This is a genomic window from Variovorax nivicola (assembly GCF_051216475.1).
In the GTDB taxonomy this organism is placed as follows: domain Bacteria; phylum Pseudomonadota; class Gammaproteobacteria; order Burkholderiales; family Burkholderiaceae_C; genus Variovorax.
In genome coordinates this window covers 1-112,248 of sequence record NZ_JBPJZK010000011.1, presented here as the reverse complement: position 1 = coordinate 112,248, position 112,248 = coordinate 1, and the positions used below count along the sequence as shown (strand labels likewise).

Annotated in this window: 98 protein-coding genes and 2 riboswitches (1 of these 100 only partly in view); of the genes, 58 read left to right on the top strand and 40 right to left on the bottom strand. The window is 65.6% G+C overall.

Translation table 11 applies throughout. The features are described 5' to 3' along the window. Positions 1 to 1,629, bottom strand: partial view of a sensor histidine kinase gene (locus tag ACSFBF_RS31140; protein WP_435473801.1) — the 5' portion only. 246 nt of this gene lie to the left of the window's left edge; only the first 1,629 of its 1,875 coding nucleotides appear in the window; its start codon is at positions 1,627 to 1,629; its stop codon lies off the left edge, out of view. Next, positions 1,626 to 2,273 (bottom strand): response regulator, encoded by a 648-nt coding sequence (locus ACSFBF_RS31135; protein ID WP_435473799.1) that lies wholly within the window; start codon positions 2,271 to 2,273, stop codon positions 1,626 to 1,628. The genes ACSFBF_RS31140 and ACSFBF_RS31135 overlap by 4 nt, the downstream gene beginning before the upstream one ends. Before the next feature lie 250 nt (positions 2,274 to 2,523). On the opposite strand from ACSFBF_RS31135, the gene ACSFBF_RS31130 reads away from it, so the two are divergent. Next, positions 2,524 to 3,018, top strand: a complete 495-nt coding sequence (locus ACSFBF_RS31130) for a CHAP domain-containing protein (RefSeq protein WP_435473797.1) — start codon at positions 2,524 to 2,526, stop codon at positions 3,016 to 3,018. Positions 3,019 to 3,034: 16 nt separating this feature from the next. Here the strand turns inward: ACSFBF_RS31130 and ACSFBF_RS31125 are convergent, their stop codons facing one another. Continuing rightward, positions 3,035 to 3,721, bottom strand: a complete 687-nt coding sequence (locus ACSFBF_RS31125) for a Fe2+-dependent dioxygenase (protein ID WP_435473795.1) — start codon at positions 3,719 to 3,721, stop codon at positions 3,035 to 3,037. A gap of 26 nt (positions 3,722 to 3,747) precedes the next feature. Further along, entirely contained in the window at positions 3,748 to 6,054 is a 2,307-nt protein-coding gene (locus tag ACSFBF_RS31120; protein ID WP_435473793.1) for a TonB-dependent receptor, read from the bottom strand. A gap of 265 nt (positions 6,055 to 6,319) precedes the next feature. Between ACSFBF_RS31120 and ACSFBF_RS31115 the strand changes: the two genes are divergently transcribed. From ACSFBF_RS31115 to ACSFBF_RS31100, 4 genes are read left to right on the top strand one after another with little or no spacing between them, the layout of a single operon-like run. After that, the gene (locus ACSFBF_RS31115; RefSeq protein WP_435473791.1) at positions 6,320 to 7,450 is read left to right on the top strand and encodes an AAA family ATPase; all 1,131 of its coding nucleotides are present in this window, start codon (positions 6,320 to 6,322) and stop codon (positions 7,448 to 7,450) included. Further along, positions 7,447 to 7,899 carry a bpX5 domain-containing protein gene (locus ACSFBF_RS31110; protein ID WP_435473789.1) on the top strand — a complete coding sequence of 151 codons (453 nt, stop codon included), beginning with the start codon at positions 7,447 to 7,449 and terminating at the stop codon, positions 7,897 to 7,899. Before ACSFBF_RS31115 ends, ACSFBF_RS31110 begins: the two co-directional genes overlap by 4 nt. Continuing rightward, positions 7,896 to 9,755: a hypothetical protein gene (locus tag ACSFBF_RS31105; protein WP_435473787.1), complete on the top strand. Its 1,860-nt coding sequence runs from the start codon at positions 7,896 to 7,898 to the stop codon at positions 9,753 to 9,755. The genes ACSFBF_RS31110 and ACSFBF_RS31105 overlap by 4 nt, the downstream gene beginning before the upstream one ends. Beyond that, a complete protein-coding gene (locus ACSFBF_RS31100; RefSeq protein WP_435473785.1) occupies positions 9,739 to 12,690 on the top strand; it encodes a bpX6 domain-containing protein in 2,952 nt (983 codons plus the stop codon). Before ACSFBF_RS31105 ends, ACSFBF_RS31100 begins: the two co-directional genes overlap by 17 nt. A 1-nt stretch (position 12,691) precedes the next feature. Here ACSFBF_RS31100 and ACSFBF_RS31095 read toward each other — a convergent pair whose 3' ends face one another. The 3 genes from ACSFBF_RS31095 to ACSFBF_RS31085 form a co-directional block, all read right to left on the bottom strand. Continuing rightward, a complete protein-coding gene (locus ACSFBF_RS31095) occupies positions 12,692 to 13,114 on the bottom strand; it encodes a cupin domain-containing protein (RefSeq protein ID WP_435473783.1) in 423 nt (140 codons plus the stop codon). Between the two features lie 68 nt (positions 13,115 to 13,182). Further along, entirely contained in the window at positions 13,183 to 14,136 is a 954-nt protein-coding gene (pip, locus tag ACSFBF_RS31090; RefSeq protein ID WP_435473781.1) for a prolyl aminopeptidase, read from the bottom strand. 83 nt (positions 14,137 to 14,219) lie between these two features. Beyond that, entirely contained in the window at positions 14,220 to 14,756 is a 537-nt protein-coding gene (locus ACSFBF_RS31085) for an AhpC/TSA family protein (RefSeq protein ID WP_435473779.1), read from the bottom strand. An 85-nt stretch (positions 14,757 to 14,841) separates the two neighbouring features. Between ACSFBF_RS31085 and ACSFBF_RS31080 the strand changes: the two genes are divergently transcribed. The 11 genes from ACSFBF_RS31080 (at position 14,842) to ACSFBF_RS31030 (ending at position 24,887) form a co-directional block, all read left to right on the top strand. Next, positions 14,842 to 15,474: a TetR/AcrR family transcriptional regulator gene (locus tag ACSFBF_RS31080; RefSeq protein ID WP_435473777.1), complete on the top strand. Its 633-nt coding sequence runs from the start codon at positions 14,842 to 14,844 to the stop codon at positions 15,472 to 15,474. 82 nt (positions 15,475 to 15,556) lie between these two features. Then, the gene (locus ACSFBF_RS31075; protein WP_435473775.1) at positions 15,557 to 16,018 is read left to right on the top strand and encodes an ArsR/SmtB family transcription factor; all 462 of its coding nucleotides are present in this window, start codon (positions 15,557 to 15,559) and stop codon (positions 16,016 to 16,018) included. Next, a complete protein-coding gene (locus ACSFBF_RS31070) occupies positions 15,904 to 16,368 on the top strand; it encodes an SRPBCC family protein (RefSeq protein WP_435473773.1) in 465 nt (154 codons plus the stop codon). Before ACSFBF_RS31075 ends, ACSFBF_RS31070 begins: the two co-directional genes overlap by 115 nt. 1 nt (position 16,369) lies before the next feature. Beyond that, the gene (locus ACSFBF_RS31065; RefSeq protein WP_435473771.1) at positions 16,370 to 17,629 is read left to right on the top strand and encodes an RNA polymerase sigma factor; all 1,260 of its coding nucleotides are present in this window, start codon (positions 16,370 to 16,372) and stop codon (positions 17,627 to 17,629) included. An 85-nt stretch (positions 17,630 to 17,714) separates the two neighbouring features. After that, complete coding sequence (locus ACSFBF_RS31060; RefSeq protein WP_435473769.1) at positions 17,715 to 18,077, top strand: YciI family protein; 363 nt, start codon at positions 17,715 to 17,717, stop codon at positions 18,075 to 18,077. After that, on the top strand, positions 18,074 to 18,454 hold the full coding sequence (locus ACSFBF_RS31055; protein WP_435473767.1) for a YciI family protein: 381 nt from the start codon (positions 18,074 to 18,076) through the stop codon (positions 18,452 to 18,454). Before ACSFBF_RS31060 ends, ACSFBF_RS31055 begins: the two co-directional genes overlap by 4 nt. Then, positions 18,451 to 20,025 carry an MFS transporter gene (locus tag ACSFBF_RS31050; protein WP_435473765.1) on the top strand — a complete coding sequence of 525 codons (1,575 nt, stop codon included), beginning with the start codon at positions 18,451 to 18,453 and terminating at the stop codon, positions 20,023 to 20,025. Before ACSFBF_RS31055 ends, ACSFBF_RS31050 begins: the two co-directional genes overlap by 4 nt. Before the next feature lie 47 nt (positions 20,026 to 20,072). Continuing rightward, the gene (locus ACSFBF_RS31045) at positions 20,073 to 20,258 is read left to right on the top strand and encodes a hypothetical protein (protein WP_093050601.1); all 186 of its coding nucleotides are present in this window, start codon (positions 20,073 to 20,075) and stop codon (positions 20,256 to 20,258) included. Positions 20,259 to 20,290: 32 nt separating this feature from the next. Next, complete coding sequence (gene aroC, locus ACSFBF_RS31040; RefSeq protein ID WP_435473762.1) at positions 20,291 to 21,403, top strand: chorismate synthase; 1,113 nt, start codon at positions 20,291 to 20,293, stop codon at positions 21,401 to 21,403. Between the two features lie 38 nt (positions 21,404 to 21,441). Further along, positions 21,442 to 22,596, top strand: a complete 1,155-nt coding sequence (locus ACSFBF_RS31035; RefSeq protein WP_435473760.1) for an MFS transporter — start codon at positions 21,442 to 21,444, stop codon at positions 22,594 to 22,596. 89 nt (positions 22,597 to 22,685) lie between these two features. After that, positions 22,686 to 24,887 (top strand): LamG-like jellyroll fold domain-containing protein, encoded by a 2,202-nt coding sequence (locus ACSFBF_RS31030; protein WP_435473758.1) that lies wholly within the window; start codon positions 22,686 to 22,688, stop codon positions 24,885 to 24,887. 32 nt (positions 24,888 to 24,919) lie between these two features. Here the strand turns inward: ACSFBF_RS31030 and ACSFBF_RS31025 are convergent, their stop codons facing one another. Genes ACSFBF_RS31025 through aspT (ACSFBF_RS31015) form a run of 3 tightly spaced genes read right to left on the bottom strand, consistent with a single transcriptional unit; the run spans position 24,920 to position 30,021 of the window. Further along, entirely contained in the window at positions 24,920 to 26,557 is a 1,638-nt protein-coding gene (locus ACSFBF_RS31025) for a bifunctional aspartate transaminase/aspartate 4-decarboxylase (RefSeq protein ID WP_435473756.1), read from the bottom strand. 45 nt (positions 26,558 to 26,602) lie between these two features. Further along, positions 26,603 to 28,291, bottom strand: coding sequence for an aspartate-alanine antiporter (gene aspT / locus ACSFBF_RS31020; RefSeq protein ID WP_435473752.1), 1,689 nt, complete (start codon positions 28,289 to 28,291; stop codon positions 26,603 to 26,605). Positions 28,292 to 28,329: 38 nt separating this feature from the next. After that, positions 28,330 to 30,021 (bottom strand): aspartate-alanine antiporter, encoded by a 1,692-nt coding sequence (aspT, locus tag ACSFBF_RS31015; RefSeq protein WP_435473931.1) that lies wholly within the window; start codon positions 30,019 to 30,021, stop codon positions 28,330 to 28,332. Positions 30,022 to 30,301: 280 nt separating this feature from the next. Here aspT (ACSFBF_RS31015) and ACSFBF_RS31010 point away from each other — a divergent pair, with 280 nt between their 5' ends. From ACSFBF_RS31010 to ACSFBF_RS30940, 15 genes are all read left to right on the top strand, one after another. Then, positions 30,302 to 33,298, top strand: coding sequence for a type VI secretion system Vgr family protein (locus tag ACSFBF_RS31010; protein ID WP_435473750.1), 2,997 nt, complete (start codon positions 30,302 to 30,304; stop codon positions 33,296 to 33,298). A 61-nt stretch (positions 33,299 to 33,359) separates the two neighbouring features. Then, a complete protein-coding gene (locus ACSFBF_RS31005) occupies positions 33,360 to 38,141 on the top strand; it encodes an RHS repeat-associated core domain-containing protein (RefSeq protein ID WP_435473748.1) in 4,782 nt (1,593 codons plus the stop codon). Then, a complete protein-coding gene (locus tag ACSFBF_RS31000) occupies positions 38,138 to 38,569 on the top strand; it encodes a hypothetical protein (RefSeq protein ID WP_435473746.1) in 432 nt (143 codons plus the stop codon). The genes ACSFBF_RS31005 and ACSFBF_RS31000 overlap by 4 nt, the downstream gene beginning before the upstream one ends. A 320-nt stretch (positions 38,570 to 38,889) precedes the next feature. Beyond that, positions 38,890 to 39,270 carry an SEL1-like repeat protein gene (locus ACSFBF_RS30995; protein ID WP_435473745.1) on the top strand — a complete coding sequence of 127 codons (381 nt, stop codon included), beginning with the start codon at positions 38,890 to 38,892 and terminating at the stop codon, positions 39,268 to 39,270. Next, on the top strand, positions 39,267 to 39,605 hold the full coding sequence (locus ACSFBF_RS30990; protein WP_435473743.1) for a hypothetical protein: 339 nt from the start codon (positions 39,267 to 39,269) through the stop codon (positions 39,603 to 39,605). Before ACSFBF_RS30995 ends, ACSFBF_RS30990 begins: the two co-directional genes overlap by 4 nt. An 81-nt stretch (positions 39,606 to 39,686) precedes the next feature. Next, entirely contained in the window at positions 39,687 to 39,941 is a 255-nt protein-coding gene (locus ACSFBF_RS30985) for a hypothetical protein (RefSeq protein WP_435473741.1), read from the top strand. Between the two features lie 27 nt (positions 39,942 to 39,968). After that, positions 39,969 to 40,463 (top strand): pentapeptide repeat-containing protein, encoded by a 495-nt coding sequence (locus ACSFBF_RS30980; protein ID WP_435473739.1) that lies wholly within the window; start codon positions 39,969 to 39,971, stop codon positions 40,461 to 40,463. 41 nt (positions 40,464 to 40,504) lie between these two features. After that, on the top strand, positions 40,505 to 40,900 hold the full coding sequence (locus ACSFBF_RS30975; protein WP_435473737.1) for a hypothetical protein: 396 nt from the start codon (positions 40,505 to 40,507) through the stop codon (positions 40,898 to 40,900). Between the two features lie 51 nt (positions 40,901 to 40,951). Then, the gene (locus ACSFBF_RS30970) at positions 40,952 to 45,598 is read left to right on the top strand and encodes an RHS repeat-associated core domain-containing protein (protein WP_435473735.1); all 4,647 of its coding nucleotides are present in this window, start codon (positions 40,952 to 40,954) and stop codon (positions 45,596 to 45,598) included. 7 nt (positions 45,599 to 45,605) lie between these two features. Continuing rightward, complete coding sequence (locus ACSFBF_RS30965; RefSeq protein ID WP_435473733.1) at positions 45,606 to 46,070, top strand: hypothetical protein; 465 nt, start codon at positions 45,606 to 45,608, stop codon at positions 46,068 to 46,070. 149 nt (positions 46,071 to 46,219) lie between these two features. Next, entirely contained in the window at positions 46,220 to 46,636 is a 417-nt protein-coding gene (locus ACSFBF_RS30960) for a hypothetical protein (protein WP_435473731.1), read from the top strand. A 685-nt stretch (positions 46,637 to 47,321) separates the two neighbouring features. Beyond that, entirely contained in the window at positions 47,322 to 48,308 is a 987-nt protein-coding gene (locus ACSFBF_RS30955) for a sugar ABC transporter substrate-binding protein (protein ID WP_435473929.1), read from the top strand. Positions 48,309 to 48,339: 31 nt separating this feature from the next. After that, positions 48,340 to 49,299 carry an ABC transporter permease gene (locus ACSFBF_RS30950; protein WP_258354132.1) on the top strand — a complete coding sequence of 320 codons (960 nt, stop codon included), beginning with the start codon at positions 48,340 to 48,342 and terminating at the stop codon, positions 49,297 to 49,299. After that, positions 49,299 to 50,096: an ATP-binding cassette domain-containing protein gene (locus tag ACSFBF_RS30945; protein ID WP_093050559.1), complete on the top strand. Its 798-nt coding sequence runs from the start codon at positions 49,299 to 49,301 to the stop codon at positions 50,094 to 50,096. Before ACSFBF_RS30950 ends, ACSFBF_RS30945 begins: the two co-directional genes overlap by 1 nt. Beyond that, on the top strand, positions 50,089 to 51,312 hold the full coding sequence (locus tag ACSFBF_RS30940; RefSeq protein WP_435473729.1) for an ROK family transcriptional regulator: 1,224 nt from the start codon (positions 50,089 to 50,091) through the stop codon (positions 51,310 to 51,312). The genes ACSFBF_RS30945 and ACSFBF_RS30940 overlap by 8 nt, the downstream gene beginning before the upstream one ends. Here ACSFBF_RS30940 and ACSFBF_RS30935 read toward each other — a convergent pair. The 6 genes from ACSFBF_RS30935 to ACSFBF_RS30910 form a co-directional block, all read right to left on the bottom strand. Then, positions 51,309 to 51,731 (bottom strand): DUF6194 family protein, encoded by a 423-nt coding sequence (locus ACSFBF_RS30935; RefSeq protein WP_435473727.1) that lies wholly within the window; start codon positions 51,729 to 51,731, stop codon positions 51,309 to 51,311. The two genes, ACSFBF_RS30940 and ACSFBF_RS30935, sit on opposite strands and share 4 nt — an antisense overlap. Beyond that, the gene (locus tag ACSFBF_RS30930; protein ID WP_435473725.1) at positions 51,731 to 52,741 is read right to left on the bottom strand and encodes a Bug family tripartite tricarboxylate transporter substrate binding protein; all 1,011 of its coding nucleotides are present in this window, start codon (positions 52,739 to 52,741) and stop codon (positions 51,731 to 51,733) included. Before ACSFBF_RS30930 ends, ACSFBF_RS30935 begins: the two co-directional genes overlap by 1 nt. A 13-nt stretch (positions 52,742 to 52,754) precedes the next feature. Next, positions 52,755 to 54,173, bottom strand: a complete 1,419-nt coding sequence (locus tag ACSFBF_RS30925; protein ID WP_435473723.1) for a sensor histidine kinase — start codon at positions 54,171 to 54,173, stop codon at positions 52,755 to 52,757. Next, positions 54,174 to 54,839, bottom strand: coding sequence for a response regulator (locus tag ACSFBF_RS30920; RefSeq protein ID WP_093050550.1), 666 nt, complete (start codon positions 54,837 to 54,839; stop codon positions 54,174 to 54,176). 26 nt (positions 54,840 to 54,865) lie between these two features. Further along, complete coding sequence (locus ACSFBF_RS30915; RefSeq protein ID WP_435473720.1) at positions 54,866 to 55,876, bottom strand: Bug family tripartite tricarboxylate transporter substrate binding protein; 1,011 nt, start codon at positions 55,874 to 55,876, stop codon at positions 54,866 to 54,868. Positions 55,877 to 55,958: 82 nt separating this feature from the next. Continuing rightward, the gene (locus ACSFBF_RS30910; RefSeq protein ID WP_435458638.1) at positions 55,959 to 56,753 is read right to left on the bottom strand and encodes an IclR family transcriptional regulator domain-containing protein; all 795 of its coding nucleotides are present in this window, start codon (positions 56,751 to 56,753) and stop codon (positions 55,959 to 55,961) included. A gap of 199 nt (positions 56,754 to 56,952) precedes the next feature. On the opposite strand from ACSFBF_RS30910, the gene ACSFBF_RS30905 reads away from it, so the two are divergent. The 12 genes from ACSFBF_RS30905 to ACSFBF_RS30850 all read left to right on the top strand — a co-directional run bounded on the left by ACSFBF_RS30905 (position 56,953) and on the right by ACSFBF_RS30850 (position 69,983). Then, on the top strand, positions 56,953 to 57,876 hold the full coding sequence (locus ACSFBF_RS30905; protein ID WP_435473718.1) for a shikimate dehydrogenase family protein: 924 nt from the start codon (positions 56,953 to 56,955) through the stop codon (positions 57,874 to 57,876). A 28-nt stretch (positions 57,877 to 57,904) separates the two neighbouring features. Then, positions 57,905 to 58,738, top strand: a complete 834-nt coding sequence (locus tag ACSFBF_RS30900; RefSeq protein ID WP_435473716.1) for a shikimate dehydrogenase family protein — start codon at positions 57,905 to 57,907, stop codon at positions 58,736 to 58,738. 16 nt (positions 58,739 to 58,754) lie between these two features. Beyond that, on the top strand, positions 58,755 to 59,969 hold the full coding sequence (pcaB, locus tag ACSFBF_RS30895) for a 3-carboxy-cis,cis-muconate cycloisomerase (protein WP_435473714.1): 1,215 nt from the start codon (positions 58,755 to 58,757) through the stop codon (positions 59,967 to 59,969). Further along, entirely contained in the window at positions 59,966 to 60,388 is a 423-nt protein-coding gene (locus ACSFBF_RS30890) for a carboxymuconolactone decarboxylase family protein (RefSeq protein WP_435473712.1), read from the top strand. The genes pcaB and ACSFBF_RS30890 overlap by 4 nt, the downstream gene beginning before the upstream one ends. Continuing rightward, positions 60,385 to 61,608: a multidrug effflux MFS transporter gene (locus tag ACSFBF_RS30885; protein WP_435473710.1), complete on the top strand. Its 1,224-nt coding sequence runs from the start codon at positions 60,385 to 60,387 to the stop codon at positions 61,606 to 61,608. The genes ACSFBF_RS30890 and ACSFBF_RS30885 overlap by 4 nt, the downstream gene beginning before the upstream one ends. After that, entirely contained in the window at positions 61,605 to 62,369 is a 765-nt protein-coding gene (locus tag ACSFBF_RS30880) for an alpha/beta fold hydrolase (RefSeq protein ID WP_435473708.1), read from the top strand. Before ACSFBF_RS30885 ends, ACSFBF_RS30880 begins: the two co-directional genes overlap by 4 nt. 134 nt (positions 62,370 to 62,503) lie before the next feature. Beyond that, positions 62,504 to 64,381, top strand: a complete 1,878-nt coding sequence (locus ACSFBF_RS30875) for a bifunctional sugar phosphate isomerase/epimerase/4-hydroxyphenylpyruvate dioxygenase family protein (RefSeq protein WP_435473706.1) — start codon at positions 62,504 to 62,506, stop codon at positions 64,379 to 64,381. Positions 64,382 to 64,414: 33 nt separating this feature from the next. After that, entirely contained in the window at positions 64,415 to 65,824 is a 1,410-nt protein-coding gene (locus ACSFBF_RS30870) for an MFS transporter (protein ID WP_435473704.1), read from the top strand. A gap of 46 nt (positions 65,825 to 65,870) precedes the next feature. After that, positions 65,871 to 66,557, top strand: coding sequence for a DsbA family oxidoreductase (locus ACSFBF_RS30865; protein WP_435473702.1), 687 nt, complete (start codon positions 65,871 to 65,873; stop codon positions 66,555 to 66,557). 123 nt (positions 66,558 to 66,680) lie between these two features. Then, on the top strand, positions 66,681 to 67,151 hold the full coding sequence (locus tag ACSFBF_RS30860) for a hypothetical protein (protein WP_435473700.1): 471 nt from the start codon (positions 66,681 to 66,683) through the stop codon (positions 67,149 to 67,151). A gap of 47 nt (positions 67,152 to 67,198) precedes the next feature. After that, on the top strand, positions 67,199 to 68,749 hold the full coding sequence (locus ACSFBF_RS30855) for a DUF1800 domain-containing protein (protein ID WP_435473927.1): 1,551 nt from the start codon (positions 67,199 to 67,201) through the stop codon (positions 68,747 to 68,749). 22 nt (positions 68,750 to 68,771) lie between these two features. Next, a complete protein-coding gene (locus tag ACSFBF_RS30850) occupies positions 68,772 to 69,983 on the top strand; it encodes a DUF1501 domain-containing protein (protein ID WP_435473698.1) in 1,212 nt (403 codons plus the stop codon). Positions 69,984 to 70,013: 30 nt separating this feature from the next. Here ACSFBF_RS30850 and ACSFBF_RS30845 read toward each other — a convergent pair whose 3' ends face one another. Then, complete coding sequence (locus ACSFBF_RS30845) at positions 70,014 to 70,841, bottom strand: HDOD domain-containing protein (protein WP_435473696.1); 828 nt, start codon at positions 70,839 to 70,841, stop codon at positions 70,014 to 70,016. A 121-nt stretch (positions 70,842 to 70,962) separates the two neighbouring features. On the opposite strand from ACSFBF_RS30845, the gene ACSFBF_RS30840 reads away from it, so the two are divergent. The 3 genes from ACSFBF_RS30840 (at position 70,963) to ACSFBF_RS30830 (ending at position 74,540) form a co-directional block, all read left to right on the top strand. Continuing rightward, entirely contained in the window at positions 70,963 to 71,706 is a 744-nt protein-coding gene (locus tag ACSFBF_RS30840; protein ID WP_435473694.1) for a tRNA-uridine aminocarboxypropyltransferase, read from the top strand. A gap of 185 nt (positions 71,707 to 71,891) precedes the next feature. After that, positions 71,892 to 73,277 carry an NHL repeat-containing protein gene (locus tag ACSFBF_RS30835; protein WP_435473692.1) on the top strand — a complete coding sequence of 462 codons (1,386 nt, stop codon included), beginning with the start codon at positions 71,892 to 71,894 and terminating at the stop codon, positions 73,275 to 73,277. 51 nt (positions 73,278 to 73,328) lie between these two features. Beyond that, a complete protein-coding gene (locus tag ACSFBF_RS30830; RefSeq protein WP_435473690.1) occupies positions 73,329 to 74,540 on the top strand; it encodes a hypothetical protein in 1,212 nt (403 codons plus the stop codon). A gap of 41 nt (positions 74,541 to 74,581) precedes the next feature. Here ACSFBF_RS30830 and ACSFBF_RS30825 read toward each other — a convergent pair whose 3' ends face one another. Then, positions 74,582 to 75,514 carry a LysR family transcriptional regulator gene (locus ACSFBF_RS30825; RefSeq protein ID WP_435473688.1) on the bottom strand — a complete coding sequence of 311 codons (933 nt, stop codon included), beginning with the start codon at positions 75,512 to 75,514 and terminating at the stop codon, positions 74,582 to 74,584. A gap of 143 nt (positions 75,515 to 75,657) precedes the next feature. Between ACSFBF_RS30825 and ACSFBF_RS30820 the strand changes: the two genes are divergently transcribed. Next, positions 75,658 to 76,047, top strand: a complete 390-nt coding sequence (locus ACSFBF_RS30820; protein ID WP_093050497.1) for a RidA family protein — start codon at positions 75,658 to 75,660, stop codon at positions 76,045 to 76,047. Here the strand turns inward: ACSFBF_RS30820 and ACSFBF_RS30815 are convergent. Genes ACSFBF_RS30815 through ACSFBF_RS30805 form a run of 3 tightly spaced genes read right to left on the bottom strand, consistent with a single transcriptional unit; the run spans position 76,022 to position 79,884 of the window. Continuing rightward, positions 76,022 to 77,485 (bottom strand): MFS transporter, encoded by a 1,464-nt coding sequence (locus tag ACSFBF_RS30815; RefSeq protein WP_435473686.1) that lies wholly within the window; start codon positions 77,483 to 77,485, stop codon positions 76,022 to 76,024. The genes ACSFBF_RS30820 and ACSFBF_RS30815 overlap by 26 nt on opposite strands. Beyond that, positions 77,478 to 78,446, bottom strand: a complete 969-nt coding sequence (locus ACSFBF_RS30810) for a tripartite tricarboxylate transporter substrate-binding protein (protein ID WP_435473684.1) — start codon at positions 78,444 to 78,446, stop codon at positions 77,478 to 77,480. The genes ACSFBF_RS30815 and ACSFBF_RS30810 overlap by 8 nt, the downstream gene beginning before the upstream one ends. Before the next feature lie 43 nt (positions 78,447 to 78,489). Then, a complete protein-coding gene (locus tag ACSFBF_RS30805; RefSeq protein ID WP_435473683.1) occupies positions 78,490 to 79,884 on the bottom strand; it encodes an amidase in 1,395 nt (464 codons plus the stop codon). Between the two features lie 58 nt (positions 79,885 to 79,942). Between ACSFBF_RS30805 and ACSFBF_RS30800 the strand changes: the two genes are divergently transcribed. Further along, positions 79,943 to 80,914 carry a LysR family transcriptional regulator gene (locus ACSFBF_RS30800; protein WP_435473681.1) on the top strand — a complete coding sequence of 324 codons (972 nt, stop codon included), beginning with the start codon at positions 79,943 to 79,945 and terminating at the stop codon, positions 80,912 to 80,914. Between the two features lie 109 nt (positions 80,915 to 81,023). Here the strand turns inward: ACSFBF_RS30800 and ACSFBF_RS30795 are convergent, their stop codons facing one another. Then, positions 81,024 to 82,850, bottom strand: a complete 1,827-nt coding sequence (locus tag ACSFBF_RS30795; RefSeq protein ID WP_435473679.1) for an ATP-binding protein — start codon at positions 82,848 to 82,850, stop codon at positions 81,024 to 81,026. Between the two features lie 95 nt (positions 82,851 to 82,945). Continuing rightward, on the bottom strand, positions 82,946 to 85,675 hold the full coding sequence (locus tag ACSFBF_RS30790) for a DEAD/DEAH box helicase (protein ID WP_435473677.1): 2,730 nt from the start codon (positions 85,673 to 85,675) through the stop codon (positions 82,946 to 82,948). 543 nt (positions 85,676 to 86,218) lie between these two features. Here ACSFBF_RS30790 and ACSFBF_RS30785 point away from each other — a divergent pair. Then, positions 86,219 to 86,572, top strand: a complete 354-nt coding sequence (locus ACSFBF_RS30785; protein ID WP_435473675.1) for a hypothetical protein — start codon at positions 86,219 to 86,221, stop codon at positions 86,570 to 86,572. Positions 86,573 to 86,587: 15 nt separating this feature from the next. Here the strand turns inward: ACSFBF_RS30785 and ACSFBF_RS30780 are convergent, their stop codons facing one another. Next, positions 86,588 to 88,009: an aldehyde dehydrogenase family protein gene (locus tag ACSFBF_RS30780; protein WP_435473673.1), complete on the bottom strand. Its 1,422-nt coding sequence runs from the start codon at positions 88,007 to 88,009 to the stop codon at positions 86,588 to 86,590. A 122-nt stretch (positions 88,010 to 88,131) separates the two neighbouring features. Here ACSFBF_RS30780 and ACSFBF_RS30775 point away from each other — a divergent pair, with 122 nt between their 5' ends. After that, positions 88,132 to 89,037: a LysR family transcriptional regulator gene (locus ACSFBF_RS30775; RefSeq protein ID WP_435473671.1), complete on the top strand. Its 906-nt coding sequence runs from the start codon at positions 88,132 to 88,134 to the stop codon at positions 89,035 to 89,037. Between the two features lie 28 nt (positions 89,038 to 89,065). Here ACSFBF_RS30775 and ACSFBF_RS30770 read toward each other — a convergent pair whose 3' ends face one another. Continuing rightward, positions 89,066 to 89,479, bottom strand: a complete 414-nt coding sequence (locus ACSFBF_RS30770) for a GFA family protein (RefSeq protein WP_435473669.1) — start codon at positions 89,477 to 89,479, stop codon at positions 89,066 to 89,068. A 110-nt stretch (positions 89,480 to 89,589) separates the two neighbouring features. Further along, entirely contained in the window at positions 89,590 to 90,456 is an 867-nt protein-coding gene (locus ACSFBF_RS30765) for an AraC family transcriptional regulator (RefSeq protein ID WP_435473667.1), read from the bottom strand. 259 nt (positions 90,457 to 90,715) lie between these two features. On the opposite strand from ACSFBF_RS30765, the gene ACSFBF_RS30760 reads away from it, so the two are divergent. Continuing rightward, a complete protein-coding gene (locus ACSFBF_RS30760) occupies positions 90,716 to 92,017 on the top strand; it encodes a UDP-N-acetylglucosamine 1-carboxyvinyltransferase (protein WP_435473665.1) in 1,302 nt (433 codons plus the stop codon). 31 nt (positions 92,018 to 92,048) lie between these two features. Here ACSFBF_RS30760 and ACSFBF_RS30755 read toward each other — a convergent pair whose 3' ends face one another. Next, a complete protein-coding gene (locus tag ACSFBF_RS30755; RefSeq protein ID WP_435473663.1) occupies positions 92,049 to 93,047 on the bottom strand; it encodes a hypothetical protein in 999 nt (332 codons plus the stop codon). Between the two features lie 113 nt (positions 93,048 to 93,160). Here ACSFBF_RS30755 and ACSFBF_RS30750 point away from each other — a divergent pair, with 113 nt between their 5' ends. Both ACSFBF_RS30750 and ACSFBF_RS30745 read left to right on the top strand, forming a co-directional pair. After that, complete coding sequence (locus ACSFBF_RS30750) at positions 93,161 to 94,204, top strand: NAD(P)H-dependent flavin oxidoreductase (protein WP_435473661.1); 1,044 nt, start codon at positions 93,161 to 93,163, stop codon at positions 94,202 to 94,204. 54 nt (positions 94,205 to 94,258) lie between these two features. Continuing rightward, positions 94,259 to 94,933, top strand: a complete 675-nt coding sequence (locus ACSFBF_RS30745) for an alpha/beta hydrolase (protein WP_435473659.1) — start codon at positions 94,259 to 94,261, stop codon at positions 94,931 to 94,933. On the opposite strand, the gene ACSFBF_RS30740 is transcribed toward ACSFBF_RS30745, so the two are convergent. Beyond that, positions 94,911 to 95,540, bottom strand: a complete 630-nt coding sequence (locus tag ACSFBF_RS30740) for a TetR/AcrR family transcriptional regulator (RefSeq protein ID WP_435473657.1) — start codon at positions 95,538 to 95,540, stop codon at positions 94,911 to 94,913. The genes ACSFBF_RS30745 and ACSFBF_RS30740 overlap by 23 nt on opposite strands. A gap of 49 nt (positions 95,541 to 95,589) precedes the next feature. On the opposite strand from ACSFBF_RS30740, the gene ACSFBF_RS30735 reads away from it, so the two are divergent. From ACSFBF_RS30735 to ACSFBF_RS30720, 4 genes are all read left to right on the top strand, one after another. Next, on the top strand, positions 95,590 to 96,705 hold the full coding sequence (locus ACSFBF_RS30735; protein WP_435473655.1) for a DUF2855 family protein: 1,116 nt from the start codon (positions 95,590 to 95,592) through the stop codon (positions 96,703 to 96,705). Between the two features lie 87 nt (positions 96,706 to 96,792). Continuing rightward, entirely contained in the window at positions 96,793 to 97,881 is a 1,089-nt protein-coding gene (locus tag ACSFBF_RS30730) for a lipase family protein (protein WP_435473653.1), read from the top strand. Between the two features lie 122 nt (positions 97,882 to 98,003). Continuing rightward, positions 98,004 to 98,915: a DUF3014 domain-containing protein gene (locus ACSFBF_RS30725; protein ID WP_435473651.1), complete on the top strand. Its 912-nt coding sequence runs from the start codon at positions 98,004 to 98,006 to the stop codon at positions 98,913 to 98,915. A gap of 133 nt (positions 98,916 to 99,048) precedes the next feature. After that, a complete protein-coding gene (locus ACSFBF_RS30720; RefSeq protein ID WP_435473649.1) occupies positions 99,049 to 99,303 on the top strand; it encodes a hypothetical protein in 255 nt (84 codons plus the stop codon). A gap of 27 nt (positions 99,304 to 99,330) precedes the next feature. Here ACSFBF_RS30720 and gcvP read toward each other — a convergent pair whose 3' ends face one another. From gcvP to ACSFBF_RS30665, 11 genes are all read right to left on the bottom strand, one after another. Next, positions 99,331 to 102,240 carry an aminomethyl-transferring glycine dehydrogenase gene (gcvP, locus tag ACSFBF_RS30715; RefSeq protein WP_435473647.1) on the bottom strand — a complete coding sequence of 970 codons (2,910 nt, stop codon included), beginning with the start codon at positions 102,238 to 102,240 and terminating at the stop codon, positions 99,331 to 99,333. A 51-nt stretch (positions 102,241 to 102,291) separates the two neighbouring features. Next, the gene (gene gcvH, locus ACSFBF_RS30710) at positions 102,292 to 102,663 is read right to left on the bottom strand and encodes a glycine cleavage system protein GcvH (protein ID WP_435473645.1); all 372 of its coding nucleotides are present in this window, start codon (positions 102,661 to 102,663) and stop codon (positions 102,292 to 102,294) included. A 59-nt stretch (positions 102,664 to 102,722) separates the two neighbouring features. Then, on the bottom strand, positions 102,723 to 103,895 hold the full coding sequence (gene gcvT / locus ACSFBF_RS30705) for a glycine cleavage system aminomethyltransferase GcvT (RefSeq protein WP_435473643.1): 1,173 nt from the start codon (positions 103,893 to 103,895) through the stop codon (positions 102,723 to 102,725). A gap of 45 nt (positions 103,896 to 103,940) precedes the next feature. Next, a riboswitch (glycine riboswitch) is annotated at positions 103,941 to 104,053 on the bottom strand. Positions 104,054 to 104,065: 12 nt separating this feature from the next. Further along, positions 104,066 to 104,156, bottom strand: a riboswitch (glycine riboswitch). A gap of 33 nt (positions 104,157 to 104,189) precedes the next feature. Beyond that, on the bottom strand, positions 104,190 to 104,741 hold the full coding sequence (locus ACSFBF_RS30700; protein ID WP_435473642.1) for a hypothetical protein: 552 nt from the start codon (positions 104,739 to 104,741) through the stop codon (positions 104,190 to 104,192). 98 nt (positions 104,742 to 104,839) lie between these two features. Beyond that, entirely contained in the window at positions 104,840 to 105,304 is a 465-nt protein-coding gene (locus tag ACSFBF_RS30695; protein WP_435473641.1) for a L,D-transpeptidase Cds6 family protein, read from the bottom strand. Positions 105,305 to 105,402: 98 nt separating this feature from the next. Beyond that, a complete protein-coding gene (locus ACSFBF_RS30690; protein ID WP_435473639.1) occupies positions 105,403 to 106,695 on the bottom strand; it encodes a TRAP transporter large permease in 1,293 nt (430 codons plus the stop codon). 11 nt (positions 106,696 to 106,706) lie between these two features. Then, positions 106,707 to 107,219, bottom strand: coding sequence for a TRAP transporter small permease (locus tag ACSFBF_RS30685; RefSeq protein WP_435473637.1), 513 nt, complete (start codon positions 107,217 to 107,219; stop codon positions 106,707 to 106,709). Between the two features lie 97 nt (positions 107,220 to 107,316). Further along, entirely contained in the window at positions 107,317 to 108,291 is a 975-nt protein-coding gene (locus tag ACSFBF_RS30680) for a TRAP transporter substrate-binding protein (protein WP_258354183.1), read from the bottom strand. Between the two features lie 45 nt (positions 108,292 to 108,336). Continuing rightward, a complete protein-coding gene (gene denD, locus ACSFBF_RS30675) occupies positions 108,337 to 109,356 on the bottom strand; it encodes a D-erythronate dehydrogenase (protein ID WP_435473635.1) in 1,020 nt (339 codons plus the stop codon). 39 nt (positions 109,357 to 109,395) lie between these two features. Continuing rightward, a complete protein-coding gene (locus ACSFBF_RS30670) occupies positions 109,396 to 110,139 on the bottom strand; it encodes an anti-sigma factor (protein WP_435473633.1) in 744 nt (247 codons plus the stop codon). After that, positions 110,136 to 110,729, bottom strand: a complete 594-nt coding sequence (locus ACSFBF_RS30665) for an RNA polymerase sigma factor (protein ID WP_435473631.1) — start codon at positions 110,727 to 110,729, stop codon at positions 110,136 to 110,138. Before ACSFBF_RS30665 ends, ACSFBF_RS30670 begins: the two co-directional genes overlap by 4 nt. Positions 110,730 to 110,856: 127 nt before the next feature. Between ACSFBF_RS30665 and ACSFBF_RS30660 the strand changes: the two genes are divergently transcribed. Next, positions 110,857 to 111,393 (top strand): DUF3455 domain-containing protein, encoded by a 537-nt coding sequence (locus ACSFBF_RS30660; protein ID WP_435473629.1) that lies wholly within the window; start codon positions 110,857 to 110,859, stop codon positions 111,391 to 111,393. Positions 111,394 to 111,427: 34 nt separating this feature from the next. Here ACSFBF_RS30660 and ACSFBF_RS30655 read toward each other — a convergent pair whose 3' ends face one another. Beyond that, on the bottom strand, positions 111,428 to 111,913 hold the full coding sequence (locus ACSFBF_RS30655) for a tetratricopeptide repeat protein (protein WP_435473627.1): 486 nt from the start codon (positions 111,911 to 111,913) through the stop codon (positions 111,428 to 111,430). Between the last annotated feature and the right edge of the window lie 335 nt (positions 111,914 to 112,248).

Sequence of the window (112,248 nt, the reverse complement as noted above, 5' to 3'; positions counted from 1 at the left end):
CGCCTCCTGCGTAATGCGCAGTATCTGCAGCGTCGTGTGGGGCGGCACGCCTTGGGCGTCTTCGGGCATGTCGATGGTCCAGGCCGCCCGCACGCCTGCTGCTTCGAGCTCACCCTGCCAGCGGAACAGGAAGTCGCCCAGGGCGGTGCGCAGGTCGTGGTCTTCCGGCGCGAGCGCGTCCAGCGCGAGCCGCATGTCGGCGATGCAGGCGCGCAGCGACTCTTCGATTTGCAGGCGGCTCATGTCGCCGCGTTCCACCCGCGAGAGCGATGTGAAGAGCTTCGAGCCGAGGCCGTCGTGGATCTCGCGCATGATGAGCTGCCGCTCCTCGGCAGCGGCGTTCTGCCGCTCCAGTGCCGCCAGGCGGAGGTAATTGGCAGACAGGCTGCGCTCCCGGTCGGCCACGCGCGACTCCAGCGATTCGTTGAGCTGCTCCAGGGAGGTGAGCACCCTTGTGAAGCGCAGCGACAACAGCACGCCCATCGTCAGCAGCAGCAGGTTCGCGGCGTGGTGAAGCAGGAACAGGCGATGTCCCGCCCAACCCGGCAGCACGCGGTCGATGAGTGCCGCATCCCACGAAATCAGGTAATCGTGCACGCCCGCGAGCGTTGCCAGCGTGAGAACCGCCGGCATGACAGCCGAAGCCCAGGTGCGTTCGCGCCACACGGCCCAGAACGAGACGGCGATGATCCCGATGCCGATGGGTATCAGCCCGCCGCTCCAGACGCGGTTGACGAGCGGTTCGCCCGCGGAGCCGGCGAGCAGCAGCCACACCGGGCCGATCAGCCAGTACGCAGCCAGCACGCGTTCGAGCCAGCGATGGCGCATGCCGGCGAAGCGCGTGGCGAAGAGCGCCATGACCACGACGAAGCCACCGGTGGCGGCCAGGTAGACGAGCCGCCAGAGCTGCCAGCGCTCCACCGGCACCACCTCGATCACGAAGGTCAGCGTGCGTATTCCCCAGAGCGCAGTCGCGAGTCCGAACAATCCGTAGAGCACCTCGCCCGGGCGTCGCCACCAGATGAACAGGACGAATGCAGAGACGATCAGGCAGGCCAGCACGGTGAGCTGTGGCGCGGTCCGCACCCAGAACTGGCGGCGGTCGTTCGCCTCGCTGAGCACGACGAGAGGGCCGATGTCCACGCGCGGAAAGCGCAGGCTGTGTTCTCCCAGGGCCGGCACTGCGCGCACCATCAGCTCGTTGTCGCCATCGCGCAGCAGGTTGTCGGGCAAGGGCAGCAGGTGTGGACGCTCCCAACGCACGCGCAGTTGGTCCGTCGACTCCGGCACGCTGGCCACCTGTTGGCCGTTGAGCCAGACCTGCCCGCCGCCGTACAGGTAGGGCAGATAGACGGCCCAGGGCCTGGGCGATGCGCTCTCGCGCTTGAAGTCGATGCGGAACCAGGTCGGGCCCTGAGGGGACGCAACACCGGGCTGCGGCGCGACGCTTGGCAGCGTCACGCTTTGCCACGGGGCATCGGGCGCGGGCGGCGTGAGTCCAGAGGCATCCAGGCGCAACGCGTGCTGCGATGACGCAGATTCATTCGCCTGGTCGGCACTCCTTGCGTCGGCAGCGCCGGCGATGACCAGCGCAACCAGCAGCAGGCTCCGCAATCCTGGCCATGTCACAGCAGTCCCATCTGATTGGCCTCGTAGACAGCCTCCCCGCGCGAGTGCACCGCCAGCTTGCGATAGATCTTCTTGACGTGCGCCACCACGGTGTGCGGCGAGATCTCCAGGAGTTGTCCGATCGCGTCGAAGCTCAGGCCCTTGGCCGTCAGGCGCAGCAACTCCGTTTCCCGTGGTGTCAGCACCGCATCGCGCGGGCCTTCGTCACGCGGCTGGACCGTGGCCGTGCGCATCCGCGCCAGGATGCGACGCGCGATGCCGGGGCTGATGGGCGAGCCGCCCGCGTGCAGTTCGTGGATGCTGGTGGCGATGCGGTCGGCGCCGGCATCCTTGAGCAGATAGCCGGTTGCGCCTGCCTCCAGCGCGGCGATCACATGCCGGTCGTCGCCGAACATGGTCACCACGAGCACGTCGCATGCCGAATGGTGAAGCGCGACGCGGCGAATCAGCTCGGTGCCGTCCATGTCGGGCAGGCCGAGATCGAGCAACAGCACATCGGGCGGTTGTGCCGCCAGGAGCGCCATTGCCGCGGCACCGGTCGAGACCGCCGCCGTGAGTGAAAGCCCCGGGTCGGCCAGCACGGCGTCAGAGAACCGGCGCATGAATTCCGGCTCGTCCTCGACTATCAGCACGCGGATTTTCATTCCCACTCCTGGGTGTTCGGGCGCAGTGTACGACTCCATTTTTTGCTTCGGCCTGCCGTTGGGCCATAGCGCCTATGCGGTATCGCCGCGCAGCGGAGTCCCGGTTATTTTCGGAAGAAGTGTCAAAAGGAGCCGTATGTACCGAACTGAAGATGTCCTGGCGCGTGCGCATTCAGCCTGTGGACGGGGCACTGTCTATTGGCTCGGTGAAGGAGGGCGCACCGCAGATGCGGCATCGCCGACGAGTGCGTTGCCGGTCGGCAAGCTGTGGCCGAAGCTTCCTCTGGAGCAGCAACAGGCCCTGGAGCCATTGGCCCTGGCGGCAGGGCTCGATGTGCACGATCCGGCACTGGTGGTGCGCGCCTGCGACTGCTCGGGCTTCGTGTGCTGGGCGCTTGGCTTCAGCAGAAAAAGCAAGCCCGCGCCTTATACGGACGCTGCCGGATGGATCTACACGGACAGCATCTGGGCCGACGCCATGGGCGCCGGCGTGCGCTTCGAACGCCGGGCCAGGGCCACGCCCGGCGCGCTGGTCGTCTACCCGAAGGCGGGAAGCGGCGAGAACTACGGCCACGTAGGGATCGTGATGGAGGCCGATGCCGATGGGCGCGCCCGCCTGGTGGCGCATTGCTCGGCGGTCAATTTCAAGGTGGCGCCGTTCGACGCCATCAAGATCACCTCGCCGGAGATTTTCGAGCAGCAACCGCGCAGCATCTATGCATGGTGTCGCAGCGTTTTGGGCTGATTTGCTGTCAAGGAACTCAGGTGTCGCTCCACTTGCGAAGCAGGTTGTGATACGTGCCCACCAGCGTGCGGCGCGCCGATTCGTCGGCGCCGCTCTGGTTCAGGCGCTGGATCGCGTTGTCCATGTCGAACAGCAATGCGCGGTCGCCCGCGTCGCGCACGAGGCTCTGCACCCAGAAGAAGCACGCGAGCCGCACGCCGCGCGTGATGGGCGTCACCTGGTGCAGGCTGGTGGCGGGGTAGAGCACCATGTCGCCGGCCGCCAGCTTCACGGTCTGCATGCCGTGCGTGTCTTCCATCTGCAGCTCGCCGCCGTCGTAGCTGTCGGCGTCCGACAGGAAGAGCGTGGCCGACAGGTCGGTGCGCAGCTTGCGGCCGGTGCGCGGGTTGATGCGCACGCCGCCGTCCACGTGCAGGCCGAAGCGCATGCCTTCGCTGTAGCGGTTGAACATCGGCGGGTACAGCAGGTTGGGCAGTGCCGCGCTGATGAAGGTCGGGTGGCGTTCGAGCGCACTCGCCACGATGGCCTGGCATTCGTGCGCCACCGCCGAGCCTTCGTCGATCTGCTGGTTGAACTTGACCGGCGCGCCCTGGTGGCCCGCGGTGACGCGGCCGTCGACCCAGGCATCGCCCGCCGCATCGAGGCGCGCGCGAACCTCCGCGAGCGCTTCGCTGTCGAGGACGCCGGGAATGCAGACCAGCATGTTGTGTCGAATGCTCCTGGGGAAACTCAGAGCCGATAGGTGAGCGACAGTGTGGCGGCGCGGCCCGAGCCTGGCACCGCGCGGCCGCCGTCCGAGGGGATCAGCGCGTCGTAGTAATGGCGGTTGGCCAGGTTGAACAGGTTCAGCCGGATGTCGTACTTGGGCTGATGGTAAGCCACCATCGCGTCGAGCCGCGCATAGCCTCCGACCTGTACGAGGTCGGTGTTGTTGGCGAAGCGCTTGGCGCTGTAGGTGGTGCCGCCGCCGATCTCCCATTCGGGCGTGATCGCGTAGGTGGCCCACAGGCTGGCCGCGTCCTTCGGCGTGTTGGCGGGCACCTTGCCGAGCGTGCCCGGGGCGATGCCGTCGATGATGGTCGCGTCAAGGTGCGTGTAGGCGCCGAACAACTGCAGCTTGTCGGTGACGCGGCCCGCGACGCCGGCGCGCGCGCCGTTCACGCGCACCGTGCCGGTCGCGCTGTAGGTGCCGTCGCTGTTCTGCGAGCGCGCGTTGGTCTGCGTGATCTGGAAGGCGGCGGCTGTCAGCGAGAGGTTGCCGTCGTTCAGGTCCCACTTGCCGCCGACTTCATAAGCTTTGTTCTTCTGCGGCGGCAGCGGCTGCGTGCTGCCCGTGGTGGCCACCAGTTGTTCGAGCGAGGGGTTGAACGACGTGCTGTACGACACGTAGTACGACTGCTCGGGCGTCGGCTGCCAGATGGCGCCGGCGCGTACGCTGGTGAAGTCGACGGTCTGGCTTTCGGTGGCGAGCGTGGTCGCGGTCGGAATGCTGTTGTAGATGCTCGCGCGGTAGTGGTCTTGTCGCACACCAGCCACCAGCTTCCACTGCGGGCTCAGCTCGATGGTGTCGTTCACGTAGCCGGCCACGGTCGTCGCGCTCGCGGTGGCGAGGTTGCCGGGCAGCGAGGGCGCAGTGCTCGGCGTGTTGCCCTGGTAGGGCGCGAGCAGCGGCGAGCAGGTGGCATAGCCGCTGGTGCCGCCCGCCGGGTTCAGAGCCACGCCGGCGCAGGTCCCGTTGCGGTAATAGGCCTGGTTGTCGTAGGTGTCGTGGCCCAGCTCCAGGCCGGCGAGCAGCGTGTGCTTGATCGAGCCGGTGCTGAACTTGGTGTTGAGCTCGGTGAGGTTGAACAGCGACTTGTCGTGGATCGTGCGGTCGTGGCTTTGTTGCCGCACCCACAGGCTGCTCAGCGGCAGCGACGAGAACGCAGCCGCCGGCACGGCCGTGGTGCCGGTGGAGAAGGGCGTGAACACGCCCTTGGCCGACAACGTGCCGATGCTCTGCGGCGCGGTCTCGCGCGCATCGGTGGTCACGTCGTTGTACTGCGTCTGGTTGCGGATCGAGGTGTCGGGCGTGAGCTTGTGCTGCACCACCGCGCTGAATGCCTGGATGTCGGAGATCGTGCGGTCGTCGCTGAAGCCGTAGGCCGTGTCGCGGTCGACCTTCACGGGGTGGCCGTTGAGTGGCGACACGCCGTAGTCGGGCTGGTCGCGGTTGTGCTGCACCAGCGCCGAGAGCGTGACCTGCGTCGGCGTGTTGATGCCGAATTTCAGCGAGGCGTCGAGGCCGAAGTCTTTCAGCTTGGTCTGCTCGCGCGTGCTGGCGTCGCCCTGCTGGCCCATGGCCGCGATGCGGAAGGCCGAGGTGTCGGACAGCGGGCGGTTGATGTCGATGGTCGAGCGCACGAGGCCCGTGGTGCTCGCCGACACAGAGACCTCGCCCGCGGGCGTGAGCGACGGTTTCTTCGTGACCTGGTTGATCACGCCGCCGGTGGAGCCGCGACCGAACAGCATCGACGACGGGCCCATCAGCACCTCGACCGATTCGAGCGCGAAGGTGTCGCGGTAGTACTGGGCGCGGTCGCGGGCGCCGTCCAGGTAGATGTCGGTGCGCGCCGAGAAGCCGTTGAGATTGATGTTGGTGCCGATCTGCCCACCCTCGGCGCCGCCGATGGTCAGGCCCGGCACGTTGCGCAGCGCACTCGCAAGCGAGGTCGCGCCCTGGGACTGCATCACCGCCTGGTTGATGACGGTGACGGACTGCGGCGCATCGCGCAGGTCGGCCGGAAGGCGGTTGAGCGAAGACGGGTTTGCGCCGAAGCCGGTCTTGTCCTGTGCGCCCTGCACCTGCACTTCGCGTAGCGTGGCGGGGACGGAGGTGCCGGGGGCGGGCGAAGGCGTGGGTGAAGCGGAGGGCGAGGAAGCCGCGGGCTGCGTGGCTTGCTGCGCGAATGCGGTGGGGAGAGACGAAGCGCACAGGCCGATCAGGGCAAGTGCGATGGGTGTGCGGTGACGCATCGGGCGAGTGGAGCGGGTCATCGTGAGGGCCTTGGGGGACGATGCAAACGAAAGCAGCATCGGCCGGCATTCTGGCTGCGAATGACTCTTGTTTGAAGCATTCCTCGATGGGTGTTTGGCCGAGGAGACAGCCTCCTGTCTTTACATGCGGGGTCAGGTGGAGGACAGGTTTCGCCGGCTGCCATGGTTGCGCGAAATCGACGCCGGGCCTCGCGCCTGTCTTTTTTGTAACGGCGCTGCGGCACACTGTCGGGCCGTAGATGTCCCGCAAACAGCTTCTTTTTCGATGACGACCTCCACCACCTCGCTCCAGACTTCCGCAGAACACGTGCGTAGCGCGATCCGCGCCGCCACCACCGGCCTCGTCGGCCGCGAGCAACTGGCGGAGCTGATCGTGCTCTCCGCCGTGGCGCAGGAACATCTGCTCGTGGTCGGCCCGCCCGGCACTGCGAAGAGCGCCGTGGTGCGACGCGTGGCGCAGAGCATGGGCGGCCGGTACTTCGAATACCTGCTGGGCCGTTTCACCGAGCCGTCCGAACTGTTCGGTCCGGTCGATCTGAACAAGCTGCGCGCCGGCACGGTCGAGACCGACGTGAGCGGCATGCTGCCCGAGGCAGACGTCGCCTTCCTCGACGAGGTGTTCCTCGGCTCCACCGCCATCCTCAACACACTGCTGGGCGTGCTCAACGAGCGCCGCTTCCGGCGCGGCCATACGCAGCTGCATTGCCCGCTGCGCGTGTGCGTAGGCGCGGCCAATGCGCTGCCCGACGACGAAGGGCTTGCCGCCTTCGGCGACCGCTTCCTGCTGCACGTCTTTATCGAGCCCTTGCCCGACCACCAACTCGAAGCCATGCTGAGCGGCGGCTGGCAGTCGGACCACGCGCCCGTGGCCCCGGGCGGCGCGCTGGCCGATCTCGACGTGCTTTGCCAACAACTCAGGCAGGTTGACCTGAGTGGCGTGCAGCCGGCACTGGCCAATGCCATCCGCAAGCTGAGGCAGGCGGGCGTGCAACTGTCGGACCGGCGCATTGTCAAGTCGCAGCGCCTGCTGGCCGCGGCCGCCGTGCTGGCGGGCCGGCTCGAAACCACAGAGGCCGATCTCTGGCCCTTGCTCTATGTGCTGCCGACGCAGGAGGCACAACAGAGCGCGCGCGACGTGCTGCGCGACGCCTTTGCCAACGCCACGCATCCCCATCTGCTGAGTGCGGTGGAAGAGGCCACGCTGCAGCCGCTGTCGCGCGCCGTGCGGCTGGCCGAGACTGCGCGCGCCTGCCTCGCGGCAGAGCCAGCGTCGGCACGCACCCGGACCGAGAGCGTGCTGCGCGAGATTGACGCCAACTTCAGCAGCGAGCTGCTGCCGGAGTCCCTGACCGCGCTGCGCACCCAACTCGTCGACCGTCTGGCTGCCGCCGCATGAGCGGTGGTGTCGTGACGCCGCTCGAATGGCGTTGGCGCTCGCGCGCCGAGCCCTTGCCCGCGCAGGCGGCCGTGGCATGGGGCGCGGCGGCGCGCGCATTGCATGCGCGGCTGTTGCAGCTTGCGCCGGAGCTGCAGGCCGGCCTGTCTGCCATGGCCGGTCGCGACCTGCTGGTGGTGACAGGTGAAGCCGACGCCTTGCCTTGGGTCAACGGAGTGGCCTACGCGGGTCCGACCCACGAGGCCCCCGGCCTGTGGCTGCCCACAATCGAAGCGCCCGACCTGCCCCTGGACCTGATCGCACGGAGCCTGCAGCGCGAGCACCCGAAGCGCCAGCCCTTGCTGCTGTGGCCTCGGCCGGCGCTCGTGCTGCCGCTCGACCGGCTGCTGCCGCTGTCGGCCGAATTGCTCGCGCGCATCGGCATGCACTGGAGCGGCGCTCGCGCATGAGCACGACAGAGCTTCCCGATGCCCTGAAGCCATGGAGCCCCTGGCTGGCCTGGTTCGCGCCCGAGATGGCCGCCGAGCTCGGCGCGCTGGTGCAGCGCATGCAGCCGCTGCTGGGCCGCTTTCGTGGCCAGACGCGCGGCGGCGTGCCCGAGCCCGACGGGCTCGACGACCTGCGCCGCCGTGGCCCCTACGAGCGCCTGCTCTCTACCGAGTGGTTGCTGGCCGACGAACTTCCCGACGAATTTTTGCGTCGCGCCGCCTCCAGCGAGCACCTGTTCCTGGCGCCGCGCCCGCGGGCACGCGAGGCCGAGAAGAGCATCGTCGCGATCTTCGATGCCGGGCCGCGGCAGTTCGGTGCGCCGCGGCTCGGGCAGCTCGCGCTCTGGATCCTGCTGGCAAGGCGCGCGGCGCAGATCGGCGGCGTATTCCAGTGGGGCGTGCTGCAGTTGCCTGGCGGCCTGGATGGCGCGGGCGATGTGCGGCAACTGCGCTCGCTGCTCAAGGCGCGCGACTTCGACGTCGGCAGTCCCACGCATGCGAGTGCCTGGCGCGAGGTGCTGGCCGATATGGAGCACGCGCCGGGCGAGAGCTGGCTGATCGGCTCGGCGCCGGCGGAGCAACCCGCAAACGAACGCTGGACCAGCCACCGCGTGTGCCTGCAGCGCGCGGTACTGGGCGACGTGCTCGATGTGTCGCTGAGCGACCGCAGCGGGCTGCGGCGTGCGCAATTGCCGCTGCCGTCGGCGAAGGCCGGCGTGCCGCTGCTGCGTGGTGAGTTCACGCAGAGGGCGCCGGACACGTTGCACCGGCGTCATGGCGGCCGTATTTCGCTGCAGCGGCCGCCGATCATTTCTCCGTCCGGCACGCACGTGGCGGTGCAACTGCTCGACGAACCCGGCCTGCTGGTGTTCGCCGTGCCAGGTGCGAAGCAGCGCAAGGCGGCCAAGCCCAAGTACCAGTACTGGGGACAAGCGCTCGTGCCGCTGGCTGTCATGCTTCTGGGCAAGCGCACGGGGGCGCTGCTGGGCTACGAACGCTCGATGTACTTCTGGCAGGTGCCCGGGCTCGGCAATTTCACCGCTCCCGACGCCGAGGAGTTTCGCGCGCCGCCGGGGCTGGCGGTCTGGCTGCCTTCCGCATGGCTGCACGACAGGCAGAACCAGCGCGTCTGCATGATCGACCGCGACGGCAAGCTTGTGATCTGGAACGCGATGCCGGGCGTCAGGCCGGACCCCGAGGCTGGCGCACCGACGCTGGTCGAGAGCAAGGTCGTCGGCATGCTGCAATGGTCGGAACTCGGCGTGGTCTATGCGGCCGTCCATGACAACCAGTTGGTGCTGCGGCGCCTGGGTGCGGTAGACGGGCCGGCATCGGTTCAGGTGATCTGCACCCCCGTCGACGAAACACGCGTGCTCTTTGCCAACAGCTGGCAGTGGCGAAGCGGCGTGGGCGGCATGGCCCTGCGCGTCGCGACCGAACCCCACGACGTCTGGCGCATCCACCAACCCGATCCGGCATCCGTCGGCGGACAGCACGGCAGGTATCCACAGAAGTGGAAGACCTTCGAGATCCGCGCCCCGCGCGCCCTGGCGCTGATCGACGACAGCACGCACGGCCGTTACGCGCTGCTGAGCCTTTCGCCGTCGCTCGACGGGCTGGACCTGCATGCGCAGAACGGTACCGAAACCATCTACAAGGCGTCCGAGCGCATCGAGAAGATCAGCGTGTGTCCCTGCACGGGCCTGGCCGTCATGCTGACCGTGCACAAGAAAATCATCGTCTACGCGGTACCCCAGCGGGTGTTGCGCGCGATGCTGCATGGCGAAGGAGCGAGCAGCGATGCCAAGGCCGCCTGAGTTCCTTGCAATGCCCGCCGCGCAAGTGCGCCACCCGTTGCTCAAGGGGCGGCAGCCGGTGGCAGGGCTCTGGTTTCCGTCGGACTGGTTCGACGAGGCCGCGCGTGCCCGCCGTATCGTCGACGCATGGCGCGCCGGCGCGCAGGCGTTCCGCTTCGCCGAAGGGGATCTGCTGCGTTTCGTGGCCCCGGTTTCGCTCGACTGCGATCACGCCACAGGCTGGCCGTTGCGTCGGGAAGGACAGGCGCTTTGCTCAGCCGAACTCGATCCCGCCGAGCGTGCCGGGTTGCCGCCGGCCGACGTCTGGCTCGTGAACGGCGGCGAGGTGCTGGCCCTGCGGCTTGCGCAGGCCGAGCCGCTCGATCCGTCACTGTGGCTGGCCCCTGGTCCGGTCTTGTTCGACACCTTCGATTGCCGTGAAACCTTGCCCGAACCCGTTGTGCTCGATGCCGACGGACACACGCTGCGCGAGGTGCTCGGCGATGCCGTACCGCCGGCCAGCGCAGCGCAAGCCGAATTCCTCAAGGCATTGGCCGAGCGTGCGCAACGGGAGAAGGTCTTGAAGCAGGTCAATGCCGGACAGGGCGCGAACCCCGACAGCGGCCATCATCGCGGCGGTGGAGCGGGCATATCGATGCGCACGGTGGCGTGGCTGGCCGGCATCGCGGCAGCGTTGTTTTTCGCGCGTGCGTTGTTCTATGGGCTGGAAGGCCCGTCGACCACGCTGCCACCGGGGACGCCGGCCAGGACCCACGTGGCGAGCTCGCAGGTCGATGCGTCTTCGCTGTGGGTGTCGTTGATTGTGTTCGGACTGGTGTTGTTGCTTGCATGGTGGGGGTTCCGCCGGAATGCACACGAGGTGGGGCGTGCCGCGCCAAGACCTGCTCCGGCACCGCGCCCAGCCGGGCGGTCGCCGAAACCGCTGAAGCAGCGCGGCACCGCACAGCCGGGCCGCTCACGCTGGCGCGACTGGGTGGCCCGTCTGGCGATCACGTCGCGGCTGTCGCGTCTGCTGGGCCGCCAGCAGGCCGCATACCTGAGCCGCATGCTCAAGATGTTCGACGACGGCGACCTCGAACAGGCGCTGCGCCACGCGATTCCGTTGGGCGGCGATGCGCAATCGCTCGGGCAGGCTTTCGGCACGCCGGGGCCTCGCAGCAACCTGTCGCTGAGCGGTTCGCTGGGGCAGGGCCCCAGCATCAACCTCGGCAACGATTTCGAGGCCCATCTGCGCCAGCTCTATCGAAAAACCTACGAGAAGCTGGACCGTGAAGGCCGCATCGACGAGGCCGTGTTCGTGCTGGCCGAGTTGCTGCAAGCGCGCCAGGAGGCGCTCGACTACCTCGAGAAGCACCAGCGCCATGCGCAGGCCGCCGAACTCGCGCTGGCCTGGGACTGGCCGCCCGCCGTCATCGTGCGCCTGCTGTGCCTGGCCGGCGACTGGCGCCGCGCGCTGGCCGTGGCGCGGCGTGACAACGCATTTGCCAGCGCCGTGCTGCAGATGCAGGAACGCTGGCCAGACGCCGCAAACCGCCTGCGCGAGGAGTGGGGCCAGGCGCTGGCGCAGCAGGGCGAGTGGCTGAAGGCGGTCGACGCCGTGTGGCCGGTGGCCGCACTGCGCGAGCAGGCCGCCGCCTGGTTGCTGGCCGCGGAGGCCGCGGGCGGGCAGCTGGCGGCTCGTGCGCTGGTGCAGCGCGCACTGCTGCTGCCAGACACCCTGCAAGCCTGCGCGGCGCGACTGCGGTCACTGCGCGACGATCCACTGCTGCATGGCGAACGTGCGGCGCTGGCTGTTGCGCTGAATGCGGCATCGGGACACACCGATACCTCGCGCGGGCTGCTGGCCGTGCTGATGCCGGCGCTGTTGGCCGATCAGTCCCAGGGGCTGGGCCGGCTGGACAAGAAGGCGCTGCAGTCGCTGATGCGGCTGAATGCCGACACGCTGCTGCAGGCCGATCTTCCGGGCGGCGAGCTGCCTGGCATCGACGCCAGACCGCTCCTGAAGCAATCGGCGCCACTGAGCTTCGAGGCGCCTGCCGCGGGCGTCCATGCGGTGCTCGATGCCGTGCTGCTGGACGAAGACCGCTATCTCATCGCCACCGGCGAGGCCGGCGCGCTCATGACCGACGCTACCGGCCGCGTGCTCGCACGCTTTGCCGTGCCGGCGTACCGCCTGGTGGTGGCGCACAGCGGCCAGCTCGCGCTGGCACTCGCGCAGCGCGACGGCCTGTGGCGCGTGAGCCGGATCGACCTTGTGCAGCGGCAGGTCAGCGATCTTGGGTTGAGCGAAATCGACCATTTCGCCAGCGAGTTCGACGGCATCGGCTGGACGGTGGCGCGCGGGCGGCGTATCCAGGTCATCGACACGGGCAGATCCCTGCAGGATGTGCTCTGGCAGGTGAGTGACCTGCCTGGCGTGGTGACGCAACTGTTGGTCACGCGCGAGGTGGAGCAGTTCATTGTTGACGATGAGAGCCTGGGGCCATGCCTTTGGCGCTATCAGTGTCCGCAGCGTCGCCTGTTGAGCCGTGAGCCTCTGGCGATCTCGGCTAGGGAGCTGTCGCGGCGGCTGCTGCATCCGCAGTCGATTCCGCTGAGCTTGAGCGGCGAGTACGTAGAAGACGGGCGCTTTGAATTGAACTGGTTGGGGCCGGGCGGGATGAACGGCCGCGTTCGCTTCTTGACCACGGACGCCGGCGAGTTGCAGTCGTGGATTGACCGCGACTGGCTGGTGTTGCGGCCGTCCGACGCCCCGCGCGACATGTTGCTGCATCAACTGCGTGGTGGGAGTGTGGGGGCGTCGGTTGCTTGGCCTCCCGACGCGGCGGTGCACGCCCGTCCCGTCGCCAACGGCTGGCTGCTCTTCGACGATCAGGGCCGCGTGCTGCACCTCGACACCGAGCGCAGCACGACGACGGGTTTCGCCATCCGTTGACCTACTCCCAGGGCGTAGGCGCCGGAATCTCGCACACCGGCTCCACGTCGATGCTCTTGAAATCCGCCGGCGAGACGATTTCCAGGTACTCCATGTCGGGCGAATAGTCGAACAGGAAGTGCCGGATGCCCGGGCGCTGGTGCACCACGTCGCCGGCCTCGACCAGCGTTTCCTTGTCTTCGTACATGAAGCGGGCCCAGCCCTTGACCATGATGACGATCTGGAAGTCCGCCTCGTGGCGGTGCCAGCCGGTGCCCGTTTCCGGTGCCATGTTGGCCTTGACGAGATGCGCAATCACTTTGCCGTTGGTGGCTTCGGCGATGCCCAGGTCGCGATAGAGAAAAAAGTCACGCAAACCACCCGATACGAACTCTGTGTCGCCGGGCTTCACGTGGGAGAACTGGGTGGCGGTACGGTCCAGCATGGGGCGCTCCTTCGCAGGTGGTGGTGTGGTGCGGTGCAGCACGCATAAAACGTTCCCGGCGGCGGGATTCAGCGGCCTGCGAAACCGTCGGTTGCGCGCAGCAGCCGGTCGAGGATGCCGGGCTCCGAATAGGCATGCCCCGCGCCCTCGACCAGATGGAACCCGGCCTCGGGCCAGGCCTTGTGCAGCGCCCAGGCGTAGCGCGCGGGGCAGGGCATGTCGTAGCGGCCGTGCACGATCACGCCGGGAATGCCGCGCAGCCGGTGTGCGTCGCGCAGCAACTGGTCTTCTTCGAGCCAGGCGTCGTGCACGAAATAGTGGTTTTCCAGCCGCGCGAAAGCCAGCGCGAAATGGTCGTCGGCATGCGCCTCGGCAATTGCCGGGCTTGGCAGCAGGGTGATGGTTTCGGCCTCCCATACGCTCCAGGCGCGCGCCGCCTCGATGCGCGCCACAGGGTCGTCTCCGGTGAGTCGCTTGCGGTAGGCCGCGATCATGTCGCCGCGCTCGGCCTCGGGAATGGGAGCCTGGAACTTCTCCCACTTGTCGGGGAACATCTCCGACACGCCGAACTGGTAGTACCACCGGAGCTCTGCCCGGGTCACGGTGTAGATCCCGCGCAGCACCAGTTCGCTCACGCGTTCGGGGTGCTTCTGCGCATAGGCGAGCGCGAGCGTCGACCCCCACGAACCGCCGAACACCAGCCAACGGTCGACACCGGCGCGCTCGCGCAGGCGCTCGATGTCGGCGACCAGATGCCATGTGGTGTTGGCCTCCAGGCCAGCGTGCGGCAGGGACCGGCCGCAACCGCGCTGGTCGAACAGCATCAGGTCGTAGCGCGCCGGATCGAACAGCCGCCGGTGTTCGGGCGAGATGCCGCCGCCAGGGCCGCCATGCAGGAACACCGCGGGCTTGGCGCCGGGCGTGCCGGCACGCTCGTAGTAGATGCGATGGCCATCGCCTACGTCGAGCATGCCGCTTTCATACGGTTCGATCGGAGGGTACGGCTGGCGCAGTTCGGTCATTGGAAGGGTCCTTTGCTTGTCGGTGATTCACGGCGGGTTCGCGCGAGCGTCCGGACTGCGCATCGTCGCATGTTGGAGCGGGGCTAGGACGCCACGTCCTTGGCCAGCCGCAGTAGATCGTCCACCTCCCAGTGATCGTCGGCATGCTCTCCGTAGTGGGCGGCAACGACGCGCCCGCGCGCATCGATGAGAAAGTCCGCTGGCAATCCGAGGATGCCGTTCTCGGCCTTGCGATAGAAGCGGCCGGTGGCCAGTACCCAGCGCATGCCACTCCAGAAGACCCGCGGGTTCAGCAACGCGCGCCATGAGGTCTCGACGCCGTAGGCGCGGTAGAAGTCCTTTTTCAGGTCGGCGACGCAGTCGAAAGGCAGTTGCGACTGGTACTTCAGCATTTCTTCGCGTGACGAGTGAAAGAACACCACTTGTCGTATGCCGGCCGCGGCGATCTCGGGCTGACGGCGTGCCATGACCATCAGGTGGAAGTTGCACACCGGGCAGCCCGCGAATCGGCGGAATTGCAGGTGCAAGTACTGCGTTTCGAAGCCTTGAGTGGCGATGGCTTTGCCGTGAATCGTCTGCAAGCGAAGCGGCGGAGCAACGGACCCTGGAAGTAGTTTCATGTCGGCGAGTTGGAGTGGATAGTAAACGTACAGTGTACGTATATGAATATAATCAGGCTACCAAGCTCGAGTCAATGGGAACGCGATGGGACGACCTGCGAAATTCACGCATGCACAACTGCAGTCGGCGGCACTGCGGCTGCTCGATCGCGAGGGCCTGTCCGGCCTGTCGATGCGCGCCCTGGCCGACGAGCTCGGCACGGGGGCCATGACCCTCTACAACTATGTTCCGCAGCGCGAGGCGATCAACCTCCTGGTCGTGGAGGCGGTGATCGCGCAGGCGCATTGGGAGCCTGTGCCCCATGACGATTGGCGGGACGAGGTCCGTGCCATCGCTACGGCGCTCTGGCGCGCGGTGCGCTCGCACCCGCATGCAATTCCATTGATCCTGACGCGCCGCAGCCGCGCGCCCGCCGTGTTCGAGATCACCGAGGCGCTGTTGTGCGCACTGGCGCGAAGCGGACGCTCGGGCCCGGAGCTGCTGGTGGCGTTCCGCGCAGTGTCCGCCTTGATCATGGGGCTGGCGCAGGCCGAGCTGGCCGGCCCGCTTTCGCTGCAGGCGGCGGAGTCGGCGGACGAAACCATTGCGCGGTTTCGCGCACTCCCGGCGCAGCGGTTCCCCCACCTCATCGAGATTGCTTCGGCCGCACTGGAAAGCACGGCCGAAGAAGAATTCGAAGCCGGCCTCGATCTGCTGCTGGCAGGCCTTGATCGCTAGCGCGGGTGCACGAATCCTCCTGTCGGATGCACCGGGAAAGGCGCGCTTGACGCGTTGGCGCACGCCTCAGATACTCAACCACATGGTTCACTCAATCGCCCATCCGGACGCCAACACCCTCGACGCAGTCTTTGCCGCGCTCTCCGATTCCACGCGGCGCGCAGTGCTCGAAACCCTGGGCGAGCGCAGCCTCAGCGTGACCGAGCTGGCCGAGCCGCACGGCATGTCGCTCACCGGCTTCATGAAGCATCTGCGCGTGCTCGAAGACGCGGGCCTCATCTCTCGCACGAAGGAGGGCCGCATCGTGCGCTGCGAGCTGTCGCCCCGGCCCATGCAGGAGGCTGCCGTGTGGCTGTCGCGCTACGAGAAATTCTGGACCGGGCGCCTCGATGCATTGGCGCGCTTTCTCTATCACCAGGAGGAGACCGAATGGCGAACCCTTCCGCCCGAGACCCCGTCGAGCGCCCCTCGCTCACCCTCCGCCGGCACTACCGCGTCGCGCCCGACAAAGTCTGGCGCGCGTGGACCGACCCGCAAGCGCTGAAGCTCTGGTTCGGGCCCGAGGAAATCGTCTCGGTGCCGATCGCCGAGGTCGACCTGCGCGTGGGCGGCCGCTTCCGCGTGGCCATGCTGGCCAACGACGGCGAAACGCACGACGTGAGCGGCACGTATCTCGAAGTGGTTCCGAACCGAAAACTGGTCTTCAGCTGGGCCTGGCGTAGCACGCCAGAGCGCGAGTCGCGCGTCACCCTGCGCATAGAGCCCGATGCACAAGGCTGCGAACTGGTGCTGCTGCACGAGCTGTTCTTCGACGAAGCGGCGCGCGATGGCCACAACCACGGATGGAGCGGCGCGCTCGTCAAGCTGGAAGGCTGGCTGAGCCTGACGGCTTGAAATGAGCGCCTCCATCGCCGACACAGTCGACGCGATCTACCGCACCGAGGCGCGCCGCATCTTCGCCACGCTGGTGCGCCTGCTCGGCGATTTCGACCTGGCCGAAGAGGCGCTGCACGACGCCTTCCGCTGCGCGCTGGAGCAATGGCCGCGCGACGGCGTGCCCGCGAACCCGCGGGCCTGGCTGGTGTCGGCGGGCCGCTTCAAGTCCATCGACGGCATCCGGCGGCAGGCGCGCTTCACGGCCTGGGATGACGCGGCCGAGCACACTGCCGCACTGGCCGACCCCACGCCCGCATGGGACGACGACGAAGCCGAAGACCTGGAAGACGACCGCCTGCGCCTCGTCTTCACCTGCTGCCATCCGGCGCTCGCGCCCGATGCGCAGGTGGCGCTCACGCTGCGCGAAGTCTGCGGCCTGGCCACCGAGGAAATCGCCCGCGCCTTTCTCGTGCCCGCGCCGACCATCGCCCAGCGCATCGTGCGTGCCAAGACCCGCATCCGCGACGCCCGCATTCCCTACCAGGTGCCTTCGCTGGCCGAACTGCCCGAGCGGCTCGATGCGGTGCTGCGCGTGGTGTACCTGGTGTTCAACGAGGGCTACGCCGCCTCGTCGGGCGACAGCCTCACGCGCGCCGACCTCTCGGCCGAGGCGATCCGGCTCGGCCGCCTGCTGGCCGGCCTGCTGCCCGACGCTGAGGTGCTTGGCCTGCTGGCGCTGATGCTGCTGCACGACTCGCGCCGTGCGGCCCGCACCTCGCCCGCGGGCGACATCGTGCTGCTCGACGCGCAGGACCGCGGCCTGTGGCACCGCGGCCAGATCGAGGAGGGCGCTGCGCTGGTGGAGCGCGCGTTGCTGTCGCGCCGCTTCGGCCCCTACACGCTGCAGGCCGCCATTGCGGCGGTGCATGCCGAAGCAAAAGGTCCCGGTGCCACCGACTGGCCGCAGATCGTCGGCCTGTACGACGTGCTGCTGCGTCTCGATCCCTCGCCCGTGGCCGAACTCAACCGCGCGGCCGCTGTCGCCATGCGCGACGGGCCCGAGGCCGGGCTGGCGTTGATCGACGCGCTGTTCGCGCGCGGCGAGCTGGCCGACTACCACCTGGCCCATGGCGCACGCGCCGAACTGCTGCGCCGCCTCGGCCGCAATAGCGAGGCCCGTGCAGCCTACGAGCGCGCTCTCTCGCTTGCCCGCCAACTGCCCGAGCGCCAGTTTCTCGAGCGGCAATTGGCCGCTCTGCAGCCCGAAACAAAAAAATAAGTCCGGGCGGGCCGTGGCTGTTGTCGATTTGCCGCCTCGCCAATCGACCAGTGGTGTCCACATTCCATCCGCAAAGGAGTCCCGCATGAAATACCTCTGCCTCGTTCACTACGACGAAGCGGTGATCGACCGGATGCCGCCCGATGAGCTACAGGCGCTCAGCGACGAGTCGATGGCCTACGACCAGGAGCTCGCCAGAGGCGACCACTTCATCGCCGCCAATGCGCTCGAACCCGTCAAGCGGGCCAAGGTCGTGCAGGTGCGGGGCGGCAGGCGCTCCCACGTCGACGGCCCGTACGCCGAGGCGCGCGAGCAGCTCGGCGGCTTCATCCTCATCGAGGCGCGCGACCTCAACGCGGCCATACAGCTGGCGGGCCGCATTCCCATGGCGCGCTATGGCGCCATCGAAGTCCGGCCTGTAGAAACCCTTGAAAGGAGGGCGGTATGAGGTACCTCTGCATGATCTACGGCACCGATGACCAGACGCGTCATCTCTCGCCCCTTGAAATGGACATGTACCTGAACGAACACCTCGACTACGACGCACAACTGCGGGCCTACGGCAAGCTCGTCGCGTCCGAGGCGCTGCAGGGCGCCGACACCGCAACCGTCGTGCGCATGCGGCGCAGCAAGCTCTCCGTCACCGATGGCCCCTTCGCCGAAGTCAGTGAGCAGCTGGGCGGCTTCTACCTGGTCGAGGCCGACAGCGAGGAAGAGGCGCTGCAGCTCGCAGCCGGCATTCCGTCGGCGCGCTTCAGCAGCATCGAGGTGCGGCCTGTGAAGTCCATCGCCTGCAGCAGCAACAACAACGATCGGAAAGCATGAGCCTCGTCCGCCACGCAGCACCACCCGCCCGCGCCACGGCGCGCGAATGGACCGGCCTGGCGGTCATCGCGTTGCCGTGCATGCTCTATTCGATGGACCTCACGGTGCTGAACCTCGCGATCCCGTCGATCAGCGAAGACCTCAAGCCCACAGCCTCGCAGCTGCTCTGGATCGTCGACATCTACGGCTTCTTCGTGGCGGGCCTGCTGGTCACCATGGGCACGCTGGGCGACCGCATCGGCCGGCGTCGGCTGCTGCTGATTGGCGCGGGGGCGTTCGGCATCGCTTCGGTGCTGGCGGCGTTCTCGACCAGCGCCAACATGCTCATCGCCACCCGAGCGCTGCTCGGGGTGGCGGGGGCAACGCTGGCGCCGTCCACGCTCTCGCTGATACGCAACATGTTCCTCGACCCGGGGCAGCGCACCGTGGCCATCGGCGTGTGGATTTCGAGCTACTCGGCGGGCGCCGTCATCGGCCCGGTGCTGGGCGGCGTGCTGCTGCAGTTCTTTCCGTGGGGCTCGGTGTTCCTGATCGGTGTGCCGGTAATGGTGCTGCTGCTGGTGCTCGGGCCCTTGCTGCTGCCCGAGTATCGTGACCCCGACGCGGCCCGGCTCGACCTGGCCAGCGTGGCGCTGTCGCTGGGTGCGGTGCTGCCGGTGATCTACGGCGTCAAGCAGATCGCGGAGCATGGCATGCATGCAATGCCGGTGCTGTCGATCGTGCTCGGGCTGGTGCTCGGGGCGCTGTTCGTGCGCCGGCAGAAGCGGCTGGCCGACCCGATGATCGACCTGCGGCTGTTCAGCCTGCCGGCCTTCAGTGTTTCGCTCGGCGCCTACATGCTGGCCTGCTTCGTGATGTTCGGCATCTTTCTGTACAACGCCCAGTACCTGCAGCTGGTGCTGGGCCTGTCGCCGTTGCATGCGGGCCTGTGGAGCATGCCGGGCGCGGGCGCTTTCATCGTCGGCTCGATGGTCGTGCCGGCGCTGGCGCGGCGCATGCGCCCGGCCTTCGTGATGGGCGGCGGGCTGGCGGTGGCGGCGCTGGGCTTTGGCATGCTGGCCGTGCTGCCCGCGCAGGACGGGCTGGCCTGGATGGTGAGCAGCGCGGTCATCTCCTCGCTCGGGCTGGCGCCGGTGTTCACGCTGGCGACCGACCTGGTGGTGGGCAGCGCGCCACCGGAGCGCGCGGGGGTGGCCTCGGCAATCTCCGAGACCAGCTCGGAGTTCGGCGGTGCGCTGGGCATCGCGATCCTTGGCAGCATCGGCGCAGCCATCTACCGCAACGCCATGGCCGATGCCGTGCCGATGGGCCTTGCGGGCCCGGCCGAGGTGGAAGCCGCCCGCAGCACGCTGGGCGGCGCGTTCGTGCTGGCCGGGCAACTCGGCGGGAGCGCAGGCGCAGAGTTGCTCGACGCGGGCCGCGAGGCCCTGCTGCACGGCCTGCGCCTCACGGCCGGCATCTGCGCGGCGGTGCTGCTGTTCGTGGGCGGGCTGGTGGCCGTGCGGCTGCGTGGGGCGGGAGGGGCGGTAGCACCCGAAACCCCGGGTGCCGCCGCATTGCCGGAGCGTTGACGAAACCCCATACTGGGGCTTCCACGACGCGATCACCGGAGCCTTCCATGAGCAACGAACTGCGCAAGAAGCTGCATGACCTGGCCGAACTCTGCGAAAACGCCCCCGACCCGCAGACCAAGGCCATCATCGAGGCAATCCGGCTCCAGACGGCGGTGCTGAACGAACGATTGTTCTCCATCGAGCTGCAGGTGGGCGCGCTGACCAAGCGCCTGGAAAACACGACCGACTGAGGGGCGGCCGCTTTGTAGGGATAATCCCCGTCATGAGCGGCAACACCTTCGGAACACTCTTCGCGGTCACCAATTTCGGCGAGTCGCATGGCCCGGCCATCGGCTGCGTCATCGACGGCTGCCCCCCGGGCATGGAACTCAGCGAGGCCGACATCCAGGGCGACCTCGACCGCCGGCGCCCCGGCACCAGCCGCCACGTTACCCAGCGCAACGAGCCCGACGCGGTGCAGATCCTGTCCGGCGTGTACGAAGGCAAGACCACCGGCACCCCCATTGCGCTGCTGATCCAGAACACCGACCAGCGCAGCAAGGACTACGGGCAGATCGCCCAGCAGTTCCGCCCCGGCCACGCCGACTTCACCTACTGGAAGAAATACGGCATTCGCGACCCGCGCGGCGGCGGGCGCTCTTCGGCACGGCTGACTGCCCCCATGGTCGCGGCCGGTGCGGTCGCCAAGAAGTGGCTGGCCGAGAAGTACGGCATGGTGTTCCGCGGCTGCATGACGCAGATCGGCGAAATCGCCATTCCGTTCGAGAGCTGGGAGCACGTGCCCAACAACCCCTTCTTCGCCCCCATCGCCGACGTGAGCGCGCTGGAAGACTACATGGACCGTCTGCGCAAGGCCGGCGATTCGTGCGGCGCGCGCATCCGAGTGACTGCCACCAACGTGCCGATCGGCCTCGGCGAGCCGCTGTTCGACAAGCTCGATGCCGAGATCGCCTACGCGATGATGGGCATCAACGCGGTGAAGGCGGTCGAGATCGGTGCTGGCTGGGACAGCGTTACGCAACGCGGCACCACGCACGGCGACTCGATTACGCCCACCGGCTTCGTCACGAACAACGCGGGCGGCATCCTCGGCGGCATCAGCTCGGGGCAAGACCTCGAGGTGAGCATCGCGATCAAGCCCACCAGCTCGATCATCAGCCCGCGCCAGTCCATCGACATCAACAACAACCCCGTCGAAGTCGTCACCAAGGGCCGCCACGACCCCTGCGTCGGCATCCGCGCGACGCCCATCGCCGAGGCCATGCTGGCGTTGGTGGTCATGGAGCACGTGCTGCGCAACCGCGCGCAGTGCGGCGATGTGCAGGCCCAAGCCAGCAAGACAGAGGCCGCGTCGCCGCAGGCGTCCTTCCTGTAGTGTCCGCCCCGCCACCAGTGGCCGCCGGGCGCGGTCACATGCTGGCATTCGCTGGTCTGTCGGCCAGCTATTTCGCGCACATCGGGTTCTTCAATCCGTACCTGCCCCTGTGGCTCAAAGATTTGGGGCTGCCGATCTTCACCATCAGCCTGCTGGCTTCGGTGCAGTCGATCACGCGGGTGTTCGCGCCCTATGCCTGGGGTGCGCTCAGCGACCACACGGGGCAGCGCGTGAAGCTGCTGCGCTTCAGCGCGGCGGTGGCGCTGATCAGCTCCTTCGGGCTGTGGTGGCACGGCGGCGCATGGTGGCTCGCGCTGGTGCTGCTCGTGATGTTCACCCATACCAGCTCGATGATGTCGCTCACCGAGGCCGCCATGGCGCAGCTGGTGGCCGGCGACTGGGGGCGCTATGGGCGCATCCGGCTGTGCGGCTCGGCCGGCTTTTTGCTCACGGTGTTCGTGGCGGGCGAGTGGTTCGAGCGCTTCGGCATGAAGCACTTTCCGGCCTGGGCCGCGGGCACGCTGGCCATCGTGCTGATCGCGACGATGAAGCTGCCCGACGTGCGCGAGCCACCCGCGGCGCACGACGCGGTAAGGGAGCCCATCGGGCCGGTGCTGCGCAACCCGGCAGTGCGGTGGTTCTTCGCGGCGCTGTTCTTCCAGGTGATGTCGCACTTCTCGGTGTACGCCTTCTTCTCGCTGTACCTCGACTCGATCGGCTACAGCAAGAGCACCATCGGCCTGCTGTGGGCGCTGTCGGTGGTGGCGGAGATTGTGTGGTTCTTTCTGCAGGGCCGGCTCATCGGCCTGATGCCGATGCCGCGCTGGATGCTGGTGTGCGGCATCGCGGCCGTCGCCCGGCTGGGGCTGACAGCGGGGCTGGGCGGGTGGATTGCGGCGCTCATCGTGGCGCAGTGGCTGCATGCGCTGAGCTTCGCGGCGCATCACACGACTTGCATCGCGGTGGTGTCGCGTCGCTTCCCTGGTCATCTGCGCGGGCGCGGGCAGGCGCTGTTCACGGTGATCGGCTATGGCTTCGGTGGCGTGCTGGGTGTGCTGCTTGGTGGCGCGGTTGCGCAGGCTTTTGGCTACCGCACGATGTTCACAGCGGCGACGCTGCTGGCGGTGCTCGGCAGCCTTTGTGCCTGGCGCGTGGTGAAGCTGGATCGGATGGAGCGCGCGGCCAGGGCCTGATGGGGAAACGAAGTGTCATGGGCCTTACATGCCCACGTCACCTCGGATTTTTACGCTGCGCACTCCGTAATCTTTTCTCCTAATTTCTCATGTCCGTTTCCGACGAATCGCGCGGCGCCAGCACGCCGCGTCTCCCTTCGCCTGCCCAATCGAACGTTGCCGAACAGAACAACGACAACAACAGCAACACGGCGCCGCGTCGGCAGATGCTCAAGCTCGGTGCCTCGCTCCTGACGGTTGGCGGCAGCAGTGCCTTGCTCGCGGCCTGCGGCGGTGGTGGTGGCGGTTCACCTGCCCTCGGCCCGCTGCCTGCCCCGGCACCCACGCCGGCACCGCCGCCCGCTCCACCGGCAGCCGCAGTCAAGATCTCCAGCTTCGCGCTGGCCGTGATGCCCGACACCCAGTTCTACGCGCGCTATGCCACCGCCGACGAGAGCGACCAGTACGACAAGCGCTTCGGCAGCGCCCCCTTCGCTGCCCAGACGAAGTGGATCGCCGCCAACGCCAAGGCGCTGAACATTCCCTTCACCATCCACCTCGGCGACGTGGTCGACCAGGTCGGCAAGCCGGACCAGTGGAAGGTGGCCGATGCCGCCATGAAGGTGCTCGAAGACGCGAAGTTGCCCTACAGCGTGCTGGCCGGCAATCACGATGTGCTGAGTGACGTCGACTACAGCATTGACCCCGTTGGTGGTACCGATGCCAACCGCACTCCCGCCAACGAGCCCTACATTCAATGGTTCGGCACGGAGCGTGCGAAGAAGCAGGCCACCTTCGGCGCGCGCGACCCCAGTGGCTTCCACGAGTACCACGTGTTCGAAGCGCAGGGCCAGAAGTTCATGGTGCTGTCGCTCTCGTGGCGCATCTCCGACGCGGGCATTGCCTGGGCCCGTCAGGTGATCGCGAAGAACCCGACGCTGCCCGTGATCCTGGTGAATCACCAGTTGCTCAACATCGCGCCCGACGGCACCAGCCCACTCGAGACCGACTACGGCAAGATGCTCTGGGAGAAGCTGATTCGCGACAACGACCAGATCTTCATGACGCTCAACGGCCACCACCACGGCGCCGCGCACCTCACGAAGACCAACGACTTCGGCCGCAAGGTCGAGGAGATGGTGGTCGACTACCAGATGGCCTACCAGGGTGGCAATGGCCTGATGCGCCTGTACGAGTTCGACCTGACCAACAAGAAGATCAAGGTGCTGTCGTTCTCGCCGTGGGTGCCGCAGAAGCCAGCCGCCACGCTCAACAGCTTCGATCAGGCCGTGCTCATCACGCCCAACGAGGCCTTCGCCATCGACATGGATTTCGCGCAGCGCTTTGCGGGCTTCAACAAGAGCTTCGGCACCGGCAGCGCCACCATCGACAGTTCGCTGGTGGACAAGGCTCGCGCGATGATCCTTGCCAACTACAAGGACCCCGCCGCGGTCGTGCAGCGGCCTGCTGCGAATTCGGACGACTACCCCAAGGTGGCGAACACGCTGGCGCACTGGCGCTTCTTCGGTGGTACGGTCAACCAGCCCGTGCTGCCGGGTACCGTCATCGCCGACGTCACGGGCACCAACCCGCTGCACCGCGATGCACTGAACCAGAACGGTGTGGCGAGCGCCGCCGATGGCGACATCGTGTGGACCGATGACCGCCACTATCTCTCGGCCGCGCCGGGCTCGGTACGTTTCCTGAACACCATGAGAGACAAGAACGGCGTGCCGCCGCGCATGAGCTACTTTCTCACCAAGATAGACCCGCCGCCCGCTCCGATCAACGCTCAGACACTGGAGAACGGCTACACCATCGAAGCCTTCATCAAGATCGACAAGAGCTGGACCAGCGCCAACCAAGCGTGGATGAACATCATGACGCGCGACGGCAAGCGGGGCGACCTCGCCGGCTATTCGGGCGGTGACCCAGAGTCACCGCCGATGCTGTTCGCCATTTCGAGCCTGCGTGAAGTGCAGTGGGAAGTGGTGCCGAGCCAGACGGGTAGCCGTACGTACAAGACCAATTGGTCGGGCGAAGTCATCGCAGACCGCTGGGTGCACATCGCGATCGTGAATGATCCGGTGTCGCATGACACCACGATGTACGTCGAAGGCGCACCTGTGCTGCGCAACGCGTCAGCCGCTCCAGGGCTGGCCACGCTCTCGGCCGACTCGCCCTGGGTGGTCGGCGGCGGCTCGTGGAACGGAAACCGCGCCGACGGCTTCTTCGGAAACATCGGCGAGGTACGCGTAGTGGCGGCGGCATTGACGCCGACGCAGTGGCTCACGGCACGCAAGCCGGCCTGAGCCCATTGGCGCGGAAAGGCCGGCCGGCCTATTTATTTCTTCTTGCCGGCCTTTCCCACCTTCGCAGCCGTCTTCGCCGCACCCTTGCCGTTCTCCTTCTCGAACACCGCAAAGTACTCCGAAGCCAACTTGCGTAGCGACTTCCCGATGTTCGCGTAGTCGTATTCATTGAGGTTGGCCAGCGACACGCGCCCCGACGCGTGCTTGCCGCCGAAGCCGCGGCCTGGCAGCAGCACGATGCTGGTCTCCTCTGCGATGCGGAAGAGGGCTTCGTTGGGCTGCAGCTTCGTCAAGATCCACTTGCCGAAGCGCTCGCCATGCATCTGCGTGGCGATGTCCTGCAGGTCGAGCAGGTGGTAGTAGCTCACCGAGTTCGGGTCGGCCTGCAGCGGCAGGCCCAGCTCGCGGTACAGGGCCTCCTTGCGGCGCGAGACGATGTGCTTCATCGACTTCTTGTACACCTCGGGCTCATCCATCAGGCAGAACAGCGAGAACATCACCATCTGCGCCTGCACCGGCGTCGAGAGGCCGGCCGTGTGGTTCAGCGCCACGGTGCGGCTGTCGGCCACCAGGCGGTCGATGAACTTCAGCTTGCGCGGCTCGGTGGTGATGGAGCTGTAGCGCGCATCGAGCTCCTTCAGCTTCGCCTCGGGCAGTTGCGCGATCTTGCGGTCGAGGATGTTGTCTTCGTGCGTGGCCACCACGCCCATGCGCCAGCCGGTCGCGCCGAAATACTTGGAGAACGAATACACCAGGATCGTGTTGCGCGGACAGATCGCAAACAGAGAGCGGAAGTTGTCGGCGAAGGTGCCGTACACGTCGTCCGTGAGGATGATGAGGTCGGGCCGCTGCTTCACGATGTCGGCGATGTAGCCCAGCACTTCGTCGCTCATCTTCACCGACGGCGGGTTGCTCGGGTTGCAAAGGAAGAAGGCCTTGACCTTCGGATCGAGCAGCTTCTGCAGTTCCTTCTTGGTGAACTGCCAGTTGTTCTCTGACGGCGCATCGATCAGTGCCTCGATCAGCTGGTAGTCGTTGAGGTGCGGAATCTCGATGTAGGGCGTGAAGATCGGCATGCCCAGCGCGATGGTGTCGCCGGGCGACAGCACGTGGTTCTCGCGCAGGCTGTTGAAGAGGTAGGTCATGGCGGCAGTGCCGCCTTCCACCGCGTACATGTCGAACTTGCCCACGAAGGGGTGCGTGCCGATCATCTCCTTGTGGATGTACTTGCCCACGATGATCTCGCTCAGGCGCAGCATGCGGTCGGGCACGGGGTAGTTGCAGCCGAGGATGGCCTCGCACATTTCGTAGATGAAGTCGCCCGCCGACAGGCCCAACTGGTCGCGCACGTACGACACGGCCGCCTCGATGAAGCGCACGCCGGGCTCGCCTTCATGCGACTTGGTGAAGATCTCGAAGCGCGCTTCGATGCCCTCGCGTTGAGGGAAGCCACCCACGTGGTCCATGTAGATGTAGGAGCGCTCGCTCTCGGTCATCGCGAACAGGCCGAACTGGAAGAAGCCGTGCCGCGGCGTGGTCGCCAGGAAGTTCGGATTGCCGCGCCCGGCGTTCAGCATGAGGCGGTCGCTCTGCTTGGCGACCTGGATCAGCGCATCCTTGAGTTCGAAGGGACTCAGCCCGGCCAGTTTTTTCACGTCTCCTAGATCCATTGGATGCTCCTTGGTTGAGAAAAGAGAAAAGGAAGGAATTGATGCTCAGACAAGCGCGACGATCAGCGGGCCGAGCAGCGTGAGGAACACGTTCGCCAGCGCATAGGTGATGGCGAAGGGCACGGTGGGAATGGAGTTCTCGGCCTTGCCGAGCACCTCGCCGAATGCGGGGTTGGCGCTGCGCGAGCCGCTCAACGCACCCGCGAAGACGGCCGTGTTGTCGTAGCGCAGCACATAGCGGCCGAACAGCATCGTCAGCAGCATCGGCACGATGGTGACGACCACGCCCACGCCGAAGATGGTCAGGCCAAGCTGCTTGATGGTCTGCACCGCCTGCAGGCCCGACGACAGGCCCACCACCACCACGAAGCCCGCCAGGCCCAGGTCTTTGAGCAGCTGCACCGCGCTCGGCGGCAGCGCACCGAAGGTCTGGCGCTTGGCGCGGTACCAGCCGAAGAGCAAGCCCGAGAGCAGCGCGCCGCCGCCGGAGCCGAGCGTCAGCGGGATGTTGCCGATCTTCGCGCTCAGCAGGCCAATCAGCAGCCCCACCACCAGGCCCGCACCGAGGTAGACGAAGTCGGTCTTCGCGCTCGGCACGATCACGTCGCCGACGATGGCCGCCACGCGCTTCACGTCCTGCTCGGCACCGAAGATCGACACCAGGTCGCCGGTCTGCACCACGGTGTCGGGCTTCATCGGCAGCACTTTGCCCATGCGGCTCAGCTCCACCACGAAGATGCCGTGGCGCACGCCGCCGGCCGTGAGCTTGCGGATCTCGTCCACCGTCTTGCGGTCGAACTCCTTGTTGGTCAGTACGATCTCGCGCTTTTGCATGGTGAGCTCCATGCCGTCGACCGCATAGACCTCCTTGCCTAGCAGCGGCGCACTGGCCACTACCGCGTCGCGTCGGCCGACGGCCAGCACGATGTCGCCCTGATGCAGCACGAGCTCGGGGCTCACCTCGACGAACTTGCCGTCGCGCTTCACGCGCTCGATGGTGATCGTGGTGGCCGGGTTGGCATTCTCGATGTCGGCGACGGTGCGCTTCGGGTCGACCACGAGTTCGTAGATGCGGCCGACCAGCGAGGGCGCCGCTTCTTCCTGGTCGGGGCCGAGCACCTTCACGCCGGCCTGCATGGCGGTCTCGGCCGAGATGGCGTCGTCGCGGATGGTGCGACCCATGAACTTCGGCAGGATGTTGACGCACACGATGATCGCGCCGAAGGAGCCGAACACGTAGGTCACCGCATAGCCGATGGCCACGTTGGCCTGCAGCCGCGCGGTTTCGGCGGCCTCGAGCCCGAGCTTGCCGATGGCATCACCCGCTGTGCCGATGATGGCCGACTGCGTGAGGCCGCCCGCAGCCACGCCTGCAGCCAAGCCCTTGTCGAGCCCGCACAGCTTGGCCATGACTACCACCGTTGCCAGACCGGTGGCCGCCATTACTGCGGCCAGGATGATTTCCTTCACCGACTGCTTGCCGAGCGAGCTGAAGAACTGCGGCCCGCTTTCGAAGCCCACCGCGTAGATGAAGAGCGCGAACAGCACTGCCTTCACGCCGGCGTCGACCTGCACGCCGACCTGGCTCACGATCACCGCCACCAGCAGCGAGCCGGCCACGCCGCCGAGCTGGAACTTGCCGAACTTGATCTTGCCGATCCAGTAACCGACCGCCAGCGAGAGAAAGAGCGCCATCTCGGGCGACTTCTTGAAGAGTTCGTGCAGCCATTCCATGAGTCAGGGTCCTTTCGGTTTGCCGATGTCGTTGGAGTTCATTTCGCCGCGTGCGCGACCAGCCCGGCCAGTGCCACGATGAGCGGGCCCATCAGCGGCAGCACCACGTTCGAAATTGCATAGGTGATCGTGTAGCCCAGCAGCGGCGTGGCATTGCCCGCGGCGTTCTGCACCGCGCTGAGTGCCGGCGTGCTGCACTGCTGGCCCGCGATGGCGCCGAGCAGCACGGGCGCCTCGAGCTTGAGCAACCGGTGGCCGATGAACAGCGAAATGCTGGCCGGCACCACCGCGACGGCCACGCCGACCAGCGGTAGCGCAATGCCGAACTTCTTGACGAGCGCCAGCGCCTGCGGCCCCGATGCGAGGCCGACGCAGGCGATGAACGTGGCCAGGCCCAGGTCTTTCATCAGCGCCAGCGCTTCGGGCGGCACGCTCAGTCGGTGCGGGTTCTTCGACTGGTACCAGCCGAAGACCAAGCCCGTGAGCAGCGCGCCGCCGCCCGTGCCCAGCGAGAACGGAATGCCACCGAGCTTGACGCTGAAGCTGCCGATGAACACGCCCAGCAGGATGCCCATGGCCGCATAGCTGATGTTGCTGTGCGTGGATTCGACGACGCGGTCGCCGATCAGCGGCAGCGTCCGCGCCACGTCGAGCACCGGCCCGTAGAGCTTGAGCACGTCGCCGCGCTGCAGCTTTACGTCGTGCAGCAGCGGCATGGCGTTGCCGTCGCGTGTCAGGCCGACGATCTGCACGCCGGGCGGAAGCGGCGCGCCCTGCAGCTCGTGCAGTTCGCGGTCGAACCATTCGCGCTGGTTGACCACGACCTCGGTGGTTTCCACGACGGTGTCGAAGGCTGTGGTGTTGGCGAACTCGCGACCCAGCAACTCGGCCACGTTCACCAGCACGCTGCGCCGTCCGATGGCCAGCACTTGGTCGAAGGCCTGCAGCCGCAGCGTGGGTTCCACGGCCAGGCTCTGCCCGCGTCGCATGACCCGTTCGATGCTGGCGTGGCCGCCGAAGATCGCCGTCAGCTCGCCGACGGTGCGCCCACGGCCCACGGTGACCAGGAACACTCGGCCGATCATCTCGGGCGTGGCGCTGGCTGCGTCGGGGTCGTCGCCGCCACCGCCCATCGTCTTCCAAAGCTTGTCGGCCTCCACGCGCAGGTCGACGCGCAGCAGCAGTGGAAAAATCTGGCTCGTGGCGACCACGATCGCGATCAGCCCAAAGACGTAGGTGATGGAGTAGGCCGTGACCACGTTGGCCTGCAGTTGCCGAATGTCGGCCAGTGGCAGTGCGAGCTTGGAGATTGCATCGGTGGCCGTGCCCACTACGGCCGATTCGGTGGCCGCGCCGGCCATCAGGCCCGCGGCCGTGCCCTGATCGAGTGAGAGGAAGACGGTGGCGAGCAACACCAGCGCCAGAACGACCACTACTTCGACCAGGCACAGCAGCCCGAGCCGCAGGCCCTTGGCATCGAGGTTGGCAAAGAACTGTGGACCGCCCGCATAGCCGAGCGCAAAGATGAAAAGCATGAAGAACACGTTCTTCACGCTGTCGTCGAGATGGATGCCAAGCTGGCCGACGACGAGGGCGGCAATCAATGTGCCGCAGATGCCGCCAAGCTGGATGGGGCCGAAGCGGATCTGGCCCACCGCATAGCCAATGGCGAGCACCAGGAATAGTGCGATCTCGGGTTGGCTTCTCAGTATTCCGACCAACTCATCCATCACGGCCCGATCCTCTTTCTGGCACGGTAATTGATTCGGACGTAATTCACGTAACGCTCCTCCACGTGACTTTCTGCACTGGCAGCCGCAGAGGGGCAAACTTTATGCTGATTTAATTGGTCATCTATTTTTCGCATTGCTTCTTACGATAAATCAACATTTAAAATAATTGTCAAAATGTGCAGCGGGAGGTGGGCATGAAGCTCATTGGTAAAACAATATTCTTATTGGTTAAGTCTTTATTAATTAATTGGGGCTACAGAACTGACGGGGCGTTGCAATGACGCGCCGAGTAACGATCCAGACGCCGGCAGCCGATGCGTTGCAGTTCCGCCAGTTGGTAGGCCGCGAAGCGCTGAGCCAGCTGTACGCCTTCGACATCGAGTTGCTGGGCAACAGCAACAACATCGACCCCAAGACCCTGTTGGGCAAGGCCACCACCGTGTCGGTGGAAACCGAAGGCGGCGTGCGCTATCTGAGCGGCATCGCCACGCGCTTCGGCCTGGAGCAGGAAGATGCGCGGCACTCCTTCTATCGGATGCGCCTGCGCCCCTGGCTGTGGCTGGCCACGCGGCGCAGCGACTTCCGCATCTTCCAGGGCAAGAGCGTGCCCGACATCGTCATGGAAGTGCTCGGCAGCTACGGCTACCCCATCGAGAAGAAGCTCACGCGCAGTGACTACCGGCAGTGGGACTACTGCGTGCAATACCACGAGAGCGACTTCGACTTCATCTCGCGCCTGTGCGAGCTCGAAGGCATCTACTACCACTTCAGGCACGAGGCGTCGCAGCACGTGCTCGTGTTCGCCGACGACATCGCCCACTCGCACAGCCCGCTGCCCGGCGGGGAAGAGGTGCGCTACCACCCGCTGGAGAAGTCCGGCATGGGCCAGCGCGAGCGCATCTACGCATGGGAGATTGCGGAGGAAGTGCGCTCGGGTCACCACTACAACGACGACTACGACTTCCAGAAGCCCAAGGCCGAGCTGTCGCACCTGCGCCAGATGCCGCCCGGGCACGACCACGACGCCTACGAACAGTACGAATGGCCCGGCGGCTTCGTGCAGCACGGCGACGGCGAGACCTACGCGCGCATCCGCAACGAGGAGCAACTGAGCCAGCGCAGCCGCGTCACTGGCCGCGCCAACCTGCGCGAACTCGCCACCGGCCACACCCTGCGCCTGACCGGCCACCCCAAGGCCGACCAGAACCAGCAGTACCTGCTCGTGGGTGTGAGCTACCACCTGCAGGAGAACCTGCAGGCCAGCGAAGGTGCAGAAGGTACTGAAGGCTCCGTGCAGCGCTTCGCCTTCGACGCGCAGCCCACCAGCTACGCCTGGCGCCCGCAGCGCACCACGGCCAAGCCGCGCACGCGCGGTCCGCAAACCGCACTGGTGGTGGGCCCGCAGGGCGAGCAGATCTGGACCGACCAGTACGGGCGCATCAAGGTGCAGTTCCAGTGGGACCGCATCGGGAAGGAGAACGAACACTCCAGCTGCTGGGTGCGCGTATCCACTGCGTGGGCGGGCGCCACCTTCGGCATGATCTCCGTGCCGCGCATCGGCATGGAGGTGATCGTCGACTTCCTCAACGGCGACCCCGACTACCCGATCGTCACGGGCTGCGTGCACAACGCCGACACCATGCCGGCGTGGCAGTTGCCTGAACAGAAGCACCTGTCGGGCATCAGGAGCCGCGAGCTCGGCGGTGGGCGCAGCAACCACATCGTGCTCGACGATACGCAGGGCAAGATCCAGGCGCAGTTGCGCAGCGATCACCAGGCCAGCCAGCTGAGCGTGGGGCACATCGGGCGCATCGAGGACACGGCGGGGCGCAAGGACGCCCGGGGGCAGGGCTTCGAGTTGCGCACGGATGGGCATGGGGTGATGCGCGCGGGCAAGGGGCTGCTGGTCTCCACCGAAGCGCGCCCGAATGCGCAGGCGCACATCACCGACATGAGCGAGACGGTAGGGCGTCTCACACAGGCGCGCGATCTGCATGAAGGCCTGAGCGGAGTGGCGCAAGGCGCGCAGGCCCATGAGGCCGGCGACCAGGACGAGGTCACCACGAGCCTCAAGGAGCAGAACGACGCCATCAAGGGGCAGGGCGGCAATCGCGAGCAGGGCGACTTTCCGGAGTTCCAGGAATCGCACCTGACGCTGGCCAGCGCCAAGGGCCTGCAGACCGTGGCGCAGGGCTCGACCCACATCGTGAGCAACGAGCACAGTGCGCTCACCAGCGGCGGCCATACGAGCGTGAGCGCGGGCAAGAGCCTGCTGGTGAGCGTGCAGAGCGCGATCCGAATGTTCGCCTCCAAGGCCGGCATGCGGCTCGTGGCGGCCGGTGCAGACATCGACATAAAGGCGCTGAAGGACAGCGTCAACGTGCTGGCCAAGCTCAACATCACGCAGACCGCCAACAAGATCACCATCCACGCGAAGGAAGAAGTGGTGATCAACGGGGGCTCGAGCTACAGCCGCTGGAGTTCAGGCGGGATCGAGCACGGCACTTCCGGCATCTGGCGCGAGCATGCATCGGTACACAGCCTCGTCGGGCCCGCCAACGAGGGCAAGCCTGCGCTGCCCAATCCGCCGCAGGTGCCGAAGGGGCAGCTCGACCTGTACCACCAGTACATCAAGCCGACTGGCGAAAAGCGCCAGGGCGTGGCGCAGGGCGACTTCACCGTGGTCGATGCGGAAGGCGGCACGCACGCCGGCACCTTCGACCGCAACGGGTTCGCGACCGTCTCGGGCCTGCCCATCGGCACCGCCAAGGTCACATTCGGCAAGGACCCCCGCGACCCGTGGGAGGAGGGGAGCTATTTCGGCACGCCCAAGGACTGGAAGGCAAAGGGCGCGACGGGCGCAGGTGCCGAGGGGGCCGGTGGCGGCGTATCGGGGCTTTCGGGCTTGACCAGCGGCTTTGCGGGCATGGCCGGTTCGGCAGGCGGTGCCGCGGGCGCGCTCGCCGGTGTCGCGGGCATGGGCAGCAAGGCCGCGAGCACGCTGGGCCAGGTCACCCAGGCGGCCGGCATTGCGCAGCAGGCTGTGGGTGCAGCGCAAGCCGTTCAGCAGGGCGGCGCCAAGGCGCTGCTCGGTCAGGCGAGCCAGGCAGCAACCGGCATGGCGATCCAGGCGGCCGGCGCCAAGCTGGGGCCGATGGGTGCGCCGATCACCGGCGTGATGAGCGGCATGGCTTCGGGCGGCATGAAGCCGGGCATTGCAACGATTGCCGCCAACCCCGCAGCTACAGGCCGAACACCCGGCTTCATGGGCTGACCCGCCGCGGCGCGCCGTACTCCACCAACCCAACGCACAAGCTCGAAGAGAACAAGAAAAAATGGCAGGACCGGAAGCAGCGCCGAAGCCGCAGGCGACGGAGCGCGAACCCCAGACGGCGGTTGCGCCACTGAACACCATCGTTACGGAAGACATCGCTGCCGCGAGCAAGGCGGTGGACGACTGGTTGCGCTCGTTCAGCGGCGGCTATGTGACGCTGGAGCGGTTGACGATGGTGCTGGGGAGCATCCCGATCGTCGGCAACATCATGGCGTTGGTGGATGTGTTCCTGGACATCATCAACATCGTCGAGAAGAAGGCCAAGGACGGGGTCGAAGCATTCCTGACCTGGGTCAGCCTGGGCATCAACCTGATCGGGCTGATCCCGTTGCCGATGAACATGGCGGCCGCGCGCATGAGCCTGCGCCCCACGCTGCATCTGGTGAGGCAGGAGCTGAAGGCGGCCGCCTCGAACCTGGGCGAAGCCATCGTCACGACGCTGGTAGGACACCTGAACGCCACCATCGTCGGCGAACTGGAAGTCTTCATCGATGGCGCCATCGCCAAGCTCGGTGAGATGCTGCAAGGCTGCGCCAAGCTGGGCGACAGCATCGTGGACAACCTGGTCGACATCCTGCAGCGGGTGCTGGGCCAGAAGGACATGTTCACGGTCAGTACGCCCGTCGCGGCGGAAACCAGCGTGCACGACCCGAAGACTCAGAGCACATGGAGTCGGCTGTGGGGCAGCGCCGTCAAGTACACGAAGCAGTCGGCCAACTACGTTGCAAAAGCGGCGGCCAATCACTTGCCCGATGGCGTGGCGGTACAGGTCAACGGCGTGATCGGAAGCCTGCTGGACTTCAAGAAGACCTTTCGCAACCAGCTCGTGCGCCTGGCCGACAAGGAGGCGCAGGCCAGCATCATGTGGCTGCTGCACAAGCTGCTGGCCGCCATCCAGCGCAAGAAGGGGCAGCGCGGCGCGATTGTTTCGCCGAATGCCGGCGCGGTGGCCCAGAAGGACAAGCCGGGCGACCAGCTCGGGCACATCGGCAAGCAGGCGGACGGCCAGAAGGACGCAGGCTGCAAGAATTGCCCGGCGCCTGTTGCGCTCGGCAAGTCGATCAGCCTCGTCACTGGCTGCGAGAGCTTTACCCACGCGGACTTCGTGCTCGCCGCGCCGTTGCCGATCGAATGGGCACGCACCTACCGCAGCCAGCTCGATGCCTACGACCGCGGGATCCTGGGCGCGCGCTGGCTCACGCCCTATAGCACGCGCGTGGACCTGATGACGCCAACCAGGGGCGAGCGCGAGGGCCAACCGAGTCTGGTCTATCACGCAGCCGATGGCCGCAGCCACGCCTATCCCTTGCTGGCCGTGGGCCAGGTCTATCGGGATTCCATCGAGGAGGTGACCATCTCGCGTCTGAGCGAAGCGTTGCTGACGCTGGACTTCGGCAAGCCACTGCCTGTGGGTGAGCAAGGCAATTGGCGTGAGATCTACGAGCTTGTCGAAGGCCGGTCGCACTATCGGCTCGTGACCTTGCAAGCCAGGGACGGCGCCTCCATCGGCCTGCGCTATGACCATGTGATCGCAGGCACGGGCGAGCAAGTGCTGAGCGACATCATCAGCAAGCAGGGCGAAGCCATCATGGCGCACGTGGGCACGCAGCCCGATGCGCGAACAGGTCTGATCAAGTCGCTGTGGGAATTGAAGGACGGCCAGGTCGTGCGTCAGCTTGCCGCCTATGCGCACGATGCGGAACGCGATCTCGTGTCCGCGAAGGACGAGAACGGTGCCAGCTGGAGCTACGGCTACAGCCATCACCTCGTGACCCGCTACACCGATCGCACCGGCCGCGGCATGAACCTCGAATACAACGGCACCGGCGCAGATGCCAAGGCGGTGCGCGAGTGGTCCGACGATGGCAGCTTTGCGCTGAAGTTCGAGTGGGACAAGAACATCCGCCTGACCTATGTGACCGATGCCCTGGGCGGCGAGACATGGTTCTACTACGACATCCTGGGCTACACCTATCGCATCATCCATCCCGACAAGCTGCAGGAATGGTTCTTCCGCGATGACGCCAAGAACGTCACCCGTCATGTGCATACAGACGGCAGCACAGACGACTACGCGTACGACGTCGGCGGCAACCTGCAAATGCACACACGGGCCGATGGCAGCCGTGTTCATTTCGAATACGACAGGTTGAATCGCCTGACGGGTTTGCGCGATGCCGAAGGCAGCGTCTGGAAGCGCGACTACGACGCGCAGGGTCATCTCACGGAAGAGATCGACCCGTTGGGTCACAAGACCGAGTACGCCTATGACAAGGCCGGCCGGCCGGCGTGCATCACCGATGCCAAGGGCGGCTCGAAGCAACTGACGTACACCCCGGCCGGCCAGCTCGCCAGTTACACCGACTGCTCGGGAAAGACCAGCCGATGGGAGTACGACAGTCGCGGGCGGCTGACCAAGGCCATCGATGCGGCGGGGCAGGCCACGCGATATCGCTACACCCCCGAAGGCGAGGCCGCTGCGAGGAGCGATGGAAATCATCCAGGGCAACTCGAAGAAATCTCGCTGCCTGACCAGACCCGCGAGCAATTCGCGCATGACGCCGAAGGCCGGCTGCTCGCTCACACCGATGCGTTGGGCCGTCGTACCCGCTACAGCTACAACCGGGCTGGGCTCGTGGCAGGACGCACCGACGCCGCGGGCCATACGCTGCAATACCACTGGGATCTGCTGGGGCGCCTGACCGAACTGCGCAACGAAAACGGCAGCCGCTACAACTTCAGCTACGACCCGGCGGGGAGACTGCTGGAGGAAACCGGCTTCGACAGGCAACGCAGGCAGTACCTCTACGAGGAATCCACTGGCGCGCTGGTGCAAGTCGTCGAGGCGGAGGCGCACACGACAGGGTTTCGTTTCGATCCGATGGGGCGACTCGTCGAGCGCGATGCGGGCGAGGGGCAGGTCGAGACCTTTGCCTTCGATCTCAACGGTATGCTGATCGAAGCGGTCAATCGTGACGCGAGGTTGCAGTGGTTCTACGACCCCGCCGGGAACCTGACGCGCGAGCACCAGCACCATCTGGCCAGTGCGCAGACGGCAGTCTGGCAGCACCGCTACGACGAACTCAACCAGCGCATTGCGACCATTCGCCCCGACGGCCATGTCACGCAATGGCTGACCTACGGTTCGGGCCATGTGCATGGTCTGCTTGTCGATGGACAGGACATCCTGGGCTTCGAACGCGACGACCTTCATCGGGAGATCGGCCGGACGCAGGGCAATGGCCTGAGCCAGCGCCTGCGGTACGACCCTGCCGGCAGGCTGCTGGAGCAGCAGATATCGCAGGCGAAGCCGGACACCGCCGGCACACTGAGCCTTCGCCGGAGCTATGGCTACGACAAGGCCGGTCAGCTGACCGCCATCGGAGACAGCCGGCGCGGCAACCTGAACTACAGGTATGACCCCGTGGGCCGCCTGCTCGAAGCCAGCAGCCGCCTGGGCCGCGAGACCTTTGCCTTCGACCCGGCCGGCAACATCGCCGACGCCGCACGCGGCGATGCGCCGCAAGGTCTGCGCGCGGTCAACAAGCTGTTGGACAACCTGCTGAAGGAATACGCTGGCACCACCTACCGCTACGACAAGCGCGGCAACCTGACCGAGCGCGTCAAGAACGGGAAGAAAACAGTCTTCGAGTGGAACGGCTTCAACCGCATGACCGCGGCCACGAGCGAAGAGGGCTCCACCACCTTCAGCTATGACCCTGTGGGGCGACGCATCGCCAAACGCTCACGCGACGCCACAACGCTGTTCGGCTGGGACGGCGACACGCTGGCCTTCGAGAGCACGCAGAGCATGGCCGGCGAGAGCGAGCGGCTGGGCCGGGGCTGGAGCGTCCACTACATCCACGAGCCGGATTCGTTCGTGCCGCTGGTGCAGATCAGGCAAGCGCGAGCCGTCGCGCTGAGCTCGACCACGGACGTGAAAACGCTGATGGATGCCAATGGCGGGGAGTACGACATCGAGCAGGACCCGCTGTGGAACGGCGAGCAACTGCCGAGGCCGAGTGCCTTTGCGAAGGAGGAGATTGCTTTCTACCAGTGCGATCACCTCGGCACGCCCCAGGAGCTGACGGATCATGAAGGCCAGATAGCCTGGTCGGCGCAGTACAAGGCATGGGGCGAGGCAAGAGAGGTCATCAGCGAAGCAGGAAGACGGGCCGGCTTTGCCAATCCGATCCGTTTCCAGGGGCAGTATCTGGACGACGAGACCGGGTTGCACTACAACCGATTCAGGTATTACGACCCGCACAGTGGCAGGTTTATCTCGAGCGACCCGATCGGGCTGCTGGGTGGACACAACACCCATGTGTATGCCGTCAATCCAACCGAGTGGGTCGATCCGCTTGGCTTGAGCGGTAATTCGGCGCAACGGCGTAAGCAGTCACGAGCATCTGGCAGTAAAAAATGCTGTCCATGTCCAGACTCCGGGCATTTATATCGAGGCGTTTCAGCAAATCATCCGGCGCTGAAGGACGCTAAAAACGGTATTGTTACTCCCGCACTTTCTGCGGGAGGAGCCTCGGCAACTCAACACAATGAGGGTGGGTATTCAGGTGAAAGTCAATACACGTCGTGGTCTCGAAAGAAAGAGATTGCGGAATATCACGCCAAGAAGGATGGTCCGGGTGGAGTTTTATTGAGTGCTCCGTACGGGGCTCCCAAAGAAGGCGATTGCTGGTCATGGGAATTTTCTGATGATGCATGGGGCGAGTCTGAAGTCTTGCTCAAAGGGCGCCGCACGGGCCTTGGAGTTCATAAGCCATGATTTCTTTGTCTGACGTTAAAAAATTCTTTCTCAGCCTACCGCAAGAGGAGTGGGTTGCTGTCCTTTCAATTTTTGATGAAAACTCGGGTTCGGTAATGAAATTCATCCGAACTGCATCGCCATCTTCATTGAAGAGCGAGTTCGAAATCAAAAAGGTGAGCACTGAGCAAGCTGGAATCAAATCTTGGGGATTGATGGACTTGATTGCTCGGCTTGGTGAATTGGATGGAAATATTGCCCTTGATGTTCAGGAGTTGTCGACACAAAAATGGATCGGATTGTGTGTCTCGGAAAAATCCAAGATGGAAATAATAGGTTGCGCTTTTGTTGAGAACCGGAAGAGTGGCATGAGGACACCGCCCAATTGGGATGGATCTTTGGAAGAGCTGAATAAGTTCAACGGACCCGATCAAACGAAGAAAATATAGGTCTTCGAGCCATGGCATTCGACTTTGAAGCACGACGCGCATATGCGAATAATTTGCCGAGCTTCCCTCAAGCAAGCGCAGCGCTTTCTTTCAAGAACAGCCAAGCTCCTGTGAATCTGGCCGAATGGCGCCCACAAGCCGGCCAGCCAGAAAGCGGACGGCAGCATGGACACCGCGGACCCCGGGCTCTGGCATACCTTCAACCCCAAGCCATGAAGAACATCGACCTCAGGTTCAGCGCGATGCGGGCATTGCCGGCACCGCTTCTTCTTCCTCTTCTTCTTCAGCTACCTCTCTCTCACGCAACGGGGAACCACGCCATGGACAAGCCCGATGCTGCACCTGCCTCTTCCTCGCCCATCTCGGGTGCGCACGCCTATGCGCTGACAGACGCACAGCGAGCCGATCTGGCTGCAAAGGCCGAGACTGGCGACACCGAGGCTGCGTTTCGTCTCTCGCTGTACTACACCTTCGTGTCTTCGGACGCAGATCAGCGTATCCGCTGGCTATCGATCGCGGCCAAGGGCGGCCATGTCGTGGCGCAGCACAACCTGGCCTACGACCTCTACATGAATGGCAAGGATCTCACCGAGGCAGCGCACTGGGCGGCGGAGTCGCTGAAGAACGGCAATGCTGATGCCGGCGATCTGCTCAAGGAAATCGAGGAGGCCCGCGCCAAGGCCCGGAATGCGCGTCCGTGATTCATGACCTCGATGTCTCTGCCGTGCCGCTCTTTGAACTCGAGTCGCCGGATCAGTTGCTGCTCAACACACCGCTGGTCGTTGCAATGAGCAAGGCCTACAAGCTGTTCGAAACGACGGGACAGGACCTGAACAACTTCAACGTCCACATCGCTGAGAGAAAGCAAGAAAACGGCGAGGACGAGAACGGGGTCAACACCATCGGCATTGCGTTCACCGCCAAGCTACCTCCGGGGCAGAAGGGGCTTGGCAATGTCAGCAAGCCGGGGCGATCGATCACGTACATCGCCTCCAAGACCACGGGCGAAATACTTCGGGAGCAGAGGAGCCGGTAATGGCATTCGGCGCCGAGCCTGTCACGGGAGACGTCGGTCTTGCCTGAGCTCGGTACTTTCAATCTTGCAGAGGGAGGAAAAATGAACGAAATCATCGAAGTCGATGCCCTGGTGGCACAGGCGATTGCAGTCGCCTATGAAGACGCAAAGTCTTCGGGGCTGCAGCTTGAAAACTACAAGCTCTTCCTGGTCGAAGAGGCTGGCGGGTACCGCGTGTCATGGGTGGCAAAGGACAAGCCACAAGGTCATCGAGGCGCCTTGCCGAGCCTGCCGGAACCTGAGTTGCTGATCGAGAAGGGTGCCGGCCGGATTCTCCAGAAGCATCTGTCTCGCTGAGGCGACGGCATCACTCAGGGATTCGGTATGTCTTCACAAATCATCATCCTCGCCCACGACATGTGGCGCAAAGGCGCAGGCGGCGCTCCCGCCGGACTCGTGGGCCAGGCCGACAGCTTCGCCTATGCGGGGCTCGACCTGGGGCTCGCCCAGTTCGCCGGAACGACCTTCACGGGCACCAGCTTCACCGCCACCAGTTTCAAGCAGGCGGGCTGGAGCGCCTGCCAGTTCACGGGCTGCAGCTTCACGCAGTGCGACTTCGGCGGCATCTCGATCACCGGGTGCACTTTCATCAACTGCAGCTTCACGCGCGCGAACTTCGATGGCGGCAGCATCGGCACCAGCACTTTCACGCAGTGCCAGTGGGACGACATCAGCTTCGCGGGCGGCCACTGGAACGACGTCGGGGTGCTGAACTGCGGCGGCACCGTGGTGCATGCGCAAGGGCTGCAGGGGCGCAGCGTGGACTTCACAGGCAGCACATTCGAGCAGCTCGAGTTTCAAAACGCCAATATCAACTGAGCCCTGACGGGCAAGGTCATCACTTCATCGATTCCATGTTCATGAAAAACATCAAAACCGTCTTTGTCGCCACTGTCTTCCTGGGCACGGCCTCTTTGTGTGCTGCGCAAGCGGAAACGAAAACCACGCTGACCAAGCTGCACCAGAGTTACGAGAAGCAGGGTCGCCGCGCGCTTGGCATGCCGGAGTACGGCAAGCGCGTGCAGTTCTCAGCGTTGGTCGTCGAGGCGTCTGATTCCTTCGGCGGCACCTCGATGATCCGCGCCGCCGATGTGCGCGGCAACCAGGAGCTGGCACGCCTGACCCCGGCGGACGACGCACAGAACCAGAAGATGGGCGAGATGCGCAGCGGCGCGAAGTTCACTGCGAGCTGCGAGGTCGGCTTTGCGATGGGGTCGGCGTTTCTCACGATGAAGGACTGCGTGATCCGGCCCTGAAGCCCGCATCCGCAGCAAAGGCAACGTACCAGTTCGAGGCAGGGAGGGAAGATGGCAGGAAACGAAGGCCCGCAACAGCAAGGCCAGAAACCGACTGAGAGAGAACCCCAGACGGCGGTTGCGCCGCTGAACACCATCGTCAAGGAAGACATCGCCGCCGCGAGCAAGGCGGTGGACGACTGGCTGCGCTCGTTCAGCGGCGGCTACGTGACGCTGGAGCGCTTGACGATGGTGCTGGGCAGCATCCCGATCGTCGGCAACATCATGGCGCTGGTGGATGTGTTCCTCGACATCATCAACATCGTCGAGAAGAAGGCCAAGGACGGGGTCGAAGCATTCCTGACCTGGGTGAGCCTGGGCATTAACCTGATCGGGCTGATTCCATTGCCGCCGAGCATGGCAGCCGCGCGCATGAGCCTGCGGCCCACGCTTCACCTGGTGAAGCAGGAGCTGAAGGCAGCCGCCTCGAACCTGGGCGAAGCCATCGTCACGACGCTGGTGGGGCACCTGAACGCCACCATCATGGGCGAGCTGGACAAGTTCATCGACGGCGCCATCGACAAACTCGACGGCATTCTCAAGAGCTGCGCGGACCTGGCCGACAAGATCATCGACAACCTGGTGGACATCCTGCGGCGCGTGCTGGGCCAGAAGGACCTGTTCGACGTGGCGAAGCCAGGCGCGACGGAGGCCCGTACATACGACCCGAAGACGCAGAGCACCTGGAGCCGCATGTGGGGCACTGCGGTGCGCTACACCAAGCAGTCGGCGAACTATGTCGCCAAGACGGCCGCCAACCAGCTGCCCGCGGGCGTTGCCGGCAAGGTCAACGGCGTGATCACGCAGATGCTGGACTTCAAGCGCCTGCTTCGCAGCCAGCTGTCGGCGTTGGCCAACAAGGAAGCGCAGGCCAGCATCATGTGGCTGCTGCACAAGCTGCGGGATGCGCTGCTGCGCAAGAAGGGAAAGCGCGTGGCGATCGTGCCGCCGCAAACGGGCGCCAAGGCCGAGAAGGCCAAGCCGGGGACTCCGCTTGGGCATATCAGCAAGCAGGCGCCGGCACAGGGAACTTCGGGTTGCAAGAACTGCCCCGCGCCGGCACGCAAAGGCGCTTCGATCAGCCTCGCCACCGGCAATGAGAGCTTCACGCACACCGATTTCGTGCTCGCGGCACCGCTGCCGATCGAATGGGCGCGCACCTATGCCAGCGACCTCGATGCCTTCGACCGCGCTAGCCTGGGGGCCCGGTGGATCACGCCTTACAGCATGCGAGTGGACGTTGCCACACCAGTGCGCGGCGCACGCCAGGGGCAGGCGAGCTTGGTGTATCACGCAGCCGACGGGCGCAGCCATGCCTACCCGCTGCTGGAGGTGGGGCAGACGTATTTCGATGCCGTCGAAGAGGTCAGCATCTCGCGGTTGAACGAGGGCCTGTTGGCGCTGGACTTCGGCAAGCCATTGCCCGCAGGTGAGCAGAGCGAGTGGCGGGAGATTTACGAGTACGTCGACAGCAAGCAGCCGCACTTCCGGCTCGTCGCGCAGCAGGCGAAAGACGGCATGTCCGTCGGCTTGCGCTACGACCACGTGATCGCCTCGACCGGCGAACGCGTGCTGAGCGACATCATCAGCAAGCAGGGCGAAGCCGTCGTGGCGCACGTGGGCACGCAGCCGGATGCGCAGACCGGCTTGATCAAGTCGCTGTGGGAACTGAAAGACGGCCAGGTCATTCGTCAGCTGGCCGCCTACACGCACGACGCAGAAGGTGACCTCGTCGCGGCGCAGGATGAGGACGGCGAAAGCTGGAGCTACACCTACGCGCACCATCTCGTGACCCGCTACACCGACCGCACCGGCCGAGGCATGAACCTCGAATATGACGGCACCGGCACAGACGCCAAGGCTGTGCGCGAGTGGTCGGACGACGGCAGCTTCGCGCTGAAGCTGGAGTGGGACAAGAACATCCGCCTGACCTACGTGACCGATGCGCTGGGCGGCGAGACCTGGCACTACTACGACATCCAGGGCTACACCTACCGCATCATCCATCCCGACAAGCTGCAGGAATGGTTTTTCCGCGACGACGCGAAGAACATCACGCGTCACGTGCATACCGACGGCGGCACCGACGACTACACCTACGACGAAGACGGCAACCTGCAGACGCACACGCGCGCCGATGGTAGTCGCGTGCATTTCGAATACGACAAGCTGCACCGCCTCACGGGCATCCTCGATCCCGAGGGCGGCGTGTGGAAGCGTGACTACGATGCGCAGGGCCACCTCACGGAAGAGATCGATCCGCTCGGCCACAAGACTGAGTACGCCTACGACAAGGCCGGCAGGCCCGTGCGGATCACCGATGCGAAGGGCGGCGTCAAGGTGCTCGCCTATTCCCCATCGGGGCAACTGCTCAGCTACACCGACTGCTCTGCCAAGACCAGCCGATGGGAGTACGACGAACGGGACCGTCTTGCCAAGGCGATCGACGCTGCTGGCAACACCACCAGCTATCGCTACACAGCCGGCCAGCTCGAACAGATCGTGCAGCCCGACGAGACGAGCGAGCATTTCGAGCACGATGCCGAAGGCCGCCTGCTGACGCACACAGACGCGCTCGGGCGTGCCACGCGCTACAGCTACACGCGCGCCGGGCTGATCGCCGGTCGCACCGACGCAGCGGGCCGCTCGCTCAAGTACTACTGGGACCTGCTGGGTCGCCTGACCGAGTTGCACAACGAGAACGGCAGCCGCTACGACTTCCGCTATGACCCGGTGGGCCGCCTGCTCGAGGAAACCGGCTTCGACCGCAAGACTACGCAGTACATCCACGAGGGGACCACAGGCGTCCTCTCCGGGGTGATCGAAGCAGGCCAGCGCACCGAACTCGAATTCGATCCGCTCGGCCGTTTGAGCGAACGCCGAGCCGGCGATCAGTCGGAACGCTTTGCATACGACCGCAACGGCCGCCTGATCGAAGCGACCAACAGCGACGCGCGCCTGCAATGGTTCTACGACCCGGCCGGCAACCTGACGCGTGAGCATCACCACTACCTGGAGCGCAAGCGCACGGCAGTCTGGCAGCACCGCTACGACGAACTCAACCAGCGCATCGCCACCGTGCGGCCAGACGGCCACGTGACCCAGTGGCTGACGTACGGCTCCGGCCATGTGCACGGGCTGATGCTCGACGGCCAGGACATCCTGGGTTTCGAGCGCGACGACCTGCACCGCGAGGTTGCGCGGGAACAGGGCAACGGTCTGAGCCAGCGCCAGAAGTACGACCCGGCCGGGCGGCTGCTCGAACAGCAGATCTCGCGCACCAAGCCCGGCGCCATCGAGTCGAGCGCTGGCATCCAGCGCAGCTACAGCTACGACAAGGTTGGCCAACTAGTCGCCATCGGCGACAGCCGGCGCGGCAACCTGAGCTACCGCTACGACCCGGTGGGCCGCCTGCTCGAAGCCAACAGCCGCGTCGGACGTGAGATCTTCGCCTTCGATCCTGCTGGCAACATCGTCGACGCTCCACCGAGCGGCGACCCGCTCAGGCATCCAGCCAACAAGCTGTTGGACAACCTGCTGAAGAGCTACGCCGGCACCAGCTACCGCTATGACGAGCGCGGCAACATGACCGAGCGGTTGCGCAACGGCTGGCGAACCGTCTTCGCTTGGGATGGCTTCAACCGGATGACGGCGGCGACGGACCACAGCGGCATCACCACCACCTTCAGCTACGACGCGCTGGGTCGCCGGCTGTCCAAGCGTTCGGGCGAGGCCACGACGCTGTTCGGCTGGGATGGCGACGTGCTCGCGTTCGAGAGCACACAGAGCAAGTCATCGATTGAAGAGGGCGGTGAGCACGGCTGGAGCGTGCACTACATCCACGAGGCGAACTCGTTCGTACCGTTGGTGCAGGTGCGCCGGGCGAGTGCGATGGCACTGAGCGAGACGACGGATGCAAAAACGCTGATGGCGGCCAACGGTGGCGTCTACGACATCGAACAGGATCCTTTGTGGAACGGCGAGCAGAGGCATGTGCCGCGTGCGTTCGACAAGAGGGAGATGGCGTTCTATCAGTGCGACCACCTGGGCACGCCGCAAGAGCTGACGGATCATGAAGGAAGTATTGCCTGGTCGGCGCAGTACAAGGCGTGGGGCGAGGCGCGGGAGGCGATCAGCGAGGCGGGGCGAAGGGCAGGGTTCAGGAATCCGATCAGGTTCCAGGGGCAGTACTGGGATGAAGAGACGGGACTGCACTACAACCGGTATCGATACTTCGATCCGCATAGCGGAAGATTCACGTCAAGTGATCCGATCGCCTTGGCGGGCGGGATGAACTTGCACATTTATGCGCCGAACAGCGTTGAATGGATTGATCCTTTGGGTCTGCAGCCTCGCGTGCCGCCCCACATTTCATTGCAAAAACAAGCTGGCCATGTAAAGGGTACGCCGCAATATGAGAATCGGGTGAATGCCGGAAAGCCGACATCGTGCTTTTGTGATTGGAATGCTGCGATCAAGTACACCGATGAAGCATGGGCGAATGGAACGCAAGTTCCAGGTAGGCCTGGAGTGAAGGATTACGAGTTTGGAGCCCCAATCGGCGAGGGACCCAAAGGTGGAACTCAGAGCAAAGTGAGAGTTCACCAAGACTCCAAGGGAAAAATTCATGGGCACCCGGCCGGTCCCGAGACACCATAGGGTATATATGAAGAAAAATTGGATTGACGTGCTGGAGGGTAGGTATAAAAACCTTAGAGCCCCTGATTACTCTTTTGTGCTTGATGAACTTGGAAAAAAACCTTATCAAAAATTGATTGATGATATTTGCAAGAGATTTTTGGTAAAAGAGGATACTGACGAAAATTACGATGTCAGCTTTGGATATCTTTTGTCCTGTGCGCCTGCCGGTGATTATCTTCTCAGGGTTTCAATGGTTGCACCTTTTGCTTTTTTTGCTCGAATCAACGAAGAAGGCTCTACGTCCAAGCCAATTATTAGGGAGTGCGCTCATGATGAAGACGATCTTGCTGTAATTGAAATAATTGAATCTTATGGTATTTCACTGCTCGACGCAAAAACCTTGGAAACTCCTGTTCCTGACGTGGGAAAAGAATCTAAGCCTCTTTATCAATGGATGTTTGTGGATGAGGAAAATTCACCTTGGAGTTGAATTTTGACGAAGATGCGGTTGTATCGAAAAACTCAAACAAACCAATTCGAAGCGATAAAACTATCGAGTGTTGATTGCCACCGAAATATGGCCAGTTCTGGTCAGTGATAAGCAGAGTTCAACCGCTACAAGTCTTCTCTGTCTCGGGCTTGAAAATGATTGCCTTTAATTTTGGTCCGTTTAGTAAGGATGAGCTGACGATCACACTCGATGAAGAAGGCGCTGCATTGCTCCTTTCCAGAATTTCTGAGTTGGCCAATGGTGCTGAGAATGCAGGAGTTGTCGACTGCCTTCGGTATTTTAGGCGTGATTTTGACAAAGCGAGAATTGAGTTTCAGTCGGAGATGTCGGATCGTCTCGAAATAAGGAGGTGTGGATTGCTCCTTGGCCTGAGTCGCGACGCTCTGGAATATGCCGTACATCAACTGAGTGAGTTTTTGGCGAAAGGGTATTTCTTCCCCGCAGAATTCTGGAGTTTTTCGAGATTGAGTCGAAAATATGACACTCAGATATTTTTTGCGAAATTCTCCTCGATGGAAGACATGATTTCCTCGTGCACCAAGTAATTGAGCAGAAGATGAAGGTGCTCGCACAAAAGCACCACCTCGGAGTCGACTTCAAAAATATCTTTGACTGGTCGGACGTCGAGCGAATCTGCTTTTCTTAGTCGTCGGGGTTGATGGGGCGTTGTGGGTCTTCAATACAGTCCCGGGCAGCGTCGGAAACCCGCAACGACGCAAGATGTCGCCAGTGCATTTGATTAACTGCTTCAAGCCAAGGGACGCAGCGGCGCCATCTACATCGGTCTTTCTTTTCAGTCGCCGCAGGGCGGTCTCACATTGCCACTCGCTATTCGCTGCTGAAGGTCCCGTCGAGAGAGGTCGCAGCCCGGAGCTGGAAGATGGTTCAGGTCAAGTCCGGTGCGATCGATTTCTTCGCCGGGACGGGTGACCCGGTCTACGAGATATCGGCCTGGCCATGGGTGAAGCCGTTCCCATCGCCCGCTTGGCACCAACACCCGCCAAAGCGGCGCTCCGCAAGCCCGCCGCCTGCATCCTCAACCCCGGGTTTCCGATAACTAAATCAGCTTGATTTAGTCCCTCTCCTCGCCGATAGTCCCTCTGCGCCCGGACACCGAGCCTCCAGCCATCAAGCCAAGGCCCGCGCGATCCGGTTCCAAAAAACCGCAGGCGCCTCGCCGCCCGCCCAAGGAGACAAACCATGCTCAGCAGCCCCCGCTCCATCCTGGCCATGGCGGCCATGTCCCTCGCCGCCGTGACTGCATCCACCGCAGCCTTCGCCGCCGACCAGCCCATCATCGGCCTCGTCACCAAGACCGAAACCAACCCCTTCTTCGTCAAGATGAAGGAAGGCGCGCAGGAAGAGGCCAAGAAGCAGGGCGCCAAGCTGCTCTCCGGCGCGGGCAAGGCCGACGGCGACAACGCGGGTCAGATCACCGCGATGGAAAACATGATCGCGGCCGGCGCCAAGACCATCCTGATCACGCCGAGCGACGCCAAGGCCATCGTGCCGGCGATCAAGAAGGCGCGCGACAAGGGCGTGATGGTGATCGCGCTCGACAGCCCGGCCGATCCGCCGGATGCGACCGACGCGCTCTTCGCCACCAACAACTACACGGCCGGCGTGCTGATCGGCGAATACGCCAAGGCTGCGATGGCCGGCAAGCCCGCGAAGATCATCGCGCTCGACCTGCTGCCGGGCCACCCGGTGGGCGCGCAGCGCCACAACGGCTTCATGAAGGGCTTCGGCCTGCCGGCCAATGAAGCGAAGTCGAACGAGCTGTCGAAGGCGCCCGAGATCGTCTGCATGGCGGACAGCTACGGCGACCAGGCCAAGGCGCAGACGGCGATGGAAAACTGCCTGCAGAAGGCGCCTGACGTGAACCTGGTCTACACGATCAACGAGCCCGCCGCGGCCGGTGCCTACAACGCGCTGAAGCGCGCGGGCAAGGAAAAGGGCGTGCTGATCGTCTCGGTCGACGGCGGCTGCCAGGGCATCAAGGACACCAACGCCGGCATCATCGCCGCGACCTCGCAGCAGTACCCGCTGAAGATGGCCGCGATGGGCGTGGCCGCAGGCGTCGAATTCGCCAAGACGGGCAAGAAGGCCTCGGGCTATGTCGACACGGGCGTGACGCTGATCGCCGGCAAGAGCGTGGCGGGCGTCGACAGCAAGGACACGAAGACCGGTGCCGATCTGTGCTGGGGCAAGAAGTAAATAGCTGACAGCCCCCAGGAGGAGCATCTCGATGGCGAAATCTGCGACGCACCACATTCCGTGGGGCGCCTTGGGGCCGTGGCTGGCCCTTCTCGGCGCGTGCATTTTCTTTGCGACCCAGTCAGACCGTTTTCTCACGGGCGGGAATCTCTCGCTGATCCTGCAGCAGGTGATGGTGGTCGGCGTGATCGCCATCGGCCAGACGCTGGTGATCCTCACGGCGGGCATCGACCTGTCGTGCGGCATGGTGATGGCGCTGGGCAGCATCATCATGAGCAAGTTCGCCACTGAACTCGGGCTACCCGTGCCGGTGGCCATCCTGTGCGGCATCGGCGTGACGACGCTGTTCGGCCTGCTCAACGGGCTGCTGGTCACGCGCATCAAGCTGCCGCCATTCATCGTGACGCTGGGCACGCTGAACATTGCCTTCGCGATCACGCAGCTGTACTCGTCCTCGCAGACCATCACCGATCTGCCCGGCGGCCTCACGGGCCTGGGCACCACCTTCACCATCGGCAGCGCCGAGGTGGCGTGGGGGTCGGTGCTGATGGTGGTGCTCTATGCGCTTACTTGGTTCGTGCTGCGCGAGACGGCGGCGGGCCGGCACATCTATGCGGTGGGCAACAACGCCGAGGCCACGCGGCTGGTCGGCATTCCGACGCAGCGCGTGCTGCTGGGCGTGTACGTGGCGGCGGGCGTGCTGTACGGCATCGCCTCGCTGCTGTCGGTGGCGCGTACTGGCGTGGGCGATCCGAATGCGGGGCAGACCGAGAACCTCGACGCCATCACGGCGGTGGTGCTCGGTGGCACCAGTCTGTTCGGTGGGCGCGGCATCGTGCTGGGCTCATTGATCGGCGTGCTCATCGTGGGCGTGTTCCGCAACGGGCTCACGCTGATGGGTGTGTCGTCGATCTACCAGGTGCTGGTGACCGGTGTGCTCGTGATTCTTGCGGTGGCGGCCGACCAGCTGTCGCGCCGGGGAGCCCGATGATGAACACCGTCACCAATCCCAAGATCGTCATGCAGGCCAAGGGCCTGGTAAAGCGCTATGGCCAGGTCACGGCGCTCGACGGTGTCGACTTCGAGCTGCGCGAAGGAGAAATCCTCGCGGTGATCGGCGACAACGGTGCGGGCAAGTCTTCGCTCATCAAGGCGCTGTCGGGCGCGGTGGTGCCCGACGAGGGGCAGATCCTGCTCGATGGCCAGCCGGTGCATTTTCGCAATCCATTGGATGCGCGCCGCGCCGGCATCGAGACGGTCTATCAAGACCTGGCCGTGGCCCCGGCCATGACCATCTACGAGAACCTGTTCCTCGGCCGCGAGCTGCGCCGTCCCGGCTTCCTGGGCAGTGTGCTGCGAATGCTCGACAAGAAGCAGATGCTGCTCGAAAGCACGGCCCGCATGGCGGACCTGAAGGTCGGCATCCAGTCGATGACGCAGGCGGTCGAAACGCTCTCCGGCGGACAGCGCCAGTGCGTGGCCGTGGCGCGCAGCGCGGCCTTCGCGCGGCACGTGGTCATCATGGACGAGCCCACCGCCGCGCTAGGCGTGAAGGAGGGCAACATGGTGCTGGAGTTGATCCGCCGCGTGCGCGACCGCGGCCTGCCCGTGGTGCTCATCAGCCACAACATGCCGCACGTGTTCGAGGTGGCCGATCGCATCCACGTGGCGCGGCTCGGCAAGCGCGCGGCGGTGCTCGACCCGAAGAAGATCAGCATGAGCGACACGGTCGCCGTGATGACCGGCGCCATGACGGCCGACCAGTTGCCCGCGGAGGCGCATGCCTGATGCGGACACACCTGCGCGCACGCCCGACCTGTTGCGGCCCCGCGGCTCCAACCAGGTCGGCATGCGCCAGTTCAACGAGCGCACGGTGCTGCAGGCATTGCGCGTTCACACCAGCCTGCCCAAGGCCGACCTCGCGCGGCTGACCGGGCTCAGCGCGCAGACCATCGGGCTCATCACCGCGCGGCTGGAAGAAGACGGACTCATCGTCAAGCAGAGCCGCGTGCGCGGGCGCATCGGGCAGCCTTCGGTGCCGCTGGCGCTGAACCCCGACGGTGCCTTCGCCATCGGCATCAAGGTGGGCCGGCGCGGCGCCGAATGGCTGCTGATCGACTTCACCACGCAGGTGCGCGAGCGCCATGCGATCAGCTACGACTTTCCCGATGTTGACGAGTTGCTGCCCGCCATTGCGCAGCACATGCACCGGTTGCGCGACGGGCTGGGGCCGCTGGCGGTGCGCAACGTGGGGGCGGGGCTGGCCGCGCCGTTCCAGCTGGGCGGCTGGCACCGCACGCTGGGTTTGTCGAAAGCGCAGTCAGACCTGTGGAACCAGATGGACCTGGCCGCCGAGGTGCGTGCGCGCACCGACGTGCCGGTGAGCTTCGCGCGCGACACCGTGGCCGCCTGCGTGGCCGAGCTGGTGGGTGGGCGGGGGCACGACCTCAAGAGCTTCCTGTATATCTTCGTCGACACCTTCGTGGGGGGCGGACTGGTCATCAACTCGCACCTGCACACCGGTGCGCACGGCAATGCGGGCGCGCTCGCTTCATTGCCGATGCAGCCGCCGGGCAGTCGCGGCGCACTGCCGCCTCAGCTGGTTGCGCAAGCGTCGCTCTGGGAACTGGAGCAGCGCCTGATAGGCGAGGGCCTCGACGCCATGGCCGCGTATGACGACCGCGCCTTGCAGCCTCCCTATGCCGCGATGACGCAAGCGTGGCTGGAAAGCGCATCGCAGGCGTTGGCACATGCCATCGTGAGCGGCACGGCCATGCTCGATCTGCCGGATGTGGTGGTGGATGGTTCGATGTCACGCCCGCTACTGCAGGCGCTGCTCGACCAGACCCGTGCCGCGCTGGACCGGTGCAACTGGGAAGGCCTGTGGCAGCCGCGGCTGCATGGCGGCAAGGCGGGGGCGCAGGCTTGTGCGCTAGGTGGCGCGATGCTGCCGTTGCACGCCAACTTCGCGCCGGATCACGACGTGTTCTTGAAGGCGGCCTAGCCTGCTTTACGCGAGCGCGCGAGGCTCAATGCCTCGGCGATCAGCGGCTTCACCGTCTCGAAGGTCTTCGCGCTCGGGTTGATCACGCTGACCCAGTACATCTTCGCGTACACCGGGTGCGGCATCAGCGTGTCGAGCGCGGCGTGGTCTGCGGCAGCAGGCGCTTCGCCGAACAGCGCGCGAAAGGTCTCCTTGCCCACGCCGACGTTCAGGCGGAACACGCCCGGGCGGTTCAGCTGCGAGGCGCTGTCGAACTCGTTGTCCTTCGTCACGATCGTGGTGAAAGGAAACCTGTTGTCCCCGTCGTGGAAGAAGAAGGTGTTGTCGTCGGCAACCTGAAAGTGGCCGCCGGCCAGCATGTCGATGATGTGTTGGGTGATGGCGTCTTCGGTCATGAGCGCGATCTTGCCTGTGTTCATCAGGAAGGCCAGCGCCGCAGGCCCAGTTCGTCCGCCAGCCTGCGATAGGCCTTGATCTGCGCCTGCACGTAGTCGTCGAGCGCGGGGCCGGTAAGCGTGAAGGGGTACAGCCCGTGCTGCTCGCGCAATGCAGCGAAGCCGGGCGCGGCGCTCGCCTCGTGGAAGGCCGTGGCCCATGCGCGCACGGCCGGCTCCGGCACGTCGGCGCTCAGGTACAGGCCGCGCACTGTCGGCCACACCAGGTCGACGCCTTGTTCGCGCGCGGTTGGCACGCCGGTGAGCGCACCGCCGAGCCGGTTCTCCGACAGCACCGCGAGCAGCCGCACGGCTGCGCCGCCAGCGATGGCCTGCAGCGCTTCGGCGGCGTCGCCGGGGAAGGCATCGACATGCTTGCCCTGCAATGCGCTCAATGCATCCCCGCCGCCCTCGAACGACACGAAGCGCATGGCCTTGTGATCGCGGCCCGCTGCGCGTACCAGCAGCGCGGCCTTCACCCAGTCCTGGCTGCCGACCGTTCCGCCCGCACCGAAGGCGATGCGCGACGGGTCTTGCCGCAGCGCGGCGACCAGGTCCTGCAGGCGCTTGTAGGGCGAGTCGCGGTGCACGGCGATCACGCCGTAGTCGGTGCCGAGCGTGGCGATCCAGCGCACGGCCGAGGGCGAATGCGGGCCGAAGCGGCCCTGCGCAAGGTTGAGCAATGAGCCGCTCGAAAACGCCACCAGCGTGCCCGGGCCGCCGAGCTTGCCTGTGGCGACGCGGTCGAAGGCCACGGCGCCGATGCCGCCCGGCAGGTAGCGCTGGGTGAGCGGCGGGCGCGTGGGCCGCACGGCCTGCAGCGCATCGCGCGCCAGTGCGCAGGTCAATGCGAAACCGCCGCCGGCCTTGGCGGGAATCACGCAGTCGGCGGCGTCTTCGGAGGGATCGTTCGCGGCCATCGCGCGCACGCTGAAAGGCATCAGCAACGCGCACAACGCGCGAAGTGCATGGCGGCGGGTGGGGGGCGTGGACATGGCAGTGGGCCCATCAGATGGCGGCCGGGCGAGGCCACCAGATGATCGCATGCAGCCCCGGGCCGGCCTCGCGCGCCTCGAGCCGCAACTCGCCCCGATGCCGCTGCGCAATGGAACGCGCAATGGCCAGCCCGAGCCCGAAGCCACCCTTGCCGGCGCGCGCGCCGCGCCGGAAGCGCTGGCCCAGCGCGGCGCGTTCCTCGTCGCCGAGGCCGGGGCCGTTGTCCTCGACGTTGAGGCTCCAGCCCGCCGCGTCGCCTGCGGCGAAGAGCGTGATCGTGCCTTCGGCCGGCGTGTAGGTGATCGCGTTGCTCACCAGGTTGCCCAGCGCCTCGCGCATGAGCCCCCGGTCTGCCACGGCAAGGAACTCCGGCGTGGGCGAATGAATGCCCAGGTCGATGCGCTTGGCGCGCGCCAGCGGCAGCAGGTCGACCGCCACTTCGCGCAGCAGGGCTGCGGCGTCGAACTCGGCGGGCTCCACCGACACCGTGTCGCTGCGGCCCAGCGCCAGCAGCTGCTGCGCGCTGCGCGTCGCGCGGCCGATCTCGGTGCCCAGTGCGTCGAGCGCCACCTGCACCTGTGCCGGGTCTTGCTCGCGTCGCGCGTAGTCGGCCTGCATCTGCAGCGTGGTGAGGTGGGTGCGCAGCTGGTGCGAGGCGTCGTCCAGAAACTGGCGCTGCTGCGTCACGAGGTCTTGCGTGCGCGACATCTGCTGGTTGACCGCGGCCACCAGCGGGCGCACCTCGGCGGGCAGATCGGTCTCGGCGATGCGCGTGAGGTCGTCGGGCGTGCGCGAGCCCACCTCGCGCGCCAGCCGCGAGAGCGGCCGAAGCGCCGCCGCGAGCGCCAGGGCGGTGCCGCACAACAGCATCGCCAGCACAAGCCCGTCGCGCAACGCCGCGCTGCGCACGAAGCGCGCGCTGAATTCCTGCCGCGAGCGCGTGCTTTCCCCCACCTGGATCAGCACGCTGCGCCCGGTGCTGCCGGCCGGCGTGCGGTCGAGGTCGCGGCGGTAGGCCGCGAGCCGCACTGCCTCGCCGAAGTAGGTGGCGTCGTAGAAGGCCGGCACGCCCATCGACAGTTCGGTGGGCGGCGCGGGCAGGTCGGCGCTGCCGAGCTCGACCAGCCCGTCAGACGTGGACACGCGAAAGAACACCTGGCCGCTGGCCGTCAGCTCGAAGAACTCGAACATCGTGTACGGCAGCTCGACCGACAGGCCGCCCGAGGCGGTCGAGATGTTGGCGTCGATGGACTTGAGCGCGCCCAGCAGCGAGCGGTCGTAGGCCGCGTTGGCGGCGGCCAGCGCGTCGTGCCGCGTCATCCACAGCTCGAGGCCGGTCACGACCAGCAGGGCCGGGAACAGCAGCAGCGCGAGCCGTTGCCACAGGCTGGCGCGCCGCAGGCGGTTTGCGAGGCCCGGCACCACGCTCACTCAGTCCGCTTCGAGCACATACCCGAGGCCGCGCAGCGTCACGATGCGCACGCCCGTGCCGTCCAGCCGCTTGCGCAGCCGGTAGACGAAGACTTCCACCGCCTCGGGATGCACCTCTTCATCGTCGGAGAACACGCGCTCGAGAATCTGCTGCTTCGACAGCGGCTCGCCACTGCGCTGCACCAGCACGCGCAGCACCGCCAGCTCGCGCGGCGAGAGCGCCAGCGCCTCGCCGTTCAACGTGAAGTGCCGGCGAGCGCCGTCGTACACCAGCGGGCCGCAAGCCAGCCGCGGATGCTCGACGCCACGCGCGCGCCGCACCAGCGCATGCAGGCGCGCTTCGAGCTCGGCCAGCGCGAAGGGCTTGGCGAGGAAGTCGTCGGCACCCGCGTTGAGCGAAGCCACGCGCTCGTTCAGCGAGTCGCGCGCCGTGAGGATCAGCGCCGGCAAGCGCTGGTCGCGCTCGCGCAACCGTTGCAGCACCGTGTGCCCGTCGAGCCCGGGCAGGCCCAGGTCGAGCACCAGTGCATCGTGGTCGCGCTGCTGCAGCGCCCGGTCGGCCAGGCGCCCGTCGTCCACCCATTCGACCTGGATGCCCGCATGCTCCAGCGCCTTGCAGAGCCAGGTGCCCAGGGTGTGTTCGTCTTCCGCCAGCAGGATGCGCATGGCGTCGATGCTAGGGCCTGAGACGATCAGTCGGGCTTGATGTTTGCCCTTGCGATCACCTTCTGCCAACGGGTTTGCTCGGCGGCGATGAACTGCGCGAACTGCTCTGGGGTGCCACCGACGGCCTCGGCCGCGTCGGCCGTCAGGCGCTGCATGGAGTCGGGCGACTTCACCGCCTTCATCGTCTCGGCCGAGAGCTTGGCCAGGTTGGCGGGCGTGATGTTGGCCGGCGCGAGCATGCCGTACCACTGCGTCATCTCGAAGCCCGGGAAGCCCTGCTCGGCCACGGTCGGCACGTCGGGCAGCTGCGGCAGGCGCTTGGCCGAGCCGGTCGCGATGCAGCGCACCTTGCCTGCCTTGATGAACGGAATGATCGCCGCCGCGCCGATGGCCGAGGCGTCGAGCCGGCCCGAGAGCAGGTCGGTCACCATCGGGCCGGTGCCGCGGTAGGGCACGTGCAGCATGAACACGTCGGCCGTCATCTTCAGGTACTCGAAGGCCAGGTGGCCCGCGCTGCCGTTGCCTGCCGAACCGTAGCTGAGCTTGCCCGGCTTCGACTTGGCATACGCGATGAATTCCTTGAGGTTCTTTGCCGGCACGTCGGGGTGCACCACGTAGAGGCTGGGCACCTTGGCCAGCAGGCTCACGGGCTTGAAGTCCTTGTTCGCGTCATAGGGCAGCTTGGCAAAGATGTACGGGTTGACCGCCAGCGTGCCGATGTGGCCGAGGATGATCGTGTGCTGATCGGTGCTGCGCGCCACTTCGCTCATCGCGATGTTGCCGGCTGCGCCGGGCTTGTTGTCGACGAACACGCTTTGGCCCAGCGTGCGCGAGAGTTCGGCGGCGGTCGAGCGCGCGACGATTTCGGAGCTGCCGCCGGGGGCGAAGGGCACAACGAAGCGGATCGACTTGCTGGGCCAAGTGTCCTGGGCCGAGGCCAGCGAAGGCAGCAGGCCGCCGAGAGTGAGGGCGCCGCCGGCTTGCAGCCAGTGGCGGCGATTCAGGTGGGCGTCGTTCGGGGAGAAGAGGTCGGACATGGTGCTTGTGTCTCCAGCGCTTTTGGATTGAAAGCGCGCATCGTGCCCGGCCGATGCTGTCGGAATGCTGTCAGTCAGGCCGTCAGATCAGGTTGCGCATCGCCTGCGCCGTCTCCCTCAGCACCGGCAGCACCCGTGCCACCGCGTCTTCCGAGCTCTCGTGCCCCATCGGCATCGTGATATTCAGCGCTCCCACCAGCGTGCCGTGCCGGTCGCGCAGCGGCGCCGCGATGCCGCGCGAATTCAGGTCGAGCTGCTGCTCGGAAAGTGCCCAGCCCTGCGCCCGGATGCGCGCGAGTTCGAGCTTCATGCGCTCCATGCTGGCGATGGTGTGCGAGGTGAACACGGTGAGCTGCTTCGTCGTCAGCCATTCGTTCAGCTCGGCGTCGCTGCGCAGCGCCAGCATCAGCATGCCTGAGGCCGTGACCTGCGCCGGCACGCGCGCGCCAAGCACGTAGCCGGTGCTCATGCTGCGGTTGGGGCCGTTGCGCGCGATGTAGACCACCTCGTCGCCGTCCATCACGCTGAGGTATGCGATCTCGTTGGTGCCGGCAGCCACCCGCTGCAAAAAGGGCTGCACCACGCGCGGCAGCCGGGCCGATTCCAGGTACGACTGGCCCAGCCGCAGCACGCGCGGCGTGAGCCAGAACAGCTTGCCGTCGCTCGCCACGTAGCCCATGTGCTGCAAGGTGAGCAGATAGCGCCGCGCGGCGGTGCGGGTCATGTTCGTGCGCTGGCCGGCCTGGCTGGCGGTCAGGCGCGGGTTGGCGTCGTCGAAGGCTTCGATGATGCTCACGCCGCGCTCCAGGCCGGCGATCCAGTCGCGCTTGTCCAGGCCGGGGGGCGGCGCCGGGTCGTCCTTGCTGTCCTTGCTCATGGGCGGAAGTGTGCCTGCGTGGAAGGGTGCGGAGTTTGCATTCGGTGCCCGTGAAAACCCTTGAATTGAACGATCAGTGATTTTTACAGTTCGATAATCGTACGTTTCAAGGTGCCGAAGGCTGCGGGAATCCGGCGAAGCGACTATAAAGCTCGGCATCCGCCCTCGAAAAGAGCGATTGACGAACGGAAGCACGCACATGAGCCATTCCATCCGCGGCAGCACCCAGGCTTACCTGATCCCCGGCGACCCGGTTCGCAATGTGCGGCTGCCGCGCATGTTCAACGCCGCCTTCGAGCGCTTCGGCATCGACGCTGTGCTGCTGCCCATGCAGGTGCCGGTGCGCGACTTCGCGGTGTTCTTCAAGTCGGCTTTTCTCGCGCGCAACGTGCGCGGCATGGTGATCGCGCCGCCGCACAAGCCGCTGGTGGTTGACCTGCTCGACGGCTGCGGCCTCTTCGGCCGTGTGGCCGGCTCGGTGAACGTGGTGCGCCGTACCGAGGGCGACCAGCTCGAAGGCGACCTGTTCGACGGCGAAGGCCTGATCGGCGCGCTCGACCACTACAACATTCCCTTTCGCGGCAAGCGCGTGCTGATCCTTGGCGCGGGCGTGAGCGCGGCAGCCATCGGCGTTGCGCTGGCAGAGGGCGGCACGGTGAACGGCGCGGCGCACATCGCCTTCTACGACAGAGCCGCTGGCAAGGCGGCGGGCGTGGCGGCCAAGCTCGATGCCTTCTTCGACGCAACTGTGGTTGCCGTGGACAGCAACGCGCCCGAAGGCTTCGACCTCGTCATCAACGCCACGCAACTGGGGCTGGTCGAGGGTGATGCGCTGCCGCTCGACGTGGCCCGCATGGAAGGCCATGCGGCGCTGTTCGACATTCTTCTGCGCAACCAGCCCACGCCGCTGGTGCAGGCAGCCCGCGCGCGCGGGCTCAACGCGCAGGCAGGCTTCGAGATGCTCATCCAGCAGATGCCGCACTACTTCCGCTATTTCGGCCATCTCGATGCGGCAGAGGCGATGCAGGCCGACGCCGACTTTCTGCGCGAAACCATCTATCCGCCGGCGATGCACGCGGAGATTGCGCAGCCCTTGCGCTACCACTCGCCCAGCGTCGCCTGAGCCCCAATTTTTCAAAGAAACGATCGACATGATTTCCGGCAAGACCACGCTCATCGCCCACATCGGCTATCCCACCGAGGCCTTCAAGGCCCCGATGATCTACAACCCCTGGTTCGACAAGCACGGCATCGATGCCGTGGTGGTGCCCATGGGCGTGAAGCCCGAGGACTACGCGGCCTCGCTGCCGCAGATCTTCAAGTTCAGCAACCTGCGCGGCGCGCTGGTGACCATGCCGCACAAGGTGACGACGATGGCGCTGGTCGACGAGGTGACGCCCACGGCGCGCGTCGCGGGTGCCTGCAACGCCATCCTCAAGCGCCCCGACGGCACCCTGCTGGGCGACCAGTTCGACGGTGCGGGCTTCGTGCGCGGCGTGGAGCGCAAGGGGCGTCTCTTCAAGGGCACGCGCGTGCTGGTGTCGGGCACGGGCGGTGTGGGCTCTGCCATTGCCGCTTCGATTGCTGCGGCAGGCGCTGCCGAGCTGATGCTGTTCGACATGAGCGAGGCTTCGGCCGGCGCCCTGGCCGCGCGGCTGCGCGAGCACTATCCGCAGATGAAGGTGGCCACGGGCTCGAAGGACCCGGCCGGCTACGACGTGGTCGTCAACGCCACACCGCTCGGCATGAAGGAGGGCGATCCGCTGCCCTTCGACGTGGACCGCATCGACCCCGGCACTTTCGTCGGCGAGGTCGTGATGAAGACCGAATACACACCGCTGCTGCAGGCCGCCAAGGCCAAGGGCTGCCAGGTGCAGGTCGGCACCGACATGCTGTTTGAAATGATCCCTGCCTACCTGGAGTTCTTCGGATTCGGCACAGCGTCCCCGGAGGAATTGCGTGCCGTGGCCCAATTGAAATATTGAAAGGCCAGGTCACAGCATGAGTATTTTCGAAGGCTTCCTCTCCACATCCGAAACGCTAGGCGCCTTCAGCGACCGCGCCTTCGTCGACGCCATGCTGCGCTTCGAAGCCGCGCTCGCGCGAGCGCAGGTCGCCGAAGGGCTGATCCCGGAGAGCGCCGCGCATTCGATCGTCAGCAGCTGCAAGGTCGAGCTGTTCGACGTTGCCAAGATCGTGCGCGAGAGTGGCCGCGCGGGCAGCGTCGCGATTCCGCTGGTGAAGGCGCTGCGCGAAGCCGTTGGCCTCTTCAATGCCGACGCTGCGCCCTTCGTGCACTTCGGCAGCACCAGCCAGGACGTGATCGACAGCGCGATGGCGCTGGTCACGCGCGAAGCGGTCGCGCTCATCGAGACCGATCTTGCCAAGGCCGCCGACGCGCTGCTGCGCCTGGCCGTTACGCACGCCGAAACGCCGATGCTCGCGCGCACGCTGATGCAGCCGGCCTCGGTCACCAGCTTCGGCTTCAAGTGCGCAGGCTGGGCGGCGCCGCTGGTGCGCAGCCGCATCCGCCTGCGCGACGCCGCGAGGCACGCGCTGCAATTGCAGCTCGGCGGCGCTGTCGGCACGCTGGCGCAGATGAAGGGGCAGGGCGCGGCCGTGCGCAAGCGCATGGCCAAGGAGCTCGGCCTGGGCGACCCCGGCGCAACGTGGCACACGCAGCGCGACGAATGGGTGGCGCTCGGCTGCGAGCTGGGCCTCGTCACCGGCAGCCTCGGCAAGATCGCGGTCGACATCGCGCTGCTCGGGCAGTACGAGGTGGCCGAAGTCGCGGAGCCCAGTGAGCCCGGCCGCGGCGGCTCGTCGGCGATGCCGCACAAGCGCAACCCGGTGGCCTCGATGGTCGCCATCGCCGCTGCGCACCGCGCACCGCAGCGTGTGGCCGCCTTGCTCGGCGCCATGCCGCAACAGCACGAACGCGCCCTCGGCGCATGGCAGGCCGAGCTGGCCGAATGGCCGCAGCTGCTGATGTCATCGCACGGCAGCGTGCGCGCGATGGCGGGTGCCTTGCCCGGCCTGCAGGTCGACGCCGCGCGCATGCGCGCCAACATCGACCGGCTGCGTGCCGAACTCCCACGCGATGCGGCCGACGAATGGTTCGACCCCGCGCTCGCTCACAACGCCGGACAGATCGCCCTCGCCGAGGTGAAGGTGCTGCAGGCCCGGCTTGACACAAACAAGGAACTTTCTCAATGACCACCCCCGAAGCCCCGGCCAACGACTACGAAGCCGGCCTCGTCAACCGCCGCCGCGTGCTCGGCGATGCCTGGGTCGACAAGTCGCTCGCCAACCGCAACGGCTTCAACGCCGAGTTCCAGGAGCTCATCACGCGCCATGCGTGGAACGACATCTGGGGCCGCCCCGCGCTGGGCGACAAGACGCGCCGCTACATGGTGCTGTCGATGATGCTGGGCATCCATGCGTATGAAGAGTTCGCCATGCACGTACGCGCCGCGCTCGACGGCCCGCCCGAGTCGCGCCTCACGCCGGGCGACATCAAGGAAGTGATCATGATGGCCGCCATCTACTGCGGCGTGCCGGTGGCCAACCATGCCTTCGGCATCGCAACCGGCATCCTGCGCGAAAAAGGCCTGCTGCCTGCGCTGCCCCAGTGACCGCGCCGGTCGCCCGCAAGAAGGGCCGGTTCGACGTCACTTTCACCTTGCTGCTGCCGCTGCTGCTGGCGGCGCAGCCGGTGGCCACAGACAGCTATCTGCCGGCGCTTCCCGCCATTGCGAAGGAGCTCGGTTCGGCCAGCACCAGCCTCACGCTGTTCGTGCTGGCTTTCGGCTTTGCGCAGTTGCTGTGCGGCCCGCTGGCCGATCGCTTCGGTCGCAGGCCGGTGTTGCTGGCAGGGCTCGGCTGCTATGCCATTGCCGCGCTGGGCGGCGCGTTCGCAGGCAGCGTGGCGCTGCTCGCAGGCTGGCGCACGCTGCAGGGCTTTTCGATGGCGGCGATTCTGGTGTGCTCGCGCGCGGCGGTGCGCGACCTGTATCCCGCGCACGAAGGCCCGCACGTCATGGCGCGCGGCCTCACCGGGCTGGGCGTGGTCGGCCTGATGGCGCCGCTGCTCGGCGCATGGCTGGTGCAGGGCGCGGGCTGGCGCTGGGTGATGGTCGCGATGGCGGTCTATGCCTCGCTGCTGTTCGCGCTGTGCTGGCGCTCGTTCGGCGAAACGCGCAAGCCGATGGGCGAGGGCGAATCGTCTGCGCCGCGCGGCAGCACGCGTGCCGTGTTCGCGAGCCGTTCGTTCCGCGCCTGGGCCTCGGTGGCGGCGACGACCTACGGCGGGCTGTTCTGCTTTCTGCTGCTGTCGCCGATGGTCTACATCGGCTATCTGGGCTGGTCGCCCGCGTGGTACGGCTGGATCCCGGCCGGCGGCTCGTTGGTCTACATCTTCAGCACCACCATGTGCCGTACGCTGTTGCGTCGCTACGGGCCGGTGCGCACCGTGCGGCTCGGCGCATCGCTGAGCCTCACTGGCGCCATCATCCAGGCGCTCGGCTGCTGGCTGATGCCGCTGAGCGCGGTGCCACTGCTGTTTGGCCACGCCGTGTACTGCCTGGGCCACGGCATCCACCAGCCCTGCGGGCAGGCGGGCGCGGTGGGCGACCTGCCGCATCTGGCGGGCCGGGCCGTGTCCTGGTCGGGCTTCGGCATGATGATGGTCGCGTTCTGCGTGGGGCAGCTGGCAGCAAGATTTGTCGATGCCGATTTTTCCAACGGCGCCTGGCCGATGGTCGTGCCGATGGTGCTGGCCGGCTGCGTGCTGATGGCCATCGCGTTCCTCTGGCTGCCGCGTCTTCAACACCCGAAAAAGGAAACCACACTATGACCCGTTTGAATGTCGTTCGCGAGGGCGAAGGCCCGATCGTCGTGCTCAGCCATGCGCTCGGTTGCGACCTGAGCATGTGGGACGGCGTGGCCGCGCAGCTCTCGCGCGCCCACACGGTGCTGCGCTACGACCACCGCAACCACGGCGCATCGGAAGTGGTGCCCGGCGCGCTGCGCGTCGAGACGCTGGCACAGGACGTGGCCGAGCTCATCCAGCGCGAGGCGGACGGCGAGCCCGTGCATTTCGTCGGCCTGTCGATGGGCGGCATGACCGCGCAGGCGCTGGCGGTGCGGCATCCCGAACTGCTGAAGACGATGGTGATCGCCAATTCGGCCGCTTACTACCCCGATCAGGCACCCTGGCGCGCGCGCGTCGAGACGGTGGCCGCGAAGGGCGTGGCCGCCATCGCCCCCGGCGCCGTGGCGCGCTGGCTCACGCCGGCCTTTGTGGGCACGCCCGAAGGCGCGGTCGCTGCGAAGACGCTGCACGACGTGCTGGTGCACACCGACGCACAGGGCTACATCGAAAGCTGCAACGCCGTCGCGGCCATCGATTTCCGCGAGAGCAACCACCGCATCGCCGTGCCCACGCTGGTGATCGGCGGGCTGCAGGACGAGGCCACGCCGATGGCCATGTCGCAGGCCATGGTCGGGGCCATTCCGGGCGCGCGCCTGGCCACCATCGACGCCGCGCATCTGAGCGCGGTCGAGCGGCCGGTGGAGTTCACACAGCTGCTGATCGATTTCTGGCGCAGCCTTTGAGGGCTGCAGGCCATGCGGGTGGCCTAGGTGTATCCCGTATTTCGTGCGAATACTGCACGTATGTGATCGATCATCGATCATTTGCCTCCTGAATTGATTGTGGCGGGGGCCGGGTGTTCCTAAAGTCCACCCCCATGCATCGCTCCATTGCCACCGTCTCGCTCAGCGGCACACTCCGCCAGAAGCTCGAAGCCGTCGCCGCCGCCGGTTTCGACGGCATCGAGCTGTTCGAGGCCGACTTCATCAACTTCAAGGGCACGGCCGCCGAACTGGGCCGCATCGCGGGCGACCTGGGCCTGTCTATCGACCTGTACCAGCCGTTCCGTGATTTCGAAGGCATGCCCGAGCCGCAGTTCCGCCGCAGCCTGGAACGCGCCGAGCGCAAGTTCGACCTGATGGAAGCCATGGGCGCGCCGATGGTGCTGTGCTGCTCCAACACCTCGCCGCTGTCGGTGAACGACCCAGCACTGGCCGCAGCCCAACTACACGAGCTGGCCGAGCGCGCCTCGCGCCGCAACCTGCGCGTGGGCTTCGAGGCGCTGGCCTGGGGCCGTCACACCTCGCTGTACGGCCAGGCCTGGGAGATCGTGAAGCGTGCCGACCATCCGCACCTGGGCCTGATCCTCGACAGCTTCCACACGCTGTCGCTGAAGGACGATCCGGCAGGCATCGCCGCCATTCCGGGCGACAAGATCTTCTTCCTGCAGATGGCCGATGCGCCTCTGCTGTCAATGGACGTGCTGCAGTGGGCGCGCCACCACCGCTCGTTTCCGGGGCAGGGCGACTTCGACGTGGTCGGCTTCTTCGAGCAGGTGCTGCGCGCGGGCTACACCGGGCCGCTGTCGCTGGAGATCTTCAACGACATCTTCCGCGAGACGCCGAACCGCCGCACCGCGGTGGATGCGATGCGCTCGCTGCTGTACCTTGAAAGCGAAGCGCGGCAGCGGCTGGTCGATGTCGAGCCCGTGCAACTGTTCAACCCACCGCCTGTGCCGGCGCTCTCCGGCCTGTCGTTCATCGAGTTCGCGGCCGATGAGGCTTCAGCCGCCACGCTGGCCACGCTGCTGAAGCAACTCGGCTTCCGCCGCATCGGCACGCACCGCTCGAAGGCCGTGACGCTGTATCGCCAGGGCGAGATCAACCTGATCGTCAACGCGCAGCCCGATTCGTTTGCTCGCAGCCGCTTCGAAGCGCACGGCACCTCGGTGTGCGCGCTGGGCGTGCGCTGCGACGACCCGCTCGCGGCCGCGGACCGCGCCACCGCCATGCGCTCGCAGCGGCACGACAGCCCGGTCGGCCCCAACGAGCAGCGCGTGCCGGCCATCGTTGCGCCGGGTGGCAACCTGATTCACTTCGTGCCCGAAGCGCTGGGCGCCAACGGCCTGTACGAAGCCGACTTCATCCTCGAAGACGAGGGCGCCCAAGCCAGGGACAACAACGACGCCGGCCTGCAGCGCATCGACCACGTGGCCCTGGGCCTGGCGGTCGACCAGCTCGACACCTGGGTGCTGTTCACGCGCGCCGTGCTCGGCCTGGAGCCCGGCGAGAGCCTGGAGCTTGCCGACCCCTTCGGCCTCATTCGCAGCCGCGGCGTTGCCAACACCGACCGCAGCCTGCGCCTGGTGCTCAACGTGTCGCTGAGCCAGCGCACCCGCACCGCGCGCACGCTGAGCGTGACCGGCGGCGGTGCGGTGCACCACATTGCGCTGAGCTCCAACGACATCTTCGAGACGGCCGCGAAGCTGCGCGCCAACGGCACGCGCTTCGTGCCTATTTCAGACAACTACTACGACGACCTGGCCACGCGCATCGACATCGCGCCCGAACTGCTGGCGCGCATGCGCGAAGCAGGCGTGCTGTTCGACCGTTCGCCGGCCGGCGACTACCTGCATATCTATACCGAGAGTTTCGAGGGCGGACTGTTTTTCGAGGTGGCACAGCGCGTAGGCAACTACGACGCCTACGGTGCCCTCAACGCACCGGCGCGCATGGCTTCCCAGGCGCAGGATTGATCTGAGTTTTTTCGTCAACACTGGAGACAACACATGGCAACCAACACAGCCCATGAGCCGCAAGGCAGGCACCAGTCGAAGAAGGCCGCCGCAAGCGGCTGGATCGGCTCGGCGCTGGAGTACTACGACTTCTTCATCTACGCCACCGCGGCGGCGCTGATCTTTCCGCAGATATTCTTTCCGAAGGGCGACCCGCAGACCGCCATCATCGCGTCGCTCGCGACCTACGGCGTGGGCTATGTCGCGCGCCCCATCGGCGCCTTCGTGCTCGGCCACTGGGGCGACACGCACGGGCGCAAGCAGGTGCTGGTGCTGTGCATGTTCCTGATGGGCTTCTCGACCGTGGCCGTCGGCCTGCTGCCGACCTATGACCAGGTCGGCCTGCTGGCACCGGCGCTGCTGGTTCTGCTGCGCCTCGTGCAAGGCTTTGCGGTGGCTGGCGAAATCTCGGGCGCGAGCTCGATGATTCTTGAACACGCTCCGTTCGGGCGGCGCGGCTTCTTCGCGAGCTTCACGCTGCAGGGTGTGCAGGCCGGCCAGATCCTGGCGGCCGCCGTGTTCCTGCCGCTGGCGCACTACATGCCTGAGGAAGCCTTCAACTCGTGGGGCTGGCGCATTCCGTTCCTGCTGAGCTTCCTGGTCATCGTGGCGGGCTACATCATCCGCCGCGAGGTTGACGAGACGCCGGCCTTCGCCGAAGTGGACAAGAAGGGCGAAGTGGCCAAGGCGCCGATCGTCCAGGCCTTTACCGACAGCTGGGGCGACATGCTGCGCGTGGTCTGCATGGCGCTGATGAACGTCATTCCGGTGGTGGCCACCGTGTTCGGCGCGGCCTATGCCGTGCAGGCCGCCTACGGCATCGGCTTCCAGAAGGACGTGTACCTGTGGATTCCCGTGCTTGGCAACATCCTCGCCGTGATCGTGATCCCGTTCGTGGGCAACCTGTCGGACCGCATCGGCCGCCGCCCGCCGATCGTCGTCGGCGCGCTGCTGTCGGGGCTGCTGTCCTTCGTGTACCTGTATGCCATCAGCATCCGCAACGTGCCGCTGGCCATCGCCATGTCGCTGCTGATGTGGGGCATCGTGTACCAGGGCTACAACGCGACCTTCCCGAGCTTCTATCCGGAGCTGTTCCGCACCCGCAACCGCGTCTCGGCCATGGCTATCTCGCAGAACATCGGCACCACCATCACTGCGCTGCTGCCCGCTCTGTTCGCCGCCGTTGCGCCTCCCGGCTCGACCAACGTGTGGTTCACCGTGGGTGCCATCACCTTTGCGGTGACGGTGCTGGCGGCCCTGGCTGCGCTGAGCGCACGGGAGACCTATCGCATCCAGATGAACGACCTCGGCAAGCCCGATGCGGCGCCGGTCGACAAGCAGGAGTACGACCGCCTGCGCGAGAAGACGATGCACGACGCGCGCCTGGCCAAGGCCGCGGCCTGAAAACCTTTCGTGCACCAAGGGTTGTGGCGCCGTGAAGAATGGCGCCATGACTACCCCTACCTCTTCCCACCTCAAGATCGACTTCGTCTCCGATGTGTCCTGTCCCTGGTGCGCCATCGGCCTGAGTTCGCTGGAGGCGGCGCTCAGGAAGGTGGCCCCCGAGGTCACCGCGGAGTTGCACTTCCAGCCCTTCGAGCTGAATCCGCAGATGCCGCCTGAAGGCCAGGACACCTTCGAGCACCTGAACCAGAAGTACGGCTCCACGCGCGAGCAGCAGACAGAGTCACGCGAAATGATCCGCCAGCGCGGCGCGGCAGTGGGCTTCGAGTTCAGTCCCGGAGGCCGTCCACGTGTCTACAACACCTTCAACGCACACCGCCTGCTGCATTGGGCCGAGCTGGAGAGTCCGGCCAAGCAGGCGGCGCTGAAGAAGCTGCTGCTGAAGGCCTACTTCACCGACAGCCAGAACCCCTCGGACTCCGAAGTGCTGGTGCGCGCGGCGACCGAAGCCGGGCTCGACGCAGCCCGTGCCCGCGAGATTTTGAACAGCGACGAGTTTGCGCAGGAAACCCGCGAGCGCGAGCGCATGTACACCGACGCCGGCATCCACTCGGTGCCCGCGATCATCATCAACGACCAGCATCTCATCTCGGGTGGCCAGCCCGTCGAGGTGTTCGAGCGCGCCCTGCGGCAGATTGCCGGCGCTGCGCCTTCCAGCCTGTCTGTAGCCTGACTTAGCCGGCGCTTAGGCGCCGTCTTTGCGCAGCGTTACGAGGGTAAAGAGCGTCAACGCGGAGCGGGTCCCGATGGTTGAGGAGGCGGCCTTCAATGGTCGTCACTCACAGGAGCCCCGAAGATGAAGAAGAAAAGCCTAATCGCCGCACTTGCCCTCATGGCAGCGGCCTCGTTGCCCGCATTGGCCGACGAATACGGCAGGCACCCGTTCTACCTCCACGCCTTGTCCGACCTGCAAACGGCAGCCTGGAAGGTGGAGCACCGTCGCCCTGAAGACGGACAGATTTCGCGCGACGAGCAGGTGGTGGTCGACGAGATCCACGCTGCCATCGGCGACTTGCAGCGCGCGGCATGGCTCGACGGCAAGCCCCTCGAATGGCGCGAGCCCACCGATGCGTGGCTGCCGCCCGAAGGCCGTCTGCATGCCGCGGTGGACCTGCTGCGCAAGGTGCGTTCCGATGTGGCCCGCGAAGAAGACGACCCGCGCTCGCGGCCGTTCCAGCAACGCGGCCTTGCGCACGTCGACGTGGCGCTCAACACCGCACAGCACGCCATCGGCGACGTGCGCCATCACGACATGCGCAGGGAGTGACGGCGGTGCCGGCCACCGCGTCGATCTTTTCGGTGCGCCGCGCGTCGATGGCGCTCGGCGCGTGTGCGCTGGCCTTGCTCGCGGCCTGCGCAAGTGCACCAGGCGATCAGCGGCCGGTGGTGTCGGTGTCGTTGCCTTCTGCACCGCTCAACGATGCCGCCCGCCTGCGCTGGCTCGACCGCGTGAGCTGGGGCGCCAACGCGAGCAGCGATGCGCAGCTTGCAAAGCGCGGCCTGTCGCTGTGGATGCGCGACCAGCTCAACCCGCGCCCCGTGCCGCTGCCTCCCGCGGCGCAGGCCCAGATCGATGCGATGAGCATCTCGCGCACGCCGCTCGACCAGCTCGTCACCGAACTCGACGCGCAGCGCAAGGCGGCCGATGCATTGCCCGATGAAGACCAGAAGAAAGCCGCGCGGCAGGCCTACCAGCAGCGGCTCAACGACCTGGCGCGCGAAGCGCAACAGCGCTTCGTGCTGCGCGCCCTGTATTCGCCCAACCAGCTGCAGGAGCAGATGACGTGGTTCTGGATGAACCACTTCAACGTCAACCTGCGCAAGGACAACATCCGCGCGATGGTGGGCGACTACGAAGAGAACGCGATTCGCCCGCACGCACTAGGCAAGTTCCGCGACCTGCTCGGCGCCACGCTGCATCACCCCGCGATGCTGCGCTACCTCGACAACGCGCAGAACGCCGCCAACCGCATCAACGAGAACTACGCACGCGAGCTGATGGAGCTGCACACGCTGGGCGTGGGCGGTGGCTATTCGCAGGCCGACGTGCAGGAGTTGGCACGCGTGCTCACCGGCGTGGGCGTGAGCAATCAGCCGCTCGATGCGCCGCCGCCGAACGTGCGGCCGGCCGTGCGCGCCGACTATGTGCGCAAGGGCCTGTTCGAGTTCAACCCCAACCGGCACGACTACGGGCCGAAGACGCTGCTGGGCCAGCCCATCAAGAGCAGCGGCCTGGCCGAGGCCGACGAAGCGCTCGATCGCCTGGCGCGTGCGCCGGCCACCGCGCGCTTCATCTCGCGCAAGCTCGCCGTGTACTTCGTCTCCGACGATCCGCCGCAGGCGTTGGTCGACCGCATGGCCGCTGCCTTCACGCGCAGCGACGGCGACATCGCCATCACCCTGAAGGCGCTGTTCGAGTCGCCCGAGTTCGCCGCCTCGCTGGGCCGCAAGTTCCGCGACCCGGTGCACTACGTGATGGCTGGCGTGCGGCTCGCGTACGACGACCGCGTGGTGTCGAACGTGAACCCGATGCTCGGCTGGATCAACCGCATGGGCGAGCAGTTGTACGGCCACGAGACGCCCGACGGTTATCCGCTCAACGAGGCAGCCTGGGCGAGCGCGGGGCAGATGAACACGCGCTTCGAGATCGCGCGTGCCATCGGTGCGAACGGAGCAGTGCTGTTCCGCACGGACGACAAGGCGCCGCTGGAAAAGCCCGCGTTCCCGCAACTGGCCGATTCGCACGCGGTGCGCGCAATGCAGGTCGGCATGAGCGCGGACACGCGCGAGGCGCTGGCACAGGCGAAGAACCCGCAGGAGTGGAACACCTTCCTGCTGGCGTCGCCGGAGCTGATGCGCCGTTGATCAAGAAGAAGGACACACCGTCATGCAACGTCGAGAACTCTTGAAGCTCATGGCCGCCGCCCCGCTCGCGGGCGCAGCCGGCCAACTGATGGCCGCGCCCGCGACCGAAGGCGCGAAGCTGCTGGTCGTGTTCCTGCGCGGCGCGTACGACTGCAGCAACCTGCTCGTGCCCACGAGCAGCGACTTCTACTACGCCTCGCGCCCCAACATCGCCATCGCGCGCCCCGGCACGCCCAACGGTGCGCTGCCGCTCGATGGCAACTGGGGCCTGCACCCCGCGCTGGCGCAGAGCGTGATGCCGATGTTCCAGCAGAAGCAGGCCTCCTTCATCGCCTTCGCCGGCACCGACGACCTCACGCGCAGCCACTTCGAGACGCAGGACTCCATCGAGCTCGGCCAGGCGCTGGACAAGCAGCGCGACTACCGCTCGGGTTTTCTCAACCGGCTGGCGGGTGTGCTCGGCGCCGGGCCCGTCACCGACGTGTCGCCCATCGCCTTCACCGATCAGTTGCCCATTTCAATGCGCGGCAGCGTCAAGGCCGCCAACATGGCGATTGCGGGCAATGCGCGCTCGGGCATCGATGCGCGGCAGAGCCAGATCATCACGGGCATGTACCGCAACACGGCGCTGGCCCAGCCGGTGGCCGAGGGTTTCCAGGTGCGCGACGAGGTAACGCGCGCGGTGCAGGCCGAGATGGACGCCGCCAGCCGCAACGCCATGACCGCCAAGGGCTTCGAGCTGGTGGCGCGCCGCATGGCGCTGCTGATGCGCGACCGCTTCGACCTCGGCTTTGTCGACGTCGGCGGCTGGGACACGCACGTGGGGCAGGGCGGCGCCACCGGCTATCTCGCCAACCGTTTTGAAGAACTGGGCCGTGGTGTGGCCGGCTTCGCCCAGGAGATGGGCGACGACGCATGGCGCCAGACCGTCGTGGTCGTCATCAGCGAGTTCGGCCGCACCTTCCGCGAGAACGGCAACCGTGGCACCGACCACGGGCACGGCACCGTCTACTGGGTGCTTGGCGGTGGCCTTTCGGCGCAGGCTGGTGGGCGCGTCGTCGGCGAGCAGCAGGCGCTGACGCAGTCCACGCTGTTCCAGAACCGCGACTACCCGGTGCTCAACGAGTACCGGGCGGTGTTCGGGGGGCTGTTCAAGCGGATGTATGGCCTCTCGCCGGCGCAGCTCGCGCGGGTGTTCGACGGGGTAGCGCCGAAAGACCTGCAACTGGTCTAGCGCACGAAGAAGGTCGAGACCGGAGTACGGTCAGGCGATCATCGATTCGAGGTCCGCAGCGAGCACACGCGGCGCCGGCATTTCCTGGACCATGTCTTCGGTGATGCCGACAGCCAGCGCGGACTGGCTCGGCCAGAAGCCACTGAAATTGCTCAGGTCCACGCCCTGGCGCTCCAGTGCCACGCGCCACACGGCCAGATGAAGAACGCCGCCGAGCGCGTCGGCATGTTCCGACTTTGCCGGGCTCACGAAGCTCGAAAGCCCACCGACCAGATCGGGAGCGAAGCCCCAGCGCTGCGCCAGGGACGCGCTCACGTCGCCATAGTGATACCCGAACTCGACAAGCTCGAGTTGCGCTCGCCCCAGCGCGTCCAAGGGGTGAACGGCATTCAGCGCGGCCATGCGCTCAGGCATTGCCTGCGCCATGATCAGGTGGCCGATGGCATGCATGCTGCCTGCGGTGAACGCCAGATTGGGGTCGACGTGCCGGGTCTTGGAAGCCAGATACCTCGAGACCGACGCCACGCGCAGGCTGTGGGCCCAGAAGGCCGGAAGGTTGACTCCGTCCACTTTCCTGAAGGCGCCGGACAGACCCGAACTCACCACGAACGACCGGATGGCCGAGAGCCCGAGCATCAGGATCGCGCCCTGGATCGACGAAATTTTCCGCCGGAGCCCGAAGAACGGCGAGTTGACCATTTGCAGCACCCTGGCCGCGAGCACCTGGTCAAGCTCGATCCGATGCGCGATGGCCGCAAAAGGCACATCGTCGTCGCGCAGCATCTCAATCAGGTCGGACACCACCTTCGGGACGGTGGGGAGCGACTCGTCATTGGCAAAGAGTTCGTCGAGTGTCATGGCGTTATGGGCGTATTGCCTTTGTATGCAATGGATTTTCCTCCAGCACAGGGCCTGCCAGAGCCTCTATCGGCGCGAATGTGTAATTTCTACGGATTCCGGTGGGGTCGAGAATCGGTGCATGCCCCACGCCGTCTCCCTCCTTCGCGCCGCCCGCCTGGCGCGAAGCGCCAAGCCTTTTCTTGCCCGTGGTGGCTTCAAGCGCGAGCGCTGCGCGGGCTGCCGCCTGGTGCCCAGCCATTGCATGTGCGCCGTGCGCCCTTCGGTGGCAACACGCGCAGGGGTGTGCCTGCTCATGGCCGACATCGAGCCGCTCAAGCCCACCAACACCGGTTGGCTGGTCGCCGACGTGGTGGCTGATACCTTCGCCTTTGGCTGGGCCCGCACCGAAACCGACCCCGCGCTGCTGGCGCTGCTGAACGACCCGCAGTGGCAACCCTACGTGGTGTTCCCGGGGCAGTATGCGGCGCCAGAGCGCGTGGTACTGACCGTTCCGGCGCCTGACCCGGTTTGCAGTGGCACCGCGAAACGCCCGCTCTTCATCCTGTTCGACGCGACATGGGCTGAGGCACGCAAGATGTTCCGCAGGAGCCCCTATCTCGACCAGCTGCCGGTGTTGAGCCTGCAGCCGGAGCAGATCACGCAATACAAGCTGCGCAACTCCGGCCGCGACGACCACTTCTGCACCAGCGAGGTGGCCGCGATGTGCATGAGCCTGGCGGGCGAGCATGTCGCCGAACATGCGCTGGAGGCCTACCTGGCGGTGTTCACGCACCACTATCTGAGCGCGAAGAACCAGCAGCCCGTGGCTTGGGATGGTGCAGCGCATCAGCGGCTGCGCGAAGTGTCCGCCTCGCGGCCCTGAAGACTCTGCCCGCCGCGGTGCCGCGGGGGCGGGCGCAGCCGTGCCTCGCTCCGTCATCTACCTAGTTCCGGTGATGGCGAAGAAACAAATAGTTAACAAGAATCAACGATTTGAAACCGCCGGTAGCACTTCGGCCGGAGCGTGGGTTTCTCTTCGTGAATCGATAAAACCAAAGAGGGCAGCGGATGTTTTCCAGTCAAGTGAGTTTTTACGGGCGCTGCGGCGTCGTGGCCGGTGCGATCGTGTTGCTGGCTTCCTGCGGTGGTGGTGGTGGCGGCTCGGGCTTTGTGCCGATCGCTGCGCCGGCGCAGACGCCACCGCCCCCCGTCGTCGTGACGCATACGGTCGGCGGCACCGTCACCGGCCTCACCGGCAGCCTGGTGCTCCAGAACAATGCGGGCGACGACCTGAAGCTCACGGCCGACGGCAAGTTCACTTTTGCCACCGCGCTCACCGAAGGCTCGGCCTACGAGGTCAGCATACGCACCCAGCCCCTGTGGCAGTTCTGCACCGTGACCAAGGGCAGCGGCAAGGCCTCGGCCGACGTCGGCGACGTGGCGGTCGCCTGCTCGGCGGCGGTGGCGCAGGTGTCCACGTTCGCCGGGTCCGGCACTATCGGCTCGGTCAATGCCAACGGTACCGCCGCATCGTTCTATCTCCCGTACAGCGTGGTCGTCGACAAGAGCGGCAACCTGCTCGTGTCGGATACGGCAACGAACCTTGTGCGAAAGATCTCGCCCGCTGGCGATGTCACGACCTTTGCGGGCGGTGGCAGCAGCGGTACTTCGCAAGACGGCAACGGCACGGCAGCCTCGTTCTCGGGCCTGTCCGGTCTTGCCCTGGATGCGGCGGGCAATGCCTATGCCGCGGAATTCGGCGGCAACCGCATCCGCAGGATCACACCCGCGGCCGACGTGAGCACGGTCGCAGGCAGTGGCGCCATCGGGTCGCTCGATGGCCATGGCACCTCTGCCACGTTCAATACCCCTTCGTCGGTGGCCACGGACGCCGCCGGCAACATCTACGTGCTCGAATTCATCGGCGCCGTTGTCCGCAAGATCACGCCTGCCGAGGACGTCACCACGCTGGCCGGTTCGGGCACTGCAGGCTTCGCCGACGGCACGGGGACTGCGGCATCTTTCGGGCAGGCCTATGGCATTGCGACTGACGCGGCCGGCAACATTTACGTTGCCGACAGCGGCAACAACCGGATCCGCAAGATCACGCCCGGCGGCCTGGTCATGCCGCTGGCCGGCTCAGGCCAGATCGGCGCGACCGACGGGACCGGCAGCTCGGCATCTTTCAATATGCCCGGCGGCCTGACGGTGGACAGCGACGGCAATGTCTACGTGGCCGACACAGGCAACAGCCTGCTGCGCAAGATCACGCCGGCGGGCGTTGTCTCTACGATCGCCGGCCAGCCCGGCGTGCTGGGCTCGCAGAACGGCATCGGCGCGGCCGCCACGTTCAAGCAACCTTACGGAGTGACGGTGGATGCCGCCGGCACCCTGTACGTGGCCGACACCTTCGGCAACCTGATCCGCAAGGTCACGCCGGTTCGCGCTCCCTGAAGGCCCGGCTTCCCGCCAACCGCACGCGCTTCGCCAAAGGGAATTCTTCGCATGCCAATTTCAGTGGTCAGCGCACACCTGCTTCTTCGATCGCTCGGCGTCCATGTGCTGATGACCGATGCGCGCCTGGGCAACCTCTGTGCCAACTACCGCGCCACCACAGTCACTGCCGTGAATGGGGACGTGGTCCGGGTGAACGCGGTCGTTTCCATCCTCTGTCCTGGGGCTGTGGCGCCGGGTGTTTTCTCGCAGCCGCGGTTCAATGCGGCCAAGAGGTTTCTTGACCATATCAATGCGGGAGCCTCGGTGCCTGCGGTGAGAGCGCTCATCGACGAGGCTGAGACCGTCCTGGATTGGCTGCGCCTGTCCTTTGCCGCTTTGACGGCGAACAACGTGCCGCCGACCGCCTTGTTACGCCAGCATTGGGGGAACGTGCTGCCGGCGCAGCAGGCGGGCATTCGGCTGTTCGCGCAATTGCGAAACGCCCTCAGCGTGGTGCAGACCTTGATCAACTTTGCGAACGTGCCCGGCGGACCTGCCTTGACTAACCTGTCCACCCTAGGGCGTCTTGCAGAGGCCGTGAATGGTTGCCGGGATGTGCTGGACAAGAACCGCTTTGCGGGTATCACGGAGGTCGCCTTCCCGAACCTTCGCACGCTCTATGGCCTGCACGGGCCCAACTCCGCTTTCGCGGGATTCGTGCGCTGGGGACCGGGTGACCACGGCTCACCCGAACTGAATCTGAAGTACCACTTCCTCAAGCATGTCTGCTATGCCGGGGTGGAGTCGGAGTTTCCCAGGGAGTCCGCTTGGTGGTGGGGTGTTTTGGACATCAGGCTGACCTTGGATCAGATGAACGGTTTTTTCGCCGGCAGCGTTGCGGAGCACGAAAGAAATGTGGTGCGGGCGATGTTCAATGATGACGAGGACCTGATCCCGGCAAAGAGGTTGCAATTTCTGCTTCTGGGCGTCGTTTCGCAGAACCCGAAATTGCTGAGCTATCTCGTAGACAACTATCAGAACGCCTATCGAGACCAAGCGCTGCACCCGCACGTGGCCATGACGGACAAGATCGTGCAGAGCAATGGCGAGAAGGTGTTCATCAGCGGTGCTGTGCGTATTGCGGGGGGCACGAGGGGTGTCTTCATCATCGGGCGCCTTGACGACGCCGGTCTATTGGGTGTCTCGGCCTGTTACATGTGCGAAAAAATCCAGGACAAATTGACGCCCGCAGCCAAAAACAAGGTCTGGGATCTGGCTTGAAGGCAGTGGCACGACGTCCGGGCGGCTGACCTGCGAGTGCGTCAGCCCGAGGAATCGCGCCGGCCGGCAACAGGCGCATGCCGCGCCATCAGCTCGACCACCCAATCGATGAACACGCGCAGCTTGGCGCTGACATGCCGGTTCGGCGGAAACGCCACGTACAAAGGCATCGGATCGAGTTGCCAGCCCTCGAACAGGGGCACCAGCTCGCCGCTCGGCAGATGTGGTTCGGCCATGTAGTCCGGCAGCCAAAGCACTCCCATGCCCGCCAGACCAGCCGCGAGATAGGCGTTGCCATCATCGACCGACAGCACGTAGCGGCCCTGCACTTCAATGCTCTCGTCGCCGAGGCGCATGGCGTACGGAAAGGTCTTGCCGCTGCGCGACCACAGGAAACCCACGATGCGGTGATGCGTGTCTTCCAGCTCGCGCGGGTGTGAAGGCATGCCCGCGCGTTCCAGATAACTCGGCGCCGCGTAAACCCCCAATTGCAGATCGCCCACGCGACGCGCCATCAGCGACTGGTCGGTGAGCTCGCCGCCGCGCACCACGCAATCGACGTTCTCGCCGATCACGTCCACCATGCGATCGCTCACGCCCATGTCGAGCTGGATGTCGGGGTAGCGGGCGTGGAACGCCGGCATTGCCGGCACCAGGATCATGCGGGCCAGCGGGCTGGGCACGTCCACCCGCAGCCGTCCGCGGGGCAACGCAGAGGCGCTCGACAGGCTGGTCTCCGCATCGTCCATGTCGGCCAGCAGGCGCACCACGCGTTCGTAGTAGGCCGCTCCGTCGGCCGTGACGTTCACCTTGCGCGTCGTGCGGTTGAGCAGCTTCACGCGCAGCCTTGCCTCCAGCTGCTGCACCAGCTGCGTCACGCTGGTCTTGCTCATGTGCAGCGTTTCGGCCGCCTTGGTGAAGCTGCCGGCTTCCACCACGCGGGCGAATGCTTGCATCGCATCGAAACGGTCCATGTCTGCTGTTCCTGCCTTGCTCTCTTGTCGATTCGAAGATTGTTTGGGTTCTGCAAACAGTGATTGTTGGCTTTGCCCGTTTATCGGGGAAGCACGGCTGCCTAAAGTCCCTTCATCGTCATCAAAGAAGGAAGAAGCAACTCATGGCCAAACGCGACGTCGTTTTTCCGCCCGGGCGCCAGGCGCTCTATGAAAAGAACCGCTACTCGCCGGCAGTCCGCTCCAACGGCTTCCTGTTCGTCTCAGGGCAAGTCGGCAGCCGTGAGGACGGCTCGCCCGAGCCCGACCTCGAGGCGCAGGTACGGCTTGCGTTCGAAAACCTGAACGGAATCCTGGGGGCTGCAGGTTGCACCTTCGACGACGTGGTCGACGTCACCGTCTTCATCGTCGACCCGGAATCGAACTTCGACACGGTCTGGAAGGTGCTGCCGGACTATTGGGGCGGCGCACCGCACCCAACGCTGACCGGCATTGGCGTGACGTGGCTCTATGGCTTCAAGTTCGAGATCAAGGTGATCGCGAAGCTTCCCTGAAAGCCACAGCGCGCCAGTTCTGCGCAATCAGGACTGCACCCACGAAGCAAAGGCAGGCGAGCACCGCGAAAGCATTTCTCGCCCCCTGAGTGAATGCAGCGACATCAACGCCCGAAAGCCCTGAACCGCCATTCCCGAGAATCATGAGCTGCGAGCTGTAGGGCAGCCTGGCCATCGCCACGCTCAACGCCAGGGCCGTTCCCATCATGATCCCGGTGTTCTGCAGCGTCGAGCGCACGCCGTTCGCAATGCCCCGGCGCTGCGGCACCACGCTTTGCAGAATCGACGCGTTGTTAGGCGTCACGAAGCTCCCGATGCCCAGACCCAGCATCCACAGGCATGCGGCCAGTTGCCCGGTGCCGATGGCCGGTTGCAGCATGACCGCCAACAGCGCCAGCGCGCCTGCGGCAAGCAGCATGCCCGCCACGCAGATGGCTTCGGGCGAGAAGCGCCGCATCAGGCTGCCCGCAGTCGGCGCGGCCATCAGCATCCCCAGCGCGACCGGTGCGATGCGCATGCCCGCCTCCGATGGCGCCAGCCCCGCGCAAGCCTGCAGATACAAGGCCACGAGCAGCAGCGGCGCGGCTTGCGACATCGACAGGAACAGGATGCCTGCGTACGCCGTGCGCCGCCCCGAGTCCCTGAACAGCGCCGGATCGACCAAGGGGCTCGCCACGCGCTGCTGCACCTTGGCGAACAAGAGGAGGGCGCAGACGCCTGAGAGCATGAAGGCCCACACGGGCGTGCTCGCCCAGCCGCGCGTTCCCACCATCGAGAGCGCATAGATCACGCCCCCGATCCCGGCGAGCGACAGCAGAGCACCGGCCAGATCGAAGCGCTCGGCCTTTGCCGTTGCCGCGCTCTTCGGCAGAACCCGCCACGACCACGCCAGCACGCAAAGCCCGACAGGCACGTTCAGCATGAAGAGCACACGCCAGCCCCACCACGACACGACAAAGCCACCAGCCAGCGGCCCCACGACCTGCGCCAGCGCGGCCACCATGGCGAGCACGCCGAGCGCCAGGCCCACCTTCTTGCGGCCGAAGGCATCGCCCACCAAGGCGCTGGAGTTGGCCATAACGCCAGCCGCACCCACCGCCTGGCAGATGCGAAAGAACAGCATGGCGCCAAAGCTCGTAGCGACCGCACAAGCCGCACACGCAACCAGAAAAAGACCCAGCCCCGCAAGAAAGAGCCGCCGTCGCCCCCACAGATCGGCCAGCCTCCCGAAGCTGAGGATGCAGACCGTGCTGACCAGCATGTAAGACAGCAGGATCCAGCTCGCCTGCGATGGCGAAGCGTTCAGGCCGCGCGCCACCGAAGGCAGCGCCACGTTGAGCGCGCTGAGGTTCAGGAAGCACAGGAACGCACCCAGGCTTGCAACAACGAGCACAGCCCACGCGGCCCTTTCCTCGTCTTCCGCCACCGCTTCACTCATCGCTCTTGAAGCCCGAAGCCTTGACGATGGGCCGCCAGTACTCGCGGTCTTCGTTCATGATGCGCGTCACTTCGGCGCCGGGCAGCCCGGTCGCGTCGAGCCCCATGCGTTCGAGCTGGCCGCGCACCTGCGGGCTGCGCATTGCGGCCAGGAAGGCTCTCTCCAGCTTCGCGACAACATCCTTCGGCGTGCCCGCCGGCACGAAGGCGGCATAAGAAGCATTGGCGCGGTCGAAGGCGTCGTAGCCCGCTTCCTTGAAGGTCGGAACATCGGGAAGCCAGCTCAGCCGCTTCGTGCCCGCGACGCCAAGGATGCGCAGCTTGCCCGAGCGGTGCAGTTCCAGCTGGCTGGCCAGCGCGTCGGCGCCCAGCGGCACATGGTCGCCGATGATGTCCGTCGCCAGCGGCGCGCCACCCCGGTAAGTAACGGCCGTGAGCGGCACGCCGATGGCCTTCGACAGTTGCAGCACGCTGAAGTGCAGGCCGCCGCCGAGATTGGTCATGCCCACGCTGCCCTGGGCGGGGTTCTTTTTGATCCACGCGACGTATTCAGGGATCGTCTTGTACGGCTGGTTCGCGCCGGTGGAAACCACGCTGGGCACGTTGGCCAGATGCGCGAGGGGAATGAAGTCTTTGTCGACGTCGTAGTTCAGCCGCGCATAGGTCATCGGAAACAGCACGAAGGGCGGCGTTCCTCCGATGAGGATCGTGCGGCCGTCGGGCCGAGCGGCCTTCACCGCCTCGATGGAAATGCGTGTGGATGCACCCGGGCGGTTCTCCACCAGAACGGGCTCCTTGAGCGAGCCGCGCAATTCCTCGGCGATGGAGCGCGCCAGGTTGTCGAGCGCGCCGCCCGGCGGAAAACCGATGATGAGGCGAACGGGCGCGTTGTCGGCGTGCGCGGCGATGCCGGCCAGGGCAATCGACGCGCCGAGCACGAGCGTCTTCAGGAACGAGGTCATGGTGGCTACCTGCTGGTTGAAAAATCGGAAGAGAAGGAAGACTTCAGAAAGCCACGACCGGCAGCGGATTCGCCGGCCAGTGCGCGGCCTCGAACGAAGCAGCGGCCTGCAGCAGCTGACCGTCTTCGCGGAAGCGGCCGACCAGTTGCATGCCGATGGGCAGGCCCTCGCGGTCCGCGCCGCAGGGCAGGCTGATCGCGGGGTGGCCCGTGAGGTTGAACGGCATCGTCCAGGGGAACCAGTTCGCGCGCACCTCCGCGTATTCCTTGCCGTCGATCTCAATGCTGCCGAACAGGTCCTGGTCGATGGGCAGCGCCGTGCGCGAAAGCGTGGGCGTGAAGATGAAGTCGTGCGTTTCCAGCCGCGCCTGCACGTCCCGGAACAACGCAGTCCGCGCGAACATCGCCTGCTGGAAAGCAACGCCGTCCACATGCTCGGCCAGCGCCAACTGCTGCAGCAGCGACGGGCTCATCTGGTCGCCGTGCACCGCGGCCATGGGCGCGAAGCGTCCGCGCCAGCTGGTGTGGTTGATCACGCGCCACAGGGGCTCCACGTCGAAGCCTTCGCCGGACATCGGCACCAGCACCGCGCCCATCGACTCCAGGGTTGTAAGAGCGGCCTCGAAGGCTGACGCAACGTCCGCTGCAATCGGCCGCCCCGCCGGCGCGGCGCAGAAAAGAATACGCTTGCCGCGAAGGTCGCCACCGGCTTGCAGGTCGTCGAAGTAGCGCTGGGCCGGCACACCCAGCGACCAGGGGTCGGACCCGTGCGCGCCGGTCATCGCCTGCAGCATCAGTGCCGTGTCGGCCACGTTGCGCGTGGTGGGCGTCACGTAGGTGTAGTTGCCGAACGCGTCCTGCACCTGGCTGTGCGGCACCACGCCCAGGCTCTGCTTCAGGCCGACCACGCCGTTGCACGCGGCGGGAATGCGCGTAGAGCCGCCACCGTCGGTGGCAATGGCGAGCGGCGCGATGCCCGCTGCCATCGACGCCGCCGCACCGCCGCTGGAGCCACCGCTCGTGCGCGACGCATTCCACGCGTTGCGCGTGCTGCCGAACAGCGGCGCATCGGTCAGGCACTTGGCGCCGAATTCTGAAGAGGTGGTTTTGCCGATGAGGATGGCGCCGGCCTCGCGCATCCGCGCCACGGCCACCGCGTCTTTCGTGGGCACATGGTCGCGGTGCAGCAAAGAGCCGTAGGTGGTACGCACGTTTGCCGTGTCGACGATGTCCTTCACCGTGAAGGGCAGGCCATGCAGCAAGCCCAAAGCCTCGCCGCGCATCAGCGCCTGTTCGGCCTGTTTGGCCTGCTGCAGCGCCTGCTCATGGCACAGCGTAATGAAGCAGTTCAGGTGCGGCTGCAGCGCATCGGCCCGGCGCAGCACCTCTTCGACGATCTCCACCGGCGAGAGCTCGCGCTGCGCGACCAGCTTGCGCATGGTTGTTGCTGGCATCTCGCAGATCTCGGACTTTGGAAGAAGGACGGGAAAGTTTTTCATGGCGCAAATGATTGATGCGCCGCAACAAGTCGTCCAATACTGTTTTCCAGAAAAGGCATATGCACAGCGTATGGCTACCCCAGACCTTCGAACCCTTCGCTATTTCGTGGCCGTTGCCGAGGAGCGCAGCGTCGGCAAGGCCGCGCGCCGGCTCAACATGGCGCAGCCGCCGCTGTCCGTTCACATCAAGAACCTCGAGGCGGCGGTGGGCACGCCGCTCTTTCGCAGGGCCGCGCACGGCATGGAAATAACCGATGCGGGCAATGCACTGTTTCGGCGCGCGAAAGAGGCGCTGCTGCTGGCCAACGAAGGCTTCGACGCCGCGCGCGCCGTCGGCTCGGGCAGCCGGGGCCGGCTCACCATCGGCACGATGGTCGTGCTGTCTTACCTCGTGCTGCCGCGGCTCGAAAACGAATTGCGGCGCAGGTTGCCCGAAGTGGAGATCCAGTATGCGGAGCTGAACGCCGTCAACAACGTATCGGCCCTCACCAACTCCGACGTGTCGGTGGCCATCTGTATTCCGCCCATTGCGCAGGCGGGTATTGCGGCAGAGCGCATCGGCAGCCAGCCGCTGATGCTTGCGGTGCGCGCCGATTCACCGCTGGCGCGACTGCCCAGCATTCCGCTTTCGCGCCTCTCGGGCCTGCCACTCATCGGGCTGCCCGCGCCTGAGGGCGATGTAGACAAATCAGTCGTCGCCTCGCTGCTGCGACGGCACGACGTGAGCATGCCGGTTGCGCAGCGGGTCGAGACGATGGTGTCGGCACTGGCGCTGGTACTGGCGGGGAAGGGCGTGGCGATATTGCCCGCCTGCGCGCAGATCGGGCGGCCGCCTGGGGTGGTGTTCAGGGCTTTGCGCAATGTCGATGCGCGGATGGAGATTGCGGCTTGCTGGCGGAGTGATTGGGATAGTCCGTTGATTGAGCCGTTTTTGGTTTGTGCGCGGGCGTCTTTACAGGAATCAACGTAGATACATAAAAGAGTTCGCTCATCGAATCGATGTCCGATCAAGCTAGGCATAACCCAAAGTCGGCTGGCCATTTCGAGTGGTTTGACATCTCCCAGCGACTGAAGCTTTGTCACAGCATCGTACTGATTCGGCGAAACCATCCCTCCACTTCACCGGCAGGGTCGCGCGCCTTTAGTCGTGCTGCCGTCATAAGTGGAAACGCCTTCTCGGATAGGCGCAGTTTCGCCTTGTCATCGCCCATAACGCCGTTGTAGTTCTGCGCGGCGGAGTAGGCCGTCGCGAAGATGCGCGGCAGGGCGTGTCCGCTTGCATCCAGCCCGTCCGGCACAACCACCTGCACACCAAACGCGTCAAAGATTGCGTCCGCGTGCAAATAGCTCTCGATTTCGTGCTTCGCTGTCTGCGTGGCCCACGAACCATCGGTGCGCTGATTCACTTCGGCCACCGACGCTGCGTACTTCGCCACATCGCTGTCGTAGATGTGTACCTCCCGTCGATGCAACGCCTTAAGGTAGTGCTCGGCGACCCAATGCTTCAACGTCGAGCCACCGAGCACCACAAAGGCTACGCGCTCGTCTGTGCTTAGATCTGGCAGTGTCTGATCGGCAGCATGTAGCGCATGGCTCAGGCACTTGAACGCCGCCACGTCCGTCGGACCTTCTACGCATAGCAAGACCTTGACACGGCTGTCCGGTACGACACCGAGCGTCGCCGCGACATGGCCGAAGACATCGACACCTTCATCAATCCTCGGGCTGCCTGCCGCGTCGCGGGTCACGAACCGGATGCTTTCCGTGGGAAGCTCTGCTGCGAAACCCGGGCTATGGGTGGTCAGGAAGACTTGGTAGCCGGTCTCGGCTGCCAACGTCTTAAATGATTGGATCAGGATGGTCTGATTGTTTGGATGCTGCGCTGTCTCCGGCTCTTCGATCGCATAGATGATGCTGCGTTTGTTGCCCGTAACAAGGCGTCGCTCAGCGGCAGCCTTGAAGAAGCTGACCAGTACCAGACGCCGAACGCCGCTGCCGCGCTTGTTGAGTGGAATGCCATCGTCCGTATCCATGTTGACGGCGAATAGACCCGTCCATTTCGCTGCAGTCGGCGGTGTGAATTGAGGATTCAGTTCCTTGGCAAGGCTTGGGTCGATTGTTTTGAGTGCTTCGTGTGTTCTCTGTGCGATCTCGACCGCCTTTTCTTTCACCTTCTGCTGGATCGCCGCGATCTCGTTCTGCACTTCGGCGATCGCTGCCGCTACGGCGGCCTTCATCGGATTCTGAACTTCGCCATCCGAATCGCGACTGCTGCGGTCGCTTTGAAACAGCGCGAAGATTGGAAGGTAGCTGTCAATTTGTTCCCAGATGCGCTTGCTGTCCTCCTTTGACTTACTGACGGGAATAGCTACGTCGTCTGCCAACTTCAGGTCGACCTCGGCTTCCCAGATGGCCTTTCGCATACCCGGGTTGCCTTTGAGGTGTGCCGTCAGGCCTTTGTCCTTGACGATCTTCTGTAGTTCCTTTTCCTTCAGCTCGAGCAGCCCGACGACGCTATCAGCGGTCGGATGCCGCGCGACGATGAATATGTCGGCGCTCGGTGACTTGCTCTTGCAGTCGTAGACCTTCTGAATCTTCAGCGTGCCTTTTGGCGTCAGTAGGTATTCGTCGGCGAGCGTCGTCTCCGCTCCCGCATCCAAGCTAAGTGTCGTTGGCAGGTCAGTGAACTCGCAGGTAATCGAAACTCGCGTATCGCTGCTGTATATATTCGCGTCGCCTTGCTCGATCTTGACTGTTTCGTTGTTGAAGAAAATTTCGAGTGCTTCGAGGACCGACGATTTTCCGATGTCGTTCTTGCCGACGAAGGTAGTCAGATCACTCAAGCGAACAACGACCTCGTCACGATAGCAACGAAAATTCTCGATAGCGATTGATTCGAGCCGCATTGTCTCTTCTCTATCGGTTGCGATACATGTTCGTACTTTCGTCGCGCACGGTTCTTCTGCGGGGAAGCGCCCAGATCGAGTTACACACTGTCGCTCTATTTGCCGAAGTAGGTGGGACTTCCGCCAAGTCGTTCAAGCTCGGCGACGCCGGGACTGCCGAGCCAGGCAATGAAGTCGGCTACAGGCAGCGTACCGCCATGCACGCGCAGCAGTCCTTCCATGAAAACGCTGTGCTCAACTAGCGTAATGTCCTTAGATGCCGCTGCTTTTTTCTTAGAAGTTTCGTCGAATGCCGGCTTACCCAGTGTCACCCGACGCATCGCTTGGTCGAAGTCTGCCGCCTTCTGCATTACTGCCCAGGCCTCTTCCTTCTTGATGAGGGCGGGCGACTTTGTACACGTCTTGCATTCCAGGAGAATCTGTTGAGCGCCCAACTCGATGAACAAGTCTGGGACATTGGGGCGTGTACCGTCATCAAGGACGGTTATGACCCAAGCGGCTTCGACTCGCATTAGCGCTGCGATAGCCTCTTCGTAATCGGTACCTAAAGCGTCGTCGCATGCCTTGACTTGGCGCTCGATGCCCAATTCCTTCCCGATCTTGTGATGTACGGCGGCAAGCCGACTCGGTCCCAGTCCGACGGCACTTGAGACGGCATCGATCAGCGCTTGCGCTCGTGGCTCGCTCCGCAGCAATTGCACAAGTTTGTCTTTCGCGGTTCCCAGTACGTCATGGAGCGTCGCTATACCCTGCGCAATAAGACCCATGGCGCGTTGCCTACCGAAGCCCGGAACGCCGTGCCGTTCGGCGACCCGTAGCACGTCCAGCGCCTCGGTTGGCGCGCCCCATCGGACCCGACGTGCCAGCATGGAAATCTGATTACTCACCGTTTGTGGGCAGCCGAGCTCGGATGTTGTGGAGAGCTTGTGCAGACCATCTAACACCCAAGCTACATCCAATGCCAGCCGATGGATCATGCCGCTCGGTACGTTGGTGATATGTGCGATTTTGCGATCTGCTAACCCTTCGGCGTAGAGCGTGATTGCATGCGCGCATTGAGCCAGCTTGAGGTCATTGCGATCCAGTTCCACGGGTAGCGACTTTGTCCCCCAGAACGTTACCGACTCGTATGTGGTTCGCGACGGGAAGGGGAAGAACCGAGATGGCCGCTCAGCCCTGAATTCGTCGCTGGCGCATGCCGAATAGATCAACCCTGGAACCCATTCGTCGAAGCTCACTGCCAGCTGTGGCCCAACGTCACGCAGCATCGCAGCGAGTTGGACCGTTGTTGAAGGAAGCAGGCCGGACATTGCGGCTGCGTTACCCAACGGCGTGATGAGCAACGTGCCGGCTTGCTCACGAATCAGCGCGTTGGCGTTCAGCCAGTCAACGGCCGCATGGCTTTCGGTTGTCAGTGTGGCCAACTTTGCTGGATTCCGATTCAGCGTCTGGTGCCAGTACAGGGTGTTTTCGAAGAACGTCATCACCTCAGAAAAATTACTCGCCAGCCCCGACGCGACCAGCGTCAAAATCGACTTGCGCAAGCTCAGGTTTACCAATTGCGAATTGAGCCTGTCGTTGTCAGGTAGCACCAGCATGTTGGCGTGCGCGAGTTCGACGTTGTTCTGTGGTAGCAACACTGCGAACCCGTCAAGATGCATACCAAGTCTGCCGGCCCGTCCAGACATGTTGCGGTAGTCGGACCTGGTAATGCGGCTTCCTGCCCGGTCACCGAAGCGATAGGTCAGCTTGGAAAAGACGATCGTCCGGAATGGGAAATTCACCCCGGCAGCAAGGGTCGAAGTGGCGAAGCAAACCTCAAACTTGCCGTCGGTAAAACCACTCTCGATGACTTGGCGTTCCTGTGGCGACAAATCGGCCGTGTGGAAGGCGACACCGCGTTCTGCATTTTCGCGGAGTTGATCAGAGGCTTCAGTCGGCTCGGAAAACAAGTCAAGCTGTTGCGCCAGAGCTATGCCAACTCCACCCCGAGGCCTGCCCTGCCCGAATGTGGTCGCGAAATTCAGCGCTTCGCGCCGACTTTCCGTGAACACCAAGACAGGGCCGTGCCCAAGTCGCAACAGATGATCAACGACGACGCCAATGTCACTTGTTGCGGCAGCGCCACCGGGCACTTCCTGTCCACTGTCATCGCCGAACTTCGTTCTATGGCAGCGGCCTCCGTACCAAATCTCTTGGTAGAGAGGTACGTCTCGGTGCGTACTGCGAACGAGGTCGCACTCCATCCAGCCGGCAATGTCTTCGGGATTTTCAACAGTCGCTGTCAGTGCCACAAATTGCTTGATGCCACGCTGGCGTAGCGCAGAGCAAAGCGCTTCGATGTCTGGCCCGCGCCCGGGCTCACCAAGAATCTGCAGTTCGTCCGCGACAACTAGAGCATTGTTTGGTTTGAGCTGACCGCTCAGAAACAGTCCCAGAGCCTTCTCGTAGGTCGCGACCATCAACTGCGCATCGATATCGCCTTCGGTCCGATCACCCGTGTTCAGTCCGACTGAGCCAATAGGCTCAGTGGCACCTTCACCAAAGCGGTCGACAAAATCGAGGTATTTTTGATCCGCAAGCGCTTTGTGAGAAACCAGATAGATCGCGCGGAGCCCTGACCGTAGGGCGCACAGGACGGCAATTTCACCTACCAAGGTCTTGCCGGAAGATGTTGGCGCACTGACGACAAGGCTGCGGCCAGCGGCGGCGCCGGCAGCAAGTGCTCGCTGCTGGACATCTGTCAGTGAGTCGATCCCCCAAGTCTGCAGTCGTTGAAGCAACCACGCAGTGACACCCGGTCCCTCTGCATCGGACGTTTTCATCTTCTTGCTCTCCACCCGGATTTGCCCGAGGCTTCAAAGTGCCGCGTGGCGTGCCAGAGTATCGCTCTGGCAGGGGCTTATTGCGAGTTAGTGTCCGCGACCATTGGCTGCCTAGGTTCGATTCAGTTTGAAGCAGTCGCTTAATGCATCGACGTGAAGCCGACCGTGGTCGGGCATCGCCATCGAGATGTGGGCTTCGTCCCAGTTGATGTGTAACTCATCTATTCCCTGCTGACTTCAGCGTAGTGGCCTTGCCCCTCGAACTTGACGCCACCACCGACACCGCTTACATTGCCCCGGCCTCGTGATGAGCGAGGCCGGGTTTGGAAGCCCGCCGACATCCTGCGACGAAAGCCGCAGCTACCGCACTTGGTCTGCGGCTTTTTCGTTTGCGCCTATTTTTTAGGCGGCTCGAACGGGAGGGCTTGCGCCCTGCCGGTTTCCGCAAGGATGTCCCGGTCTTCCAACCCGTTCGAGCTGCCGCCCCCGTTTGGAAGCGGGTGCGTCGGTTTCTGCAAATCGACATCCTTGGGAGGCCCATTCATGGCCAATGCTTCTTCAAACGACGCACGCACCAACGCCCGTTGTGCTTGCGCGTCCTATCGTCCCACCGCCCAGTTCAAACCCTTCGAATGGGTTCAAGGCGACCGGCTCGATTCTTCTCAACAAAGCCAGGCCGCATTCCTGAACGATGCACGCGACGTAGTGCAAGGTGCGCAAACGCTGGTTCAGCTACTCGCCTGGGACGAAGACCGGCGCGATGCCGCTTCGTCCGATGCAGACCCCGCACCGCTCTTCGATGCATGCCAGCGCGGCTCGCTGCAGCGGCTGCTCTCGGCAACGCTGGGCCTGCTTCACGCCCGGATCGAAGTCCAATGCGAGGCGCTGACGGGGTAGGGCCGCCTTCTTCAATCAAGCCGCGCATATCACCGACTTGGGTTCCAAATACGCCTCCAGCCCAAAGGTGCCAAACTCGCGGCCGATGCCCGATTGCTTGAAGCCGCCGAAGGGCGCCAGGGGCTCGTGGTGCAGGCCGTTGATCAGCACCCGGCCCGCCTGCAGGCGGGAGCCCACGGCAAGGGCGTGTTCGTCGCTGCCCGACAGCACCACCGCCTGCAAGCCGTAGACCGTGTCGTTGGCGATTGCGATGGCGTCTTCCTCGTCGCGGTAGGCAATGAGGCAGAGCACGGGCCCGAAGATTTCTTCACGCGCGATGACCATGTCGTTGCGCACTCCGGCGAACAGGGTGGGGCGCACGTAGAAGCCGGCATCGAGGCCGGCCGGGCGGCCCTCGCCACCGGCGATGAGGCGCGCGCCCTCATCGATTCCCTTGCGGATATAGCCCTGCACCCGCTCCCACTGCTTGCGGCTGACCATGGGGCCGATCTCGGTCGCGGCATCGCGCGGGTCGCCGACCTTCGCGGCCTCGACCGCCGCGCGGGCCAGCGCAATGGCCTCGTCCAGCCGGTGTTCGGGCACCAGGATGCGGGTGCCGGCCAGGCAGGCCTGGCCGCTGTTCTGGAAGCCGGCCGCCACGGCCAGGGGAATGGCGGTGGCGAAGTCGGCGTCGTCCAGCACCACGGTGGGCGACTTGCCGCCCAGCTCCAGCGTCACGCGCTTGAGGGTGTCGGCCCCGGAGCGCTGGATGGCCTTGCCCACGGCGGTGCTGCCGGTGAACGAAAGCTTGGCGATGTCGGGGTGGCTGCTTAGCTCCGCCCCCACCACGTCGCCCCGGCCGTTGACGATATTGAACAGCCCCGGCGGCAGGCCCGCGGCGTGCAGCGCCTCGGTGACCACCTGGGTCTGGATGGCGCTCATCTCGCTGGGCTTGATGACCACGGTGCAGCCTGCGGCCAGCGCGGTGGCCAGCTTGTTGCAGATGAAGCCGGCATTGGAATTCCAGGGCGTGATGAGGCCGGCCACGCCGACCGGCTCCATAACGACCTGCGCGCTGCCGATCTGGCGGGTGAGGGGGTATTGCTCCAGCGTCTTCGCCGCGAGCAGAAAGGCCTGTGCCGCATACGACGCAACCCAGCTGGCGCGGGACACCGGGCCACCGTATTCCTCGGTGGTGGCGGCGTTGATGTCGTCGGCGCGGGCCAGCACCGCGGCATGCAGGCGGTGAAGCAGTGCGATGCGCTCGGCCTTGGTGGTGCGCGCATAGGCGGGCAAGGCGCGTTTGGCAGCGGCAATGGCTCGCAGCGTGTCTTCGCGGTCACCCAGGGTGACGTGGCCGATGACGGCCTCGGTGGCGGGGTTGATGAGTTCGGCCTGTTCGCGCCCGTGGGGGGTGACGAAGGCGCCGTCGATGTAGATCTGGTCGATGTTGCGCATGGCGGTGTTCCTGTTGATTCACCGGAGAAAAATCCGGCTTGAGTCAAATCTAGGGTTCTGGCATTGACTTGAGAAGCCGGCCAAATCACCATGCGTCATTCAGATAATCAGGACAATCGATCATGCACAGCAGCGGGTTGACAGAGCTGGAGGCGGTGCTGGCAGTGGCCCGGCACGGCGGCTTCAGGGCGGCGGCGGTCGACATGGGCATGTCGCGATCGGCCCTCAGCGCCACGGTGGCGGGGCTGGAGGCGCGGCTGGGCGTGCGCCTGTTCAACCGCACCACGCGCAGCGTGGCCACCACTGAGGCCGGCGAGCAGTTCATCGCGCGCATTGCGCCGGCGTTGGCCGACATTCGCGGCGCCATGGAGGCGACCAACGAGTTGCGCGACACGCCCAGCGGCACGCTGCGGCTGAACAGCTCGGTTGGTGCCGCGCAGATGATCTTCGCGCCGGTGGTGCTGGAGTACCTGCGCCGCTACCCGGACATGAAGGTAGACATCGTCACCGAGCGCCGGATGATCGACATCGTGGCCGAGGGCTTCGACGCCGGCATCCGCCTGGCCGAGGCCGTGCCGCGCGACATGGTGGCCGTGCCCATGGGCGGCGAGCAGCGCATGGTGGTCGTCGCGTCGCCGCAATACCTGCAAAAGCACCCCGCGCCCCAGGTGCCCGACGACCTGATGGCGCACCGCTGCGTGCGCTGGCGCTTTTCGAGCGGCATCGTTTACCGCTGGGAGTTCGCGCGTCACGGCGAGGCGATGACGCTCGACGTGCCCGGCCCCATCACGCTCGACGAACCCCTGCTGATGCTGGAGGCGGCGCGCGCCGGTGTGGGCATTGCCTACATGGGGATGTTCCACGTCGCAGAAGACCTGGCCAGCGGCCGGCTGGTGCCGCTGCTGGAAGAGTGGTCGCCCAGCTACCCGGGCATCTGCCTGTATTACCCGAGCCGGCGCAACGTGCCGGCGGGGCTGAGGGCCTTCATTGACCTGGTGCGTGAGGTGATCGAGTTGCCGGGACGGTAGCGGAATCTTGAGCGAGCGGGCAGCGCCCTCACATCGTCGGCATCTTGTCGAACTTGGGCAATGCCGGGTCCAGAAAATCCCATCCGTGCCCGCGCACGGTGTACGTGACTGCCTGGGGCTTGTACCGGCCGGGATCATCGAGGCTTGTGGCGTGCACAGTGAAAACGTCGGGCATCGCCGCAAAGGTCATGTACACGGGTGAGCCGCAGACTGGGCAGAACGCGCGGGTCTTGACGTTGCCGCTGTCGCCGACCATGTCCCACAGCGTGGCATTGCCGCTGTGCTTCACGCCGCCGCGCGGAAAGGTGAGGTACGAGCCGTGGCCGGTGCCGCTCTTGCGCTGGCAGTCGCGGCACTGGCAGTCGTTCTGGAAGATCGGCTCGCCTGAAATCTCGTAGCGGATTGCGCCGCACGCGCAGCCGCCGGTGTAGGCGTGGGTCATTTGTCTTGTCCTTTCGAAGTCGTTGCGAAGTTGGTATGGCGGCCAATCTAGTCGCCAACCCGCACGGCAGGGAGTAACAAGTTCGTCGTGAATGGGCGCCACTCGGGAGCTCAAGCTTCCACGGGCACGTAGAGGTCGATCACGGCCCCTGGCTGGTCGGGTGCGAAATGGCCGTCGTACATCTCGAAGTCGGGGCTGTCGACGACCCGCAGGCCCGAGGCGGGAATCAGCTCGCCCCAGATGGTCGCCATGGCGCTCTTGACTTGCGGGTGCAGCGCTGATCCGTTCAGGGCGATGCGAAAAACGGCATAGGTTGCCGCCGGAATTTCCTTCACGGTGAATCCCTTGGGGAGACCGCCTTCGGCCTCTACACCAACGCCTGCCATGTACATGAAGCTCCCGGCCTCCCGGTCCGTGCTCCAGACCACGCCGTACGTTGCCCAGCTCGGGCTTTGGCCCTTCAGCGGCAAGGCACCGACAAGTGCCGACCACAGCTGGGGAATCTCCGACCTCGTCGCGTCGTCGAAGCGTCGGGAGGGGCCCGCGACGCGGAACGCCTCGAGCCTGCTCAATTCGGGCAGTCGGGTCACTGCCGTGGAGATGCTGCTGGGTGCATTCATGGGAAATTGTCCTTCGATGGGAGTGGGAGAGAAGCCGACACGAAAACGGCCGGGCGACACGCCGAAGAGGCGCTTGAATGCGCGTGTGAAGGCCTCCTGCGATTCGAAGCCGCAATCCAGAGCCAGATCGACGAGCTTCACGTCAGGCTCGGTGCAGAGCCTGCGGGCGCCGCGCACGAGTCGACGCCCGCGCACATGCGCCATGACGCTGCGGCCCATGCGGGCAGTGAACATCCGGGAGAAGTGGTACGCCGAAAAACCCGCGCGTTGCGCAATCAGCTCGAGCGTGAGGGGCTCGTCGAGCCGCTCCTCGATCCAGGCCACAAGGGGGATGAAGATGTCGGATTCGCGATGCATCGGGTTGTCCATGCGGCGATCATGAAGTACCGCAAACCGGCTGTCCTGACTGAACTTGCTGGCGCGCGCCCGAGAAACCGGTTTGGTGGAATCAGCTTGATGTAATGCGAAAGAATTGTTAATTCAGCGGCTTCCGCGCTGAAGTTCTTACAACTTCAGCGCCGTTCATGCTGCTTTCAGACGGTAAAGTGCCCGTCTCCGGTTCCCGGACTGTCCGCGACCCTTTTTTTCCCACCGCCTCCCGCTTCTCCGCCTCTTCATGTCCAACCTCATCGTGCACGGCGGTACGCCGCTGCGTGGCCGCATCACCCCCTCCGCCAACAAGAACGCCGTGCTTCCGGTGCTCTGTGCCACCTTGCTCACCTGGGAGCCGCTGCGCCTGCATGGCGTGCCCGACATCACCGACGTGCGCAAGATCCTCGACATCTTCCGCACCCTCGGCAGCGACGTGCACATGGACCACGAGACCGGCACGCTCGAGCTGCATCACCGCGAGACCACCTTCGACGCATCGCTGCACCGGCTGCCCGAGGAGATGCGCTCTTCGATCATGCTGGTGCCGCCGCTGCTGGCGCGCTTCGGCGTTGCGCGGCTTGAAGACAACGTGAAGGGCTGCACGCTGGGCGTGCGCGAGATCGATCCGCACGTGGAGGTGTTCCAGCGCTTCGGCGGCGAGGTCGAGCGCACCGAAGGCTCGCTGCTGGTGCGCAGCAAGGGCCGGCTCACGCCGACCGACCACTGGCTCGACTACGCCTCGGTGACGACCACCGAGAACTTCGTGCTGTGCGCGGCCGCTGCGGGCGGCACCTCGACGCTGACCAATGCCGCGTCAGAGCCGCACGTGCAGGAGTTCTGCCGCTTCATGGCCATGATCGGCGTGCGCATCGAGGGCATGGGCACTTCGCGGCTCACGGTGCATGGCAACGGCGCGCTCAAGGGCGGCGAGTTTCGCTTCGACGAAGACTTCCACGAGATCACGACCTTCCTGGCGCTGGGCGCCATCACGGGTGGCGACGTGGTGGTGCGCAACAGCGCGCCCGAAAACTTTCCGCTGCTCGACCGCACCTTCGCCAAGTTCGGCGTGCAGATCGTTCATGAAGATGGCTGGTCGCGCGCCATCCGCACCGGTCCGCTGAAGGTACAGACGCCTTTCACGAGCAATGTGCTCACCAAGGTCGAGGCGGCGCCGTGGCCTTACTTTCCGGTGGACCTGCTGCCGATCTTCATTGCGCTGGGCGTGCGTGCGCAGGGCAACGCGATGTTCTGGAACAAGGTGTACGACGGGGCGCTGGGCTGGACGGGCGAGCTCTCGAAATTCGGCGCGCACGTGTTCTCTTCGGACCCGCACCGGCTCATTACCTTCGGCGGCAATCCGCTGACGCCCGCGGTGGTCGAGAGCCCCTACATCATTCGCGTGGCGATCGCGCTGTTCATGGTGGCTGCGAGCATCGAAGGCCGCTCCGAGATCCGCAACGCCACGCCGATCCGCCGGGCGCACCCGCGCTTCGTGGAAAACCTGCGCAGCCTGGGCGTGCACGTGGAGTGGACGAGCGAGGAATAACTGGCGGGGTTGGTGCCGCAGTGCCCGCCCGTCAGAACGACGGAACGGGGTTGCGCCCTTCGGTCAGCACGTAGGCGCCGTTGCGCCAGGCATAGACCAGCGTGCTGTCGATGGTGAGCACGCGGCGGTTTTTGGTGCCGCTCGTTCGTTCGCCCTTGAACGCGATGCGCATCTCGCCCGGCTCTTCGTCGGTGCCCAGCGTAAAGCTCGGCGTGCCGCTGACGTCGAAGCACGCGCCGCGTGGCGGCTCTTCCGGCTTGCTGGGCCTGGGCGCTTTCTCGCAGGACTCGTCGGCACCTTCATTGGTGGCCGACAGCGCAATGCCCCTTGCCAGCACGCGCACCTTGCCCGCTTCGAGCCCATACACCGACAACCACTGCCCGCAGTAGCCCTGCCAGCAACTGCCGTGGGCAATGGTCAGCGCAAAGCGCTGGGGCGCGATGCGCTCGACCTTGGTGGTGCCGAGGTTGCCCATGAAGCCGAGGTAGTCGACAGCGTCGCTGCGGCTCGCGAGCTTCCAGCCTTCGGCGCTCTGCTCGAAGAAGTAGGCGCCGAGCCATGCGCCGTTCACGTGGCCGTTCATCGGCTCGCCCCGGTCGTCGAGCGGCACGGTCTCGGTCAGCATGACGGCGTGCGTATCGTCCAGCCGCACCACTTCGCGCGGCGACACCTGAGCCTGTTGATCGGCCTCGCTGCCGGGCACTGTCTTGCCCTCGTTTTGCCTCTCGGGCAGCGAGACGGTGTCGGGCTGTCGGGGCGAGGCGCCCGGGCCCTGGGAGTCGGGGAACACCAGCGCCATGAGTTCGGCTCGCTTGAGCGTGGCCGATGCGGTGGGGCGAGGCACTGGTGGTGCCGGTGGTGCCACGGCCACTGCGGCTTCGTCCGCCTGCGCGTCGGCGGTGGTAGCGGGGGCTTCTTCTTTTTGCGGGCAGCCGCCGAGCATGACGAGGCCGGCAGTGGCAATGGCGGCAGCAATGGTGCGCTGCAGCGGCCGCGAGGGAGCGGGCCGCGTCGGGTTCAGGATGGGCATGCGCGCGATTGTGCCGAAGCCATTTGGCGATGATGACCCCGCCGCCGCCGCAACCTCCGGCTTGGCGGGAGAATGGCCGGCACCCGGCGACACACGAACAAGGAGCGCTCCAAATGACCACGCTGCAACAACTCATCGGAACAGACCTCCCGCTCATTCAGGCCCCGATGGCCGGCGCGCAGGGCAGCGCGATGGCTATCGCGGTCAGCAACGCCGGTGGCCTCGGTTCGCTGCCGGGCGCCATGCTGAGCCCCGACGCCATGCGCAGCGAGCTCACCGCCATTCGCGAGGGTACGGGCAAACCCTACAACGTCAACTTCTTTTGCCACACCCCGCCGCACCCGAGCGATGAGCGCGAGGCCACCTGGCGTGCCGCACTGGCGCCGTATTACGCCGAGTTCGGCATCGACGCAGCGAGCATCCCCGCCGGCCCGGGGCGCAACCCCTTCAGCGCCGAAGTGGCGGGCCTGTTGGCCGAGTTTCGTCCGCCGGTGGTGAGCTTTCATTTCGGGCTGCCGTCCGAGGCGCTGATGGCGCAGGTGCATGGCTGGGGCGCGAAGGTGCTGGCATCGGCCACCAGGGTCGAAGAGGCGCAGTGGCTCGAAGCGCGCGGCGTGGATGCGGTCATCGCGCAGGGGCTGGAGGCTGGCGGGCATCGCGGGCATTTCCTTTCGCACGATCTGACGAGGCAGCTCGGCACCTTTGCGCTGCTGCCCCAACTGGTGCATGCCGTGAAGGTGCCAGTGATCGCGGCCGGTGGCATTGCGGATGCGGCCGGCGTGGCCGCGGCCATGGCGCTGGGTGCGGCGGGCGTGCAGATTGGCACGGCCTATCTGCTGACGCCCGAAGCGACCATCAGCGCGATTCATCGAGAGGCGCTCAAGAGCAGGGCTGCGCGGCACACGGCGCTGACCAATCTCTTTACCGGCCGGCCTGCGCGCGGCATCGTGAACCGTTTGATGCGCGAACTGGGCCCCATCGGTGCGGCTGCGCCAGAGTTTCCGCTGGCCACTTCGGGCATCGCGCCCTTGCGTGCCAAGGCCGAGGCGCAGGGCAACGGCGATTTCTCTCCGCTGTGGTCGGGGCAGAACGCCACCGGCTGCCGTGAAGTGCCTGCGGCCGAGGTCACGCTCGAGCTGGCGAAGGGGTTCCGCTGAATTTTGCGGAGCGCCGACCGTATTCCTTTCGAGCCTATCCAGACTGTTTGAACAATGACCCAACTGCATCTGCCCCTGAAGTTTCTCGCGCACAGCGCGCAACCCGATGTTCGCGAACCCTGGCTGCTGGTGCTGATGCACGGCGTGGGCAGCAACGAGCAAGACCTGTTCGGCCTCGCGCGCATGATGCCGCCGCAGTTCAACGTGCTGAGCCTGCGCGCGCCCTACGTGCTGTCGCCCGATGCCTACGCGTGGTTCGAGTTCCAGATGCTGCCCGGTGGCGAACGCCGCATCGATGAAGAGCAGGAGCGCGAAAGCCGTTTCCTGGTCGGCGAGATGATCGCCTCGGCTGGCAAGCAACTCGGTGTGCCGGCCGAACGCGTGGTGGTCGGCGGCTTCAGTCAGGGCGGCATCATGGCGCTGTCGCTGCTGCTGACCAAGCCTGAGAGCGTGCGCGCCGCGATGGTGTGGCACAGCCGGCTGCTGTCGCAGGTGCTGCCGCACGTCGCGGCGCCCGAGGCCTTCGAGGGCAAGGCGCTGTGGGTGAGCCATGGCAGCGCAGACAACGTGATTCCGCCGAGCGCCGCGCAGGCTACGCGCGAGTTCGCGCGCACCTTGCCGGTGGCGCTGTCGGGCGCGGACTTTCCGGGCGCGCATGAGATCCGTCCGGCCGAGTTGCAGGCCACGCTGGCGTGGCTGCAGTCGCTCAGCTCGCCGACGAACGCGTAGACAAGCGCGCCATGACCATCGCTTCCATCTCCTCCACCCATTCGTCGTTGCCCGCTTCGGGCTGCACCAGCAGGCGATAGCGTCGACCGCCCCATGCGGCGGTCAGCAGCGCGTGGATCGTGGCGGGTGAGGGTGGCGACTGCAGGTCTGCACAGGCGGCAAAGGCCCTGAGCCATCTATCAGCCAGTTCGTCGTACACGCGGCGGTGATGCTTGGGCTCGGCCACGCGGTGTTCGAGCATCAGCATCTCGTGGTCGAAGGCCGGCAGCCCTTCGAGCCGCGTGTCGCAGGTGATGCGCACGAGGCGCTTCACGCGCGCTTGCCAGCTGATGTCGGCCGGCGCGATCACTTCCGCATCGAGCCGTGCAAGCAGCGCCTCGATGCAGTGGCGCACATAGCCCGAGAGCAGGGCTTCCTTGTCGGGGAAGTAGTCGTAGAGCGTGCCGACCGCGATGCCGGTTTCCAGCGCCACGGCGCGCGTGGTTACACCCTCCCAGCCGTGCGCGGACCAAATCCGAACAAAGGCGTCGTAGATCGCCTGCACGGTGAACTTGCTGCGTGCCTGCGTGGGGCGTTTCAGGGGCTTGGAGCGGGGTGCGTCCGGCATCGACGGTTTTCCGAACCCGCCAGAAGACGGGCCGCCATACAGTTTGCGAATGAACAACGCATTCACTTTAACCCGCCTCGAAACGCGCAAGAACGCCCTCGGCACCACTCGTGTCGTGACCATGCAAGACACCGGCGAGTTGCAACCCGGCGAGGTGCTGATGAAGATCGGCCGCTTTTCGTTGACCACCAACAACATCACCTACGCGGCCTTCGGCGATGCGGTCATGAAGTACTGGCAGTTCTTCCCGACCGGCGATGTCGACTGGGGCCACATGCCGGCCTGGGGCTTTGCCGACGTGGCTGCCTCGAACGTCGAGGGCGTGGCGGTGGGCGAGCGCTTCTACGGTTACTTTCCGATCGCGAGCCACCTGCGCATGCAGCCCGTGCGCGTAACGCCGCGCGGCTTTTACGATGGCGCGCCGCACCGCAGCGAACTGGTGTCGGCCTACAACCAGTACATGCGCTGCAGCAACGACGCAGGCTATGTCGCCGCGCTGGAGGACTACCAGATGCTGGTGCGCCCGCTGTTCATCACCTCGTTCATGCTGGCCGACTTCCTGGAAGACAACGCCTTCTTCGGCGCGAGGCAGATCGTGGTGTCGAGCGCGTCGAGCAAGACCGCTTTCGGCACGGCCTTCTGCCTGCGCCAGCGCGAAGGGCTGCAGCTGGTTGCGGCCACGTCCAACGCCAATCGCGCTTTCGTGGAGAGCCTGGGTTGCTACGACCGCACGCTGAGCTATGAAGAAGTGACGACGCTGCCGGCCGATGTGCCCACGCTGTACGTCGACTTCTCGGGCAGCGACGACCTGCGCGCCACCATCCACCATCACTTCGGTGAAGCGCTGGTGTACGACTGCTATGCCGGCTCCGCGCAGAAGACCGAATTTCTCGGCGATACCACCGCGCTGCCCGGCCCCACGCCCCAGCTCTACTTCGCCCCCGTGCAGATCCGCAAGCGCAATGCCGACTGGGGCCCGCAGGAGGTCAACCGCCGCTTCAACGAGGCGCAGGGCAGCTTCATCGCCGAGCTGAGCCGGCCAGGCAATCGATGGATGACGCTGGCACAAGGCGAGGGCTTCGCGCACGCACAGGCGGTGATTGTCGACCTGCACGCGGGCAAGGTCGATCCACGGCAGGCGCATGTGGTGCGGCTCGCGAGCTGAACCGCCTCCCATGAAAGAGGGATGAGGGCATACACGCTCTGCGCTAGCCTGCGCAGGACCGAGTCGCGGTCGATACGGGAGGACTGGATGCCATCGAAAACCCACGGGAGCCGCTCGACTCTTTCAATCACGCATCGGCTGCTCAGCGCTGGCGTTGGCGCGCTGGTGCTTTGCCTGTTGCATGGCTGCGTTAGCCTGACCCAGCCGCGGGACAGGGCGCTGTCGCGAGAGCGTGGCGAGCGCATTCTTGGCAACTCGGTGGATGTGGGCGTGGAGGCGAGGAAGCACTGGGAGTTCGCTTGGCTGAGCACCAGTGCCTACAACGCGCACTACATCGAGGCCATCGGTGTCGCGCCTGAGACGCCCAAGCTGGAAGCCGGGTCGGCAAGTGTGCAGAACCTGAGGGCGGAGCGTGACTGCCCGAAACCGGATGATGTGCTGAACGACGCCGGCTGGCGTCTCTGGGAAGATTTTCCGGGGCCGCAGGACGGCGAGCTTGTGGGGCGCCTGCGCAAGGCACATCTGCGCGTCGAGGTCTGGGAGCATCCCGCCACGCGCAGGCTGGCGGTCGCGTTCGGCGGAACGATGTTCTCCAACACCTCCGACTGGTTGTCGAACCTCCGCTGGTTCCTGCCGGACCGTGAGGACGAATACACGCTGATCCAGAAGGATTTCGTCAAAGCGTTCGTCGCGCGGTTCAAGGCACGTGCGGCGGACCCGCGTCATGCCTACCTGCGAAGCGGGGGCGGCGTGAAGCTCTATGCCACCGGCCATTCGCTGGGCGGTGGTCTCGCGCAGCAGTTCGCGTATGCGCTGCCGGCCGATGCTGCCGTGCCGCGTGTCGAGCGTGTGTATGCATTCGACCCGTCGCCGGTGACCGGCTACTACAGCGTAGAGGAAGCTGTGCGGGACCCCAACGCCAGTTCGCTCGAGATCGACCGCATCTACGAGCGCGGCGAAGCGCTCGCGTTCGTGCGCTCCATCACCAGTTTCTTCGTGCCCCCGAGCGACGACAAGCCGAAGATCCGCAGCGTTCGCTACGCGCTCTTCTTCGACATCAGGACCTCTTGGAACATCGTCAGGGCGCACTCGATTCCCCGGTTGGCTTGTGAACTCGACGAAGCGAAGAACCGGGCCGAGCCTCCAGCCCGCAACACGACCTTGTTGGGCGGCTGAGCCCCGGCGCTGCGCGGCGGGCGCGTCACAGGGCGTTACGACGACAGGGCTGGTGCACAGCCCGAATTGGTGCACCATAGCCATTCGCTTCCCCGACATTCCCGCACAAGGAAACCGACCTCATGCCCGAGCCCGACAGCGACACGCGCGACGCCCCTGAGTTCAGACCCCGCCGCGAGATGCCCATAGGCGCCATCGTCGCCTTCGTGCTGGTATTGCTCGGGACGGCCTACGTTGGCTGGCGCTGGTATCAGCAGCAACAGCAAAAGCCGGCTGCGCCCGTACCGGTGGCGGCGGCGCCCAACGATGCGCCCGCACCACCGCCGCCCGCAGCGGCGCCCGCGGGGCCGCAGAACCCGATCGACGCGCTGGCACCGCCCGATGCCGCGCTGCCCAAGCTGGCCGACTCCGATGCGCGCGTGACGAAGGCATTGGCTGAACTGCTCGGCAGCAAGAACGTCGCAGAGTACCTGCGCTCCGACGGCATCGTGAGCCGCTTCGTCACCACCGTCGACAACCTCGCACGAGAACGGGCGCCGGCCAATACCTGGCCGGTGCAACCCACGGGCCAGCGCTTCATCACCGAAGGGCAGCAGGGGCAGGTGCAGACCATTGCCGCGAACAACGCCGCGCGCTACAACGCCATCGTGCTGCTGGCCGAATCGGTCGATCCGGCCAAGGCAGCGACCGTGTATGCAAAGCTCTATCCGCTGTTCCAGCAGGCGTACGAAGAGCTGGGCTATCCGGGCCGCTATTTCAACGATCGGCTCATTGCCGTGATCGACCACTTGCTGCAGGCGCCCGAACCCAAGGGCCCGGTGCAGGTGCGGCTGGTCGAGGTGAAGGGCGACGTGCCCTCGACCCGGCCGTGGGTGCGCTACGAATACGTCGATCCGCAACTGCAGTCGCTGTCTTCCGGCCAAAAGATCATGGTGCGCATGGGGCCGGAGAACGAGCGCAAGGTGAAGACCAGCCTGCGTGGGCTGCGCCAGCAGATCGCCACGGGCGACGTGGCGAAGAAGAAGCAACCCTGACGCGCACGGCGCTCGATGTACGCGGGCGCCCGTGAGCATTCCTCCGGCGCGCTGTGTAGGCGCGGACCGATTGCATGCTGCACGGATGTCGCTGAGGCTTTGTTCTCAAGATCAAAATCTCGAGGACAACTGTATGAACCTGATGAGCGTCGATCTCTACCAGAGTGCTACTGATTCAGAGAAATTCCTCGCACTTCCAGCGGGCACCGATCCTGCCGAGCTCATGGGTCCGATGACCTTCGACCAGGACTATGCGCAGATCAAGCGATACCAGGAGGCATTCCAGTTCGATCCGTCCGAAGCCTATGCGGGCGTCAATGCCGCCAAGATCGCTGCAGACATCCTGACCGTGAAGTGGGCGACCTATCGTCGCGAATCCCCACCGTAGAAGGGAATCGCTGCGATACGACGGCGCTCAGGCCTCTTCGGTTTCCTTGTAGTCGCCCACGGGCACGCAGCTGCAGAACAGGTTGCGGTCACCGTACACGTTGTCGACGCGGCCGATGGGCGGCCAGTACTTCGCGTTCTTGAGTTCGGCCAGCGGAAACGCGCCGAGTTCGCGCGAGTACGGGTGGCTCCACTCGGTGCCGAGCAGGCTCGCAGCCGTGTGCGGCGCGTGCTTGAGCGGGTTGTCTTCCTTCGGCCACACGCCTTCTTCGATGCGGCGGATTTCGCCGCGGATGGCGATCATCGCGTCGATGAAGCGGTCGAGCTCGGCCAGCGGCTCGCTTTCGGTCGGCTCCACCATCAGCGTGCCGGGCACGGGGAAGCTCAGCGTGGGCGCATGGAAGCCGTAGTCGATCAGGCGCTTGGCCACGTCTTCGGCGGTGACGCCGCTGGTGTCCTTCAGCGGGCGCAAATCGAGAATGCACTCGTGTGCGACGTGCCCGTTGGGGCTCGCGTACAGCGTGGGGTAGTGGTCCTTCAGACGCGCGCTGATGTAGTTGGCGCTGAGAATGGCCGTTTCGGTCGCGGCCTGCAGGCCCTTGGCGCCCATCATGCGGCAGTACATCCAGCTGATCGGCAGCACGGCCGCATTGCCCAGCGGCGCGGCCGACACGGCGCCCACGCCGTTCGACGGCATGCCGGCAGTCACGTGCCCCGGCAGGTACGGCACGAGGTCTTCGACCACGCAGACCGGGCCCACGCCCGGGCCGCCGCCGCCGTGCGGAATGCAGAAGGTCTTGTGCAGGTTCAGGTGGCTCACGTCGCCGCCGAACTCGCCGGGTGCCGCCACGCCGACCAGTGCGTTCATGTTGGCGCCGTCGACGTACACGCGGCCGCCGTGTTCGTGCACGAGCTCGCACAGTTCCTTCACGCGCGTTTCGAACACGCCGTGCGTGCTGGGGTAGGTGATCATCACGGCGGCCAGGTTGGCGCTGTGCTTTTCGCAGGCGCGCTTCAGGTCGTCCATGTCGACGTTGCCTTGCGCGTCGCAGGCCGTCACCACCACCTGCAGGCCCACCATCTGCGCGCTCGCGGGGTTGGTGCCGTGCGCGGAAGACGGAATCAGGCAGATGTTGCGGTGGCCCTGGCCCTTGGCTTCATGGAAGGAGCGGATGGCCAGCAGGCCCGCGTATTCGCCCTGCGAGCCCGCGTTGGGCTGCAGGCTGATGCCCGCGTAGCCGGTGGCTTCGCACAGCCAGGCGCGCAGTTGGGCGTCGAGCTGGGCATAGCCCTGCTGCTGCTCGGCGGGCGCGAAGGGGTGGATGTTGGCGAACTCGGGCCAGGTGATGGGGATCATCTCGCTGGTCGCGTTGAGCTTCATGGTGCAGCTGCCCAGGGGGATCATGCTGCGGTCGAGCGCCAGGTCTTTGTCCGACAAGCTGCGGATATAGCGCAGCATCGCCGTCTCGCTCTTGTGGGTGTTGAACACCGGGTGCGTGAGAAAGGTGCTGCTGCGGCGCAGGTCTTCGGGGATCAGCGGCGTGGTGCTGCCCGAGAGGTCGTCGAAGCGCGGCGCCTGCGTGCCGGCGGGCGCGAACAGGCTCCACAGGGTTTCGACGTCGGCGCGCGTGCTGGTCTCGTCGAGCGAGATGCCCAGGTGCTGCTGCAGGCGTTGGCGCAGGTTGACGCCGGCGGCCTGTGCGCGCTCGATGATCGCAGGCGTGTCTTCGCCGGTGCGGATGGTCAGCGAATCGAATGCGGTGGTATTGACCGGCTCGCGGCCCATCTGCGACAGGCCCTTGGCGAGGATGGCCGTGAGCGCCGCCACGCGCTGCGCGATGCGCGTGAGGCCATCAGGCCCGTGGTACACGGCGTACATGCTGGCCACCACGGCCGGCAGCACTTGCGCGGTGCAGATGTTCGACGTGGCCTTCTCGCGGCGGATGTGCTGCTCGCGCGTCTGCAGCGCGAGGCGGTATGCGGGCTGGCCGTGCGTGTCGACGCTCACGCCGACCAGGCGGCCCGGCAGCGAGCGCTTGAACTCATCGCGGCAGGCGAGGTAGGCGGCGTGCGGGCCGCCGTTGCAAAGCGGCATGCCGAAGCGCTGCGTGGTACCGCAAACGATGTCGGCATCGAATTCGCCGGGCGCGACGAGCAGCGTCAGCGCCAGCAGGTCGGCCGCGACGATGAGAGCGGCGTCGCACTGATGCGCGTGGCCCGCGAGCGGTCGCAGGTCGTGCACGTGGCCAGTGGTGGCGGGGTATTGCGCGAGCGCAGCGAAGAACTCGCCGCTCACCATCAGGTGCGGCAGCGTTTCCGACACGGTGCTGACCTTCACTTCGATGCCCAGCGGCGCGGCGCGCGTCTTGATGACTTCGATGGTTTGCGGATGGCAGTCGCCCGACACCAGGAACACGTTGCTCTTGCTCTTCACGCTGCGCTTGGCCAGTGTCATGGCTTCGGCAGCGGCCGTGGCTTCGTCGAGCATCGAGGCGTTGGCGATGGCCATGCCCGTGAGGTCGCACACCATCGTCTGGAAGTTGAGCAGGGCTTCCATGCGGCCCTGCGAAATCTCGGCCTGGTAGGGCGTGTAGGCGGTGTACCAGGCGGGGTTCTCGAGCACGTTGCGCAAGATGACGCCCGGCGTGTGCGTGCCGTAGTAGCCCTGGCCGATGAAGTTCCTGAACACCTTGTTCTTCGATGCCATCACCTTCAGCTCGGCCAGTGCATCGGCTTCGGTCGCCGGTGCGGGCAGGCGCATCGGCTTTGCGCGGCGGATGGCCGCGGGCACGATGCCGTCGATGAGCTCCGCGCGCGTTTCCGAGCCGATCACCGGCAGCATGCGCGCCTCGTCCGCCGCATCGATGCCGATGTGGCGGGCGAGGAATTCTTCGGCGTTCTCTAGTTCTTGCAAAGAGGGAAGGGCGGGCGTCGGCATGGCGTTGAGGGCTCGGGGAGAAAAGACAAAGGTGCTGAAGAACTCAGCGGATCAGGATTCGGCGGCGAACTTGTCGTAGCTGGCAGCATCCAGCAGGGCATCGAGCTGCACGGGTTCGCTCAGCTTGACCTTGAAGAACCAGCCGGCGGCCAGCGGGTCGCTGTTGGCGAGCGACGGGTCGGCGCGCAGCGCTTCGTTCACCTCGGTGATCTCGCCCGACACGGGCATGAACACGTCGGCCGCGGCCTTGACCGATTCGACGACGCCGGCAACTTCGCCCTGCGCAAAGGTCTTGCCGACTTCGGGCAGGTCGACGAACACCACGTCGCCCAGCGCGTCCTGCGCATGCACGGTGATGCCGACGGTGGCTGCGTCGCCTTCGACCGACACCCATTCGTGGTCCTTGGTGTACTTGATGCTCATGGAAAAACTCCTCGTGGAAAAAATGAATCGGGGTGCAGAGCCTAGCCGGTCGACCAGGCTCAGCCGCGGTAGTAGCGGGTGGGCACGAACGGCATCGTCGAGACCTCCATCGGCACCGGTTTGCCGCGCACGATGGCCTGCACGCGCGTGCCCGGCTCGGCGAAGGCGGTGGCCACATAGCCCATGGCGATGCAGCGGTCGGCTGTCGGGCCGAGCAGGCCGCTGGTGACGATGCCGATGTCGTGGCCTTCGAAAGACTGAAGCACCGTGCCGTCGCGCACCGGAATGCGTTCGAGGGCGACGAGGCCCACGCGCTTGCGCTTCAGCGTGTCGTGGTCGGTGTGGCCGGCAGCGCCTGCGGCAGCAACGGCGAGCTGCGCGAGGATCTTTGCCGCACCAGGAAAGCCGCCCTCGCGCGCGCCGCCCGTGCGGCGCACCTTCTGCATCGCCCAGTTGAGCGAGGCCTCGACCGGCGTGGTCGCGGTGTCGATGTCGTTGCCGTAGAGGCACAGGCCGGCTTCGAGCCGCAGCGAATTGCGCGCGCCCAGGCCGATGGGCTTGACCTCGGGCTGGGCCAGCAGCAGGCGGGCCAGCGCCTCGGCGTCCTTGGCGGTCACCGAGATCTCGAAGCCGTCTTCGCCGGTGTAGCCGCTGCGGGTGACGAAGGCCGCAATGCCGCCGATCTGCACCGCGCCGCCGGTCATGAATACGAAGCGCTCGATGCCGGGCGACAGCCGTGCCAGCGTGGCAGCGGCCTGCGGGCCCTGCAGCGCCAGCAGGGCATGGTCGGGCAGGGGCTGCACCTTGCAGCGGCCGCCGATCTTCTGCTGGATGTGAGCGATGTCGGCCACCTTGCAGGCACCGTTGACGATCACGAAGATCGAACCGTTGCCTTCGTTGAAGAACATCAGGTCGTCGAGGATGCCGCCCTCGTCGTTCAGCAGCAGGCCGTAGCGTTGCTTGCCGGCGGCCAGGTCGATCACGTCGACGGGCATCAGGGTTTCGAAGGCGGCCGCCGCATCGGGCCCGACCAGGCGCAGTTGGCCCATGTGGGAGATGTCGAACAGGCCGGCCGCATCGCGCGTGTGCTTGTGCTCGGCCATCAGGCCGGCGGGGTACTGCACCGGCATCGAGTAGCCGGCAAAGGGCACCATGCGGGCGCCGAGCTCCACGTGGAGGTCGTGCAGCGGCGTCTTGAGAAGTTCGGTAGCAGGGGCGGAAGAAGCAGCCACGGGGCACTCCAAAGGGGCAGACGAATTCCATGACGCAAGCCATGGGCCACCCCTGCTGTCCGCTTTACCTGAGAGATTCGCCCCACGATCGGGGTTTGCTCCTTCGGTGGGCCGATGGGCAGTTTTCACTGCAACGGCCTCTCTCCAGCAAGGAAACGCCGGTGTTCACCGGCGCCTTGTCAGTCCTTTTGCCTGAGCGTTCGGGAAACCCCTGCGCCTTCGGCGGCCCCGGCACGCGGGGCTCTCTCCTGACCCTGGCGAGTGTAGTGGATCGCGCGGGGCCGGGGTTTGGCGTCAGTGGATGATTTCGGCCAGCGGCAGCAGCTTGTCAATGCGCTCGCGCAGGGATTCGGCTCGTTCCACGCCCGCGGTTTTCTCGATCTCGGTGAGCATCAGGGCGGCGATGGTCAGCATCGCCTGCCGGTCGCGGGCCTCGCGCAGGGCGTCGCGCATCTGCAGCGCGAACTTCGGGTCGCGCCGCACGAACATGCGCTCGCAGATGTCGAACAGGAACATGCGCGTGGTGGCCAGCGAGCGCTTGCCGTCGAAGGTGTCGGCCGAGGTGGCGGCGACCTGGATCGGCTCGGCGGCGGCGATTGGCGCGGGCTGGGCGGGGGCCGCTGCTGGTACAGGTGCCGCGGTAGCCTGCGGGGCCTGCAGGTAGCCCCGCTGCACGAGTGCCTGGATCGCCTGTTCGGCTTCAATCCGGTTGGCGAACAGCGGACTGAAGTCGGTCAGCGAGCGCCGGCCGTCGGCCATCAGCAGCAGGGCGCGCTCACGCTGGCTGAGCGTGCGCTGTCCGCCCTGGAGTTCGTCGCGCGCCTTGTCGGTCTTGGTGGGAAACATGGCAGCCACAGCTTTCGGGAATCGAGGGCTGCAGCATCGTTGCAAGTGGTGACATCTTCATGAACCGTTTGCCTTACAGGGGCAATCGCGGCTGGCCTTCAGCCCGCGCTTTCCTTGCGTATGAGCCACTGGTTGCCCACGCGCTGCAATTCCAGCGTCTTGCGGCTTTTCTCGCGCAGCTTGTCGGCGCTGTAGGTCTGTTGAAAGCTCGCGCTGGCCGCCTGCCCCTGGACGCTGATAACGAGGCTGTCGATGCTCACGCTGATGGCCGCCTTGTCGGCAATGCGCGCGCGGCGGTCGGCTTCCCAGGCCTTGCGGTCCTGGCCGCGGGGTGGCGCGAAATCGGGTGCATAGGCGGCCAGGTAGCGCGCCACGTCCCGGGCTGACCAGGCCGCGGCCCAGGCGCGCACGGCGGCTTCGACTTCGCGGATGCTGGAGGCGGGATCGGCCGGTGCTGCTACCGATACGGGGGCTGGTGCCACGGCGGGCGTTGAGGGCGGGGCGCCGAAGGCAGCCGGAGCCAGCAAGGCACCGCCCAGCAGGCAGCTCAGGAATCGATTCATGACGCAGTCCCCTCCTTGTCGGTTGTTGGCCCTTGGCCCGTCGCCCGATTCTGGCAGTGAACATGCACCGGGCCGATCAGGCCCCGGAGCCCAGGCCGCTACTTGAACCCGAGCACGTGCGGCAGCCACGTACTCAGCGCCGGCACGAAGGTCAGTATGAGCAGCACCGCCCCATGCGCCCACAGGAACGGCACCAGTTCCTTCACCAGCGCCGACATCGGTACCTTCGACACGTTGCACGTCACGAACAGCAGCCCGCCCACCGGCGGCGTGATCATGCCCAGCGTGAGGTTGAAGATCACGATCATCGCGAAGTGCACCGGATCGACGCCCAGCTTGATGGCCACCGGCGCAAGGATCGGCGCCAGCACCATCACGCCCGGCAGCGGCTCGATGAAGATGCCGAACAGCAGCAGGAACACGTTGACGATGATCAGGAACATCCACGGCGAGAGGTTCATGCTGATGAGCCATTCGGCCATCTGCTGCGGAATGCCTTCGATGGTCAGCACCCACGCGAACGAGGCCGACAGCCCGATGATGATCAGCACAGAAGCCGACAGCAGGGCAGAGCGCGAAAGAATGTCCGGCAACATCTTCCATTCGAGCGTGCGGTAGACGAACTTGCCGCACACCAGCGCGTAGAACACCGCCACCACCGAGGCTTCGGTCGGCGTGAACCAGCCGGCGCGCATGCCGCCAAGAATGACCACCGGCAGCAGGATCGCGGGAATCGCCTTCCAAGTGGTGATCAGGATCTCGCGCAGCGGTGGCGTTTGCCCATCGCCCTTGTAGTTGCGCTTTTTCGAGACGTAGAAGTTCACGATGCACATCGCCACCGCGATCAGGATGCCCGGCATGATGCCGGCCGCGAACAGCGTGCCGACCGACACGCTCTCGTCCTGCAGCGCGTAGATGATCATGATGATCGAGGGCGGTATGATCGGCCCCACGATGGCGGTCGAGGCCGTGAGCGCCGCGGCGTACGAGCGGTCGTAGCCGGCCTTGTCCATCATCTTGATGAGCATCGACCCCGGCCCCGCCGCGTCGGCCAGCGCCGAGCCCGAGATGCCCGAAAAGAAGGTGAGCGACACCACGTTGGTGTAGCCCAGCCCGCCGCGCCGGTGGCCCACGAACTGGCCCGCGAAGCGCAGCAGCACCTCGGTGAGCGAGCCGCCGCTCATGAGCTCAGCCGCAAGAATGAAGAAGGGCACCGCCATCAGCGGAAAGCTGTCGATGCCGGTGAAGGTTTCCTTCAGCAACACCATCAGCGGGTAGTTCTCCGCGAGGATGAGCGTGGTAACGGTGGAGAGGCCCAGCGCAAAGGCCACGGGCACCCCGATGGCCAGGAAAATGCAGGCGGAAACGATCAGAACAATGCTTGCGTCCATGGTCGTTCTCCTTACAGCGACGCCGAGGCGTTGGCGTCGAAGTGCGCGTCGGACGCGAACTCCCTGCGCAGCACGTAGCCGCGCACCACCAGCAGCCAGTGCACGATCAGCAGGATGCCGCCGAACAGCATCGCGCTGTAGATGTAGGCGAACGGAATCTGCGTCACGGCAGTGAGCTGGAACATCGTGCGTTCCATGTACAGCCAGCCGTACCAGACCATGAAGCCGAAGAATGCGAAGAGCAGCCCGGCGACGACGATGCGCACCGCGACGGCCGCGTTGCGGGGCAATGCGTCTTGCAGGTTCTCGACCGCGATGTGCCCGCCGTAGCGCAGCACCGGCCCGGCGCCCAGGAAGGTGAGCCAGATCATCATGTGGCGCGACACCTCTTCCGCCCATTCGAGCGACTGGCTCGTGGTGTAGCGCAGCACGACGTTGGTGAAGATGATGACCGACATGGCGGCCAGCAGAAGAATCAGCGCCCAGCGGTTGGCGGCGAGAAAGTAGCGCTCGAAGGCTTGCACTTTGTGTTGTTCTCTGTTCTGTCTGAAAAACGAAGCGCCCGGCGCACGCATGCGTGCCGGGCGCGTTGCCGGAAAGCCGGCCGTGGCGGCTCAGGGCTTACTTGACGTCCGTGATCTTCTTGATGTTGTCCGCGCCGAATTCCTTGGCGTAGCTCACGTAGGCGGGCTTCAGCGCCTCGCGGAAGGCGGCGCCGTCGACGGTGCGCGTGACCTTCATGCCGTCTTTCTCGAGTTGGGCGATGCCGTTGTTCTCGTCGTCATTGACCTTCTTGCGCTGTGCGATGGAGGCCTTCTTCGCGGCTTCGGTGAACACCTTCTTGTCGGCGTCAGACAGCTTGTTCCACACCTTCGGCGACAGCAGCAGCAGCGCCGGCGAGTACACGTGGCCCGTGAGCGAGAGGTGCTTTTGCACCTGCGAGAACTTCGACGACAGGATCACCGGAATCGGGTTCTCCTGCCCGTCGACCGTGCCCTGCTGCAGCGCGCCGAACAGTTCGGGGAAGGCCATGGGCGTCGGCAGGATGCCGAAGGTGCGGTAGCCGTCCATGTGCACCTTGTTTTCCATGGTGCGCATCTTCAGACCGGCCGCATCGCTGGGCTTGACGATGTCGCGCTTGCTGTTCGTCATGTGGCGGAAGCCGTTCTCCGTCCAGGCCAGCGCGATGATGCCCTTGCTCGGGAACTTGGTCAGGATGTCCTGGCCGATGGGGCCGTCCATGACCTTGCGCGCATGGTCGTAGTCGCGGAACAGGAACGGGATGTCGACGATCTTCACTTCGGGCACGAAGTTGCCCACCGGACCGGTCGAGGTGTTGACCAGGTCCTGCGTGCCGAGCTGGATGGCCTCGATCTGCTCGCGCTCGCCGCCCAGCGCCGAGTTGGCGAAGTGCTGGCACTTGTAGCGGCCTTGCGTGCCCTTCTCGATTTCTTCGCAGAACACCGTGGAGCCCACGCCGTAGTGCGACTCCTTGGAAGTCGCGTAGCCGATCTTCAGAACGGTCGGTTGCTGCGCGAAGGCGGAAGTGCCCAGGGCGAGCGAAAGGCAGGCGGCGGCGATGTGGCCGAGTTTCATGATGTCTCCGGGGGTTGGGGTCAGGTGCGCGTCAGGCGCAACGGACTATGCAACAACCGGAAGCTTTACCGCGTCGGGATTTTCACGGACGTACTCGCGAATGACGGCCTCGAAGCTCTCGTCGGACGTGAGCCCCAGCGCCCTCGCACGCACGGTCTCGATGTGGCCCGGCCAGGTTTTCACGATGCGCTGGATCGTCGGGTCGGGCGTGCGGTCGAGCAGGGCAGTGGCGGCTTTGCCGGCCACGCGCTCCAGTGCCGCGGCCATTTCGCCGACCGTGGTGGCGAGCGAGGGCAGGCTGAGCGCGGTGCGCGGCCCCCATTGCGCATCGCTCGCCTCGGCGGCGCGGATGATGCCTTCGATGGTGCGCGCGGGTGACGCAATGGCGACAGGCGTTGCGTCGGGCACGGGGCAGGCGGCGGGCAACCCGGCCAGCGGCTCGCGGATCATGCCGCTGAAGAAACCCGATGCCGCGCCGTTGGGTTTGCCCGGGCGCACGCTCACCGTCATGAGGCGCACGCTGCGCCCGCGCACGAAGCCCTTGCGCGTGAAATCAGCCACCAGCTGTTCACCAATGAATTTCTGGATGCCGTAGCTGGTCTGCGGCGTGGGCAGCGTGTGGTCTTCGATCACCTTCGGCAGGGGCTGCTCGGGCGAATCGCCGAACACGGCGAGCGAGCTGGCGAACACCAGCACGGGTTTCGTGCCGAGCGTGCGTACTTTTTCGAGCAAGGCATGCGTGGCCGCGAAATTGCTGCGCATGCCTAGGTCGAAGTCGGCCTCGCATTCGCCGCTCACCGCAGCGGCCAGGTGGAAGATGGCGTCGGCCTCGCGCCAGACGGTGGCATCCGCGTCGGCGGCGAGCTGTGCGTTCAGGTCGCCAGTCACGGCGGTGATGCGCGGGTCGGCCGCGAGGTCGGCGGGGGCGCCCGCGCGGTCGACCAGCGTGATGCGTTCGATGGGCCGGGCCGGCGCACCAGCCAGAGAAAGGCTGCCTTGCTTCAACAGCGTGCGTGCAAGGCGCGCGCCCAGAAAACCGGCGCCGCCGGTGATGACGATCTGCATGGGTTTTTGTCTCCTGTGAGCCGCAAGAATAAGCGAGGCTCACCAGAGCTTGGCGCAGGCGCCGCTCAACACCACATCGGCACTGGGGGCCGCGGGCGAGGCGCTGCGCTCGCGCGTCACGACGAGGCGCGAGACCTTCGACAGCAGCTTCTCGGAGGTGTCGGGCAGCGTCAGCGTGCCGGCGCCACTTGCCGGCACCACGCCGACGGCAAAGGGCGCTGCGTCGGCGGGCAAGGCCCACAGCACGAGCCGCTCGTCGCCCGAAACGGGCAGCGCCGTCGCACCCAGCACCTTCAGCGTGACCGTGCGGCCATGCCGCAGCGAACTGACCAGCAATCGGCCCCGGCCCTCGGTGTCGGTGAGCACACCCACATAGCTTTGCGGCAGCCGCTCGCCCGTACGCATCGCAAGTTGGTCGCTCGTGATGAAGATGCCGGGCACGGCAAGGAACAACGCGCTTGCGGCGATGACGCCCGCCACGAGTCCACCGAAGCCGAAGCCCGCGGGCCGCAGCCAGCCGGTCCAGCGCGAGGGGCGCGCCTGTCGTGCTTGGGCGGGCTGGGTGCGAGCAGCGATCGCGCGCCAGAGATCGGCCGAAGGCTTGCGCTGCGGCACCGACAGGGCCAATTGCCCGAGCCGCTGTTCCCATTGCGCCACCACGTCGCGCACGTCCGCGCGATCGCGCATCAGCCGCTCGAAGCGTCGCCGTGCGCCGCCATCGAGCGTGCCCAGTGCGTAGGCCGACGCCAGCGCATCCAGCAAGCGAGGGTCGGTGTATCTCATGGCGCCACCCCTTGCGCGCTCAGGCAGGCGCGCAGCTTGTCGAGCCCGCGCCGTATCCAGGCCTTGACCGTGCCGAGTGGCGCATTCATCTGCGTCGCCACCTCGGTGTGCGACAGGCCCTGGTAGTAGGCCAGCGCCAGGCTCTGGCGAAAGCTGCCGTCCAGCGCCGACATGCAGCCCTCGATGCGAAGCGCGTGCATGGCCTGGTCGAACAATTGGGCCGCGCCGGGCGCGGGGTCGGCTGCCGTGTCGGCCTCGGTTTCTGCCTCGCCGTCCGGACCGGTGGCCAGCGGCTGTTCGTGCGCGTTGCGCCGCTTGCGTGCGCGCAGCGAGTCCAGCGCCTTGTTGCGCACGATCGCGATCAGCCAGGTGATGGGCTGGATCTCTTGCCCGTCGACGCTGGAGCGATAACCGCCCGCGTTTTTCCAGATGCTCACATAGGCCTCTTGCAGCACGTCTTCGGCCGCCTGTTCATTGCCCAACATACGAACCGAGACGCCGAACAGATGCAGGTGCGTGCGTTCGTAGATCTGGGCAAAGCACGCGTGGTCGCCACGGGCCGCGCCGGCGAGCAGGTCTTGCAGGTTCATCAGAATATTTCTATTCATGCGGGCGAGTATTGCATCCGTTCCTGCGTGCGTGTCGTTTCTGGAGAAGGGCCGGATGATCCGGTCCGTATTCGTTTGTTTATCTTTTCTTCTTGAACCGGGAAATGCCATGACATTGAAATCGACGCGAATCCTTCCCTTGGGCACGGCCCTGCTGGGCGCCGCCTTGCTTGCCGCCTGCGCATCGCCAGCCACCGAACTGCCAGCCGCCATCAAGGCATCCGATGGCGAACGCGCCGCCTTCACCTGGCATGCGGTGGGCGTGCAGATCTACGAATGCAAGGCCGGCGACAAGGGCACGCTGGCCTGGCAGTTCGTGGCGCCTGAAGCCGAGCTTTACGGCCCCGGCGGCGCCAAGGCCGGCACGCACGGCGCGGGGCCGAACTGGACCGCGCTGGACGGCAGCAAGACGGTCGGTACGTTGAAGGCCCGCGCCAACGGCCAGCGCGAAGCCGACATTCCGTGGCTGCTGCTGACCGCCAAGTCGGCGGGTGGCCCAGGAAAACTCGCCGACGTTACCGGCGTGCAGCGCATCAATACCCTCGGCGGCAACGCGCCGGCAAAGGGGTGCGAGGCGCAGGCCGATGTGGGCAAGCGCATCCGGCAGGACTACAGCGCCGACTACGTTTTCCTGGTTGCCAGGTAGCCGCATGAAGCGGGCCAGCCGGCCCGCTTCATGCTCAGCTCTTCTTGGCGCCACCGGCCCTGAAGCTCTCGACGGAAGCCTTCAGGTCCTTGTACTCCGGGCAGGCCATGTTGCAGGCCTGGCCCAGCGCAGCAAGGCGCTGCTCGGCCTTGGGCAGATCGCCCATCGAGATGTACAGCTCGCCCGAGTATTCGAGCGCGCCGACGTGCTTCGGATCGATCTTCAGCGCAGCGTCGTAGTACTTCTCCGAGGCGGTCCACTTGCCGGCGCCGGACTTGCGCAGGGTGTAGCCCATGAGGTTGTTCCAGTCGGCGTTGCCGGTGTCGTTGACCCGTTCGAGTTCGCTGATGGCCGCGGTCCACTTGCTGTCAGCGATCAGCGCTCGGGCGGCGGATAGCTTGTGGGCAGGCGCCGCCTTGGCGACCTGCGCGGGGGCAGGTGCCGGATCTGCGGCGAGCGCGTGGCCGGCGGCGAGGGCCAGAGTGGCGGCGATGGCTATGCGGTGGAGCAGGGTGTTCATGGCGAAAGATCCTCTTCGATAGGTTGAATGGGTTGGCGGATAGCGACGCGTATCGCCGTCCTGATTCCATTTACGCCACGGGTTTCCGAATGGACGCATCGCCGCAGAAAAAAGATGAGAGCCTTTCGCGGACCCGCAGCAGTTGTTCTCGGCAGGCCGGTAACTGATCGGCGAACACAACAGCAGCACTCATTGTGCGAAGGGCACCGGGTGCTCCCCGCAGCGAAATAAAGACACCGTTGTGCCTGTCAAGCACCGGCCGTCTTGAGGTAGTTCGCGTCGAAGGGTTTTCGAGACCTCAGGACGCCGTAGGCGATGGCCAGAAGCTTGTGCAT

What these genes read in the sequence shown, in the direction of transcription:
- ACSFBF_RS30955 (WP_435473929.1), top strand. Translation starts at nt 47,322, where the DNA reads ATGGCGGCCATGTCCCTCGCCGCCGTGACTGCATCCACCGCAGCCTTC.
- ACSFBF_RS31085 (WP_435473779.1), bottom strand. Translation starts at nt 14,756, where the DNA reads ATGAAACTACTTCCAGGGTCCGTTGCTCCGCCGCTTCGCTTGCAGACG.
- ACSFBF_RS30900 (WP_435473716.1), top strand. Translation starts at nt 57,905, where the DNA reads ATGATTTCCGGCAAGACCACGCTCATCGCCCACATCGGCTATCCCACC.
- ACSFBF_RS30875 (WP_435473706.1), top strand. Translation starts at nt 62,504, where the DNA reads ATGCATCGCTCCATTGCCACCGTCTCGCTCAGCGGCACACTCCGCCAG.
- ACSFBF_RS30765 (WP_435473667.1), bottom strand. Translation starts at nt 90,456, where the DNA reads ATGCATCGCGAATCCGACATCTTCATCCCCCTTGTGGCCTGGATCGAG.
- ACSFBF_RS30795 (WP_435473679.1), bottom strand. Translation starts at nt 82,850, where the DNA reads ATGCGGCTCGAATCAATCGCTATCGAGAATTTTCGTTGCTATCGTGAC.
- ACSFBF_RS30985 (WP_435473741.1), top strand. Translation starts at nt 39,687, where the DNA reads ATGAACGAAATCATCGAAGTCGATGCCCTGGTGGCACAGGCGATTGCA.
- ACSFBF_RS30980 (WP_435473739.1), top strand. Translation starts at nt 39,969, where the DNA reads ATGTCTTCACAAATCATCATCCTCGCCCACGACATGTGGCGCAAAGGC.
- ACSFBF_RS30850 (WP_435473698.1), top strand. Translation starts at nt 68,772, where the DNA reads ATGCAACGTCGAGAACTCTTGAAGCTCATGGCCGCCGCCCCGCTCGCG.
- ACSFBF_RS30970 (WP_435473735.1), top strand. Translation starts at nt 40,952, where the DNA reads ATGGCAGGAAACGAAGGCCCGCAACAGCAAGGCCAGAAACCGACTGAG.
- ACSFBF_RS31125 (WP_435473795.1), bottom strand. Translation starts at nt 3,721, where the DNA reads ATGCTGGTCTGCATTCCCGGCGTCCTCGACAGCGAAGCGCTCGCGGAG.
- ACSFBF_RS31000 (WP_435473746.1), top strand. Translation starts at nt 38,138, where the DNA reads ATGATTTCTTTGTCTGACGTTAAAAAATTCTTTCTCAGCCTACCGCAA.
- ACSFBF_RS30695 (WP_435473641.1), bottom strand. Translation starts at nt 105,304, where the DNA reads ATGAATCGATTCCTGAGCTGCCTGCTGGGCGGTGCCTTGCTGGCTCCG.
- ACSFBF_RS30760 (WP_435473665.1), top strand. Translation starts at nt 90,716, where the DNA reads ATGTCCAACCTCATCGTGCACGGCGGTACGCCGCTGCGTGGCCGCATC.
- ACSFBF_RS30880 (WP_435473708.1), top strand. Translation starts at nt 61,605, where the DNA reads ATGACCCGTTTGAATGTCGTTCGCGAGGGCGAAGGCCCGATCGTCGTG.
- ACSFBF_RS31055 (WP_435473767.1), top strand. Translation starts at nt 18,074, where the DNA reads ATGAGGTACCTCTGCATGATCTACGGCACCGATGACCAGACGCGTCAT.
- ACSFBF_RS30700 (WP_435473642.1), bottom strand. Translation starts at nt 104,741, where the DNA reads ATGTTTCCCACCAAGACCGACAAGGCGCGCGACGAACTCCAGGGCGGA.
- ACSFBF_RS31070 (WP_435473773.1), top strand. Translation starts at nt 15,904, where the DNA reads ATGGCGAACCCTTCCGCCCGAGACCCCGTCGAGCGCCCCTCGCTCACC.
- ACSFBF_RS30825 (WP_435473688.1), bottom strand. Translation starts at nt 75,514, where the DNA reads ATGGACCGTTTCGATGCGATGCAAGCATTCGCCCGCGTGGTGGAAGCC.
- ACSFBF_RS31025 (WP_435473756.1), bottom strand. Translation starts at nt 26,557, where the DNA reads ATGGATCTAGGAGACGTGAAAAAACTGGCCGGGCTGAGTCCCTTCGAA.
- ACSFBF_RS30890 (WP_435473712.1), top strand. Translation starts at nt 59,966, where the DNA reads ATGACCACCCCCGAAGCCCCGGCCAACGACTACGAAGCCGGCCTCGTC.
- pcaB (WP_435473714.1), top strand. Translation starts at nt 58,755, where the DNA reads ATGAGTATTTTCGAAGGCTTCCTCTCCACATCCGAAACGCTAGGCGCC.
- ACSFBF_RS31105 (WP_435473787.1), top strand. Translation starts at nt 7,896, where the DNA reads ATGAGCACGACAGAGCTTCCCGATGCCCTGAAGCCATGGAGCCCCTGG.
- ACSFBF_RS30800 (WP_435473681.1), top strand. Translation starts at nt 79,943, where the DNA reads ATGGCGCAAATGATTGATGCGCCGCAACAAGTCGTCCAATACTGTTTT.
- ACSFBF_RS30770 (WP_435473669.1), bottom strand. Translation starts at nt 89,479, where the DNA reads ATGACCCACGCCTACACCGGCGGCTGCGCGTGCGGCGCAATCCGCTAC.
- ACSFBF_RS31115 (WP_435473791.1), top strand. Translation starts at nt 6,320, where the DNA reads ATGACGACCTCCACCACCTCGCTCCAGACTTCCGCAGAACACGTGCGT.
- ACSFBF_RS30855 (WP_435473927.1), top strand. Translation starts at nt 67,199, where the DNA reads ATGGCGCTCGGCGCGTGTGCGCTGGCCTTGCTCGCGGCCTGCGCAAGT.
- ACSFBF_RS30845 (WP_435473696.1), bottom strand. Translation starts at nt 70,841, where the DNA reads ATGACACTCGACGAACTCTTTGCCAATGACGAGTCGCTCCCCACCGTC.
- ACSFBF_RS30780 (WP_435473673.1), bottom strand. Translation starts at nt 88,009, where the DNA reads ATGCGCAACATCGACCAGATCTACATCGACGGCGCCTTCGTCACCCCC.
- ACSFBF_RS30775 (WP_435473671.1), top strand. Translation starts at nt 88,132, where the DNA reads ATGCACAGCAGCGGGTTGACAGAGCTGGAGGCGGTGCTGGCAGTGGCC.
- ACSFBF_RS31010 (WP_435473750.1), top strand. Translation starts at nt 30,302, where the DNA reads ATGACGCGCCGAGTAACGATCCAGACGCCGGCAGCCGATGCGTTGCAG.
- ACSFBF_RS31100 (WP_435473785.1), top strand. Translation starts at nt 9,739, where the DNA reads ATGCCAAGGCCGCCTGAGTTCCTTGCAATGCCCGCCGCGCAAGTGCGC.
- ACSFBF_RS30860 (WP_435473700.1), top strand. Translation starts at nt 66,681, where the DNA reads ATGAAGAAGAAAAGCCTAATCGCCGCACTTGCCCTCATGGCAGCGGCC.
- ACSFBF_RS31065 (WP_435473771.1), top strand. Translation starts at nt 16,370, where the DNA reads ATGAGCGCCTCCATCGCCGACACAGTCGACGCGATCTACCGCACCGAG.
- ACSFBF_RS30930 (WP_435473725.1), bottom strand. Translation starts at nt 52,741, where the DNA reads ATGTCCACGCCCCCCACCCGCCGCCATGCACTTCGCGCGTTGTGCGCG.
- gcvH (WP_435473645.1), bottom strand. Translation starts at nt 102,663, where the DNA reads ATGAGCATCAAGTACACCAAGGACCACGAATGGGTGTCGGTCGAAGGC.
- ACSFBF_RS30815 (WP_435473686.1), bottom strand. Translation starts at nt 77,485, where the DNA reads ATGAGTGAAGCGGTGGCGGAAGACGAGGAAAGGGCCGCGTGGGCTGTG.
- ACSFBF_RS30725 (WP_435473651.1), top strand. Translation starts at nt 98,004, where the DNA reads ATGCCCGAGCCCGACAGCGACACGCGCGACGCCCCTGAGTTCAGACCC.
- ACSFBF_RS30785 (WP_435473675.1), top strand. Translation starts at nt 86,219, where the DNA reads ATGGCCAATGCTTCTTCAAACGACGCACGCACCAACGCCCGTTGTGCT.
- ACSFBF_RS30865 (WP_435473702.1), top strand. Translation starts at nt 65,871, where the DNA reads ATGACTACCCCTACCTCTTCCCACCTCAAGATCGACTTCGTCTCCGAT.
- ACSFBF_RS31045 (WP_093050601.1), top strand. Translation starts at nt 20,073, where the DNA reads ATGAGCAACGAACTGCGCAAGAAGCTGCATGACCTGGCCGAACTCTGC.
- ACSFBF_RS30935 (WP_435473727.1), bottom strand. Translation starts at nt 51,731, where the DNA reads ATGAACACAGGCAAGATCGCGCTCATGACCGAAGACGCCATCACCCAA.
- ACSFBF_RS30660 (WP_435473629.1), top strand. Translation starts at nt 110,857, where the DNA reads ATGACATTGAAATCGACGCGAATCCTTCCCTTGGGCACGGCCCTGCTG.
- ACSFBF_RS30745 (WP_435473659.1), top strand. Translation starts at nt 94,259, where the DNA reads ATGACCCAACTGCATCTGCCCCTGAAGTTTCTCGCGCACAGCGCGCAA.
- ACSFBF_RS30670 (WP_435473633.1), bottom strand. Translation starts at nt 110,139, where the DNA reads ATGAGATACACCGACCCTCGCTTGCTGGATGCGCTGGCGTCGGCCTAC.
- ACSFBF_RS30810 (WP_435473684.1), bottom strand. Translation starts at nt 78,446, where the DNA reads ATGACCTCGTTCCTGAAGACGCTCGTGCTCGGCGCGTCGATTGCCCTG.
- ACSFBF_RS31050 (WP_435473765.1), top strand. Translation starts at nt 18,451, where the DNA reads ATGAGCCTCGTCCGCCACGCAGCACCACCCGCCCGCGCCACGGCGCGC.
- ACSFBF_RS30910 (WP_435458638.1), bottom strand. Translation starts at nt 56,753, where the DNA reads ATGAGCAAGGACAGCAAGGACGACCCGGCGCCGCCCCCCGGCCTGGAC.
- ACSFBF_RS30750 (WP_435473661.1), top strand. Translation starts at nt 93,161, where the DNA reads ATGACCACGCTGCAACAACTCATCGGAACAGACCTCCCGCTCATTCAG.
- ACSFBF_RS31120 (WP_435473793.1), bottom strand. Translation starts at nt 6,054, where the DNA reads ATGACCCGCTCCACTCGCCCGATGCGTCACCGCACACCCATCGCACTT.
- ACSFBF_RS30690 (WP_435473639.1), bottom strand. Translation starts at nt 106,695, where the DNA reads ATGGACGCAAGCATTGTTCTGATCGTTTCCGCCTGCATTTTCCTGGCC.
- ACSFBF_RS31035 (WP_435473760.1), top strand. Translation starts at nt 21,442, where the DNA reads ATGCTGGCATTCGCTGGTCTGTCGGCCAGCTATTTCGCGCACATCGGG.
- ACSFBF_RS30945 (WP_093050559.1), top strand. Translation starts at nt 49,299, where the DNA reads ATGAACACCGTCACCAATCCCAAGATCGTCATGCAGGCCAAGGGCCTG.
- ACSFBF_RS30950 (WP_258354132.1), top strand. Translation starts at nt 48,340, where the DNA reads ATGGCGAAATCTGCGACGCACCACATTCCGTGGGGCGCCTTGGGGCCG.
- aspT (WP_435473752.1), bottom strand. Translation starts at nt 28,291, where the DNA reads ATGGAATGGCTGCACGAACTCTTCAAGAAGTCGCCCGAGATGGCGCTC.
- ACSFBF_RS30870 (WP_435473704.1), top strand. Translation starts at nt 64,415, where the DNA reads ATGGCAACCAACACAGCCCATGAGCCGCAAGGCAGGCACCAGTCGAAG.
- ACSFBF_RS30735 (WP_435473655.1), top strand. Translation starts at nt 95,590, where the DNA reads ATGAACAACGCATTCACTTTAACCCGCCTCGAAACGCGCAAGAACGCC.
- ACSFBF_RS31060 (WP_435473769.1), top strand. Translation starts at nt 17,715, where the DNA reads ATGAAATACCTCTGCCTCGTTCACTACGACGAAGCGGTGATCGACCGG.
- ACSFBF_RS30720 (WP_435473649.1), top strand. Translation starts at nt 99,049, where the DNA reads ATGAACCTGATGAGCGTCGATCTCTACCAGAGTGCTACTGATTCAGAG.
- ACSFBF_RS30680 (WP_258354183.1), bottom strand. Translation starts at nt 108,291, where the DNA reads ATGAAACTCGGCCACATCGCCGCCGCCTGCCTTTCGCTCGCCCTGGGC.
- ACSFBF_RS30940 (WP_435473729.1), top strand. Translation starts at nt 50,089, where the DNA reads ATGCCTGATGCGGACACACCTGCGCGCACGCCCGACCTGTTGCGGCCC.
- ACSFBF_RS30835 (WP_435473692.1), top strand. Translation starts at nt 71,892, where the DNA reads ATGTTTTCCAGTCAAGTGAGTTTTTACGGGCGCTGCGGCGTCGTGGCC.
- ACSFBF_RS30840 (WP_435473694.1), top strand. Translation starts at nt 70,963, where the DNA reads ATGCCCCACGCCGTCTCCCTCCTTCGCGCCGCCCGCCTGGCGCGAAGC.
- ACSFBF_RS30755 (WP_435473663.1), bottom strand. Translation starts at nt 93,047, where the DNA reads ATGCCCATCCTGAACCCGACGCGGCCCGCTCCCTCGCGGCCGCTGCAG.
- ACSFBF_RS30905 (WP_435473718.1), top strand. Translation starts at nt 56,953, where the DNA reads ATGAGCCATTCCATCCGCGGCAGCACCCAGGCTTACCTGATCCCCGGC.
- ACSFBF_RS31135 (WP_435473799.1), bottom strand. Translation starts at nt 2,273, where the DNA reads ATGAAAATCCGCGTGCTGATAGTCGAGGACGAGCCGGAATTCATGCGC.
- aspT (WP_435473931.1), bottom strand. Translation starts at nt 30,021, where the DNA reads ATGGATGAGTTGGTCGGAATACTGAGAAGCCAACCCGAGATCGCACTA.
- ACSFBF_RS30975 (WP_435473737.1), top strand. Translation starts at nt 40,505, where the DNA reads ATGAAAAACATCAAAACCGTCTTTGTCGCCACTGTCTTCCTGGGCACG.
- ACSFBF_RS30790 (WP_435473677.1), bottom strand. Translation starts at nt 85,675, where the DNA reads ATGAAAACGTCCGATGCAGAGGGACCGGGTGTCACTGCGTGGTTGCTT.
- ACSFBF_RS30820 (WP_093050497.1), top strand. Translation starts at nt 75,658, where the DNA reads ATGGCCAAACGCGACGTCGTTTTTCCGCCCGGGCGCCAGGCGCTCTAT.
- ACSFBF_RS30665 (WP_435473631.1), bottom strand. Translation starts at nt 110,729, where the DNA reads ATGAACCTGCAAGACCTGCTCGCCGGCGCGGCCCGTGGCGACCACGCG.
- denD (WP_435473635.1), bottom strand. Translation starts at nt 109,356, where the DNA reads ATGCAGATCGTCATCACCGGCGGCGCCGGTTTTCTGGGCGCGCGCCTT.
- ACSFBF_RS30830 (WP_435473690.1), top strand. Translation starts at nt 73,329, where the DNA reads ATGCCAATTTCAGTGGTCAGCGCACACCTGCTTCTTCGATCGCTCGGC.
- ACSFBF_RS30805 (WP_435473683.1), bottom strand. Translation starts at nt 79,884, where the DNA reads ATGCGCAAGCTGGTCGCGCAGCGCGAGCTCTCGCCGGTGGAGATCGTC.
- gcvP (WP_435473647.1), bottom strand. Translation starts at nt 102,240, where the DNA reads ATGCCGACGCCCGCCCTTCCCTCTTTGCAAGAACTAGAGAACGCCGAA.
- ACSFBF_RS30920 (WP_093050550.1), bottom strand. Translation starts at nt 54,839, where the DNA reads ATGCGCATCCTGCTGGCGGAAGACGAACACACCCTGGGCACCTGGCTC.
- ACSFBF_RS31075 (WP_435473775.1), top strand. Translation starts at nt 15,557, where the DNA reads ATGGTTCACTCAATCGCCCATCCGGACGCCAACACCCTCGACGCAGTC.
- aroC (WP_435473762.1), top strand. Translation starts at nt 20,291, where the DNA reads ATGAGCGGCAACACCTTCGGAACACTCTTCGCGGTCACCAATTTCGGC.
- ACSFBF_RS30655 (WP_435473627.1), bottom strand. Translation starts at nt 111,913, where the DNA reads ATGAACACCCTGCTCCACCGCATAGCCATCGCCGCCACTCTGGCCCTC.
- ACSFBF_RS31005 (WP_435473748.1), top strand. Translation starts at nt 33,360, where the DNA reads ATGGCAGGACCGGAAGCAGCGCCGAAGCCGCAGGCGACGGAGCGCGAA.
- ACSFBF_RS30965 (WP_435473733.1), top strand. Translation starts at nt 45,606, where the DNA reads ATGAAGAAAAATTGGATTGACGTGCTGGAGGGTAGGTATAAAAACCTT.
- ACSFBF_RS30740 (WP_435473657.1), bottom strand. Translation starts at nt 95,540, where the DNA reads ATGCCGGACGCACCCCGCTCCAAGCCCCTGAAACGCCCCACGCAGGCA.
- ACSFBF_RS31030 (WP_435473758.1), top strand. Translation starts at nt 22,686, where the DNA reads ATGTCCGTTTCCGACGAATCGCGCGGCGCCAGCACGCCGCGTCTCCCT.
- pip (WP_435473781.1), bottom strand. Translation starts at nt 14,136, where the DNA reads ATGACCGAACTGCGCCAGCCGTACCCTCCGATCGAACCGTATGAAAGC.
- ACSFBF_RS30915 (WP_435473720.1), bottom strand. Translation starts at nt 55,876, where the DNA reads ATGTCCGACCTCTTCTCCCCGAACGACGCCCACCTGAATCGCCGCCAC.
- ACSFBF_RS30995 (WP_435473745.1), top strand. Translation starts at nt 38,890, where the DNA reads ATGGACAAGCCCGATGCTGCACCTGCCTCTTCCTCGCCCATCTCGGGT.
- ACSFBF_RS31080 (WP_435473777.1), top strand. Translation starts at nt 14,842, where the DNA reads ATGGGACGACCTGCGAAATTCACGCATGCACAACTGCAGTCGGCGGCA.
- ACSFBF_RS30730 (WP_435473653.1), top strand. Translation starts at nt 96,793, where the DNA reads ATGCCATCGAAAACCCACGGGAGCCGCTCGACTCTTTCAATCACGCAT.
- ACSFBF_RS31095 (WP_435473783.1), bottom strand. Translation starts at nt 13,114, where the DNA reads ATGCTGGACCGTACCGCCACCCAGTTCTCCCACGTGAAGCCCGGCGAC.
- ACSFBF_RS31110 (WP_435473789.1), top strand. Translation starts at nt 7,447, where the DNA reads ATGAGCGGTGGTGTCGTGACGCCGCTCGAATGGCGTTGGCGCTCGCGC.